Origin of the sequence: Streptomyces sp. NBC_00690 (assembly GCF_036226685.1) — a bacterium.
In the GTDB taxonomy this organism is placed as follows: Bacteria; Actinomycetota; Actinomycetes; order Streptomycetales; family Streptomycetaceae; genus Streptomyces.
The window spans coordinates 4,987,501-5,102,843 of the sequence record NZ_CP109009.1 but is presented as its reverse complement, the minus strand read 5'-3'; the positions used below and the strand labels follow the sequence as shown (position 1 = coordinate 5,102,843).

Here is a 115,343-nt window from a genome sequence, read left to right as displayed (position 1 = left end):
TGGTGCGAATGCCTCCACGGGCAGCGGCCTGGCCGGGCTGGCCGAACGGCTGGACGCCGTCGACGGCATCCTGGCCGTCGACTCCCCCGTGGGCGGGCCGACCAGGGTGACGGCAGAGCTGCCCTGGCGCCGCTGATCCGATCGGCGCACCGGTCTGCCCCTCGTCCCGACTATGGGTCGCGGGGCATTCCGACGGCCCCCATCCGTCCCACCCGCGCCGCCCTTGCGGCACGGTCCCGCCCGCACCGCTCCGGTAGACGCGTCGCCGACCGGGAATCGTCGCAACCGTCCAGGTCACCCGTTCGCCCTGCTGCTGGTGTGTCCGCTGGAATCCCCCGGTCGGCCAGGCGCCGGCGCATCGAATGCGCTGGCGTCGAAGCAGCAGGCCACCACACCTCCCGTGAGCCCCCGAATCCCCTCGATCCCCCGTATCACCGCTGTCCAGGACCGCACTGAGGTCCGGATACTGGGATGCTGATGCATACAGGACGGGATACGGATCGACATGGGGGATACAGGGACGTGAGTGACAGAGTGCGTGTCGTCATCGCCGAGGACTCGGTGCTGTTGCGCGAGGGGCTCACCCGGCTGCTGACCGACCGCGGGCACGATGTGGTCGCCGGGGTCGGTGACGGGGAGGCGCTGGTCAAGACGATCGGCGAGCTGGCCGCACAGAACGCACTGCCCGATGTGGTGGTCGCCGACGTCCGGATGCCGCCGACGCACACGGACGAGGGCGTACGGGCCGCGGTGCGGCTGCGCAAGGTCCATCCCGATCTCGGGGTGCTGGTGCTGTCCCAGTATGTGGAGGAGCAGTACGCCACCGAGTTGCTGGCGGGCAGCAGCCGCGGGGTGGGCTACCTCCTCAAGGACCGGGTGGCCGAGGTCCGGGAGTTCGTGGACGCCGTGGTGCGGGTGGCGCGCGGTGGTACCGCCCTCGACCCGGAGGTCGTCGCCCAGCTGCTGGGCCGCAGCCGCAAGCAGGACGTACTGGCCAACCTCACCCCGCGTGAGCGGGAGGTCCTCAGTCTGATGGCCGAGGGGCGGACGAACTCGGCGGTCGCCCGTCAGCTCGTGGTGAGCGACGGGGCCGTCGAGAAGCACGTCAGCAACATCTTCCTGAAGCTGGGGCTCTCGCCGAGTGACGGGGATCACCGACGGGTGCTGGCGGTCCTGACCTATCTGAGGTCCTAGTCCCGGGTCGGAGATGCGCTGAGATCAGGGCGCTGACGCCCTACCAGATGGCCGAACGGGCGTCGGTCCTAGAACCAAAGGATGAGCAGGGAGCGTCTCGGCTGTACTGCCGGAACGGCCCGGCAATATATACCAAACTATGACATTAGGGCGTCTCAATTTGACGTCCAGCATATGAGCGGTAAGGGGAAGGGCACCCTTACCCACGTAGGGTGGCACGGGACGGCCGGTGGGACGGTCGGACCGAACAGCCGCCTCAAAGGGAGGTCCAGTTCAGTGACCAGCCAGGTCAGTAGCCCAGCCGAGCACGCCGACGAGGCCGATAACACGGCCGAGGCGCTCGTGGGCGGACAACGCTCGTCCGCAGCCCCCACCGGAGAGGTCACCAAGGAGGTTCGCCGGTTGGATCGGGTGGTGATCCGGTTTGCTGGTGACTCGGGTGATGGGATGCAGCTTACGGGTGACCGGTTTACGTCGGAGACGGCGTCGTTGGGGAATGATCTTTCGACGTTGCCGAACTTCCCGGCGGAGATCAGGGCGCCTGCCGGGACTTTGCCGGGGGTGTCATCGTTCCAGTTGCATTTTGCGGATCATGACATTTTGACGCCGGGTGATGCGCCGAATGTGTTGGTGGCGATGAATCCTGCTGCGTTGAAGGCGAACCTGGCGGATGTGCCGCTCGGTGGCGAGATCATCGTGAACACCGATGAGTTCGCGAAGCGGGCGATGGCGAAGGTCGGCTATGCCACCTCACCGTTGGACGACGGCACCCTGGAGGGTTACCGGGTTCATCCGGTGCCGTTGACGAGTCTGACCATCGAGGCGTTGAAAGACTTCGGACTGTCCCGTAAGGAAGCGGAACGGTCGAAGAACATGTTCGCGCTCGGGTTGCTGTCGTGGATGTATCACCGGCCGACCGAGGGCACGGAAGCATTCCTGCGGTCGAAGTTCGCGAAGAAGCCACAGATCGCGGAGGCGAACATCGCCGCGTTCAGAGCGGGCTGGAACTTCGGCGAGACAACGGAAGACTTCGCGGTCTCCTACGAGATCGCCCCGGCGACCTCGGCGTTCACCCCGGGCACCTACCGCAACATGTCCGGGAACCTGGCCCTGTCACTGGGCTTGATCGCCGCCTCCCAGCAGGCAGACCTGCCCCTGTATCTGGGCTCGTATCCGATCACCCCAGCGTCGGACATTTTGCATGAACTGTCCAAGCACAAAAACTTCGGGGTCCGCACCTTCCAGGCGGAAGACGAGATCGCGGGGATCGGCGCAGCGTTGGGAGCGGCGTTCGGTGGCCAGTTGGCGGTGACCACCACCTCTGGACCGGGTGTCGCGTTGAAGTCGGAGACCATCGGGCTGGCCGTGTCGTTGGAGCTGCCCTTGTTGATCGTGGACATCCAACGCGGTGGGCCGTCCACCGGGCTGCCCACCAAAACCGAGCAGGCCGACCTGTTGCAGGCCATGTATGGGCGCAACGGCGAAGCACCGGTACCCATCGTGGCGCCGAAAACCCCCGGCGACTGCTTCAACGCAGCCCTGGACGCAGCCCGTATCGCCCTCACCTACCGCACCCCCGTCTTCCTCCTCTCCGACGGCTACCTCGCCAACGGCTCCGAACCCTGGCGCATCCCCGACCTCACCGAACTCCCCGACCTCAAAGTTCAATTCACCACCACCACGAACCACACCCTCGCCGACGGCACCGAAGTGTTCTGGCCCTACAAACGCGACCCGCAGACCCTCGCCCGCCCCTGGGCCGTCCCCGGCACCCCCGGACTCGAACACCGCATCGGCGGCATCGAAAAACAAGACGGCACCGGCAACATCTCCTACGACCCCGCCAACCACGAACACATGGTCCGCACCCGCCAAGCCAAAATCGACCACATCACCGTCCCCGACCTCACCGTCGACGACCCCCACAACGCCCGCACCCTCGTCCTGGGCTGGGGCTCCACCTACGGACCCATCACCGCAGCCGTCCGCCGCCTCCGCGCCGACGGCCACCCCATCGCCCAAGCACACCTCACCCACCTCAACCCCTTCCCCACCAACCTCAAAACCATCCTCAACCACTACCAACACACCGTCATCCCCGAAATGAACCTCGGCCAACTCGCCACCCTCATCCGCGCCCGCTACCTCACCCCCGCCCACTCCCACACCCAGGTCAACGGAATGCCATTCAAGGCCGAACAGCTCGCCGCGGCCCTCAAGGAGCACATCCATGACTGACACCACCACCCGCAGCGAGCCCACCCTCCTGACCCTGGTCCCCAAAACCACCACCCCCCAGACCATGAAGGACTTCAAGTCCGACCAAGAAGTCCGCTGGTGCCCCGGCTGCGGCGACTACGCCATCCTCGCCGCCGTCCAAAGCTTCATGCCCTCCCTCGGTCTCGCCAAAGAAAACATCGTCTTCGTCTCCGGCATCGGCTGCTCCTCCCGCTTCCCCTACTACATGAACACCTACGGCATGCACTCCATCCACGGACGTGCCCCCGCCATCGCCACCGGACTCGCCACCTCCCGCCAAGACCTCTCCGTCTGGGTCGTCACCGGCGACGGCGACGCCCTCTCCATCGGCGGCAACCACCTCATCCACGCCCTACGCCGCAACGTCAACCTCAAAATCCTTCTCTTCAACAACCGCATCTACGGCCTCACCAAAGGCCAATACAGCCCCACCAGCGAAACCGGGAAGATCACCAAGTCCACCCCCATGGGCTCCCTCGATGCCCCCTTCAACCCCGTCTCCCTCGCCCTGGGAGCCGAAGCCACCTTCGTCGCCCGCACCATCGACTCCGACCGCAAACACCTCACCGAAGTCCTCCGCCAAGCAGCCGAACACCCCGGCACCGCACTCGTCGAGATCTACCAAAACTGCAACATCTTCAACGACGGCGCCTTCGAAGCCCTCAAAGACAAAGACCAAGCCCAAACCGCCCTCATCCGCCTCGAACACAACCAACCCATCCGCTTCGGCATCGACAACAACCAAGGCATCACCCGCAACCCCACCACCGGCGACCTCGACATCGTCACCATCACCCCCGAAAACGAACCCCACATCCTCACCCACGACGCCCACAACCCCAACCCCACCACCGCCTTCGCCCTCTCCCGCCTCGCCCACCCCGACACCCTCCACCACACACCCATCGGCGTCTTCCGCAGCACCCAACGCCCCGTCTACGACACCCTCATGAACAACCAACTCGACACCGCCACCGAACAACTCGGCAAGGGTGATCTGGGTTCGTTGCTCGCGGGCAAGGACACCTGGACCGTGGTCGGCTAACAGGCGTCGCCGCACTTGGTCGAGCGGCAGCCGGGGCGCTTCCGACGGAAGCGCCCTCCTTCAAGGGCTCGCCCCGCTCTTCCGTCAGGTGTCCGCGGTCACCTGGAGGTACGGACCGAGGAAGCGGGCCCTTCCCCCCTCGATCCGGTGCAGATACATCCCCGCCCGGCCGGCTGCCTCGTCGAACATCGTGGTCGTCGCCCGGAATGCGATGGGCTTGACGAGTCCGCGGTAGGCGAGCGTGCGCAACCTGCTCTGCAACGCGCCGCGCGGCACCCGGTCCGTGTTCAGTTCCTCGATCCCCCGCGCGATAAAGTGCACCGCGTCGTACGCCTCCACGGCGAAGCGTCCGACCGTGGAAGTCTTCGCGAGCCTTCGATACGCGGCGCAGAAGTTCTCGGCGCCCTTCAATCGAGTCGCGTCGGCATAGGTCGTACCGAAGACCCAGCCCTCGGCCGCCGGCCCCGCCCCGGTCAGGAACGCCTGGTCCAGTACGGGCTGAATAGTCCCCCTCGGGCCGGTGAACCCCTGGTCACGCAGGGCCCGGGCGGCGAGCGCAGCGCGGGTCGGCGAGTTTCCGACGTAGACCACCCCGTCCGGCCCGGTGGCCAGGGCGTCCCGGACGACCGACGCGAAGTCTTCGCTGTCGGCCGCGATCTTGCTGAAGGCGACATCGCCCATCGTCGACTTCATGTCCCGCAGGGCCCTGACGATGTTCCAGGACGCCTGGTCGCCCGCACCGTCCTCGATGGCCGCCACCCGTCGGGTGCCGCGCCGTGTGAAGTACCAATTGACCGGCGTGATCAGCATGTTGTCGACCGGGCGGAGCTCGAAGTAGCTCGGGGCCTGGAGGAGCGCGAGCGTTCCGGTGCCGACGACCACACTGAGGACGGGCAGTTGACGGCTGGTGTACCGCGGGAGGGCGGCCCGGACGACGGCGATGTTCGTCAGCCCCAGGCCGGCCACCACGGATGTGTTCGCCAGGAGCCGTTCCGCCACCGCCACGGCCCGACCGGGGTCGCCACCGTCGTCCAGCACCGTGAGCCCGAGGTCGAAGGGCCGGTCACGGCGGGCGTTGAACGCCTCCACCGCCAGCCGCGCGCCCAGCTCCTGTGCGCGGCCGTCCGCCCGGTGGGGTCCACTCAGATCCGTCTGGATTCCGATGAGATGACGCGGCAAGGGGCCCTTCCGCCCGCCGTTCACCCCCGTACCGTCGTCGTCGGACGGGCGGTTGGCGAGCCAGGTCGCCGCACCACCGACCGTGGCCACCGCTGCGGCCGACCCGAACAGCAGGAACCGGCGGCGCGAAGGCCGCTCGCCCCGGGCAGGCACGACCACCGTGGGTTCCGGCACCGGTAGATCGAGTACGCGCGAGGAGCGCTGCGCGATCAGTGCGGGCAGGCCCTCCGGCAGCCAGTCCCCCGCCGCCGTGCCCAGTTCCCCATCGGGCTCAGGGGGTTCGGTGGGCTCAGGGGGCTCGGTGGGCTCAGGGGGCTCGGTGGGCTCGTCACTCCTCGTACGGTCAAGGCCCGTGGCTTCGCCACCATCGGTCGTCGCACGGTCCGTTCCCGTCTCCGGGGCCCGGCCGAACGCCTCCCTGGGATCGGGCACCACGGCGTCGGCCTCGGGCACCGCGTCCCGGACAGCGTCGGTCGGGGGTCGGCCACCGGGCGCGGCACCCTTGGCCCCTGGTCCTCGCAAAGCTGCTCTGACCTGCGCCGCCGTGGGACGCTCCGCGGGGTCCCTGCTGAGGCACGCCCGTACCAGCGCCAGCAGCGCCGGGGGGATTCCGTCGAGGTCCGGTTCCTCGTGGACGGTACGGAAGACGACGGCGGCCACCGTGCCCGAGCCGAACGGTCGGCGACCGGTGGTGGCGTAGGCGAGCACGCACCCCAGCGAGAAGACATCGCTGGCCGGGCCGATCTCGGCCCCTCCGGTCAACTTCGCCTGCTCCGGCGAGAGATAGCCGGGCGAGCCGATCATGGCATCGGTGGCGGTGAGTGCGGTCGCCCCCGCCGAGCGCGCGATGCCGAAATCAATCAGCCGGGGACCGTCCAACGCCAGCAGTACGTTGCCCGGCTTCACATCGCGGTGGACCAACCCCGTCCGATGGACATCGGTGAGGGCTTCGGCGAGCCGGACGCCCAGCGCTCGGACCGTGTGCTCGGGCAGGGCCCCATGGACGGCGATCGCCTCCGAGAGCGAGGGCCCGGGGACGAACTCCGTCGCGAGCCACGGCTCGCGTGCCTCGGGGTCGGCGCCCACCACCCGGACGACCCAACGGCCGGTGATCCGCCGAGCCGTCTCCGTCTCCCGTCGGAAGCGGGCCCGGAAGCCGGGGTCCGCCGCGTGTTCTGCCCGGATCACCTTGATCGCGGCGAGCGCACCGCGGTCGGACCGGCCGAGGTAGACCACGCCCATGCCGCCCGCGCCGAGTCGGCCGAGCAGCCGGTATCCGGCGATCGCTGACGGATCACCGGTCCTCAATGGCTGCATCCGTCACCTTCTCGAATCTCGATACGCAGAGTCCACGTGATGGACCGTTTCGCGGGCTGCCGCGGCGCCGGGTCAGCCCTTCCCAGGGTCCTTCGCCGGGGCGGCCATCACACGATTGAACCGCCCGCCCTCGACCACGTACAGCTGGGTCCTCGGATTCTTGAGGTCACCGGCGGCGTCGAACTGGTAGGTGCCCATGACCCCGTCGAACGTCTTCTTCCGCAGCGCGGTCAGCACCGCGGAGGGTTCGGGGCGAGTGCTGCCCCGGGCCGCCCGCACCACTTCGTCGATCATCATGGAGACCGCATCGTAGGACTCGCCCGCGTAGTACCGGGGGGCGGTGCCGTACCGCTTGCGGTAGGCGGCGGTGAAGCGCTTCGCCGGTGAGTGGACCAGCGGGTCGAGCACCGGCGCCGCCACCACCCATCCTTCGGCGGCCTTCCCCGCCTGCCGGATGAACTCCGGTGTGAGCAGATACGGTCCGCCCACCCGGGGGCCTTCGAACCCCGCGTCGGCGAGGGCACGGGCACAGTGCACCGCCGAGGGCAGCAACCCGCCGTGGACGAAGGCGTCGATGCCCGCGGCCAGCATCCCCTTGATGATCGGCTCGTAGGCGTCGATGCCGGCGGGGACGACCCGGGGGTGGCAACGGTAGCCGTAGAGCGTGCGCATGGTGTGGTTGATCATGGTGATGTACTGCCAGGCGTAGGAGTCGTCCTCCCGGTCCTGGAGGAGGCCGGGGACCGGGTCGGTGACCTTCCCCTGGAGGAAGTAGCTCTGCAGGAGGTAGGCCAACTGCGAGCTCGCGATCGGGTGCGAGGGACAGGTGCGGATGATCGCCGGGTTCGGCGGCGTGCCCCTGGTCAGCAGGTTCAGTCCGGCCGAGACGGTCATCAGGGCCGTGCTCGCCTCGTTGAAGGCGGGCAGTGCGGCCTGGGTGGTGTAGTCGCCGGTGGAGCCGAGGACCGCGAGGACGTCCCGGTCTTCCGCCAGCCGTCGGCCGACCGTGGCCGCCTCCGCGGTGTTCCCCGCGTCGTCCACCACCTCCAGTTGCAGGGGGAACGGCTTGTCCTCGCGGGTGTTGTACGCCTCCACCGCGAGGCGCGCTCCCCGCTCCTGCTCGATGCCCATCGCCTGCTGGGGTCCGGTGAGATCGGCCTGTACGCCGATCACATGCTGTCGCTTCCGCGGTGACGGCCCGGCCTTGTTGCCGTCCTCACCGCCGCCCAGTGCGGCCCACACTCCCCAGCCGCCGCCCGCGGCGAGTACCACGGCCGCCGCGCCGAGCAGGAGTTTGCGTCGGTCCGGGGCGGCCTGGGCGGTGGGGGCGCGGGTCTCCTCGATGTCGGGCAGGGCGAGCATCCGTGCGGATCGCTCGGCGATGGTGCGGATGACGTCGGCGGGCAGCCAGTCGGCGCCAAGCGGTGCGTCCTCGACGAGCCGTTCGGCGAGTTGCCCGGCCGTGGGCCGCTGCCGCGGATCCTTGGCCAGACAGGCGCCGAGCAGGGTGGCGAGGTCGTCCTCGATACCGCTGAGGTCCGGGTCGTCATGGACGGTGCGGTACAGCAGGGCGTCCACCGCGCCCGCGCCGAAGGGCAGGCGTCCGGTGACCGTGTAGACGAGGAGGCAGCCCAGCGCGAAGACATCGCTCGGCGGGCCGATCTCGGCGCCGCGCGCCTCGGCCTGCTCGGGCGCCAGGAAGCCGGGGGTGCCCACGACCACGTCGGTGGCGGTGAGCGCGGTGTCCCCGGTGGTGCGGGCGATGCCGAAGTCGATCAGGCGCGGGCCGTCCACGGCGAGCAGTACGTTGCCCGGTTTCACATCGCGGTGGACCAGACCTGCCGTGTGGACCGCGGCGAGCGCGCGGGCGATGGCCGAGCCGAGCAGTCGCGCGCTGCGGGTGGGCAGCGGACCGTGCGCGGCGATGGCTTCGGCCAGGGAGGGCCCGGGGACGAAGGCGGTGGCGAGCCATGGTTCGGGGGCGTCGGGGTCGGCTGCGGTGACGGGGACGGCCCAGGGGCTGGAGACCTGTCGGGCGGTCTCCACCTCGCGGCGGAAACGGGCCCGGAAGTCGGGGTCTTCGGCCTGGTCGGAGTGGGTCACCTTGACGGCGGCCAGTTCACCCGTGTCCGTACGACCGAGGTAGACCACGCCCATGCCGCCCGCGCCGAGTCGACCGAGCAGCCGGTATCCGGCGATGGTGGAGGGGTCGGTGGGCAGGAGGCGCTGGAGGGAGCCGGGCTGCTGTTCGAAAGAGCTCATTCCGACCCCTCCAACTGCTTCTCCACACGGCCCATCATGCGCACCATGACCTCGATCCTGCTGGTGGCGATCTCCTGGGGGGAGAACCCCTCGGCGCCCTTGGTGACGAGGGCGACGGTGACCTGTCCCAACCGGGACTGGAACCAGCCGTACTCCTGGGGCGGCCCGCCGAATGCGGCGTTGTGGTACTTGCCGATCTCGCCGATGGAGTCCTCGGATGTGAAGTTGTTCCCGGTGCCGTAGACCGAGCCGAGGGACATCAGATGGGTGATGCGCTCGCCGTCCCGCAACTTCTGGTCGGGGCAGCGCAGTGCCTCCTCCAGGGTGTCCGCCATCTCCCAGTCGGCGCCTTCGGCATCACGGTGCACGGTGATCGTCGCGGCGACCCGTAGCGGGGCCTTGCCCGCCGCTCCCGGCCGTTCGCTGTAGGAGGTGAGGCTGTAGAGCACTCCGGGCGGTCGGGTGCCGCCCTGCCAGACGCAGCCGTCGTCGAGGACGGGCCAGTGACCTGGTGCGCTCAGGAAGGGGGTGCGCTTCACAAAGCCCGGGCCCCAGAGTTCGGGGCCGGCGATCGCGGCCTCGGCGAGCCTTCTGGCATCGGCCTCGGTCTTGGGGGCCTTGGCCGGGTCTGGCCGGAAGTCGAGCTTGCTCGGCCCTGGCGCGGGGGCCTTGGATCCGCTCGGCGCGGCTCCGCTCGATGCGCCACCGCCCTTGGTCTCGGTCGGCTCCTTGGACCCTTCGCCCGAACACCCGGTCCACAGCACCGCGCACGCCAGCACCCCGCAACTTGTGCGCAGGGCCCTTCTGTACGCCATGGTTCCCCCCACCGCGTTCCCCCATTGTCGCCAGGATCCTCATCCGGGGTCAGGACGACCGCCCTTGGCCGCCCGTGGGCCACCGGGCCGGTGACGTGATGCGCCCGAAGGTGCGTCGAAGATCGTCACCTGCCGGGAAGGCCGCAGGTCCCGGATCTCTCTGCCGCCTTCGACGCCCGCACGGCCCCCGCGGTTTCATCCGACCCTTTCTCGGTCGTATGCCTTCATACGCCCTCTGACGTCTCGGGGCGCCGCCCGAGCGGATCCGTCTCGGTTCCGGTCGTGCGATGGGCAGCGTCGGCACCGACAGTCGTCATGACCGTATGGCAATACGGGCATGACAGTTCAGGGCGGGCGCGCGTACCTTCGAACAGGTGTGGGACAGGGACCTGGAGGACGCGTGAAGCAGGACGGCGAACAGCGGGCGGGGCTGCTCTACGGGTTGGGCGCCTACGGCATGTGGGGACTGGTACCCCTGTTCTGGCCGCTTCTGAAACCGGCGGGCGCGACCGAGATCCTCGCCCACCGGATGACGTGGTCCCTGGTGGTGGTCGTCGTCGCGCTGCTGGCACTGAACCGGTGGAAGTGGATACGGGACCTGTTGCGCGACCCCCGCAAGCTCGCCCTGATCACCATCGCCGCCGTGGTGATCAGCATCAACTGGGGCGTCTACATCTGGGCCGTCAACGACGACCGGGTCGTCGAAGCCTCGCTCGGCTACTTCATCAACCCCCTGGTGACCATCGCCATCGGCGTCCTCCTCCTCAAGGAGCGACTGCGGCCGGCCCAGTGGGCGGCGGTGGGCACAGGCTGTGCCGCGGTACTGGTGCTCGCCGTGGGCTACGGCCAGGTGCCGTGGGTCTCGCTCGTCCTGGCGTTCTCCTTCGCCCTCTACGGACTGGCGAAGAAGAAGATCAACATCGGGGGTCTTGAATCACTCGCCGCGGAGACCGCGGTCCTCTTCCTCCCCGCGCTCGGCTATCTGTTGTGGCTCGGCGCCCGGGGCGAGTCGACCATCGGCTCCCAGGGGCCGGGGCACATCGCCCTGCTCGCGACCACCGGACTGGTGACGGCGATCCCCCTGGTCCTCTTCGGAGCCGCGGCCATCCGGGTGCCCCTTTCCACCTTGGGGCTGCTCCAGTACCTGGCCCCCGTCTTTCAGTTCCTGCTCGGGGTCCTGTACTTCAAGGAGGCCATGCCCGCCGAGCGGTGGGCCGGCTTCGCACTGGTCTGGCTGGCGCTCACCGTTCTGACCTGGGACGCACTACGGGCGGCACGGCGTACGAAGTTGGCCGCGGCACGGCTGGTCGCCCGAGGGAGCGCGGTGGAGCCGCTGCCGGTCCCCCAGCCGCCCGTCGACTGTTCGGTCGAGCGGCCGACGGACACCGACGGCAAGACTGCCGTCCTCGGGGGTACTCGGGACAACGGCACCTCACCCGGGTGAGCGAGGCGCCGGGGCGGACTCGTGGGGCACGGGCGACTCAGCCGTAGGCACCCCGGCAGAGACCGGTCACACCCGGGTCGGTGATGCCGCTGGAGGCGTCGCACAACTGCTTCATCTCGCCCTCCGCACCGCTCTTCGGCACGACGGGCAAGGCAGGACGGGGTACCGCGGGGTCCGGTCGACCCACCGGAGTCTGACGCCCGCCCTGCGCGGGCACTGCTGCGGGGCCCTCGCCAGCAGGTCGTGCCTTCGCATCGGAAGCCGCGCTGCTCTCCGCACCGCGGGCGCGCTTCGAGCCCGCAGGGGTAGTGGCGTCCGACACCTTCCCGTGCACGGCCACCGGGGTCGGTCTGGCCCCGCCGGGAAGAGGTGAGCGATCCCCGGCCGGGGTGACCCGGGGTGCGGTGGGTCGCTCCGCGGGTTCGGCGGAGACGGACATGCACGCGGTGAGACCGACCAACGCGACGGCGGACAAGGACAGGAGAAGGGGGCGCGAGTGCATTCGCCCACTGTCTCGTGAGCCTCGCGTTCACCGCCCCGTACACGCCCGGTCGACGGAAGGTCTCACTCGTTCCTGTGGTTCTGCGGCCCGAGGCACCGTATGCCCGATGTGGGTGACGCGCTTCTGCGATCCGGACGCGGCAGAAGACGGTCGATGGCCTTCGCCCACCTGGACGGCACCGCGGGTGACGGCGTGCCATCAGCCCCGAAAACCCGGGGACTTCAGTCCGCCAATAGGACGGCCACCACCCGCTCCATCACCGATCGCCAATGGGTCCGCTGGTGTTCGCGCTCCTGTGCGTCCGCCATCCGCTCCTGATGGAACCGCAGGACGGATCGCCCCTCGCCCGCGGAGGTGACGGCGACCTGGAGGGTCGTCGTCCCGTACGTCAACCGGATGCGGTCGCCCGGCCGATAGCCGCGTACCTCGCCCGCGATGCCGTCGACCGTCGCGTAGCCCGCCCCCTTCTCCCGGGGCAGGTCGGCGCCCTGCGACAACTCCCCCAGCCACAGGGCGATCCCCTCGGGGCTCGCGACGAAGTCCCATACGGCGGAGACGGGTAGCGGCAGCGTCTTGGACACGCCGATCTGCCAGCCCGCGTCCTGTGTCAGTCCGGTCGGCATGGCTTCTCCTCCATCGCGTTCGAGGGGGCGGGTGGATGTGGGACGGGTGGATGTGGGGCGGTCGGGGAGCCGGGCCCGGTGCGCCCGGACCTTGTGTCGGTTTCCGCAGTGCTCCATCGCGCACCAGCGGCGACGACCGGGCCGGGACGTGTCGACGAAGAGCAGTCGGCAGTTGCCCGCGCCGCACTCGCGGATGCGGTGGGCGAAGGTGCCGGTGAGCAGTTCGACGGCATCGCGGGCGACGGCCGACAGCAGTTGGGTGCCGGTCGCCCCCGCGACCCAACCGTGGTCGCCCTGCGGAGTGAGGCGGGGTACGGGCGGCGCCTGAGCGGCGGCGGCGTTGACGATGGCCAGATCGTCGAGAGGCAGTGCCCGGCTCTCGACCCGGGCCACGGTGATCCTGTGCAGGGCGTCCCGCAGCAGCCGTGCGCTCCCGACCTCGGCCGGGGTCACCACCGGATCGAGCCCGCGGGGAAGGCGGCTCTCCTTGGCCCAGCGCACCAGATCGGCCGGTTCGTACAGCACTTCGTAGTGCGCGAGCGGACCCGGGCCGCCCGTGACCAGCAACTCAAGGCAGAGCGAGCCGGGGTCGAAACGGAAGGCGCTTCCTTCCCTCGTGTGCAGGGTCAGTCCTCGCGCGGAATCACTCACGTAACCACTATAAGCGGTTTCAGGAGGGCGGGCGCGGTCGCGGGCCACCTGGAATGAGTCTGCCGGTCCCTCCACCCCCGTGGCGTCGGGGCGGGCACCTCCGAGCCACTGACATCGCGTACACCCAATTCGCCCAGCCACTCACACCGCGCGCATCAACGCGCGCACTCGCGCCCCCACTTGCTTGCAGCTCATCAGATGTAACCTCTATAACTGGTTTCATGACACTTGACTGGAAGCTCGTCATCGATGCGTCAGACCCCCACACCCAGGCGGACTTCTGGTCCGAGGCACTCGGGTACGAACGGGAGGACCACAGCGCCCTCATCGCGCGCCTGAGGGAGTACGGGCAACTCCCGCCCGACTCCACGGTCCAGGCCCACGGCCGTGACGCATGGCTGGATTACGCCGCCGTCCGGCATCCGGACGACCCCTTCGACTCGACGAACGGAGTGGGGCTGGGCCGTCGACTGCTGTTCCAGCGCGTCCCGGAGGCCAAGACGGTGAAGAACCGACTGCACCTGGACCTCCACCCGGGCGCCGAGCGCCGGGCGGCCGAAGTGGCCCGACTGGCGGCTCTGGGCGCGACAGTGCTCGCCGAACAGGACCAGCCCGCCGGGCGGTGGACGACCATGACAGACCCCGAGGGGAACGAGTTCTGCGTGCAGTAGGTCGAACACGTCACCTGCCCTGCGGGGGCGGCCGGGCACACCAGCCGGCCGTCCCCGCAGGAGCGTGCAGGTCAGAACCTCACCCTCGGCGAAGCACCGCCAGGAGACCGATATTCGAACACAACTGACCGGTTTCCGCCCTTGACGGTATGTCGAACAGTCGCTGAACTCTCATGCACACACCGCGCCACTCAGTGCACGGAGATGCGCCTCCCCACGCATTTCCGTGTCACTCCATGCCACTGCTGCATAGACCGTTCGCGACCCATGGTTCAGCGCCGCCGCCCCACCGCCCCAAAGCTGCCCTGGAACCGCCCCCTCCAGGCGCTCGCACGTTCCGTCTTGTCCCCGTACGGAATACCGGAGCCCCCACATGAAGATCTCCGTTCCCAGACGCACCGCCGCGGTCGCCGTCATGGCACTGGCCGGGCTGCTCTCCACCGCGGCGCCCGCCGCCATCGCCCAACCGGCCGCGGCCCCGGCGAAAGCCGCACTCGCAGCCCCCGACATACCACTGGCCAATGTGAAGGCGCACCTCTCGCAGTTCCAGTCGATAGCCACCGCCAACGGCGGCAACCGCGCCCACGGCCGCCCCGGCTACCGGGCCTCCATCGACTATGTGAAGGCGAAGCTGGACGCCGCCGGATACACCACCACCGTGCAGCAGTTCACCACCAGCGGGGCGATCGGCTACAACCTGATCGCCGAGTGGCCGGGCGGCGACCCCAACCAGGTCCTGATGGCCGGCGCCCATCTCGACTCGGTGGCCTCCGGCGCAGGCATCAACGACAACGGTTCTGGCTCGGCCGGCATACTCGAAACCGCCCTCGCCGTCTCCCGCGCCGGTCTGCAACCCACCAAGAAGCTGCGGTTCGGCTGGTGGGGTGCGGAGGAGTTGGGTCTGATCGGCTCCCGCCACTACGTCAGCAGCCTCCCCGCCGCCGAGCGCACCAAGATCTCCGGCTATCTCAACTTCGACATGATCGGCTCCCCGAACCCGGGCTACTTCGTCTATGACGACAACGTGGCGTTGGAGAAGGTCTTCAAGGACTACTTCTCGGGCCTCGGCGTCCCCACCGAGATCGAGACCGAGGGCGACGGCCGCTCCGACCACGCGTCGTTCAAGAACGTGGGAATAGCGGTCGGCGGACTGTTCACCGGAGCGGGCCGGCTCAAGACCGCGGCCCAGGCCCAGAAGTGGGGCGGCACCTCCGGCCAGGCATTCGACCGCTGCTACCACTCGGCGTGCGACACCACCGCCAACATCAACGACACCGCGCTGGACCGCAACAGCGATGCGATAGCCCACTCCATCTGGACGCTGGCCACCGGTACGACGGTCCCCCCTGGCACCACCTACGAGAACACGGCCAACGTCACGATCCCCGACAACGGCGCGGCCGTGACCTCCGCGGTGACCGTCTCGGGTCGTACCGGCAACGCGCCTGCCGCGCTCGCGGTCGGTGTGGACATCAAGCACACCTGGCGCGGTGACCTCGTCATCGATCTGGTGGCGCCCGACGGCAGCGCCTACCGGCTCAAGAACTCCAGCGCCAACGACTCGGCGGACAACGTCATCGCCAACTACACCGTGAACGCTTCCAGCGAGCCGGCGAACGGAGACTGGAAGCTCCGCGTCCAGGACATCGCCGCCAATGACACCGGCTTCATCGACAGCTGGAAGCTGACCTTCTAGGACCCGGCCCAGGGCCACGGCCTGCACCACCTCAAGGACGCGTCCGCGGCGCCACCCGCCCATATCCCCGCCGCCAGCCACACCGCGCCCCCCACAGACTGCATACGTGCGCATCCACCCATATGCGCGCGTATGCAGTCATGTCCATGCCTGGGCCGCGCCAGCCGCGCATGAATCCCGCCGGCTCAGCTGTCGATGTCCTTCGTGGTGAAGCGCGCCCATGCCGCCGAGCCGAACACCACCACGTACAGGGCCTGGAGTTCGAGGTTCTGCCGCACCTCGTCCCAGTACAGCGGCTCACGCATCAGATCCGAGAACGACATCCAGTGGTGCGGGAACAGATACGGGTGCAGAGCGTCCAGCTGCGGAATCGTGTCCAGGATCTGCACGGTGATCAGCAGCCCGACCGTCGTCGCCATGGCCGCGATGCCACTGCCGACCAACGTGGAGACGAAGAGCCCGATGGCGGCGATGCCCGCCAGTGAAGCCGCGACGACACCCGCGATCAGCACCGCCCGCAGCAGCCCCTCACCGAAGGAGATCGTCGTACCGGAGATGGTGGTGACCTCGCCCAGCGGAAACAGCAGCGCTCCCACGGCGAGCGCCGATGCGGCCACGACCAGGGTGGCGACCATGCAGAAGACCAGCACGGAGGCGTACTTGGCGAGCAGCAGTCGAGTGCGCCCGGCCGGAGCGACCAGGAGATAGCGCAGGGTGCCGGCGCTCGCCTCGCCCGCGATCGCATCTCCCGCCACCACCCCGACCGCCATCGGAAGGAAGACCGGGAGGGTCGCGGCGAGCGCGGCGAAGACCAGGAAGAGGCCGTTGTTGGTGATCTGGGCGATGAAGGCGGGCCCCTCGCCACCCTGGCTCTCCACCGACCCCCCGCCGCCGTCGGTCTCCACCCAGACGGCGATGCCGAGCAGTACGGGTACGGCCGCCAGCACCGCGAGCAGGGCCAGAGTGCGCCAGCGTCGAAGGGTCATCGACACCTCTGAGGTGAAGATCCCGAGGGTCCGCAGCCGTGGGTGCGGCCCCGCTGCTGATGCGGCGGCGATCGGGGCGGTCCCGTCCGGGGCAGTCCCATCCGGGGCAGCCGTGCCGATCGAGGCCCGCCCGGTGCCCGTGTGCTCAGCCCGCGACATCGAAACCCTCTCCTGTCAGTGCGAGGAACGCGTCCTCAAGCGATGCCCGCTCGATGCCGAATCCCCGTACCCGCACCCCTGCATGGACGAGTGCCGCGCTGAGGTCGGACAGTTCGCCGCCGTCGGGGGGATCACCGGTCACCCGGTCCTCTTCCACGCTGACTCCGGTGATACCGAGTTCCTTGAGGAGGCGGGCCGCGTCGACCGGATCAGGAGTGGTGACGGCGAGCCGGCCGCGGGCCCTGGCCGCCAACTCGGCCACCGGCCCTTGGGTGAGCAGCCGTCCCTGTGCCATCACCGCCGCATGGGTGCACACCTGCTCGATCTCGTCGAGGAGGTGGGACGAGAGGAAGACGGTGGTCCCGTCCCCGGCCAGTTCGCGGACGAGGGACCGGATCTCCCGCATGCCCTGCGGGTCGAGGCCGTTCGTGGGTTCGTCCAGGACAAGGAGCCTGCGTGGTTGGAGCAGCGCGGCGGCCAGGCCCAGACGCTGCTTCATGCCGAGCGAGTACGCCTTGGCCTTCTTGCCGGCGGCCGAGGTCAGCCCCACGCGATCGAGCGCTGCGGCCACCCGCGCCCTGCGGGTACGGGGATCAGCGGTGGGGTCGGCGGAGTCATAGCGCGCCAGATTGTCCCGACCACTCAGGAATCCGTAGAGCGCCGGCCCTTCGATCAAGGCGCCGACCTGCGGAAGCACAGACCGTACGGCCTTCGGCATGGGCCCGCCCAGCACATGGGCGCTGCCTGCGGTCGGTTCGATCAGCCCCATCAGCATCCGGATGGTGGTGGTCTTGCCCGAGCCATTGGGCCCGAGGAAGCCGAAGACGCTCCCCGCCGGCACGATGAGATCGAGCCGGTCGACGGCGAGTTGACCGCCGCGATAGCGCTTGGTGAGACCGTGCGTCTCGATCACTGCTGTCATCCGGCTCCTCGTTCCGCTCGTTCAGCCCTCCGCCCCACCGTACGGGTGTACGGCGGGGCGGAGGGTTCGTGTCCCGGCCGGGTCGGCGTCGGGTGCCGTGCGGCCTACTTGTCGGCGTTGGCGGCCTTCACCAGGGCGTCCTTGGTCACCGCACCGACGTAGACCTCGCCGTCGTCGGTGATCAGCGCATTGACCAGCCGGGTCTTGAAGACGGTGCCCGTGCCGAAGTCGCCCTTGACCTCGTCGCCGAGGGCGTCCAGGAAGTCCATCGCCTCGGCCGGAACGTCCTCGCCCTCGGGCGGGGTGAAGCCCTCGCCGCCAGGGGCCTTGACCTTCGCGATGGCGGTCCAGCCCTCGCCGATGACGTCGAAGCCCTCGGCCCCACCGCCGCCCGGCAGGAAGTCCAGACCCGTCCCCTTCGGCAGGCCCTGGGGGATGTCCTTGGGCGATGTGCCCTCCGCCTGCTTCTCCAGCTCGTCCGCCTCGGTGACCTTCGCGCCCTTCGGCGGGGTGAAGTCGAAGGTGGAAGCGGCCGGCTTGGCGAAGTCGACCTTGGTGAAGCCGACGTCGAAGATGGCCTTGCCGCCGCCGCTGGAGTTGAGGGTGAACTTCAACGGGGTGCCGGTCTTGGCATCGACCGCGACCTTGACCGAACCGATCGTCGAACCGCTCTGCTTGGGCTTGATGACCAACTGGTAGGCGTCGCGCCCGGCGACCTGTGCGGTGCCGTCGACGGACACCGATGTGGTGGTGCCCGCGGCCTTCAGGGCCTCTTCGGCGAAGTCCTTGGGAGTGGTGGGCAGTTCCGCTGCGGGCCCGTCGCCCTCGGCGCCCGAGCCGTCCTTCTTGCCGTGCGTCTCCTTGGCGTGGAAGACCTCGTTCGACCCGCTGTCGTAGGCCCAGACCTCGCCGGCATTGTGGATCAGGCTGTACTCGGCGTTCTTCTCCAGGATGGAGACCTTCTGGCGGTCGGGGCCGTCGATCGCGACCCGCAGCGTGTGCGATCCGGTCGCCAGCTCCATCAGCTTGCCGTCGGGCGAGGCGGATGAGCTCGCTCCGCCCGCCTCGGACGCCAGACCGTCAGCGAGGGCGCTGATCGCGGGAAGACCGAGGTCCGTCTGGGTCTTCACCATGCCGGAGAGCTGCTCGGTGTCCGATGCGGCGATCTTCTCGATCAGTTCCTGTGCGCTGATCTTCGGTAGATCGGGGTCACCGGAGGCGGCGAGTGCCGGGACGAGCCCGATGGTCGCCGCCGCCACTCCGGCCACCGCGACCGGGACGAAGTAGCGCGCCGCCCTCCGGCGCCCCGCGCTGAAGCCCTTCGCCTCGTCGGTGCTCTGTGCGCTGTCGTTCGGTGCCATGGTGTGCCCTACCTCCGTGGTCGGTCAGAAGCGGCCCTGCTCAACAGCCGGGCGCCGGTGGACCGTCGCCGCGCCGTGCCGCCCGGTCAGGGCCTGTCGTCGCCCGGCTGCCGTCCCGCTCTGCGTCCGGCTGCTGTTCCGCTGTCGTCTCGCTCTGCTGTGGTGTTATCCATCTGACCAAATCCTCGGCACCTAAGGCGTCAGTCCCCGGGTGCAAGTCGTCCTACTGCTGAGGGATGACGAACGGGCCCGGCGCCTCCCCCATCCAGTAGGGGAAGGCGCCGGGCGGCCGTTCCGGGCGGCTCTTTCGCCGGCTGTGAGGGCACTCCAGGAGGATGCGCGGTCAGCGCCGGATGGGTCGACTACCTCTGGATGAAGACATAGTCGGCGCCGTACGGGACGGTGATGACCGCACCCTTGAGGCAGGTCCCCGCCGGGGCGACCCCGCCCACCGTGTTCAACCGCAGGATCTCCTGGGTGCGGGCGAGCAGCCCCTTCTTCGCGCCATACTGCGTGGCCCTGAGGTCGAGTTCTGGGATGTTGCCCTCACCGTGGGGCGTTCGGCTGATCAGGGTGCCGGTGACCGCGCTGCGATCGGGTGCGGTCCACCGGGGCGTGCCCGTGCCGGGCGCGACGAACGCATGGGCGATCGGCCCCCGGAGCACGGCGCGGACGTCGTACTGCCCGTACGCGTGCGTACCGTCCGCGGTCTGCTGGCACCGGTAGATCTGGCGTCCCCTGATGACGGACGCCTGGAGGTTCACCAGCGCCTTGTCGAAGGGGAACGCCGTGGTCACCTTGTGGAACTGGGCGCGGACGGCCCCACCGGGGAACCGGGCGGTGTGAAGGTTGGCGTAGTGGTCGTTGGGGTTGGTGCGAAACGCATCGAGGAGGGCCTTGTCCTTCACCGTGACGGTCCCGGTCACCGCGCCCTCCCATCCCTTGACGGGTGGGGCGCTGCGGGCCAGCAGAGGGGTGAAGTCGATCTTCAGTGCACCGTTGGTGCCCCTGGCTCCCCGGTGGATGTGGAGCGCGGTCGGCTTGTCCGTGCCGCGGAACTTCACCGCGACGGAAACCCGCATCCCGTGCACCTTCACCAGTTGCAGCGCCACACCGTCGCGGTCACCGACGGCGGGCCCGGACGGTACGGGGACCTCGTTCGCACCGTTCAGGCTGGCCACGAACAGGGCCGCGCCCCGGGAGTCGCTCTCCTCGGCGGTGCTCCCACCGCGCGCGGGCCGCACATCGGTGTCCCCGTGCCCCGCGTGGGTGGCACCGCCCGTGGGCTGTACGCCGTCGGCCGCGAACGCGGGCAGGACCGAGAGCCCTAATCCGGCCGCCGCCATCACGGCCGTGGTACCGATCACGAGGTTCTTGGTGCACTTCATCAGTAGATCTCCCCCTACTGAGCCTGACGCCCCGTGCGTTGGCTTCTACGCACCAGTACGGTTCAGATCTCGGGTCGGACTCAATCCACCGACACAATCCACGGCCATGACCCGGGTCACACTCCGTACGGCCTTGCATCCGGGTCAAGCGGGCTGCTGCGGTCCAGCTCACGGGGGCAGCGCCGATGCGTCCGACCCGCCTCGCCCGCCGGTTTCACCCCGCCGAACCTGCCGAACTCGCCGAACCTGCCGAGCACGACGCGCCCGGTGAGCACGACAAGCCCAACGAGCACACTGAGCACGACGCGATGGCCCGCCAACGACCGGTACGCACCGTGCACCGCCTATCCGGCGCGGTGCACCACCGCGTCGCACAGCTCTTCCAGGGCCGACTTCGCATAGCACTCGGGCAGCGGCGCGAGCACGGCCCGCGCCTCCTGCGCATAGCGCACGGTGTCCCGACGCGCCTGCTCCAGCGCCGGGTGGAGGCGCAGCCGCCGCAGGGCCTCGCCGTGCCGCGTCTCGTCCGTCAGATCGCCGTCGAGAAGTTCAACCAACTCCAGGTCCTCCGGCAGGCCCTGGGCCTGCGCCCGCGCCCTCAGATGGAGTACCGGCAGCGTGGGGATGCCCTCGCGCAGATCCGTACCGGGTGTCTTGCCCGACTCATGGGAGTCGCTGGCGATGTCCAGTACGTCGTCGGCGAGTTGGAAGGCGACCCCGAGTCGCTCGCCGTACTGGGTGAGGATGTCCACCACCCGCTCGTCGGCCCCCGACATCATCGCGCCGAACCGGCCCGACACGGCGATCAGCGAGCCGGTCTTGCCGCCGATCACATCGAGATAGTGCTCCACCGGGTCCCTGCCGTCGCGCGGGCCCGCGGTCTCCAGGATCTGGCCGGTGACCAGCCGCTCGAACGCCTCGGCCTGGATGCGCACGGCCTCCGGACCGAGATCGGCGAGGATGTGGGAGGCCCGGGCGAACAGGAAGTCACCCGTGAGGACGGCCACCGAATTGCCCCAGCGGGCGTTGGCGCTGGCGACACCGCGCCGCACCTCGGCCTCGTCCATCACGTCGTCGTGGTACAGCGTCGCCAGGTGGGTGAGCTCCACGACCACCGCGGATGGCACCACGCCAGGGGCGTACGGATCGCCGAACTGTGCCGCCAACATCACCAGCAGTGGCCTGAAGCGCTTGCCTCCGGCCCGCACGAGATGCTGTGCCGCATCCGTGATGAAGGGCACCTCGCTCTTGGTGGCATCGAGCAGACCCGCCTCAACGGCTGACAGTCCCGTCTGGACATCGGCCTCAAGAGCCTGGTCCCGCACGCTCAGCCCGAACGGCCCGACGACGGTCACGAGGGAGTCTCCTGTCTGCTGATAATCACACGGATTGTCGATCTGTCGCTGGATTCACTCAAGTCAGCGTATCCGGTCGCGTTTCGATCACCATGAGCGCCTTCCCGCCGCCGACGGTATGTTCGTGATCAGAACATACGACCAGGGATGGGCTCGCTCGGTGTGATCGGCGAAGGACGGCGACCGGACCAGGGCAGGACCGGAGACCGGACCCGACCGGACGGCGAACGGGCTGCACCCGCGCCGCCCAGCGCACCGAGGCCCGCCATGCGCCATCGCCGTCGATTCCCCTATGAAACCAGCCACGAGGACCTGTGGATCCCGCTGGCCGCCAGTGGAACCCACGAGAGCACCATGCTGTACGCACGCGTCTGGCGGCCCCTCACTCCTGAGCCTGTCCCCGCACTCCTGGAGTACGCGCCCGACCGGCTCGGCGACTCAACGGCTGCCCGTGACGCCCAACGTCACCCCTGGTACGCGGGGCAGGGCTACGCCTCGGTCCGGGTCGACGCCCGGGGACACGGCAGCAGCCAGGGCGTCCCGGACCCATCGGCCGCGCTGCCCGACGGTCTGGCCGTGATCGCCTGGCTGGCGGCGCAGCCCTGGTGCAACGGCCGGATCGGTGCCTTCGGGCTCGGCGCCGGCGCGGGTTGGGTACTTCGGCTGGCGGCCCTGGCTCCGGGGCCGCTCGGCGCGGTCGTGGCGGTCTGCGCCCCGCAGCAGGCGCCCGTGGACGCCGCACCCGCCCGCCCCGGCCATGCCCGCTCCCCCATGAACCCGTCCCCAGCCGTCTCCGAAGCCGTTCCGATTGCCGTTCCCGTCGCCGCCCCCGCAGATGTGACCCTCTCCCGATCCGCCGATCTCCTCGCGGCCCTGTGTCTGCCCCCGGACCCCCACCACACCGACGCCTCCTGGCGTGCGCTGTGGCTGAACCGGCTGGACGCCCTCACCCCGCGCTCCCCCGACGGGCCACCGCCGCCCGACGCACAGCTCCCCGGAGGCGGACGGCCCCCGCCGGTCCTCGTCGTCAGCGGCTGGCGCGCACCGGGCCATGACGACGTCCTCGCCCGGGTGGCACCCGCGGCGCCCCCCGCTCGCGTCCGCGGGCTGATCGGGCCCTGGTCCGCCGCCCACTACCCCGACCACGGCCTCCCCGGACCGGCGATCGGCTTCCTCCAGGAGACCCTCCGCTGGTTCGACCGACACCTTCGGACGCCCGACGCCGACGTCGGGACGCCGGGTGAGCCCCTGCTGCGCTGCTGGATCGGCGGCCACCGGGCGCACTGGGCCGCCGAGACCCACTGGCCGCCCGTCGACCTCACCCGGACGGCGTACCCCCTGCACGGTCTGCCCGTGACCCTCGTACCCGATGTGCCCCGCTCGGGTCTGCCCTCGCCGGATGCGGCCGATCCGCTCGCCGACGACACGCAGGCGATCTGCTGGGACTTCCCCACCGGCACCGAGCCCGTGGAGGTTCTGGGACACCCCCGCGTCACCCTGCGGCTGCAACCGCAAACGGCCAGTACCCGTGTGGTGGCGCGGCTCTGGGACGTCGCCCCCGACGGGTCGCCCACCCTCGTCACGTCCGGCGTGCTGACGCTGGCCGCAACCCCCGGCAGCACCGAGCGGGCAGCCACCTTTCCGCTGGACAGCACCGGGTACGCCTTCGCCCCGGGGCATCGCATCCGGCTGGCGCTGTCCTGCCCGTACTGGCCGTGGCACCGCCCCGCACCGATGGATGCGCCCGGCACCCTCCACCCCGAGGGCTCCCGCCTCGAACTTCCCGTACGCGTACACCCGTCCGACGACGAGCAGTGGCCGTTCGACGCGCCCGAGCAGGCCGAGCCGCTCGGGATCAGTTCCCCGGCGACCCTCGATCCACCGCGCCCGGGGCGACGGACGGTCCAGGACGAGACGACGGGGCCGCGACTGGAAGCGGTTCCGCACAGCGTCGGCACGTTCCGCCACCCCGACGGGCTGGAGGTCACCGTCGAGGCCCTCGACGTCCACAGGGCCCGGGGCCCCGGGGTCGACGCCCACCGCACGATCCGGCTGAACCGCCCCGATGTCTGTTGGGACGTGAGCGTCGAAACGCACTCGGCACTCACCCGGGACGAATCCGGATTCGTCACCCGGGACGAGGTGGTGTGCCGCTCGGGACCCGAGATCGTCTTCCATAGGACCTGGCAGCAAAAGCTGCCCTGACCTGCCAGAGGATCACGCTCTGCCATGCGGGGCACACGTCCACGTAACGTGTCCCCAACACCGTGGAAAGCGAGGCAGGCCCCCATGGCACCCACCCAACAGAGCCCGCTCGACCTGGCCGAGGGCGACCCCTTCGGCCCGCACAACCTCCCGTACGGCGTCTTCACGAGCGCCGCCGAACCCGATCGGCGCCGGCTCGGGGTGCGACTTGGGAACCATGTGCTCGACGTGGGAGCGGCGGCACAGGCCCTCGGCTCCCCGTACGCGGCCCTGCTGGCGCAGCCGAACCTCAACCCGCTGCTGGCGGCCGGCCGGACGGCGTGGCGCGATGTGCGCAGGGCCCTGACGGCGTGGGTGACCGTCCCGGCCCACCGCCCCTCGATAGAGCCGCTGTTGCATCCGCTGGACGAGGTGGCCCTGCACCTGCCGTACGAGATCGGCGACTACGTCGACTTCTACGCCAGCGAGCACCACGCCACCAACGTCGGCCGGATCTTCCGCCCGGACGGCGATGCGCTGACCCCCAACTGGAAGCATCTGCCGATCGGTTACCACGGCAGGTCGGGCACGGTGGTCGTCTCCGGGACCGAGGTCGTACGCCCCCACGGGCAGCGCAAGGCCCCCACCGATCCGCTGCCGGTCTTCGGCCCCACGGTGAAGCTGGACATCGAAGCCGAGGTCGGCTTCGTCGTCGGTACGCCATCGGCGCAGGGCAGTTCGGTGCCGCTCGGCGACTTCCCCGACCATGTCTTCGGGCTCTTTCTACTCAACGACTGGTCGGCGCGGGACATCCAGGCGTGGGAGTACGTGCCGCTCGGCCCCTTCCTCGGCAAGTCGTTCGCCACGTCCGTGTCGGCGTGGGTGACCCCGTTGGAGGCGGTGGAGGCGGCCCGCACCGATCCACCGGCGCGTGATGTCCCGCTGCTGCCCTACCTCGATGACGCGGACGAGGAGGACAAGGGCGGCTACGACATCCGGATCACGGTCGCCGTCAACGGCCATGTGATCGCCGAGCCGCCCTTCGCGACCATGTACTGGACCGCGGCCCAGCAACTCGCCCAGATGACCGCCAACGGCGCCTCTCTGCGTACGGGAGACCTCTATGGCTCCGGAACCGTCAGCGGGCCCGAGGTCCACCAGCGGGGCTCCCTGCTGGAGCTGACGTGGAACGGCCGTGATCCACTGGAACTCCCGGAGGGGAAGCGGACGTTCCTGGAGGACGGCGATGTGGTGACCATGACGGCCTGGGCACCGGGTCCCGACGGCGTACGGGTGGGACTGGGCGAGGTCACTGGCCGAATCGTGCCCTCTACATAGATCTACGCGGCGCAAAATCGGTTGGAACGCTCCCCGCGCTGCTGAAGGCTGGCGGTATGGCGGGAAACGAGGGATCGCAGAAGGTGCGGATACGGGAACTGCCCTGGGCCGCCGTCGATCCCCAACGGCATTCCCACCGCCTCGGGGAGCGCGAATCCGCCGAGTTGGCGGCCTTGATCATTCCGCTGGTGCCGGATGCCAAAGCCCTCCACAGAAGACGGTGGGTCGACCGCAAACCGGTCTGGGATGCGATCGACCCCGTCACTGATCTCCTGGTGGACCGTTTCGGCAGCTGGGCGGCCGGCTGGAACTGGACCGTGGGGGAAGGGGATCGCGACGGGGGTGTGGTGGGCTCCTGGTGCTGCGCGCTCCACTCGGTCAGCACCCCGGCCGACACCGCGGCCTTGGTGCTGGAAGCCCTCCAGGAGTGGCGCGACTGGCTGGAGGAGTTGGCCGACCACTTCGCCGCACTGGCCCCGCCCGCACGATCCGCGCCCGATGCCCGGCACTGGGCGCGGGCGTGCAGCGAGTTGGTCGCCCTGGTCGCCGAGCGCAGCGCAGCTCAGAGCGGCTGGCACGGCCACTGCGAGCAGGTGCTGAGCTGGTTCCTGTCCCATCACGGCCTCCCGGACGAGCGGGCCAGGGCGCTCGTCGAAACTGCCGTCGACGGCAGTTTCGAGAGCTGGCGGGCCCCCGATCAGCGAATCGTCGCATCGGTGAGCAACCGCTTCGCCAACGCCCTGACGACCCACGACTGAGCCCCCACCTCGTCAACGACGGACCCACTCATCACCCGTTCGCGGGAGGCCGTTCCTATGGCGGCCCGCTGGGTTGGACCGTCCCGTGAAACTCCTCCCATGGGAGGAGTGATGAGCGTCGAACCCGGGGCCCGGAACCCACGACCACCTGGCCGACCCCTCCGCCCGGTGGATGGACCGCCGACGAACTGGACATGTGTCGTCGATCTGGATCTGACCGAGATCGCACCCCGGCGCAGACACGCCACCCGGCCCTGAGACCGGACGCGCGTGGGCCCGACATCCCCCACGGATGTCGGGCCCACGCGCATTTCACGCGGTGATCAGCGCACGAACACTCCTGCGCTGCTCGCCAAGTCCAGGAAGTACTGCGGGGCCACGCCGAGGACCAGCGTCACCACCACTCCCATGCCGATGGCCATCATCGTCATCACCGACGGCACGGCGACGGTGGGGCCGTCCGCCTTCGGCTCGCTGAAGAACATCAGCACGATCACCCGGATGTAGAAGAACGCGGCGATCGCGGACGAGATCACACCGACCACGACCAGCGCGCCGGCGCCTCCTTCGGCCGCAGCCTTGAACACCGCGAACTTGCCGGAGAAACCGGAGGTCAGCGGAATCCCGGCGAAGGCCAGCAGGAAGACCGCGAACACGGCGGCCACCAGCGGCGAACGCCTGCCGAGACCGGCCCACTTGGAGAGGTGGGTGGCCTCGCCGCCCGCGTCGCGCACCAGGGTGACCACGGCGAACGCACCGATCGTCACGAACGAGTACGCGCCCAGGTAGAACAGCACCGACGAGATGCCGTCGGGCGTCAACGCGATCACACCGGCCAGGATGAAGCCGGCGTGGGCGATCGACGAGTAGGCCAGCAGCCGCTTGATGTCCGTCTGGGTGATGGCGACGATCGCACCACCGAGCATGGTGATGATCGCAACGCCCCACATCACCGGGCGCCAGTCCCAACTCATGCCCGGCAGGACCACGTACAGCAGTCGCAACAGGGCACCGAACGCGGCCACCTTGGTGGCCGCGGCCATGAAGCCGGTCACGGGTGTGGGTGCGCCCTGGTAGACGTCCGGGGTCCACATGTGGAACGGCACCGCGCCGACCTTGAATAGCAGGCCCATCAGGATCATGGCGCTACCGATGAGCAGCAGCGCGTCATTGCCCATGGTGTCCGCGAGGACCGGGTCGATGGTGCGGATGCTGCCGTCGACGACATCGGCGATCTTGGCGTACCCGACGGAGCCCGCGTATCCGTAGACCAGGGCGATCCCGAACAGCAGGAACGCCGAGGAGAACGCGCCCAGCAGGAAGTACTTCACCGCCGCCTCTTGCGACATCAGCCGCTTGCGGCGGGCCAGTGCGCACAGGAGGTAGAGCGGGAGCGAGAAGACTTCCAGGGCGATGAAGAGGGTCAGCAGATCGTTCGCCGCGGGGAAGACCAGCAGACCCGCGATGGCGAAGAGGGTCAGCGGATAGACCTCGGTGATGGTGAATCCGGCCCGGACCGCGGACTTCTCGTTGTCGCTGCCGGGCACGGCCGCGCCCTGGGCGGCGAAGGCGTCGATCTGGTGGCCGTTCACCTCGGGGTCGAGCTTGCGCTCGGCGAAGGTGAAGACCGCCACCAACGAAGCCAGCAGGATCGTCCCTTGCAGGAAGAGCGTCGGTCCGTCGATGGCGATGGCGCCCATGGCGGCGATCCGCACCTTGGTGGTGCCGTAGCCGGCCTCGGCGAGTCCGAGGACCGCCGCGAAGGAGGCCACGATCGCCAGGACGGTGAGGAAGACCTGGGCGTGGTACCGCGCCTTGCGCGGCATGAACGCCTCGATCAGCAGCCCCACGATCGCCGCTCCCACGACGATCAGCGCAGGGGCGAGTTGGGCGTACTCGATGTCGGGGGCCTTGATCTGATCGATCGGACCGGCCGCCGTTGTCCACAGGCTGTGGACACCTGTAGCACTCACTTGGCTGCCTCCACCTCGGGCCGGGGGTCCTTCTTCTCCACGTCGGACATGGTGTGCTCGACCGCGGGGTTGACGATGTCCGTCAACGGCTTCGGGAAGACGCCGAAGAACAGCAGCAGCGCGATCAGCGGGGTGACGACGACCAGCTCACGGACCCTGAGGTCGGGCATCCCCTGGATCTCGGCCTTCACCGGCCCGGTCATCGTCCGCTGGTAGAGGACGAGGATGTAGAGCGCGGCGAGCACGATGCCCGAGGTGGCGATGATGCCCGCCACCGGATAGCGGGCGAAGGTGCCGACGAGGACCAGGAACTCACTGACGAACGGAGACAGTCCCGGCAGGGACAGGGTCGCCAGACCGCCGATGAGGAAGGTGCCCGCCAGCACGGGTGCGACCTTCTGCACTCCGCCGTAGTCCGCGATGAGCCGCGAGCCGCGACGGGTGATCAGGAAGCCGGCGACCAGCATCAGGGCGGCCGTCGAGATCCCGTGGTTGACCATGTAGAGCGTCGCACCCGACTGCCCCTGGGAGGTCATCGCGAAGATGCCCAGGATGATGAAGCCGAAGTGCGAGATCGAGGCGTAGGCGACCAGGCGTTTGATGTCTCGCTGGCCGACCGCGAGCAGTGCCCCGTACACGATGCTGATCAGCGCCAGGACGATGATGACCGGGGTGGCCCACTTCGATGCCTCCGGGAAGAGCTGGAGGCAGAAGCGCAGCATCGCGAAGGTGCCGACCTTGTCCACGACCGCGGTGATCAGGACGGCGACCGGTGCGGTCGCCTCCCCCATCGCGTTGGGCAGCCAGGTGTGCAGCGGCCACAGCGGCGCCTTGATCGCGAAGGCGAAGAAGAAGCCGAGGAACAGCAGCCGCTCGGTGTTGGTGGCCATGTCGAGTTCGCCGCTCGCCCGGGCCGCGGCGATCTCGGAGAGCGAGAAGCTCCCCGCGACGACGTAGAGCCCGATGACCGCCGCCAGCATGATCAGTCCGCCGACGAGGTTGTAGAGGAGGAACTTGACCGCCGCGTACGAGCGTTGGGTTGCCGCCGCCGCGTCGCTGCCGGAGTGTGCCCGGTCCCCGAAGCCTCCGATGAGGAAGTACATCGGGATCAGCATGGCTTCGAAGAGGATGTAGAAGAGGAAGACGTCGGTGGCCTCGAAAGAGAGGATCACCATCGCTTCCACCATCAGGATCAGGGCGAAGAAGCCCTGGGTGGGACGCCAACGCGAGCTGGAGTTCTCCAGCGGGTCGGCGTCGTGCCAGCCGGCGAGGATCACGAAGGGCACCAGCAGCGCGGTGAGCGCGATGAGGACGACTCCGATGCCGTCCACGCCGAGCTCGTAGCGAACGCCGAAGTCCGCGATCCAGGAGTGCGATTCGGTGAGCTGGTAGCGATCGCCACCGGGCTCGAACCGCACGACGACCAGCGCGGCCAGTACGAAGGTGGCGAGCGAGAACCCGAGCGCCATCCACTTGGCCGTGGTCCTGCGCGCGGCGGGAACGGCGGCTGTGGCGATCGCACCGATTGCCGGAAGCGCCGCTGTCGCCGTGAGGAGCGGGAAGGACATGTCAGTTACACCGCCCTCATCAGCAGGGTCGCGGCGATCAGCACCGCCGTACCTCCGAACATCGAGACGGCGTACGTGCGGGCGTAGCCGTTTTGGAGCTTGCGCAGTCGGCCCGAGAGCCCGCCGACAGAGGCGGCCGTGCCGTTGACCACGCCGTCGACCAGGGTGTGGTCGACGTAGACGAGCGAGCGGGTGAGGTGTTCGCCGCCGCGGACCAGGACCACGTGGTTGAAGTCGTCCTGGAGCAGATCGCGGCGTGCGGCGCGGGTGAGCACCGAGCCGCGGGGGGCGACGACCGGGATGGGCCGGGACTTGCGCCCGTACATCACCCAGGCGATCGAGACACCGATCAGCAGGGCGACGACGGTCGCTCCGGTGACGGTGGTGGCGCTGATCGGCGCATGGCCGTGGTCCCAACCGGTGACCGGTTCGAGCCAGTTGAGGAAGCGGTCACCGATACCGAAGATGCCGCCCGCGAAGACCGAGCCGAAGGCCAGGATGATCATGGGGATCGTCATCGACTTCGGGGACTCGTGCGGATGGGGCAGATGCCCTTCGGCGTCCGGCTGCCAGCGCTTCTCACCGAAGAAGGTCATCAGCATCACGCGCGTCATGTAGAACGCGGTGATCGCGGCGCCCAGCAGGGTGATGGAGCCGAGGATCCAGCCCTCGGTGCCGCCCTTGGCGAAGGCCGCCTCGATGATCATGTCCTTGGAGAAGAAGCCGGACAGTCCCGGGAAGCCGATGATGGCGAGGTAGCCCAGTCCGAAGGTGACGAAGGTGACCGGCATGTACTTTCGCAGGCCACCGTACTTGCGCATGTCGACCTCGTCGTTCATGCCGTGCATGACCGAACCGGCGCCGAGGAACAGGCCGGCCTTGAAGAAGCCGTGCGTCACCAGGTGCATGATCGCGAAGACATAGCCGATGGGCCCGAGGCCGGCGGCCAGGATCATGTAGCCGATCTGCGACATCGTCGAGCCGGCCAGCGCCTTCTTGATGTCGTCCTTGGCGCAACCGACGATCGCACCGAACATCAGCGTGACCGCACCGACGATGACGACGACCAACTGTGCGTCGGGCGCGGCGTTGAAGATCGCCCCCGACCGCACGATGAGGTAGACGCCCGCGGTGACCATGGTGGCCGCGTGGATCAGGGCGGAGACCGGGGTCGGGCCCTCCATCGCGTCCCCCAGCCAGGACTGGAGCGGCACCTGGGCCGACTTGCCGCAGGCGGCCAGCAGCAGCATCAGACCGATCGCCGTCAGCATGCCCTCGCTGGTCTCGCCGACCGACCCGAGGACCGGCCCGAAGGCGAAGGTCCCGAAGGTGGTGAACATCAGCATGATCGCGATGGACAGACCGATGTCACCGACACGGTTGACGAGGAACGCCTTCTTCGCCGCGGTCGCCGCACTCGGCTTGTGCTGCCAGAAGCCGATCAGGAGGTACGAGGCGAGGCCGACGCCCTCCCAGCCGAAGTACAGCAGCAGGTAGTTGTCCGCGAGGACCAGCAGCAGCATCGCCGCGAGGAAGAGGTTCAGATAGCCGAAGAAGCGGCGTCGCCGCTCGTCGTGCTCCATGTACCCGATGGAGTAGACGTGGATCAGGGTGCCCACGCCGGTGATCAGCAGAACGAAGGTCATCGAGAGCTGGTCGAGCTGGAAGGCGATGTCGGCCTGGAAGCCGCCGACGTCAATCCAGTTGAACAGCTTCTGGTGCAGTGCTCGTTCGTCGGCGCTCTTGGAGAGCATGTCGATGAACAGCGCCGCGCCGATGAGGAACGAGGTGCCGGAGAGTGCGGTGCCCAGCAGATGGCCGGTGCGATCGAGTCGTCGCCCGCCGCACAGCAGCACCGCCGCTCCGAGCAGTGGCGCCGCGATGAGCAGCGCAATGAGATTTTCCACGGATCAGTCAGCCCCTCACAGCTTCATCAGGCTGGCGTCGTCGACCGAGGCCGAGTGGCGGGAACGGAACAGCGACACGATGATCGCCAGCCCGACCACGACTTCTGCGGCGGCGACGACCATCGTGAAGAAGGCGATGATCTGGCCGTCGAGGTTGCCGTGCATCCGGGAGAAGGTGACGAGCGCGAGATTGCAGGCGTTGAGCATGAGCTCGATGCACATGAACACGACGATGGCGTTGCGTCGCAGGAGCACACCGGCCGCGCCGATGGTGAACAGCAGGGCGGCGAGATAGAGGTAGTTGACCGGATTCACCGTGTGGCCTCCTCTTCGTCCCGGTCGGGTGCGGCGCCGTCACTCCGGTCCGCATCCGACCCGCCGCCCTCAGGGGCGAGCCCCTTGCGCCCGAGCCGCTCCTCGGAGCGCTGTTCGAGGGCCTTGAGGTCGTCCAGCGCCTGCTGGGAGACATCGCGGATCTGGCCGCGATCCCGCAGGGTCTTGCTGACGGTGAGGTCGGACGGGGTGCCGTCGGGGAGCAGTCCGGCGATGTCCACGGCGTTGTGCCGGGCGTAGACGCCGGGTGCGGGCAGCGGCGGCAGGTGCTTGCCCTCGCGGACCCGGTCTTCGGCGAGTTCGCGCTGGGTCTTGGCCCGCTCGATGCGCTCCCGGTGGGTGAGCACCATCGCGCCGACGGTCGCCGAGATCAGCAGTGCGCCGGTGATCTCGAAGGCGAAGACGTACTTGGTGAAGATCAGGGCGGCGAGCCCTTCGACATTGCCGCCGTAGGCGCCGTTGGCCGCGCTCAGCCCGGTGAAGTTGTTCAGGGAGGCGTTGCCGATGCCGGCGATCAGCAGGACCCCGAAGCCGAGGCCGCAGAGCGCCGCGAGCCAACGCTGCCCCTTCAAGGTCTCCTTGAGGGAGTCTGCTGCGGTGACACCGACGAGCATGACGACGAAGAGGAACAGCATCATGATCGCGCCGGTGTAGACGACGACCTGGACGATGCCGAGGAAGTACGCCCCGTTGGCGAGGTAGAAGACGGCCAGGATGATCATGGTCCCGGCGAGGCAGAGCGCGCTGTGCACGGCCCGCCTCATCAAGATGGTGCACAGCGCACCGATCACCGCGACCGTCCCGAGGATCCAGAACTGCACGGCCTCGCCGGTGGACGTGGTGCTCGCGGCGAGTGTGTTCAGGGCGTTCATGCGCCGACCGCCTTGTGCCCGGCCGGCTCGCCCTCACCTGAGGTGGCGGCGTCCTGCGGCTTGTCCTCCTTGGAGGCGGCTTGCTGCTGGACGGTGCCGGGGGCGGCTTCGGTGACCAATCCCCGGTAGTAGTCGCCCTCGTTCATACCGGGGAAGATCGAGTGCGGCGCGTCCACCATGCCCTCATCCAGACCGGCGAGCAGTTGCTCCTTGGTGTAGATGAGGTTCTCGCGGGAGCTGTCCGCCAACTCGAACTCGTTGGTCATGGTCAGCGCGCGGGTGGGGCAGGCTTCGATGCACAGCCCGCACAGGATGCAGCGGGCGTAGTTGATCTGGTAGACGCGGCCGTAGCGCTCGCCCGGGGAGTAGCGCTCCTCCTCGGTGTTGTCCGCGCCCTCCACGTAGATCGCATCGGCCGGACAGGCCCAGGCGCACAGCTCGCAACCGATGCACTTCTCCAGACCGTCGGGGTGACGGTTGAGCTGGTGCCGTCCGTGGAAACGCGGAGCGGTGACCTTCTGCTGCTCCGGGTACTGCTCGGTCAGCCGCCGCTTGAACATGGCCTTGAAGGTCACGCCGAAGCCGGCGACGGGATTGTGGAACTTGCCCTCGGATGCCTCAGACACCGTCAGCCTCCTTTCCGTCACGAGGTCCGTCACTCGAAGTGTCCGGGCCGCCACTGACAATCAACTCGCGCTCCCGGCGCGGACGCCTGCGCGGTACGGGCGGCAGGGTCTGGCCGGGCAGCGGCGGAACCGGGTAGCCACCGGCCATGGGGTCGAAGTCGGCGTTCTTCGCGGCGGCTTCCGCCTCGCGCTCCTGCTTGTCCTTCTTGCCGCGGAACATGTCCACGACCAGGGACAGCAGGAGTACGGCAATGACCGCGCCGCCCACGTACAGCAAGATCTCCTGGAACTGGTAGTCCTCGTTCCGCAGCGCTCGCACGGTGGCCACCAGCATCAGCCAGAGCACCGAGACCGGGATCAGGACCTTCCACCCCAGCTTCATCAGCTGGTCGTAGCGAACCCGGGGCAGCGTGCCGCGCAGCCAGATGAAGAAGAACAGCAGCAACTGGACCTTGATGATGAACCAGAGCATCGGCCACCAGCCGTGGTTCGCGCCCTCCCAGAAGGTGGAGATCGGGTAGGGGGCGCGCCAGCCGCCGAGGAAGAGGGTCACCGAGACGGCGGAGACGGTGACCATGTTGACGTACTCGGCGAGCATGAACATCGCGAACTTGATCGAGCTGTACTCGGTGTTGAAGCCACCGACCAGGTCGCCTTCGGACTCCGGCATGTCGAAGGGGGCGCGGTTGGTCTCGCCCACCATCGTGATGACGTAGATGATGAAGGAGACCGGTAGCAGGATCACGAACCACCGGTCCGCCTGCGCCTCCACGATCGCCGAGGTCGACATCGACCCGGAGTAGAGGAAGACGGAGGCGAACGCCGCGCCCATCGCGATCTCGTACGAGATCATCTGGGCGCAGGAGCGCAGTCCGCCGAGCAGCGGATAGGTGGAGCCGGACGACCAACCGGCGAGCACGATGCCGTAGATGCCGACCGAAGCGATCGCGAGGACGTAGAGCATCGCGATCGGCAGGTCGGTGAGCTGCATCGTCGTGCGGTGGCCGAAGATGGACACCTCGTTGCCCGACGGCCCGAAGGGGATGACCGCGATCGCCATGAAGGCGGGCGCGGCGGCGATGATCGGCGCGAGGATGTACACCACCTTGTCCGCGCGCTTGACGATGACGTCTTCCTTGAGCATCAGCTTGATGCCGTCGGCGAGCGACTGGAGCATGCCCCAGGGACCGTGCCGGTTGGGCCCGATGCGCAGCTGCATCCAGGCGACGACCTTGCGCTCCCACACGATGGAGAGCAGCACGGTGACCATGAGGAAGGCGAAGCAGAACACGGCCTTGATGGCGACGAGCCACCAGGGGTCGCGCCCGAACATCGACAGGTCCTCCGCCGCGAGGAACTGAACCTCAGCGATCATGAGCGCACCTCCGGCGCGTCCGTTGCGGCATCCGAGGGTGCCGGCGCCGGTCCGATGCGGACGAGCTCGCCGGGGCGGGCTCCGGTGTCGGAAGCGACTCCGCCGCCCACCGAGTTCAGTGGCAGCCACACCACGCGGTCGGGCATCTCGGTCACCTGGAGCGGCAGCAGAACGGTGCCTGCCGGGCCGCTGACGGCCAGGTCGTCGCCGTTCTTGACGCCGGTCGCCGCAGCGGTGGCGGCGGAGAGCCGGGCGACGGCCGCGTGCCGGGTGCCGGCGAGTGCCGCATCGCCCTGCTGGAGCAGACCCTGGTCGAGCAGGAGCCGGTGTCCGGCAAGTACGGCCTCGCCCTCGCCGGCGCGGGGAACCGGCCGGGCGGAGTGCATCGGCTCGGACGCCCGCGCACCGGTCCAGCCGGCGAACCGGTCCAGTTCCCGGCGTACGGAGACGAGATCGGGGAGTCCGAAGAAGACGTCCATCTCGTCGGCGAGCATGTGGAGCACTCGCGCGTCATTGGGTGCGAGGGTGCGCGTCATGTGTTCCGGCTTGAGCGCCGCGTCGAACATCCGCGCCCTGCCCTCCCAGTTGAGGAAGGTGCCGGGCTTCTCGGCGACCGCGGCGACCGGGAAGACCACGTCGGCCCGATCGGTCACCTCGCTCGGCCGCAGCTCCAAGGAGACGAGGAAGCCGACCGCGTCCAGGGCGGCACGGGCCAGCGTCGGATCGGGCAGGTCAGCCACCTCGACACCCGCCACCAGCAGCGCGCCCAGTTCACCGTTGGCCGCGGCCTCGATGATCTGGCCGGTGTCGCGGCCGTAGCGGTGCGGCAGTTCGCGAACCCGCCAGACCTCGGCGGTCTCCTCCCGGGCCTGCGGGTCGGTGGCCGGACGGCCACCGGGCAGCAGGGAGGGGATCGCTCCGGCCTCAACGGCGCCGCGTTCGCCCGCCCGACGTGGGATCCACACCAGTCGGGCGCCGGTCGCGGTCGCGGTCCGTACGACGGAGGTGAGTCCTCCGGGTACGCCCGCGAGTCGCTCGCCAACGACGATCACCGCACCGTCACCGCGCAGGGCTTCGGCCGCCGCGGCACCTTCGCCGTCGAGCCCCACCCCGCCCGCGAGCGCGTCCAGCCACTCGGTCTCGGTGCCGGGTGCGGCCGGGAGCAGGGTGCCGCCGGCCTTGGCGAGCCCACGGGTGGCGTGGCTGGCGAGTGCGTAGGTGCGCTGACCGCGCTGGCGGTGAGCCTTGCGCAGCCGCAGGAAGACCCCGGGGGCCTCCTCCTCGGACTCGAAGCCGACGAGCAGGACCGCGGGCGCCTTCTCCAGTACGGAGTAGGTGACGCCGCGTCCATCGAGGTCCCGGCCGTGGCCCGCGACCCGGGCGGCCAGGAAGTCGGCCTCCTCGGACGAGTGGACCCGGGCCCGGAAGTCGATGTCGTTGGTGTCGAGGGCGACCCGGGCGAACTTGGCGTACGCATAGGAGTCCTCGACGGTGAGCCGGCCACCGGCCAGCACGCCTGCCCTACCGCGGGCGGCGCCCAGTCCCTCGGCCGCCTTGGCCAGCGCCTCGGGCCAACTCGCGGGCTTCAGGACACCGTCGGTGTCCCGGACCAGCGGGGTGGTGAGCCGGTCCCGCTGCTGTGCGTAGCGGAAGCCGAACCTGCCCTTGTCGCAGATCCACTCCTCGTTGACCTCGGGGTCGTCGGCGGCGAGCTTGCGCATCACCTTGCCGCGCCGGTGGTCGGTGCGGGTCGCGCAGCCGCCCGAGCAGTGCTCGCACACGCTGGGTGTGGAGACCAGGTCGAAGGGCCGGGAGCGGAAGCGGTACGCCGCCGAGGTGAGCGCGCCGACCGGGCAGATCTGGATGGTGTTGCCGGAGAAGTACGACTCGAACGGGTCGCCCTCACCGGTACCGACCTGCTGGAGGGCGCCCCGCTCAAGCAGTTCGATCATCGGGTCGCCGGCGATCTGGTTGGAGAACCGGGTGCAGCGCGCGCACAGGACGCAACGCTCGCGGTCCAGGAGCACCTGGGTGGAGATCGGCACCGGCTTCTCGAACGTCCGCTTCTTGCCCTCGAAGCGGGACTCGGCGTCGCCGTGGGACATCGCCTGGTTCTGGAGCGGACATTCGCCGCCCTTGTCGCAGACGGGGCAGTCCAGCGGGTGGTTGATCAGGAGCAGCTCCATCACGCCCTTTTGCGCCTTTTCGGCGACGGGCGAGCTGAGCTGCGACTTGACGACCATGCCGTCGGTGCAGGTGATGGTGCAGGAGGCCATCGGCTTGCGCTGGCCCTCGACCTCGACGATGCACTGGCGACAGGCGCCGGCGGGGTCGAGGAGGGGGTGGTCGCAGAACCGGGGGATCTCGACACCGATGAGTTCGGCGGCCCGGATCACCAGCGTGCCCTTGGGCACGCTGATCTGGACGCCGTCGATGGTCACCGAGACGAGGTCCTCGGGCGGGACGGCTGCGCCGCCTCCGGCCGGATTGGACGTGGTGACGGTCATGCCCACACCTCCGCGCGGTGCGAGTCGGACTGTTGTGCTCCGCTCGCAGGTCGGACTGCGCCGGCACTCGGCGCGTGCGCCACGGTCATGCGGACACCTCCAGGTGCTTGTCGGCCCACGCGGTGGTCTTCGCGGGGTCGAAGGGACAGCCGCGCCCGGTGATGTGCTGCTCGTACTCGTCACGGAAGTACTGGAGCGACGAGAAGATCGGGGACGCGGCACCGTCGCCGAGCGCACAGAAGGACTTGCCGTTGATGTTGTCGGCGATGTCGTTGAGCTTGTCGAGGTCGGACATCAGGCCCCGGCCCGCCTCGATGTCCCGCAGCAACTGGACCAGCCAGTACGTTCCTTCGCGGCAGGGTGTGCACTTGCCGCAGGACTCGTGGGCGTAGAACTCGGTCCAGCGGGTGACGGCCCGCACCACGCAGGTCGTCTCGTCGAAGCACTGGAGCGCCTTGGTCCCGAGCATGGAACCGGCCCCGGCGACGCCCTCGTAGTCGAGGGGTACGTCGAGGTGCTCGTCGGTGAGGATCGGGGTGGACGATCCGCCGGGGGTCCAGAACTTCAGTCGGTGTCCGGGACGCATCCCGCCGCTCATGTCGAGCAGTTGGCGCAGGGTGATCCCGAGCGGGGCCTCGTACTGACCGGGTCCCGAGACATGGCCGCTGAGGGAGTAGAGCGTGAAGCCGGGGGACTTCTCGCTCCCCATCGATTTGAACCAGTCCTTCCCGCGTTGCAGGATCGCGGGAACCGAAGCGATGGATTCGACGTTGTTCACCACAGTGGGGCACGCGTACAGACCGGCGACCGCGGGGAAAGGGGGTCGCAGCCGGGGTTGGCCGCGGCGGCCCTCCAGTGAATCCAGCAGTGCGGTCTCTTCACCACAGATGTACGCCCCGGCGCCGGCGTGCACGGTGAGTTCGAGGTCGAGTCCGCTGCCGAGGATGTTCTTGCCGAGGTAGCCCGCTTCGTACGCCTCGCGCACCGCCTCGTGCAGTCGCCGCAGTACGGGGACGACCTCACCGCGCAGATAGATGAAGGCGTGGTTCGAACGGATCGCGTAGCAGGCGATCACCATTCCCTCGATGAGGGAGTGCGGGTTGGCGAAGAGGAGCGGGATGTCCTTGCAGGTCCCGGGCTCCGATTCATCAGCGTTGACAACAAGATAGTGAGGCTTGCCGTCCCCCTGCGGAATGAACTGCCACTTCATCCCGGTGGGGAAGCCGGCGCCGCCGCGTCCGCGCAGACCGGAGTCCTTGACGTAAGCGATCAGGTCATCCGGGGGCATCGCGAGGGCCTTGCGCAGTCCCTCGTAGCCCTCGTGCCGTCGATAGGTCTCCAGCGTCCAGGACTTGGGGTCGTCCCAGAAGGCGGAGAGCACGGGAGCGAGCAGCTTCTCGGGGCTCGTCTCCGCTCCGGCTCCGGGGCGGGAGGTCCCACCGTATTCGGGTGCCAACGTCATCACTCCCCCTCCTCGGTGACGGGTCCGGCCGGGTGGCTCGGGTCGGAGTCCGAGGTCCTTTGGGGCGCGTCATGGGAGCTGAGGTGCTGGGATGCCGACCTCTGCTCATCGCTCGCGCCGTCCGCCCCGTGGTGGGGGCGGTCCTGCGGTCCGCCGCGCGGGGAGACCACACGGGCGGGGATCGGCTCGCCCTTGGCCAGTCGCAGCCCGATCAGGGATGCGGGGCCGGCACCACCGGTCGCGTCCACGGCGCCGGGCCGCTCGTCGGGGAAGCCGGCGAGGATGCGCGAGGTCTCCTTGAAGGAGCACAGCGTCGCCCCGCGGGTCGGCTCCACCGGGCGCCCGGCACGCAGGTCGTCGACCAACTGCCGTGCGGACTGCGGCGTCTGATTGTCGAAGAACTCCCAGTTGACCATCACCACGGGGGCGAAGTCACAGGCCGCGTTGCACTCGATGTGCTCCAGCGTGACCTTGCCGTCGTCGGTGGTCTCGTTGTTGCCCACGTCGAGGTGCTGCTTGAGGTCCTCGAAGATCGCGTCGCCGCCCATGACGGCGCACAGCGTGTTGGTGCAGACGCCCACCTGGTACTCACCCGACGGCTTGCGCCGGTACATGCTGTAGAAGGTGGCGACCGCGGTGACCTCGGCGGTCGTCAGTTCCAACACTTCGGCGCAGAAGCGCATGCCGGTCCGGGAGACGAAGCCCTCCTCGGACTGCACCAGGTGCAGCAGGGGCAGCAGCGCGGAACGGGAGTCCGGATAGCGGGAGATGACCTCCTTGGCGTCCGCCTCCAACCGGGCGCGTACGTCGGCCGGGTAGTCGGGTGCGGGGAGCTGGGGCATTCCCAGCTGCACCTCTTGGTTGGGCTGGGCCGGCTCGGTCTTCATCGGTCGACGCCTCCCATCACGGGGTCGATGGACGCGACGGCGACGATGACATCGGCGATCTGGCCGCCTTCGCACATCGCTGCCATGGACTGGAGGTTGGTGAAGGACGGGTCGCGGAAGTGGACCCGGTAGGGGCGGGTTCCGCCGTCGGAGACGACGTGTGCGCCCAGTTCGCCCTTGGGCGACTCCACGGCGGCGTACGCCTGTCCCGGCGGGACCCGAAATCCCTCGGTCACCAATTTGAAGTGGTGGATCAGGGCCTCCATGGAGGTGCCCATGATCTTCTTGATGTGGTCCAGGGAGTTGCCGAGCCCGTCCGGGCCGAGTGCCAACTGCGCGGGCCAGGCGATCTTCTTGTCGGCGACCATGACCGGTCCCGGCTCCAGCCGGGCGATGCACTGCTCGACGATCCGCAGCGACTGGCGCATCTCCTCCAGCCGGATCAGGAACCGGCCGTAGGAGTCGCAGGAGTCGGCGGTCGGCACGTCGAACTCGTAGTTCTCGTAGCCGCAGTACGGGTCGGTCTTGCGGAGGTCGTGCGCGAGACCGGCCGAGCGCAGGATCGGCCCGGTGGCGCCGAGCGCCATGCATCCGGTGAGGTCGAGATAGCCGATGTCCTGCATACGGGCCTTGAAGATGGGGTTGCCGGTGGCGAGCTTGTCGTACTCCGGCAGGTTCTTCTTCATGGTCTTCAGGAAGTCGCGCAGTTGGTCGATGGTGCCGGAGGGCAGGTCCTGGGCGAGGCCACCGGGGCGGATGAACGCATGGTTCATCCGAAGGCCCGTGATCAGTTCGAAGAGGTCCAGGATCAGTTCGCGGTCCCGGAAGCCGTAGATCATGATCGTGGTGGCGCCCAGTTCCATACCGCCGGTGGCGATGCAGACCAGGTGGGACGAGAGCCGGTTGAGCTCCATCAGCAGAACGCGGATGACGGTCGCCCGGTCCGGGATCTGGTCCTCGATGCCGAGCAGCTTCTCCACGGCCAGGCAGTACGCCGCCTCGTTGAAGAACGGGGTGAGGTAGTCCATGCGCGTGACGAAGGTGGTGCCCTGCGTCCAGGTCCGGTATTCGAGGTTCTTCTCGATGCCGGTGTGGAGGTAGCCGATGCCACAGCGGGACTCGGTGACGGTCTCGCCGTCGATCTCCAGGATCAGCCGGAGCACACCGTGTGTGGAGGGGTGCTGCGGGCCCATGTTGACGACGATCCGCTCGTCGTCGGCCTTGGCCGCGCTCTCGACGACCTCGTCCCAGTCACCGCCGGTGACCGTGTAGACGGTTCCCTCGGTGGTCTCGCGGGGAGATGCGTGCGAAGTGCTCATGAGTACGACCTCCGCTGGTCAGGAGCCGGAATCTGAGCGCCCTTGTATTCGACGGCGATACCACCGAGCGGATAGTCCTTGCGCTGGGGAAAGCCCTGCCAGTCGTCCGGCATCATGATCCGGGTGAGGGCGGGGTGGCCGTCGAAGATCAGCCCGAAGAAGTCGTACGTCTCGCGCTCGTGCCAGTCGTTGGTCGGGTAGACCGAGACCAGTGACGGGACGTGCGGGTCGCTGTCCGGCGCGGAGACCTCCACGCGGATCAGCCGACCGTGGGTGAGCGACCGCAGGTGGTAAACGGCGTGCAGTTCCCGGCCCTTGTCGTCCGGGTAGTGCACCCCGCTCACCCCCGTACACAGTTCGAACCGCAGGGCGGGATCGTCACGCAGGGTGCGGGCGACGGTCAGCAAGTGCTCGCGCTCGATGTGGAAGGTCAACTCGCCCCGGTCCACCACCGTCTTGTCGATGGCGTTCTCGGGGACGAGCCCCTGCTCCTCCAGCGCGCCTTCCAACTCGTCGGCCACTTCGTCGAAGTAGCCGCCGTAGGGGCGGCTGGCCGGCCCCGGCAGACGCACGGAGCGGACGAGACCGCCGTATCCGGAGGTGTCACCGCCGTTGTTGGCGCCGAACATGCCGCGTTGGACGCGGATCTCCTCGCCGTGGTCGCCGCGCTGGCCCGGAAGGTTCTGTTCGCTCAGTTCCTTCTCGGGGTTCGGCTGGTCGGTCATCGCTGTACCTCTTCGGTGGCTTCTTGGCCCGTGCGGCACGCAGGCACCGCCTGCGCGAGGTGCGGCAGCGGGGCCGCAGGTACGCGGCTCATCGGAGCAACCCCTTCATCTCGATCAGGGGGAGCGCCTTGAGGGCCGCCTCCTCCGCCTCGCGGGCGGCTTCCTCCGCGTTCACCCCGAGCTTGGTGGACTGGATCTTCTGATGGAGTTTCAGAATCGCGTCCAACAACATCTCGGGGCGGGGCGGGCAACCGGGCAGATAGATGTCGACCGGGACGATGTGGTCGACTCCCTGCACGATGGCGTAGTTGTTGAACATGCCGCCCGACGATGCGCAAACGCCCATGGAGATGACCCACTTGGGGTTGGGCATCTGGTCGTAGACCTGTCGCAGGACGGGGGCCATCTTCTGGCTGACCCGGCCTGCCACGATCATCAGATCGGCCTGTCGCGGCGAACCGCGGAAGACCTCCATGCCGAACCGGGCGAGGTCGTATCGGCCCGCGCCCGTCGTCATCATCTCGATGGCGCAGCAGGCCAGTCCGAAGGTCGCCGGGAAGACGGATGCCTTACGCACCCAGCCCGCGGCCTGCTCGACAGTCGTCAGCAGAAATCCGCTCGGCAGCTTCTCTTCGAGTCCCATTTGGTGCCTCTCAGCCCCTCAGTCCCATTCCAGGCCGCCGCGTCGCCATACATACGCATAGGCGACGAAGACGGTGAGCACGAAGAGCAGCATCTCCACGAGCCCGAAAAGCCCCAGGGCGTCGAAGCTGACCGCCCAGGGGTAGAGGAAGACGATCTCGATATCGAAGACGATGAACAGCATCGCCGTCAGGTAGTACTTGATGGGAAAGCGACCGCCACCGGCCGGCGTCGGAGTCGGCTCGATGCCGCACTCATACGCTTCAAGCTTTGCCCGGTTGTACCTTTTGGGGCCGATTAGCGTGGCCATGACCACGGAGAAGATCGCAAACCCTGCCCCGAGGGCGCCGAGTACAAGGATGGGCGCGTAAGCATTCACCCTCCTCGCTCCTTCCAGTCGTCCTTGACCGCGTGGACCGCACCGGGCGTCTTTTTCGAGCCGCCTCGAAGATCGTGTTCATGTGAGGCAGTTCACAAGCCCGACTGCCCCGCATCCTATGCCCGCCGGTCTGTGATCTGCGACACGGGGTCGGTAACCGCCCTTGTGATCTCCACCACCCGACGAAGGACCGCCAAGCTGGATGAGAGGTGATCTTCATACGTGAAGCGCGCGAGTGGTCACCAGAAGTGACAACCGATGGTGTTGTGGCTGGTGAAAGGGGGTCCGCTTTATCAAGGCAAGGCATGCCTAAGCAAATTCGCACCCGTCGCCGAGGGGTGATAGTGCCATCGCATCACCCGCCTGAAGGGGCCTCTGCGGCCGGCGTGAGCGAGGGGGCGGCGGGAGCGGAGCGCGTGCACGCGTTCACGATCTCGGGCGGACCTTCACGCCAGCCTGACGGACACCGTGGTAACACCCGGTGCGCGGACGGTGACTCCATCACCGCCGAGAGGTGCGCGGAAAAGCACTGAGGGGACCCTCAGAAAAGAGGTACCCCGCCCGCATTGCCGAATGGGCCCCTCGTTACTCTGTGATTCGGTCGGCATTCCCAGGGTCACCACGGGGAGTTGCGACTTGAAGATCACAACAAGCGACCGCTCTTGACGCACGGAGATCGCCAGCGCCATCGCCCACCTCTCGCCACGAAGATCGCCGACGCCTTTCCGGCATCCGCGCGCCGTGGAGCCATTCTTCTGACGATCCGTCACCCTCACCGCCATGGCGCCATTCATTCTGTGACCTGCATCACAGGCTCGAATCGCCAGGAAAGCCGGGCTTGGCCAACGGTCTTAACCAATGGTAGGCGGCGGGCAATTCGGACCTTTTCCCAAAAGAGCATGATCACAGCCCTGAACACCCCTGTCCGTATTGCCCGTTACGGCGTCAATAAATGTCACCATCGAGCGGACGGGGTGATTCCGCTCGTAACTGTGGCGCAACACACGTTTCTTGATGGGAACCGTATGTGGCTGGTAGCGGTTGTTCCTATGCCCCACACCGCTCACATACCCAGCCACCGGAAGCCCCGCCGTCGTAGCGCCTCCACGATGGCGCTCCGTGCCGGAGTTGCCGGTGGCGTCCTCAGCACCATCGCAGTGGCCGGCGCCGCTGGACCGGCGAATGCCGAGCCGGTGACCGAGACCATCGAGATGCCCACGATCAACCCCGCGGGCCTCGCCAAGACGTTCGAGCAGACCGCTCAGGCGCAGCAGCAGGTCGCCTTCGACCTGGAACTCCAGGTCCAGGAGAACGCTGCCGCCACCAAGGCCCAGAAGGACGCCACGAAGGCGAAGGCCGAGGCGGTCCGCAAGGCGGAGGCTGAGAAGGCCGAGGCGAAGAAGCGCGCCGAGGCCCAGGAGCGCGCTTCCCGCACCGCTGAGCGCACCCAGCTCGCCTCTGTGGGCTCGAAGTCCTCCTCCTCTTCTTCCAACTCTTCTACGGCGCAGTCGTCCAACCAGTCCTCCCAGCAGGCGAGCGGCTCCGTCGGTACGGTCATCGCCTTCCTGCGGGCCCAGGTCGGCGACGCCTATGTGATGGGCGCGACGGGCCCCAACTCATGGGACTGCTCCAGCCTGGTCCGGGCGGCCTTCCGCCAGGTCAACATCGAGCTCCCCCGTGTCTCGCAGGACCAGTCGACCGCGGGCAGGCAGGTCGGCACCAGCAACCTCCAGGTCGGAGACATCCTGTACTGGGGTGCCGCGGGCAGCGCGTACCACACGGGTGTCTACATCGGCGACGGCAAGTACCTGGACGCGGCCAACCCCAGCAAGGGCGTGGTCATCCAGGATCTTTCGGGCTACCCCGCGACGGGCGCGGTGCGCGTGCTCTGATTCACAAGAACCGGTGAGTTGACCGATGGGGTCGACGGGCGAGGGCCCCGTCGACCCCATCGTCATGTGTGCTCACCCCTCCGCGAGCTCCAACGCGTCGGGTTCCAAGCACGTACCAGATCGCCCACCTTCCAGGTCTGACCCAAACTGAGGACTACGCCCGTGCCATCTTCGAGTTGGTCTACCCGCCGCTAACTCGGGAAGAGATCGAGCCGAGAATCGCGCATCGCATGAAACGGGCTCAGGTCTTGGATGGCGACAATGCGCCAACCTTCAGTGCTGTCATCCACGAAGCTGCACTTCGCATGCGGTTCGGCGGAGCCAAGTTAGCGCGTCGGCAACTCGATCATTTGCTATCTGTCTCCGAGCGTCCGAATTGCATACTGCGCGTGCTTACCTTTGAAGCAGACGGATTCGCCGGTTCAGGGCAAGCGGTGCTACTCGCGGGCGGACCCGTACCAAAACTGGATACGGTACACCTCGACTCTGCACATGGGGCGATACTGCTGGACGCGGAGGCGCAACTCAACTCCTACCGGCTGCTGTTGACTGCGATGGAGGAGCGCAGCCTAAGCCAAGCAAGGTCGCGGGACTTCATTCACAAGATCGCCCATGCACTCTGAAGGGACGAAAATGCAAGACATAGATTGGCAACAGTCCTCCTTCTGCGGTGGAGGGGGCAACAACTGTGTCCAGGTGAGCCGACAAAGCACCACTGTGCGGATACGCGAAAGCGAGCACCCCGAGTCGATAGTCACAACCACTCCGGAGAAAATGCGAGACTTCATTCTCGGAGTGAAGAACGGGGAGTTCGACCATCTGATCGGCTAGTCGATCGACCCTGACGGCACCCCTGCCAGCCGAGATTCACGGCTACTCGCCTTTGGCCGGGAAGCACCCCTGCCCCGCTCGCGCGGATGGTGCCGCGGTAGCGGCGCCCGCGTTGGCCGCTGTGCCTTTCGGCGGGCGGAAGCAGATGGCCCGGAAGTCCTCCGGATTCACTGAGGTACTCGTACGCAATCCCACGCTTCCGGGCAGGCTTCGGTATTGGTGTGGTCGCCATGATCAGGGATGCGGAATTGCCTCTGGTTCGGACAACACCGCGGCATCACCGCGGCATCATCCGTCCGGATTGGTCTCGAATCTGGTGAGGTCCATGTCGTCCAGCAGGGCTTCATGGGTACGGCCCGTCAGCTGGGCTTCCTTCTCGATCTGAACGGCGGCCCAGCCCGTGAGGCTCATCACGAGCACCCGCAGCCCGTCCGTTCCGTACTGCTCCAGCACCCGGTCCGCGGCGCCCAGCGCCTCTTCCGCGATGCGTTCTTCCGGGTAGACGCCAACGACCTTGCGCAGCAGGCCGATCGACATATGGGAGATGTCCGGGGCGATCCGCCCCAACCGTCGGTCCTCGTCCTCGTCCACGTACTCCACGCTAAGGGCAGTAGCCGAGGTGGAATAGACGGGCGACTGCGCCTATTTCGGTGGGCGATCGTGCCTCATCGACACCGCGGAACCTTGCCGCAGCGGCCCGTACGGCATCCGTGACGAACATCGCCCGGCCGCTCGTGGGGCGATCCACGAGCGGCCGGGCGGTGGTCGTTTGAGCGGCTATGCCTTCGGGGCGACCTTGGAGAGGCCGTTGATGATGCGGTCCATCGCGTCGCCGCCCGTGGGGTCGGTGAGGTTCGCCAGCATCTTCAGCGTGAACCGCATCAGCAACGGATGCGTCAGACCGCGCTGAGTGGCGATCTTCATGACCTGCGGGTTGCCGATCAGCTTCACGAACGCCCGGCCCAGCGTGTAGTAGCCGCCGTAGGTGTCCTTGAGGACCTTCGGATAGCGCTGGAGGGCCAGTTCGCGATGGGCGGGGGTGGCACGGGCGTGTGCCTGGACGATCACATCGGCCGCGATCTGGGCGGACTCCATGGCGTAGGCGATGCCTTCGCCGTTGAAGGGGTTCACCAGGCCGCCCGCGTCACCGATGAGTAGCAGTCCGCGGGTGTAGTGGGGCTGTCGGTTGAAGGCCATCGGCAGCGCGGCGCCGCGGATCGGGCCCGTCATGTTGTCCTCGGTGTAGCCCCACTCCTCGGGCATCGAGGCGCACCACGCCTTGAGGACCTCGCGCCAGTCCAGTTCCTTGAAGGAGGAGGAGGTGTTGAGGACGCCGAGGCCGACGTTGGAGGTGCCGTCGCCCATGCCGAAGATCCAGCCGTAGCCGGGCAGCAACCGGTCCTCGCCCGGGCCTCGGCGGTCCCACAGCTCCAGCCAGGACTCCAGATAGTCGTCCTCGTGGCGGGGCGAGGTGAAGTACGTGCGTACGGCGACGCCCATCGGGCGGTCCTCACGGCGGTGCAGCCCCATCCCGAGGGAGATGCGGGAGGAGTTTCCGTCGGCGGCGACCACGAGCGGTGCGTGGAAGGTGACCGGGATCTTCTCCTCGCCGAGCTTGGCCTGCACCCCGGTGATCTTGCCCGTACGGTCGTCGATGATCGGCGCGCCCACGTTGCAGCGCTCGTACAGGCGGGCGCCTGCCTTCTGCGCCTGTCGGGCCAATTGCTCGTCGAAGTCGTCGCGCTTGCGGACCAGTCCGTAGTCCGGATACGAGGCGAGTTCTGGCCAATCGAGCTGGAGGCGCACCCCGCCGCCGATGATCCGCAGGCCCTTGTTCCGCAGCCAGCCGGCCTCTTCGGAGACGTCAATCCCCATGGCCACCAACTGCTTGGTGGCGCGCGGAGTGAGTCCGTCGCCGCAGACCTTCTCCCGGGGGAACGCCGTCTTTTCCAGCAGCAGGACATCCAGTCCGGCCTTGGCGAGGTAGTAAGCGGCGGTGGAGCCGGCCGGGCCAGCCCCGACGACGATCACATCGGCGCTGTGTTCGGAGAGGGGCTCAGTCACGGCTGGTTCTCCCGTACGACTCAATATTCGCGTGCCTAAAAAGCACAGGACATGTGCAGTCTATGGGTGAGTGCCGTTCCCTCGACCGAAGGGCTCCCCTATGAGCAGGCTTCTCCCCGCCGTCAGACTGCGTGTGCCCACCGATGAGGACGCGTACGCCTGGCATCGTGCGTTCGCCGACCCGGAAGTCATGGAGTTCCACGGCGGCCGGGACGAACTGTCGGCCTACCAGGAGTTGACCGCACGGCAGCGCCGGCATGACGCCGAGCGCGGATTCTGCCTGTGGACGGTGCTCGACGAGGACGGTGACGTGGTCGGATTCACCGGCGCCCAGCCGTGGCCGTACCCGGACTTCGGACCGGCGGGCGAGATCGAGATCGGCTGGCGGCTGGCCCGGTCCGCGTGGGGCAAGGGGTATGCGACCGCCGCGGCCCACACCACGTTGGAGCGGGTGCGGGCGGCCGGCGTCCCGCGGGTGGTGGCCATGGTGGACGCCCGCAACGAGAGGTCGATAGCCGTGATCAGACGACTGGGGATGGACCGGGTCGAGACCTTCCGGACACCGGAGTCCCAGCGCGAGGGGTACTGCTTCCGGCTGGATCTGTAGTGCGGATCTCCTAGCCACCGCACGACCGGGAGGACGGTGTGCGGACCGTCCGGAACCGATGGAACGAAGACCAGCGACCCGATTCGGGCAGGGGTCGGGCCTGTGCCCCGCGGGGCACAGGCACCGCACAGCCGGCGCTCATAAACCGTACGACCGCCGCATGGCCGCCCCTATCGCCCGGACTCGGCCCGCTGCCGCTCAGGCGGGCTTGAATCCCCGGTGCAGTGCGACGATGCCGCCCGACAGATTGCGCCATGCCGCCTTCTCCCAACCCGCTTCCTGCAATGTGCGCGCCAACTGGGGCTGCTCGGGCCAGGACTGGATGGACTCGGCGAGATAGACGTACGCGTCCGGGTTGGAGGAGACCGCCCGCGCCACCGGGGGCAGCGCCCGCATCAGGTACTCCTCGTACGCGGTCCGGAAGGGCGCCCAGGTCGGGTGCGAGAACTCGCAGATCACGATCCGGCCCCCCGGCTTGGTGACCCGGAGCATCTCGCGCAGTGCCAATCCGGTGTCGGCGATGTTGCGCAGCCCGAACGAGATGGTCACCGCGTCGAAGACGTCGTCCGCGAACGGCAGCTTCGTCCCGTCGCCGGCGGTCAGCGGAAGCCATGGGTGGCGCTTCTTGCCCTCCCGCAGCATGCCTTGGGAGAAGTCGCACGGCACCACGTAGGCGCCTGCCTCCACGAACGGCAACGAGGACGTACCGGTGCCTGCGGCCAGGTCGAGGACCTTCTGCCCCGGGCGGGCGTCCACGGCCCGGGCGACGTGCTTGCGCCAGCGCCGGTCCTGGCCGAAGGACAGAACATCATTGGTGAGGTCGTAGTTCGCCGCCACGGCGTCGAACATCGAGGCGACTTCGTGCGGCTGCTTGTCCAGGGATGCTCGGTTCACGCTCCCCATTCAAGCAGGGCACCCTCGCTGATCATGCTCGGCGGTACAGCAGTCTGCCGCCGAGAACGGTGGCGACGCAGCGAGGCGTGTCATCCGGGGTGAGCACCTTGCCCTTGATCGCGAAGACCGCGAAGTCGGCCGGGGAGCCGACCTTCAGTTCGCCGTCGTACACCAACTCGGGAACCGGGTCCCCTGCCGCTGCGGGCTCGCGCACCCGCAGCCCCGAACGGGTCACGGCGGTACGGACCGGAGGGCGTTCGAAGGGGCCGGTCACCGCCGTGGTGCCCCGGGACAGCAGTCGTTGGAGGCCGCGCCGCGCACTGTGTCCCCACCGGGTCTCGTCCATGTCGAGTGCGACCAGTTCGTCGCCGGTGAGCGGTTCGGTGCCGAGTTCGGCGGCCTCCCGCGGGTCGGGGTGGTAGGCGGCCTGCAACAGCACGGCGGCGGCCGGCTCCCGCAGTCCGGGGGTCAGCAGTCCCGGCCAGCGTCGGACCCTGGCCCGAAGATGGGTGACGGTGAGTCCTTCGGGCGAGCCGATCGCCACGATCCGGCCGCCGTCGACGAGCACGGCCTGGTGACCGGAGTGGCCGAGGACCGCATCGGCGGTGTGGATTGTCAGCACGGGGCGTCCGCCGCGCAGGTCGTCAGCACGTCGAGATCAGTTGGCGTTCAGGAGCTTGAGCTCCGGATGGGCGGTGCCGCCCTCGATGGCGGTCGAGGAGATGTGCGAGACCACTCGCTCGTCGACGGGGTCGTTCGCTGGGTCGTCGTGGACCACGAGGTGCTCGTACGTGGTGGCCCGCTGCGCCGGCACCCGACCCGACTTGCGGATCAGGTCGATGATCTCCTGCCGGTTGGAGCGGTGCTTGGCGCCCGCCGAGGAGACCACATTCTCCTCCAGCATGATCGAACCGAGGTCGTCGGCGCCGTAGTGCAGCGACAGCTGGCCGACCTCCTTGCCGGTGGTCAGCCAGGAGCCCTGGATGTGGGCCACGTTGTCGAAGAACAGCCGGGCGATGGCGATCATCCGCAGGTACTCGAAGATCGTCGCCTGGGTCTGCCCCTTCAGACGGTTGTTCTCGGGCTGGTAGGTGTACGGGATGAAGGCCCGGAAGCCGCCCGTGCGGTCCTGCGTCTCACGGATCATCCGCAGGTGCTCGATGCGCTCGGCGTTGGTCTCGCCGGTGCCCATCAGCATCGTGGACGTCGACTCGACGCCCAACCCGTGTGCGGTCTCCATGATCTCCAGCCAGCGTTCGCCGGACTCCTTGAGCGGGGCGATGGCCTTACGGGGGCGGGCGGGCAGCAGTTCGGCGCCCGCGCCGGCGAAGGAGTCGAGGCCCGCGGTGTGGATGCGCTGGATGGCCTCTTCGACCGAGACCCCGGAGATCTTCGCCATGTGCTCGACCTCGGAGGCCCCGAGGGAGTGGATCACCAGCTGGGGGAAGGCCGACTTGATCGCCGCGAAGTGCTCCTCGTAGTACTCCACGCCGAAGTCGGGGTGGTGTCCGCCCTGGAACATGATCTGGGTGCCGCCGAGCTCGACGGTCTCGGCGCAGCGCCGCAGGATGTCGTCGAGATCGCGGGTCCAGCTCTTCTTGGTGTCCTTCGGGGCGGCGTAGAAGGCGCAGAACTTGCAGGCGGTGACGCAGACGTTGGTGTAGTTGATGTTGCGTTCGATGATGTACGTCGCGATGTGCTCGGTGCCCGCGTATCGGCGGCGACGCACGGCGTCGGCCGCGCTGCCCAGTGCGTGCAGCGGGGCGGAGCGGTAGAGGTCGAGGGCCTCTTCGGGGGTGATTCGCCCGCCCTCGGCAGCGCGGTCCAGCACGGACTGAAGGTCGGCCTTCTCGGTCACCGGGTGTCACCTTTCGGTGGTTCTCCAGAGCCTCGGGCAAGGCTCCGTCGGACGTTCTGCGGGCCGGTCCAGCCTACGTCAGCGCCCGGCACGGACCATGGCCGGTCGCACGCGTCCCCAAAGCGGATCAGTCGGTGGTGCGCTCCAGGGTGGCGCGGGGGTCGCCGGCGCGGGGTTCGTCCGAGGTGTAGCGCAGGGTTTCGCCGGCCCGTTTCAGCGTGACCTTGTGGGCGCCGGGGGTGCACTTGTTGCCCGCCTCGCCGTTGGAAGTGCCGTCGGTGACCAGCTCGGTGGTGGTGGCCCGACGCAGGACGAGGTTGTCGGTGCAGGTGAGGTTGCCGAGGGCGTCGTACTGGGCCGCGGTCCCTATCCGACCGCCCTGCTTGCCCTGGTGGAGGACGACGGTGAAGGTACCGGCCTTGAGTTCGGCACCCGCCAGGCTGATGGTGAACGGCCCCTTCCAGGTGCCGATGAACGGCTGCGGTACGGCGTCGCCCCGGGCTCCGGGCGCGGTGGGGGGCGGGCTGCTCGGTGTGGTCGGGCGGGCGGCGACGTCCGAGGACCGGTCCTCCTCCTTGTCGGAGCCGTCGGAGGGCCAGAGGTCGGCGAGGAAGCCGACACCGAAGGTGACGCCGGCCAGGGCCGCGGCCAGGGTGAGCGTCAGGGTGCAGCTGATCTTGCGGCGGGGGCGGGCCGGTGGGGTGCCGTCGGTGGCCGGGGCGGCGGGCGCGACCGGTGGGGGCGTCTGCTGGGCGGCGCCGAAGGCCGAGGGGAAGGGGTGCACGGGTTCGATCGGCGGGCCGAAGCCGGCCGTTGCGGCTGCCGGTGCGTGCGCCGTGCCCACGGGACCCGCGCTCCCGACCCCGGGCGCTCCGCCCTGCTGGCGGGGGTCGACCGCTCGGTGCGCAACCGCCTCGGCTCCGCGCACGGACGGGCTGCTGAAGGCCACCGGCCCGGACAGCGATCCGGCCGGCCCTGGTGCCGGTTCGGCGGGTTCCAGACCGAGCAGTTCCACCGCGGCGCGGCTGACCTGCTCCACCAGGGCGCCCGGTAGCCATCCGCCGGCGATCAGGACTGCGGCACCGTCCGGCGCCAGCAGCCGGGCGACCTCGGCGGTCGACGGACGGGCGAGGGGGTCCTTGGCGAGACAGCCGGCGACCAGTTCCTTCAGCGGGCTGTCGAGACCGTCGAGTTCCGGCTCCTCGTGCACCACCTTGTACAGGAGGGTGGCGGAGGAGTCACCGCTGAACGGGGCCGAACCCGTCGCCGCGTAGGCGAGGACCGCGCCCAGCGAGAAGACATCGGCCGCGCCCGTGATGCCCTTGCCCAGGATCTGCTCGGGCGACATATAGCCGGGCGAGCCGACGGAGACGCCGGTGGAGGTGAGGGAGGCGGTGCCGTCCGTGACCCGGGCGATCCCGAAGTCGATCAGCCGTGGCCCGTCGAGGGCGAGCAGCACATTGGACGGCTTCACATCGCGGTGGACCAACTCCAGGGCGTGTACGGCGGTGAGCGCCTCCGCAAGGCCGGCGCCGAGCGCGCGCACCGCGGGGCCGGGCAGCGGTCCATGATCGGTGACCGCCCGGGAGAGTGCCGGGCCTGCGACATATCCGGTGGCGACCCAGGGCACGGCCGCTTCGGGGTCGGCGTCGAGCACGGGGGCGGTCCACTGGCCGCCGACGCGTCGCGCCGATGCGACTTCGCGGCGGAAGCGGGCGCGGAACTCCTCGTCGAGCGCGAAGTGGGGGTGGACGACCTTGACGGCGACGGTGCGACCGCCCGAGCTGCGCCCGAGATAGACGCGTCCCATGCCGCCCGCGCCGAGCCGGCCGAGCAGCCGGTAGGGGCCGATCATGTGCGGGTCCCCTGGATCGAGCGGCTGCATCTGTGAACTCCCCCGGTCGGCCGACCTGTCCGCCTCTGCCGCATTCAGGGTAGGGGCGTCACGGGCACGGTCCCAGGGAATTGTCCGGCGGTTCGGGGTGGATGGGGTCGGGGCGGGTGTTCCCGCTCTGCCTCGGGTCCACAGCCCCGGTGAGCGGGCCGACGGTTCTCAGCGGCTCAGCAGCTCCACCCGGACGTCCGGTGCGAAGCCGGTGGTCGCCCCGATGCGACGTGCGAACTCGTGTACGCCGGCGAGTTGCTCCGGACCGAAACGGAAGTCCAAGGTCCGGAAGTATCGTTCCAGCAGCTCCGCGTCGAAGCTCTCCCAACGGGCCGCCTGCTCCGACACCTTGACCACCTCTTCGAGCGAGACGTCACGCGAGGTGAGGAACGCCTCGTGCACCTCGTGCACCAGATCCGGGTGACGCGCCAGATACTCCTTGCGCACCGCCCAGACGGCGAAGACGAAGGGCAGCCCGGTCCATGCCTTCCACATCTGGCCGAGGTCATGGACCTCAAGCCCGAGCCGCGGCGCGTCGTGCAGGGAAGCCCGCAGGGCGGCATCGCCGATCAACACGGCCGCTTGCGCTTCTTGCATCATCAGACCGAGATCGGGCGGGCAGGTGAAATAGTCCGGTTCCACCTTGAACTGTTCGGCAAGAAGGAGTTGTGCCAGTCGTACCGAAGTGCGTGATGTGGAGCCGAGTGCAACGGGCGCTTTGTGCAGATCCTCCAAGGGAACCTGGGAGACGATCACACAGGACATCACCGGGCCATGGCATCCGACCGCCAGATCAGGAAATGCCACCAGCTGATCGGCATTGCGCAGAAACTCCACCAGAGTGATCGGCGCGATATCGAGTTCACCGGCCACCAGTCGCTCGCTGAGCTTCTCCGGGGAGTCCTTCGTCAACTCCAGGTCAAGAAGCGTTCCGGTGCGGGCCAGCCCCCAGTAGAGGGGGAGACAGTTGAGGAACTGGATATGTCCGACCCGGGGCCGGCTGCGCGGGTGGTCGGTTGCTGGGGTTTCTCCGAGACTGTCCACAAGGTGAGGCTAGTCCGGTGGGGCCGCTCCGGGTACGCGGGGCCGTGCGCGGGTCGCGCCGGGGACCGGCGTCCGGGGCCGTAAGCACCGGTTGAGCTGCGGTTCGTCAGCGTACGAGGGAACGAGTCAAGCGTCCGAGTGAAGTGATCTTTACCTCTACCGCTGCGAACACAGTGCGTGCTAGGCTCGACGCAAGTTGCAGTTTGGTTTCCCTTGCAGTACAGAGCCTGCGGAGCATGTGACCCGCAGGCTTTTGTAGTTTTCAGACTTGTTTGCAGGTTCTGGAGCAGGGCAACCCTTTGGCCCAAGGAGGGCTTATGGCTACCGGAACCGTCAAGTGGTTCAACGCTGAAAAGGGCTTCGGCTTCATCGCCCAGGACGGCGGCGGCCCGGATGTCTTCGTCCACTACTCCGCGATCAACGCGTCTGGTTTCCGCTCGCTTGAGGAGAACCAGGTCGTGAACTTCGACGTCACCCAGGGCCCGAAGGGCCCGCAGGCGGAGAACGTCAGCCCGGCCTAATTGGGTCCGGGTTGGTGATCGCGTAACCGACTTAAATAGCAGTACCCAAGGAGCTCCGTCCTTTTCAGGAACGGGGCTCCTGCCTTTCCCGCGGCAGTCCGGCCGAGTGGCCCCGACGCGGGGCGCACCGAGGGATGAATAGGGCACTCATGGGCCGCCCCGCGGGGCCGTCAGGACGGCTGATCGGGCAACTCGGGCAACTCCCTCTCGTACAACCAGGCTCGGAAGAACCGGTCCAGCGAACGAGGGGAACTGCGTTCCGCGTGGGCCAGGAACTGGTCGGTCGTCACCGAGTCATGGCGGTGCTCAGTCGTCCACTCGCGCAGGAGCGCGCCGAACGCCTCCAGGCCCAGCAGGGTGCGCAGGGCGTGCAAGGTGAGCGCACCCCGTTCGTAGACGCGCTCGTCGAAGAGTCGCTCCGGTCCGGGGTCGGCGATCAGGATGTCCCGAGGCATCAGGGCCAGTCGGCCGTGCGCCCTGTCGGCCAGCACCGTCGCGCCGGGGCCGCCCGACAACTCCGACCAGAGCCACTCCGCGTACTTGGCGAAGCCCTCGTGGAGCCAGATGTGCCGCCAGTCCGCTGCCGTGAGGCTGTTGCCGAACCACTGGTGCGCCAACTCATGGGCGATCAACCGCTCGCTACCGCGCCGGCCGTCGATGTGGTTCGCACCGAACACGGACAGTCCCTGGGCCTCGACCGGCACCTCCAGTTCATCGGGGGTCACCACCACGGCGTACTCGTCGAAGGGGTAGGGCCCGAAGAAGTCCTGGAACAGCTCCATCATCTGCGGCTGTCGGGCGAAGTCGTGCTCGAACCGCCCGCCGAGCAGCGCCGGGGGCACGGCCGCCCGTTGGGGCACCGCCCCCGGGCCCGCCAGGGCGACCAGGGCGTAGGGCCCGATCTGCACCGTCGCCAGATAGGCGGCCATGGGAGCCGGCTGGTCGTACACCCAGGTCGTGGTGGACGCGCTGACCGTACGGGAGACGAGCCGCCCGTTCGCGACCACCGCGTACGGGGTGGGTGCGGTGATCGCGATCCGGTAGCGCGCCTTGTCGGCGGGCCGGTCGTTGCACGGGTACCAGGAGTGGGCGCCGTGGGGCTGGGAGGCGACCAGCGACCCTTCGGCCAACTGCTCCCAGCCCAGTTCGCCCCACTGTCTGCTCCGGATGGGGCGGGGTACGCCGGCGTAGCGGACCTCCACCGTGAACGGAGTGCCCACGGGAAGCGGGCGCGGCGGGCGGATGCGTAGTTTGTCCCCGCGGTGGGTGTAGCGGCCCGGGCTGGCGCCGTCGAGGAGGACCTTGCTGATACGGAAGCGGCCGAGGTCGAGGACGATCTCGGGCAGCGGCTCCCGGGCGACAGCACTGACGGTGGCGCGGGCCGTGATGCGACCGGTGTGCGGAACGCAGTTCAGGGCCAGGTCATAGGCCAGGGCACGGAAGCGGCGATCGCCGTACTGGGGCAGATAGTCACCGTGCAGGGGCACTTCGGCCGTCTCGGCGCCCCGGTCGGAGTCACCGTCCGGCAGCAAGGGACCCCCGGGGTTCACGGCCCGCCGCCCGGTGCCGGTGCGGGGAGCTCGCCCGGTCGGGACGCCGGTGCGGCGGTGGCGGGCGCCGGGGCCTCGCGCTTCCAGACGGCGATGGGGTTGCCCAGCCAGGTGCTGTTCGCCGGAACCCGTTCACCGCTCATCACCAGCGACCCGGGGCCGATCACCGCCCGCCGTCCGATCACCGCTCCCGGAAGGACGATGACGTGCGGGCCGAGGGTGGTGCCCGCTTCGAGCGCGATGGCGTCCAGACGCATGATCCGGTCGTGGAAGAGATGGGTCTGCACGACGCATCCGCGGTTGATGCTGGCGCCCGCCCCCACCCGGACCAGATCCGGCTCGGGCAGCCAGTACGTCTCGCACCAGACCCCGCGCCCCAGCCGTGCTCCCAGACAGCGCAGCCACAGCGGCATGAGCGGGGTACCGGACAGCGAACCCACGAGCCAGGGCACCGCCAGGCTCTCCACGAAGGAGTCGGCCAACTCGTCGCGCCAGACGAAGGCGGACCACAAGGGGTGTCCGCCCGGGGTGAATCGGCCCACCAGCAGCCATTTCGCGGCGATCGTGAGCAGGGCGGCGATCGCTCCGCAGATCAGGAGCAGCAGTCCGCCGAGGAGCGCCGCGAGGGGCGGCCCCAGTCGGGCGGCCAGGGCGCAGAACGCGACGATCCAGGCGAGCGCGAGGGCAGCCCCGCACATCAGCGGAACGATCCTGCACAGCTCGACGGCCGCGCGGGCCCATCTCAGCCGCCGCGGCGGGGCAAAGGTGCGGGCCTCGTCCGCCGCGGTCGGGGGGCGGGTCAGCTTCATCGGTGGCAGGCCCAGCCAGGAACTGCCCGCCTTGGCCCGCTTCGGCGCCGCCGACAGCACACCGACCAGACCGCGCTTGGGCACTCGACGACCGGCGGCGGTCATCCCCGAGTTACCGAGGAAGGCCCTCTTGCCGATCCGGACGGCGGCGATGCGCAGCCGCCCGCCGCCCAGTTCGTACGAGCCGACCATCGTGTCATCGGCGAGGAACGCCCCGTCGCCGACCGAGGTCATTGCCGGTACCGCCAACACCGTGGACGCCTCGACCCCGCGCCCCATCCGCATCCCGAGCGCCCGCAGCCACACCGGTGTCAACAGACTGGCGTACAGCGGCTGGAGGTGGGTGCGGGCCATGTCCATCAGCCGCTCGGTCACCCAGGTCTGCCAGGCGACCCGGCCGTGCAGGGGATGGCTGCCCGCGCGCAGCCCGAGACTGAGCACCCGGACGCCCACCCAGGTCAGGAAGGCGTACGCGAGCACGACGGTGACGGTCGCGAGCGGCAGTGCGGCGAAGGCTCCGGTCACATCGCCGAGGCCGAGCATGCCGTCCATGCCGTCCGTGCTGCTCATGCCGTCCATGCCGTCCGTGCTGCTCATGCCGTCCGTGCTGTTCATGAGCGCACTGACCACCAGCAGTCCCGGCACGACGGCCACCGCAGGTAGCAGCGAGAGGAGCAGCGAAGCGAGGGCGTAGGCAGCGCTCCAGCGGCGGCGGCGCACCGGGCGACGCCCTCCGGTGCGCCGGGCCCGGCCGGCACGGGTGGCGGGCGCCCCCGACCAGCGCTCGCCCGCGGGCACGGCCCCGGTCACCACCGCCCCCGGAGCGACCCTCGCCCGCTTTCCGATGCGGGCGCCCGGAAACAGCGTGGCGCGGGCTCCGACGACGGCGTCGGCACCGACCCGCACCGGCCCGATCCGCACCCGGTCGCCGTCGATCCAGTACCCGGCCAGATCGGCCTCGGGTTCGACCGCACAGCCACGGCCGAGCCGAAGCCACCCGGTCACGGGCGGCAGCGCATGGAGGTCGACATCCGCGGCGATCCGGGCGCCCAGGGCGCGGGCGTACCCGGTGAGCCAGGGCCCGGTGAGATGGACCGCACCGCTCATCTCGGCCAGCCGGTCCGCCGTCCACAGCCGCAGATGGGCCGGTCCGCCGCGGGCATGGGTGCCGGGGCGCAGCCCGCGCAGCAGCAACCGGGCGCCTCCGGCGGCGATGGCGATCCGACCGGGCGGGCTGAGGAACGCCAGCCACCCGAGCCCGATCCACCACCAGGAGACGGCGGGTCCGAAGCCCAGCAGCCGGCCCACGGCGGCGGCGATGACGCTCCAGCGCAGGGCGGCCACCGTGTACAGCGGTAGGAGCAGGGCGAGCTGTACCGCCTGGGCGCGGCGCGGGACGGCACGTACCCGCCTGTGCTCAGGTCCGACGGCGGCGTCGGCCGGTCCCAGTGTCAGGGCGAGGTCGTGCAGTCGGGGACGGCGGTAGACATCGGCGACCGACCCGGTGCCATAGCGCTCCCGGATCCGTGAGACGAGTTGGGCTGCGGCGAGGCTGCCGCCGCCGTGGGCGAAGAAGTCGGCTTCGGGGTCGGTGACGGGAGTGCCGAGCAGTTCGGACCACTGTGCGGCGAGCCATGCCTCGGCGGGGGTGAGGGGTACGGGGGTCACTGCGGCCGGATGTGGCCCTGCGGTCGGCCGGTCGGCGGTGGTCAGGGGCCAGGGCAGGGCGTCCCGGTCCACCTTGCCGGAGGTGCGTACGGGTAGGTCGTCCACGACGGCGAGGAGGGGCACCAGCGGCGCCGGGAGAACGGCCCGGAGGTGGTCCAGGGCGGCGGTGCGGTCGAAGGGCCCAGTTCCAGCGGTGGGAGCGCCGGCGGTGCGGGATGTCTTCGACACCAGATATCCCACCAGCACCGGGTGCCCCGACGCCGTCGTGCGCAGTGCCGCGGCAGCCGCCGACACCCCGGGCAGGGCTCGCAGCGCCGCGTCGATCTCACCGAGTTCGATCCGCCGGCCTCCCAGCTTGACCTGGTCGTCCGCCCGCCCCAGGAAGGTCAGGCCGAGTTTGTCGGCGCGCACCAGATCACCGCTGCGGTAGGCCCGCGGCCAGCCCAGTGCGGCCAGCGGGGCGTACTTCTCGGCGGTCTTCACCGGGTCCAGATAGCGGGCGAGGCCCACCCCGCCGATGACGAGTTCCCCGCTCGCGCCCATCGGGACGGGTGCGCCCGACGGATCGACGACGGCCAGGGTCCAGCCGTCGAGCGGCAGTCCGATGCGCACCGGGCCCTCGCCGGTCAGTAGGGCGGCGCAGGCGACGACAGTGGTCTCGGTGGGGCCGTAGGTGTTCCAGACCTCCCGGCCCGAGACGGCCATCCGCCGGGCGAGTTCGGGAGGGCACGCCTCACCGCCGAAGATCAACAGCCGTACCTCGTCGAGTGCCGCCACGGGCCAGAGCGCGGCGAGCGTGGGCACGGTGGAGACGACGGTGATCCGCTGCTGCGCCAGCCACGGTCCGAGGTCCGCTCCGGCGCGGACCAGGGAGCGCGGCGCGGGCACCAGACAGGCACCGTGCCGCCAGGCCAGCCACATCTCCTCACAGGAGGCATCGAAGGCGACGGAGAGACCGGCGAGCACCCGATCACCGGGGCCGAGTGGCGCCCGGCGCAGGAACAGTCCGGCCTCGGCGTCGACCAGGGCGGCGGCGCAGCGGTGGGAGACGACGACGCCCTTGGGGCGACCGGTCGAGCCCGAGGTGAAGATGATCCATGCGTCGTCCTCGGGACAGGGGCGGCCCCCGTCCTCGTGTGTACCGGGGTATATACCGGGCGCATCGCCCAGTACATATACGTCGGCCGCAGCCCTGCCCGACAGCGCTCCGCCCGATGACCAGGGCTCGATCGTCCGCTCTGCTCCGATCACCGCCTTCACCCGCGCCTCGGTGAACACCAGGGCGGCACGTTCCGGTGGATCGTCGGCGTCGACCGGCACATAGGCGGCGCCCGCCGCAAGCACGCCGAGGATCGAGACGTACAGATCGGCCGTGCCGGAGGGTGCGCGGACGCCGACCCGGTCTCCTCGGCCGACCCCCACGGCGGCGAGCCGTCGGCCCAGTGCGTGCATCCGTGCCCGCAGGGTCCGGTAGGTCAACCGCTCCACACCGTCGTCGACGGCGAGCCCATCGGGGTGACGGCGGGCGGTCTCGTCGAAGACGTCCATGAGGGTCCGGGGCGGGGCTGCGGGTCCGCCGGTGAAGAGCGCGGGGGGCGCGATGGTGCCGCGGAGGGGCGCGGGGTCGACCGGCGTGTTCGGGGCGACGGTCATGTGCCGCACCGAAGGGTGGCCGTCGGCCAGGGGCGATCCGGCTCATGCCGGGCGGTCCGGAGCCGCTTCGGCTGCATGTCTCGCTCCCGTCCGTCGTCCAACTCAGGCTGCGGAGGGCTGCTCCACAGACGACAGACGGGGAGTTTATTGGGCTATGTAGCGATTTGCCTGTTCTCAGAGGAGGGCGGGCGGACGATCCGGGGCGACACTTCAACCCTCTGCGTGGGACGGCCGCAGGGCAGTAGTCACCCGGCCCGCACGGATCCACAAGACGGCCCGGCACGACTGTGCGGGGACCGAAGCGGCCCATGCGTCCGGCACGGCCGACCAGGCGTGCCGACAGCCCCTACCGGACCCCCGACAGGAACCCTCGCTCCCCACCCCCGGCGCTCGCCGCAGATGATGTCCTGCCGCACGCCCTGGCGCCCGCCCGGACGTCCCGAGAAACGACGCAAGCACCAGCAAGCGCCGGACGGAAGAGGCGGCGGGCTACGGGGTCAGGCCCCGCAGACCGGAACCGCTGCCGATTCCTGCGCATCCCGAGCCGACCAGCGCTCCCCCTCCAACAACTGCCCCAGCCCCACCCAAGCGAAGTTCATCAGCGTCGCCGACGCCTCCTTGACCGTGATGCTCCCGGTGTCGTTCATCCAACCGGCCAATGACTCCGCCGCCCCGACCAGCGCCTGCGCCAGTGCGGCCATGTCCCGTTCGGCCAGCTCAGGTTCGGGCCTGGCCTCACCGGCCTCGGTCGCCGCGGCCTGGATCAGTACGGCCACGAAGGCGACGATCTCATCGCGCATCGCGGCGACCTCCCGAGCGAACGGCTCGCCATGGGTCCGCGCCTGGCGGTGCAGCACCGCCCAACCGTCGGGATGGTCGACGGTGTACGCGAAGAAGGCGGTGAGCCCCGCCCACAGTTGCCGATCAGCGGGCAGTCCCGGCTGGATCGCCGACTGGACGGCGGCGAGCAGCGCCTGGGCCTCGCGACGGATGCAGGCGGTGAACAGTTGGTCCTTCGAATTCAGATACAGATAGACGAGCGGCTTGGAAACCCCCGCCAACTGGGCGATCTCATCCATGGATGCCGCCCGGTAGCCACGCCGCGCGAAGGTCCGCACCGCCGCGTTCATCATCTGTTCTTCGCGCACGGCCCGCGGCAGTCGCTTGCCCTTCACGCTCTCGACAGCGCTCATCGTGAGAACTCCCCTCCCCCTGCTCCCCACTGCGCGGTAAGCCTACGTGGCAGGGAGCACACCAGAAGACGCGAAGGCCCTCTTTACGGACGCGTACCGCCGACACGACAGAAAGAGGGCCATATACCGCCTCGACCCGAACATGTTGCTGCCCTTTCTGCCTGTTTGTGGCCTGGGAATCACCGAAAAGCGAGCATCCGGACCGCCGCCGATCCCGTCCCGGCACATACGAAAGCGCCCTGCCGCAGAACTGCGGCAGGGCGCTTCACGCTGGTGACGAGGTCAGGCGGGGACCGGAACGGCCGCCTTGCGCTCCGATGCGGTGCTCTCGTCCTCGTCGATCGGCGACGAGGTGGCCGAGGTGTACGCGTCGTGGTCGAGGATCTTCTCGCGGGAGGCGACGATGACCGGGACCAGGGCCTGGCCCGCCACATTGGTCGCCGTACGGATCATGTCCAGGATCGGGTCGATCGCCAGCAGCAGACCGACGCCCTCCAGTGGCAGCCCCAAGGTGGAGAGGGTCAGGGTGAGCATGACCGTCGCACCGGTGAGGCCCGCCGTCGCGGCCGAACCGACGACCGAGACGAACGCGATCAGCAGGTAGTCCTGGATGCCGAGCTGGACGTCGAAGATCTGCGCGATGAAGATCGCCGCCAGCGCCGGGTAGATCGCGGCGCAACCGTCCATCTTGGTCGTGGCGCCGAACGGAACCGCGAAGGACGTGTACTCCTTCGGCACTCCCAGGCGCTCGGTGACGCGCTGGGTGACGGGCATCGTGCCCACCGAGGAGCGGGAGACGAAGGCGAGCTGGATCGCGGGCCAGGCGCCCCGGAAGAAGTGCACCGGGTTGACCTTGGCGACGGTCGCCAGCAGCAACGGGTAGACGCCGAAGAGGACCAGGGCGCAACCGATGTAGACGTCGGCGGTGAAGGTCGCGTACTTGCTGATCAGGTTCCAGCCGTAGTCGGCGATGGCGAAACCGATCAGACCGACGGTGCCCAGCGGGGCGAGGCGGATGACCCACCACAGGGCCTTCTGGAGCAGTTCCAGCACGGCTTCACTGAGCGTGAGGATCGGCTTGGCCTTCTCCCCGAGCGCCAGCGCGGCGATGCCGGCGACGGCGGACATGAAGACGATCTGGAGGACGTTCAGCTCGGTGAAGGGCGTGATGACGTCCGTCGGGATGATTCCGGTGAGGAAGTCGATCCAGCTGCCCGTGTTCTCCGGCGCCTTGCCGTCCTTGGGCGTGAGTCCGGTGCCGGCCCCCGGGTTGGTGATCAGACCGATGGTGATGCCGATGGCGACCGCGATCAATGAGGTGATCATGAACCAGAGGAGGGTCTGACCCGCCAGCCGGGCGGCGTTGTTGACCTTACGCAGATTGGTGATCGACACCAGGATCGCGAAGAAGACGAGCGGGGCGACGGCCAGCTTCAGAAGCCGGACGAAGATTCCGCCGACCTGCTCCAGGGTGTCCTTGAGCCAGCCGATGTCCTGGCCCCTGGCGAGCCAGCCGAGCAGGACGCCCAGGACCAGACCGGCGACGATCTGGGCCCAGAACGGGACCTTGGGTATGCGGGATCCGGAGCCCGAAGGCTTTCCGGGGGTGGTCGTGGCGGTGTTCGCGGACACGGACACACTCCTGTGGCAGGGGAGAGGAAGGGGACGTACGAAAAGGGGTGCGGGGCGCCCGTGCGCGAGGGGGCGGGCTCCACCAGGATGCCGGGGTCAGACCGAGCGGCGACAGACCGCCGACATACAGCGGCAGAGATCGACATGCAGGCGCGCCACGAGCGGGGGGCTCGCGGCATCGTTGAAGCGCACTGGTGTCGTCATGCCGAACACGTTAACACCGGAACTTTGAGTACCTCAAAGACGTTCTTTGGGATCTCTCCATGGCCGATACATGCAAGGGATTCGCCCAACTCCCCTGCGCACCACGGAAGATCGCGGCATGAGGAAGCCCCGGCGCGGATCGCTGCGCACCGGGGCGTGTGATGCATGCCATAGGCAATCTCAAGGGGGCGGGACCGCGGCACAGCCGGACCACGAGCCTGCGGGACCACCCCGCGCCGAAGGACGGGGAAAGCCCCCATGGCCGTGGTCGTCGTCGCGCCCTCCGGTGAGGGAGTGCGGATGGACCTGGCCTAGAGGGTCACACCGTCTTCCCGAGTGCGGTTGGCTTCCAGGCGGGCCTTCGTCTCGTCGACCTTGCCGACGATCTGCGCGGACATCGCGTCGCGCTGCTTGCGCAGCAGGACAAAGCTCAACGGCGCCGAAACCACCAGGGCCAGCAGAACGACCCAGACGAAGTTCGAGTCACCGAGACCCTTGGGCAGCGCCCCGAAGTGGACCAGGCCCGCGACCACCGCAAAGCAACCGACGAAGACGGCGAAGCGCATACCGGTGTACTTGATCGCGGCGCTCGACTTGGCTGACACGGCTGGCCTTCTCTCCTCGTTACGACAGATCGTGCCAAACCAGTGAAGCACGCTCGGTTTTCGATCAGTACAGCGGCAGGAGCATCGTGATGTCGTCGCGGTCGTCGCCCGGCGCCACCCGGATCGCTCCCGGCACCCGGCCCACTTCCTTGTAACCGCACGAGGCGTAGAACCGTTCGATGCCCATCCCGCCGCGGCAGCCGAGCCGTATCGCCTCGATGCCGTCAAGACCGCGGGCCGCGTCGGCCACCGCCGCCATCAGCTCACGACCGTGGCCCTCGCCCTGCAACCGCGGGTGGACCATGACCGTGTAGAGCCACAACCAGTGGGTCATCAGCCGATGCGTGTTGTACGTGAGGAAGGCGGTGGCCAGGACCTCACCGTCGGCGCTGCGACCCACCAGCAGTCGAGTGCGCCCCTCCGCCACCGACACCAGCGACTTCAGCAGCTCCGGCCGGATCATCTCGGGGGTGACGGGCGGCACAAAGCCGACCGCGCCACCCGCGTTGGTCACATCGGCCCACAGACGCAGGACCCCGTCCCGGAGTGCCGGGTCGACCACCGGGTCCAGGGTGTACGTCAGACGGCTGTCGTTCATCGGTGCGGTGAAGGTTTCGATCGCTCTGTCGGGAGTCAGACGCGCATGGGCTGCGGCGACTCGCGCCGGTCGGCCTCCGGCCCCGGGTACTCACGGATGATCTCGTAACGGGTGTTGCGCTCGACCGGGCGGAACCCGGCGTCCCGGATCAGGTCGAGCAGATCGTCACGGGTCAGCTTGTTCGGCGTCCCGTAGTTGTCAGCGTCGTGCGTGATCTTGTACTCGACGACCGAGCCGTCCATGTCGTCCGCGCCGTGCTGGAGCGCCAGCTGAGCGGTCTGCACCCCGTGCATCACCCAGAAGACCTTGACGTGCGGAACGTTGTCGAACAGCAGTCGGGAGACCGCGAACGTCTTCAGCGCCTCCGCCCCGGTCGCCATGGTGGTGCGCGCCTGGAGCTTGTTGCGGACCTTGCCGTCCTTCATGTCGACGAAGTCGTGCTGGTAGCGCAGCGGGATGAAGACCTGGAAGCCGCCGGTCTCGTCCTGGAGCTCACGCAGCCGCAGTACGTGGTCGACCCGGTGCCGCGGCTCCTCGATGTGCCCGTACAGCATGGTGCTCGGGGTCTTGAGGCCCTTGCTGTGCGCGAGGCGGTGGATGCGCGACCAGTCCTCCCAGTGGGTCTTGTGGTCGACGATGTGCTGACGGATCTCCCAGTCGAAGATCTCCGCGCCACCACCCGTCAACGACTCAAGACCGGCCTCGATCAACTCATCGAGGATGTCGGAGGCCGACATGCCCGAGATCGTCTCGAAGTGGTGGATCTCGGTGGCCGTGAACGCCTTCAGCGAGACGTTCGGCAGGGCTTCCTTCAGCGCGCTGAGCGAGCGCGGGTAGTAGCGCCACGGCAGATTGGGATGGAGGCCGTTCACGATGTGGAGCTCGGTGAGGTTCTCGTTCTCCATCGCCTTGGCGAGGCGAACGGCCTCCTCGATGCGCATCGTGTACGCGTCCTTCTCGCCCGGCTTGCGCTGGAACGAGCAGTACGCGCACGAGGCGGTGCACACATTGGTCATGTTGAGGTGGCGATTGACGTTGAAGTGGACGACATCGCCGTTCTTACGGGTGCGCACCTCGTGGGCCAGACCGCCGAGCCACGCCAGGTCGTCCGAGTCGTAGAGGGCGATGCCGTCTTCGCGGGTCAGCCGCTCACCGGCCCTGACCTTCTCCTCCAGCTCGCGCTTGAGCCCAGCGTCCATGCGCCCGCCTCCCATGTGTCTACCAAATCGGGCTCCCCCACCGTACTCCCCCGTACCCGGCCGGCCGGGGATGCCCCCTGCGGCAGTGGTCACTCCTGTTCGGGGAGGTCACCCACCCTGTTCTCCCACTTCGTGGAGAGGACGATGGTGGTGCGGGTGCGGGAGACACCCCGGGTGCCGCTGAGTCTGCGGATGGTCTTCTCCAACCCGTCCACATCGCCGACACGCACCTTGAGCATGTAGGAGTCGTCGCCGGCGATGAACCAGCAGTCCTCGATCTCCGCGAGGTCCCGCAGTCTTCGGGCCACATCCTCGTGGTCGGCGGCGTCCGACAACGAGATCCCGATCAGTGCGGTCACCCCGAGGCCGAGCGATGCCGCATCGACGGTGGCGCGGTAGCCGGTGATGACGCCTGCCGCCTCAAGGCGGTTGATCCGGTCGGTGACGCTGGGGCCGGAGAGGCCCACCAGCCGTCCCAGCTCTGCGTAGGAGGCCCTGCCGTTCTCCCGGAGGGCCTGGATGAGCTGCCTGTCCACCGCGTCCATGTACCTGGACCTTCCCTTGTCTTAGAACCTTCAGGGGGTGCAGGGCCCAGAGCCCTGCCTAGCGTCCCGAGAATCCAGCAGTGATCTTTCCGGAGGGGAGTCAGTCGGTACGAGCGCCGCCCAGCTCACCCTTCCAGCGGCGGTAGAGCCGGTGCTCCACCCCTGCCGCGTCCAGCACCCGCCCGGCGACGAAGTCCACCAGGTCCTGGATGTGGGTCGCGCCCGCGTAGAAGGCGGGCGATGCGGGCAGCACCACGGCCCCCGCGTCGTCCAGGCGCACCAGGTGCCGCAGCGTCTGTCCGTTGAGGGGGGTCTCCCGCACGGCGACGACCAGCGGACGCCGTTCCTTGAGCACGACGCTCGCAGAACGCTGGAGGAGGTCCTTGGAGAGTCCGAGGGCGACCCCGGCGACGGCGGCCGTGGAAGCGGGCACGATCAGCATCCCCTTGGTGGGGTACGACCCGGACGACGGCCCGGCAGCGAGGTCGCCCGCGGCCCAGTGGCGTACGTCGTCGAGGTCGACCCGGAAGGTGTCCGGCTTGCCGTCCGCGCCCCGGCCGAGCCACTCGCGCAGATCGTCGCGCCAGTGGGCGTCCCGGAAGGAGATCCCCGTCTCGTCGAGCAGGGTGAGCCGGGAGGCACGCGAGACCACCAGATCCACGCTCTCACCGGCGTCGATGAGCCCCCGCAGCACGGCGGCTGCATAGGGCGTCCCGGACGCGCCGGAGACACCGACGATCCAGGGTCGGCGGGGTTCGTTCTGTGCTGGCTCCACACGGGGAGCCTATCCGGCGGGGTGAGGGGGTCGTGCCGGCGTCCTCCTCCTGCGCTGGCCGGCCCGGCCGGGGCCCGTGGTCAGACCGTCACACCGTCAGACCTCGCACCACCAGGTCCAGCAGGGCGCACACGAACAGGGCAATCCCGATGAACCCGTTGACGGTGAAGAACGCCCGGTTCAGCCGGGACAGATCGTGCGGGCGCACGATCGAGTGCTCGTACGCGAACGCCGCCGCCACGATCACCAGGCCGACCCAGAAGAACGCTCCCGCGTCCGTCACCAGCGCGTACCAGACCAGCAGGGCCGTGGTGACGAGGTGGCAGGCGCGGGCGCCGTGCAGTGCGGCCGGGACACCGAAGCGGGCGGGGACGGACAGCACGCCCTGTTCGCGGTCCGACTCCACGTCCTGGGTGGCGAAGATCAGATCGAAGCCGCCGATCCAGATGCCGACCGCGAGCCCGAGGATCACCGCGTCCCAGGACCACTCCCCCGTCACCGCGAGCCAGGCGCCGATGGGCCCCATGGCCTGGGCGAGGCCCAGGATCACGTGCGGGAAGTTGGTGAAGCGCTTGCCGTACGGATAGACCACCATCGGGACGACCGCGATCGGCGCCAGTGCCAGACAGAGCGGGTTGAGCAGGGCCGCCGCCCCGAGGAAGACCACGACCGCGATCAGTGCGCCCGTCCACGCGGACCGCACGCTCACCGCTCCCGTGACCAGTTCACGGTTTGCCGTGCGCGGGTTCCGGGCGTCGATCTCACGGTCGATGATCCGGTTGCACGCCATGGCGAAGGTCCGCAGACCCACCATGGCGACGGTGACGAGCAACAGGGTCACCCAGTCCACACTGCCGCTGCCGCCGTCGCCATGGAGGAACATCGCGGTCAGCGCGGCGATGTACGCGAACGGCAGCGCGAAGACCGAGTGCTCGATCATCACCAACCGCAGGAAGCCCTTGGTCCGGCTCGGGCCGGGAACCGCAGCCGCCGATGCGGTCACAGCCCGTACTCCGTCCAGCGGCGGTCGACCAGGGCCGCCGTCGACGGGTCGGACTCGACCATGTCGGGCCAGCCGCCGTCGCGGACGTATCCCTCCTCGGGCCACTTCTTCGTTGCGTCGATGCCCGCCTTGCCGCCCCAGAACTGCTGGTAGGAGGCGTGGTCTAGATGGTCCACGGGTCCTTCGGCGACGGTCAGGTCACGGGCGTAGTCCGTGTTCCCGAGTGCGCGCCAGGAGACCTCGTGCAGATCGTGGACATCGCAGTCCGAGTCCACCACCACGATCAGCTTGGTCAGCGACATCATGTGGGCGCCCCAGATGGCGCTCATCACCTTCTGGGCGTGCTTGGGGTACTTCTTGTCGATCGAGACGATCGCGCAGTTGTGGAAGCCGCCGGACTCGGGGAGGTGGTAGTCCACGATGTCCGGAACGATGATCTTGAGCAGGGGCAGGAAGAAGCGTTCCGTGGCACGGCCCAGCGGACCGTCCTCCGTGGGCGGGCGGCCCACGACGATCGACTGGAGCAGCGGGCGCTGCCGCATGGTGATGCAGTCGATCTTCAGTGCCGGGAACGGCTCCTGCGGTGTGTAGAAACCCGTGTGGTCGCCGAACGGGCCCTCGGGAAGCATCTCCCCCGGCTCCAACCAGCCCTCCAAGACCACCTCGGCCTGGGCCGGGACCTGGAGCGGCACCGTCTTGCAGTCGACCATCTCGATCCGCTTGCCCTGGATGAAGCCGGCGAACAGGTACTCGTCGATGTCGCCGGGCAGCGGCGCGGTGGAGGCGTACGTCACGGCAGGGGGCGCGCCGAAGGCGATCGCGACCGGCAGTCGCTCACCGCGGCGCGCCGCGACCTGGTAGTGGTTGCGGCTGTCCTTGTGGATCTGCCAGTGCATCCCGATGGTGTTGCGGTCGTGCCGCTGGAGCCGGTAGAGGCCGAGGTTGCGCACCCCGGACTCCGGGTCCTTGGTGTGGGTGAGTCCCAGGTTGAAGAAGGAGCCGCCGTCCTTGGGCCAGGTGAACAGCGCGGGCAACTGGTCGAGGTCGACGTCGTCCCCGCGCAGGACCACCTCCTGTACGGGGGCGTCCTTCACCTTCTTCGGCGGTACGTGGACCATCGAGCCGAGCTTGCCGAACGCCTCGCGCACCCCGACGAAACCGTGCGGGAGTTCGGGCTTGAGCAGACCGCCGATCTTGTCGCTGATCTCGGTGTACGACTTCAGCCCCAGCGCCTTGAGCAGTCGGCGGTCGGTTCCGAAGACATTCATCGCCAGCGGCATCGACGAACCGCGCACGTTCTCGAAGAGCAGCGCTGGTCCGCCCGCTTTGTTCACCCTGTCGACGATCTCCCCGACCTCTAGGTGGGGATCGACTTCCGCCTTGATGCGCTTGAGGTCTCCCTCGCGTTCCAAGGCCCTGAGCAGGGAGCGAAGATCGTCGTAAGCCATGCGCCCCAGTATCCGGTACCAGTTACCCTGGCGGCGTCACCGGGGGCCATTCCGTGCCCCACCGCCTCTCACTGGGGGACCGTACGGCCATGCTCAGGTATCTGCCTTTCCTGCTGGTCCTGGCGCTGTGGATCTACGCCTTCATCGATTGCCTCCAGACTCCTGAGAAGGACGTCAGGTACCTCCCGAAGCTGGCGTGGGTCTTCATCGTGCTCCTCTTCGGGCAGGTGCTCCTCGGGCCTGTCGCCTGGTTCATCGCGGGCCGGCCCCGCAAGACCACGGGCTTCGGCGGTGGTCGCCGCACCGAGTGGGTGGCCCCCGACGACAACCCCGAGTTCCTCCAGTCCCTGAAGAAGGACGAACCGGTGGCGCAGGACGAGTCCGCGCCGAAGGACGAGAAGAAGGACCGGGACGACGAGGAGGCATGAGCCCCCGCCGTCAGCGCGCGTGCCAGAGCCCCCCGACCACATCGGTCGGGGGGCTCTGGCGTGGCGGTGCGGTCGTGCGGCTCAGACTCCGGCGTAGGAGTGCAGGCCGTCCACGAAGATGTTGACGCCGTAGTAGTTGAACAGCCAGCAGGCGAAGGCGATCAGCGCCAGCACGGCCGCCTTGCGGCCCTTCCAACCGGCGGTCGCCCGCGCATGCAGGTAGCAGGCGTACGCGACCCAGGTGATGAAGGACCAGACCTCCTTGGGGTCCCAGCCCCAGTAGCGGCCCCAGGCGTCGCCGGCCCAGATGGCGCCGGCGATGATCGTGAAGGTCCACAGCGGGAAGACGGCCGCGTTGACGCGGTACGAGAACTTGTCGAGCGTGGCGGCGGCGGGCAGCCGCTCCAGCACCGACGTGGCGAACGCACCGGGCTTCTCGCCGGCCGCGACCTTCTTCTCGTACGAGTCCTTGAACAGGTACAGCAGGGTGCCGACCGCGCCCAGGTAGAACACCGCGCCGCAGAAGATCGCGGTGGACACATGGATGATCAGCCAGTACGAGTCCAGGGCGGGAACCAGCTGGTCGCTGTCGGTGTAGAGGGCCGTGGTGGCGATGCCGAGGTCGATCAGGACGGTTCCGACGAGCGGCAGGCCCAACCAGCGGACGTTCTTCTTGACCAGCAGGAAGACGAGGTACGCACCCACGACCACCATGGAGAAGGTGATCGAGAACTCGTACATGTTGCCCCAGGGCACCCGCCGCACCGACATGGCCCGGGCCACCACTCCACCGGCGTGGATCAGGAAGGCCAGCATGGTCAGCGAGATCGCGATCCGGCCGTAGAGGTCGCCCTTGACAGTGCCTCCGGCCGCGCCGGGGCCGTCCGGGACATCGCGCTCACCAGGTGCGGAGCGCGTGATGACCTTGGGCTTGTCGAGAACGGCGGTGCCGCCGCCCTGCTGGCGCACCTGGACCTTGACGGCGGGCGTCGTAGTGAGCGCGGCGGCCGTGCGTCCCACCTTGCTCCGGCTGCCGAAGATCCATTCGGTGATGTGGGCGAGGAAGGCCAGGGTGTACACGGCCATCGCCGAGTAGATCAGGACGTTGCTGATCTCGGCGAGGTTCTCGTTGGTAGCGGCGGCGAGAGTCACTCCTTGGCCCCTTCGGCAGACACTGCGGATTCGGTTGCGGGATCGCTCCCGGGCTCGGGCGCGGTCGGCGCCTCAGCATGGAGCTTCTCTGCCAGGTCGGAGAGCTCCTGTGGCAATTTCGGCGACTCGCTACGGCCGAGTCCGGCCATTTCGACGACGGTCACGCCGTCGGCACCCCGTACCGCCCGCACCCAGACCCTACGGCGCTGGATGAAGAGCGAACCGGCCAGCCCCGCGATCGCGGCGATCGCCCCGCCCAGGGCCCAGCCGCTGCCCGGCTGCTGGGAGATCTGGAAGGTGGCCCACTCCTTGACCTCGCCGTCGAAGGTGATCGAGCCGGCCCCGTCGGGCAGTTTCATCGTCTCGCCCTCCCGCAGCCGGGCCCGGAGGGTGTCCCCGTTCTCGTCCTTGAACTTCTTCATGCTGCGCGAGTCGAGTTGGTAGACGTTCTGCGGCAGACCGGAGTCGACGCCCAGATCGCCGATGTAGCCGTTGAGCGCCAGTACCGGGAAGTCCAGCCCGGGGAACTGGGAGAACATCGTGCCGTTGCCCACCCCGCCGAAGGTCGGCACGAAGAACGCCTCAAAACCGAGCTGCGTCTTCTTGCCGTTCTTGTCGCGGTAGCCGTCCAGGACCTTGATGGCACCGGTGGAGGTGATGTTCGCGTCGATGGGCAGCAGCGGCACCGGGTCCTTGAAGATGACCTCGCCCTTGCGGTCCCGCACGGTCACCACGGGCGCATAGCCGTGGGCCAGCAGATAGACCTTCGTCCCATTGATGACCAGCGGCTTGTTGACCTCGATCGTGGACTTGCGGTCCTTGCCGCCCGGCTGGGACCAGGTGATGTCGGCCTCGAAGGTGCGGGGGGTGCCGCGCTGTGGACCGGTCCTCTCGTACGTACCGGTGAACTTGTCCAGCTTGAAGCTGAACGGCTCCAGGTCATCCACCCCGTAGAGGGTGCCGGAACGGAAGTCGTCGTACTGCGTAAGCGTGTTGGAGAAGCCGCCGCCCTCGATGACGAGCTTGCCGCCCTCGTACTTGAAGAGCTGCCCCCAGGCGAAGGCGATGAGCATCACGATCAGCGAGATATGGAAGACCAGGTTCCCCGCTTCGCGCAGAAAGCCCTTCTCCGCCGCGACGGCGTTCCCCACGGTGTGGGAACGGAACCGGCGCCCCTTCAGCAGCTTGAGCGCCGCCTCCCGCACCTGCTCGGGCTCCGCCACCGTGCGCCAGGTCGCGTACGCGGGCATCCGGGTCAACCGGCCGGGAGCGCCCGGCGGACGGCTGCGGAGCTGGCCGATGAACTGCCAGGTTCGCGGGACGATGCAGCCGATGAGCGAGACGAACAACAGGATGTAGATCGCGGAGAACCAGATCGAGCTGTAGACGTCGAACAGCTGGAGGTTGTCGAAGATCGGCGTCAGGGTCGGATTGTTCTTCTGCCAGTCCTGGACCTTGAGGTCATCGACGCTGTTCTGCGGGACCAGCGAGCCGGGGATGGCCGCGAGCGACAGCAACAGCAGGAGGATCAACGCCACCCGCATGGAGGTCAGCTGCCGCCAGTACCAGCGGGCCCAGCCGACGATGCCGAGCGTGGGGCCGGTGATGATCTGTTCCTCTTGCGGAGCGGTCGACAGCTGTGCGCCGGCGGCCTCGTCCCGACGCTGCTCGCTCTCGCCCGCGGTGTCCGCCGCAGAGGTCTCAGTCTTGCTCATTGGAGTCAGATCCCCACCGTGAAGCCGTTGGACCAGGTCTGCATCTGCTGGATCATGAGATCCCAGACGCCCGTCAGCAGCAGCACACCGGTGACGATCATCATCACGCCACCGATCCGCATCACCCAGACGTAGTGCCGCTTGACCCAGCCGAACGCCCCCAGCGCCTTGCGGAAGGCGACGGCGGCGAGGACGAAGGGCACGCCCAGGCCGAGGCAGTACGCGACGGTCAGTATGGCCCCACGGCCGGCGCTGCCCTGCTCCGCGGCGAGGATCTGCACGGCGGCCAGCGTGGGGCCGATGCAGGGGGTCCAGCCGACGCCGAAGAGCACGCCCAGCAGGGGAGCGCCCACCAGCCCGGAGACCGGCCGCTTGTGGATACGGAACTCACGGCGGGTCAGCCAGGGCATCCCGCCCATGAAGAAGGCGCCCATCAGCACCATCAGCACGCCGAGGATCTTGGTGATGACCTCCTGCTGGCCCAGCAGTCGCTGGCCGAAGAAGCCGAAGAGTGCGCCGCCGGAGACGAAGACGGCGGTGAAGCCGAGGACGAAGAGCGAGGCGCCGAGGACCAGTCGGCCGCGCTTGGCCTCGGCGAGGTCCGCTCCGGTGACACCGGTCACATAAGAGAGATAGCCGGGGACCAGTGGCAGCACGCAGGGGGAGAAGAAGGAGACCAGGCCGCCCAATACAGCGATGGGGAGGGCGAGGGCGAGTGCACCGCTGAAGACGGTCTCGTTGAAGGTCGAGGAGGCCAGGACCGCGCCGGCAGCTGCGTTCTCCACAAGATCACTTCTCCGCGAGCACGGGGTCGATCAGCTTGCGGAGGTCTTCCTCCGACAGCGCCTTGAGGGCCCGTGCGGCGATCTTCCCCTCCCGGTCGAGGACGACCGTGGAGGGGATGGCCTGGAGCATCAACGTGCCCCGGGGGAAGCCGTTGACGAGCAGCTTGCCGATCGGGTCGTGCAGGCTCGGGTACGGGATCTTGTAGTCGCGCTCGAAGGCGAGCGCCGGGCCCTTGCTGGTGTCGCGGGTGTTGATGCCGACGAACTGCACTCCCTTGGGTTCCAGCTCGGTGGCGACCTTGGCGAAATGTTTCGCCTCTGCTCGGCAGGGCGCGCACCAGGAGCCCCACGCATTGACGACCACGACCTTGCCCTTGAAGTCGGCGAGATCGAGCTTCTCGCCCTCCAGGGTGTCGCCCGCGACCTTCTTGGTCGGCTTGCGATGGCCCTCGGCGACGGTGGAGATGCCACCGGTGTCGGTGACGAACCCGGTACCCCCTCCACCACCTGACTTCCCGGTGTCCCCGCCGCTACAGGCGGACAGGGCGAGCGCGCCGGCCGCGGTGAGGGCGGTCAGCAGGACGGCGCGCTGGGCACGGCTAGAGGTCATGTGAAAAGTTTCGCATGGCCCATTGGACGATCTTCTGCGCCCCCCTTAGTGCCCGGAAGGCACATAAAAACCCCTTATCAAGCAGCCCTAAGGAAGGCACTCCAGCCACCGGCGGGCGCCTGACCCACGTCGAGGCCGCGGAGCTTGGCGAGCACCTGGGGGTCCTGGACGTCGAGCCAGTCGCAGAACTGCCGGAAGGAGACCAGTCGTACGTCCTTCTTCCCGGCCATGGCCTTGACCGCCTCCTCCACGGCATCCATATAGATGCCGCCGTTCCACTGCTCGAAGTGGTTCCCGATGAACAGCGGTGCACGGTTGGACTCGTAGGCCCGGCGGAAGCCGTTGACGTAGCAGCCGATCGCCTGCTTCTTCCACCGCGGATGGTGCTCGGGCGGGCCCTTCGTCGAGTTCTGCGACTGGTTGGCCATGATGTTGTAGTCCATCGAGAGCACCTCGAAGGAGTACCCGGGGAACGGGACCGCCTGGAGCGGCAGATCCCAAAGGCCCTCCCGCTTGGTGGGCCAGACCTGTCGCCCGCCGGGTGAGCTGGCGTCATAGCGCCAACCGAGCTTCCTGGCGGTGGGGAGCAGCTTCTCCTGTCCGAGCAGACAGGGCGTGCGGGCGCCGATGAGCTCCTTGCCGTAGTCGAACGGCAGGGGGTCGAGGTCGTCCCAGCCGCTGTGGGTGCGCCAACGGGTGACGAAGGACTCGGCCTGCTCGATCTCGTTCTCCCAGTCGGCGGGTGTCCAGTTGGCGACCGATCCCGAGCCGCCGCAGAAGTGCCCGTTGAAGTGGGTTCCTATCTCATGGCCATCGAGCCATGCCTGACCTATGTGGCCGAGCGTCTTCTTGATGTTCTCGTCGGCGAGATAGCCGATGTCCGATGCGCCGACCGCATTGTTCGGAGGTCGGTAGAGCGACTTCTTGGACTCCGGAAGCAGATAGATCCCGGAGAGGAAGAAGGTCATTCCCGCGTCGTACTCCTTGGCGAGATCGAGAAAGCGCGGGAACAGTCCATTGCCGACCTCTCCCGCACCGTCCCAGGAGAAGATCACGAATTGCGGCGGGGCCTGACCGGGCTCCAGCGGTACGGGCGGGGGCGGCTGGTTCGGTTGCTTTCCGGTATCCGATGTGGAGCCGTCGCCTATCAATCGCCCCTTGGGGACCTTGGGCCCTTTACTGCTGCCCACCGTCCCGCCGTCCCCTGTGGCCCCGCCGTCCCCACCGAGGCCCAGAGCGCCACAACCTGCCGTTCCCAGCACGGCAGCGGCACCGAGTCCCGCGCCGAGCACGCTCCTTCGACTGATGTCCCGCATATCGATCCCGTCCACACGCCCTCCCGAAGGAGAGCCCCCCGATTTACTGATCGCCGGCCGAATACCGGCTACTGAGGGAGAGGACACAGAGAAGGAGCCGGTTCCAGGAACCGGCTCCTTCATTTATGAGGAGGCGTCAGGGAGTACGTGGAACTCCTCGGCGAAAATCCCGAGAACGACCTCGAAACTAACGGAGAGCTACGCACCGAATGCTTTCGACTTCCCCTTCACCGGCTTGGCGCCGGCGAGTAGGTGCGGCGGTACGAGATCACGTGCCGGTTCGGAGTATCCGACCGAAACGATGCGATCGCCCTCGTAGGTGAAGGTGGTCAGCGACGCCAGGGTGCACTGCCGCCGGCGGGGGTCGTGCCACAGCCGGCGCCGTTCGACGAAGCTGCGGACGATCCAGATCGGCAACTGATGACTGACGAGGACCGCCTCATGACCGCGGGCGGCGTCCCGCGCGTCATTGAGGGCCCCCATCATCCGCACCACCTGCTCGATGTACGGCTCGCCCCAGGAGGGGCGGAACGGATTGGTCAGGTGGCGCCAGTTCGCGGGTCTGCGCAGTGCGCCGTCCCCGACGCCGAAGGTCTTGCCCTCGAAGACGTTGCCGGCCTCGATGAGCCGGTCGTCGGTACCGACCGCGAGGCCGTGGCTCTTGGCGACCGGCAGTGCGGTCTCCTGCGCCCGTTCCAGCGAGGAGGCGACGACATGGGTGACGTCACGATCCCCGAGGGCTTCGGCGACGCGGTCGGCCATCTGCCGACCGAGCGAGGAGAGGTGGTAGCCCGTCCGGCGGCCGTAGAGGATGCCGTCCGGATTGTGCACCTCGCCGTGCCGCATCAGATGGACGACGGTGGTGGCCTTCCCCCCGGAGCCGCCGTGCCCCGCTCTCGTACTGTCAACGCCGCTCATGCCGCGGCCTCCGCGGCGGCCCGGGCGGCGGCGGGCAGGGCGGCGGCGATGCGCTCGATCGCCCGCTCGTCATGGGCCGTGGAGACGAACCAGGACTCGAAGGCGGAGGGCGGCAGATAGACGCCGTCGGCGAGCATCGAGTGGAAGAAGGCATTGAAGCGGAAGGCTTCCTGGCGCTTGGCGTCCTCGTAGTTCCGCACCTCGTCCGCGGTGAAGAAGACGGAGAACATGTTGCTCGCGTTCTGGAGCCGGTGCGCGACGCCCTCCTTGCTGAGCGCGTCGACGACCAGTCGTTGGATCTGCGCGGAGACCGCATCGACCGTCTCGTACGCGGCCTCGTCCAGCAGTCGGAGTTGGGCCAGGCCCGCCGCGGTCGCCACCGGGTTCCCGGACAGGGTGCCCGCCTGGTACACGGGACCGGCGGGAGCCAAGTGGGCCATGACCTCGGCACGGCCCCCGAACGCGGCGGCCGGGAAGCCGCCGCCCATGACCTTGCCGAAGGTCAACAGATCGGGCTCGACTCCGTCCACGCCGAACCAGCCCGCCCTGCTGGTGCGGAATCCGGTCATCACCTCATCGGAGATGTAGAGCGCGCCGTTCTCGCGGCAGAGGTCCTTCAGTCCCTGGTTGAAGCCGGGCAGCGGCGGCACCACGCCCATGTTCCCCGGCGACGCCTCGGTGATCACACAGGCGATCTCCCCGGGGTGTGCGGCGAACGCCTGCCGTACGGCTTCGAGGTCGTTGTACGGGAGGACGACGGTCTCGCTGGCCTGGGCACCCGTGACACCGGGGGTGTCCGGCAGTCCGAACGTCGCCACCCCGGAACCGGCCGCGGCCAGCAGTGCGTCGACGTGTCCGTGGTAGCAGCCGGCGAACTTCACCACCTTGGCCCGACCGGTGTAGCCACGGGCGAGCCGGATCGCCGACATCGTCGCCTCCGTACCGCTGGAGACCAGTCGCACCTGCTCGACGGGGGCCACCCGGGCGACGATCTCCTCGGCGAGCGCGACCTCGCCCTCACCGGGCGTACCGAAGGAGGTACCGCGCGCCACCGCCGCGTGAACGGCCTCGATCACGGTCGGATGGGCATGGCCGAGGATCATCGGCCCCCAGGAACAGACGAGGTCGACGTACTCGCGGCCGTCCGCATCGGTGAGGTAGGGGCCGGTGCCGGACACCATGAACCGTGGCGTACCGCCCACGGCTCGAAAGGCCCGCACGGGAGAGTTGACGCCGCCGGGCGTCACGAGGGACGCACGGTCGAAGAGCGCCTGCGAAACTGGAGCTTCGTATGAATACGCCACGTTGGTCCTGATCTAACGATTCGGGGGTTCGGGTGACCGGGGCGGATGATCTCGGCCACGGGTGAGCAGGGAGCGCGATCTCCTCGTATGACGAAAGGGCATCACCCTCCTCGTATCTGCGAAACTGGGACGACACAGGGAAGGCTCACGGAATCCATGGTGTCAGAGGCCACGGTGTTCCTCACGGACAGGTGTTTCACCTGACGCTCGTGGGGGAGGTCACTGTCACGATGATCGGGTTGCGCGGCGGGGGCTGCGAGTGGTCGGGTGGAGATATGTATCGCGGTGGCGGACTGGGCGAGGGGACTGACGACCTGGGCCCTGACCCTGCCCGTCGGGGCAGGCACCGACGAGGCGACGCGGACGCGGATGCCGCAGGAGGCAGGAGCGGCCGGGTGGGGGTGACCTACAAGTACTTCGGCGCGCCCGATGGGGCCACGGCTGCCCGGGTGCCGATATCGATGCGCCCGGAGGAGCTCGGCGGAGACGAACTCGGCATGGGCGGGCTGTTCACCAAGATCAAGCCGGAGACCATAGCCGCCATGGTGCTGATGGGTATCCAGGGCATGCCGCTCAACAAGGTCCCCCCGCTGGAGCTCGTGGTCCTCCACCCGGACTACGCGGTGGTCAAGCTCCCGATGACCGTGGTGGATCCGCTGCGCGACCTGGGCGAGGAGTCCGTGGGCGCGGCCGCCTTCATCTGGTCGACGGTGCCGGATCGGGGCGGGCCCCGAGACGCATTCACCGTGTACCGACTCCTCCATGAATGGCAGGACTTCAGCCATAGGCTGCACGAGGCCGGACACCAGCCGTACTGCCTGGTGTGGCCGTGACCGGTGGTGGCCGTGACTGTGGTGGCTGCTCTGTTGGCTGACCGCGCCGGTTGCTGACCGCCGTCGTCGGTGCCTCGTCGATGCCTCTATCGGCCTCCCTCTGCGCGTCGATCGACGCAACGCCGTAGGGCCGGGCGCGCCGTACGCCCTCCGAAGCACCGCACGTGCCCGCGGTCTCTGACAAGCACCGCACGTGCCCGCGGCGCCCCTCTGCCTGCTCCCCCTGAATGCGATATGCGTACAGGTAACGCACTTCATCCGCTTTGACGGGTGTTGTCGTGGACGGTGTTCTTCAGCACTGTCAGTGGGTGCTTCTACCGTGGGGCCATGGGCAACAGCACTGCGGCGGTACACATCGAGGCATGGGCCGAGGGCGATCTCAATCTGCTCCGCGCTGCGAACGCGCCGGAGTTGATGAGCCATCTGGGTGGCTCCGAATCGGATGAGCAGGTCGTGGCGCGCCACCTCCGCTATCTCCAACTGAGCGCGGACACCACCGGCAAGGGCCGGATGTATCGGATCGTGTCCGCCGCGACGGGCGAGCCGATGGGCACGATCGGCTTCTGGGAGCAGCAGTGGCACGGGGAGCAGGTCTATGAGACGGGTTGGACGGTCCTCCCCGGGTTCCAGCGGCGGGGGGCGGCCACCGCGGCGACGCTGGCAGTGGTGGAGGCGGCCCGCGCCGAGCGTCGGAACCGCTATCTCCACGCCTTTCCCAGCGTGCTGAACGACGCGTCGAACGCCGTGTGCCGAAAGGTCGGATTCACGGCGATGGGCGAGTGCGAGGTGGAGTACCCGCCGGGCCATCCCCTCCAGGTGAACGACTGGCGGCTCGACCTCCAACAGCCCCACCTCGCGGGCGACGGCCCTTCGACCGCTCGATAACACACATGCCACGGCGGCCTCGGCAATGGCATGCTGCCCGGGTGAACGGACCGGAAATTCAGCTGACCGTCGCTCCTGAGCTGCGGATCTTTGTGCCTTCGGGTCGACGACAGGGGCAAACGGCACTGGTCACCGATGGCTCGTCCACCCTCGGTCATGTCATCGAATCGCTGGGGGTGCCGCTCACTGAGGCGGGCCGGATCCTGGTCGACGGGGTGGAGGCCGCGGTCTCCCACGTACCCACCGCGGGTGAGCGCGTGGAGGTGTTGGGAGTCAGCCGCCCGCAACAGATCCCGGGCGCGCCGCTGCGGTTCCTGCTCGATGTGCATCTCGGCACGCTGGCCCGCCGATTGCGGCTGCTCGGCGTGGATGCGGCCTACGAGAACGAGGACATGGGCGATCCCGCGTTGGCGGCGCTCTCCGCGCGGGAGAAGCGGGTCATGCTCTCCCGGGACCGCGGGCTGCTGCGCCGTCGGGAGCTCTGGGCCGGGGGGTACGTCTACAGCGACAGGCCCGATGAGCAACTGCGGGATGTACTGGAACGATTCGCTCCGGTCCTGGCGCCGTGGACCCGCTGCACCGCCTGCAACGGCCGGCTGGCGCCGGCCGACAAGGACGCCGTGCAGGACCAGTTGCAGCAGGGGACGCAGCGGAACTATGACGTCTTCGCCCAGTGCACCGCGTGCGGCAGGGCCTATTGGCGCGGCGCCCACCACTCCAGGCTGGTGGCGATCGTGGACGAGGCGGTCCGGGAGTTCGGGGGCGAGGCGGCGTAGCGCTTAGAACGCGTAGGGGTCTCCGGTGGCCGGCACCAGGACGTCGTGCTCGTGGTTGCCGGTGTCAGGGTCGGGCACACCGCCGTTCCAGCGGGTTCCGACGGTGACGATCACCTCGTCCTGTTCGTCCGCGGTGCGCAGGTGGAGGACCCTGCGGTAGCCGGCACCGTTCGCCCGGAGCGGCCCGGTGGTGCAGAGCACCTCGCGCTCCCCGGAGCGCAGGCATCCGTGCGGCAGGGACTGCGCACCCGCCAGGGGGGTGGAGAGCGCGAGCCGTGCGGTGGAGTCGGCGACGCCCCGGGGGCCGAGGTTCGTCGAGACGAGGGAGATCCTCAGTCGGCCGTCGGTCAGGGACACATGGCCGTGGTGGGCGAGGTCCGATTCGGGCACCACGTCCTCCGCTCCGGCGGAGTGGACTCCCGTACCGGCGACCATCACCCCGGCCGCGAGCACGGCGGAGACCGTGAGCAGCATCTGACGTTTGGCGTACATGGTGAAGAAGATACCTTTTTGAGGGTTTATCGTATTGATAGTCCCTCAGTTCGGCGCGTCCCGGGCCCTGTGCGTGGCAGGCTGACGCCATGCTCGTCGCTCGCTCGATCGCCCTCTTCGTCGTCGCCGCCCTCTTCGAGATCGGCGGGGCCTGGCTCGTCTGGCAGGGCATCAGGGAGCATCGCGGGTGGATCTGGATCGGCGCCGGTGTGATCGCGCTGGGCGCCTACGGAGTGGTGGCCACCCTCCAGCCCGACGGGGAGTTCGGCCGCATCCTGGCCGCCTACGGCGGGGTGTTCGTCGCCGGCTCGATCGTCTGGGGAATGGTCGCGGACGGCTACCGCCCCGATCGCTGGGACGTCCTGGGAGCCCTGATCTGCCTGGCGGGCATGGCTTTGATCATGTACGCACCACGGGGACGCTGACGATCACCACGGCGACGCTGACGACCGGCCTCGCCCGGGGCGCTGCCTATCCTGGCAGTCGGGTTCGATCACTTGCGCGAGGAGCAGGAACATGACCACCGCCAGCACCCCCTCCACGCCCGTCGCCGTCATCACCGGCGCCAGCAGCGGCATCGGGGCGGCCACCGCGCGGCAACTCGCTCAGGCCGGCTATCACGTCGTCCTCACCGCCCGTCGCAAGGACCGTCTCGAAGCCCTTCTCAACGAACTCGTCGCCGCGGGCGGACAGGCCACGGCCCACCCCCTGGATGTCACCGACCGACCGGCCGTCGACGCCTTCGCGGCCGGCCTCGCCCGGGTCGATGTGCTGGTCAACAATGCCGGCGGAGCGCTGGGGGCGGACCCGGTGGCCAGCGGAGACCCCGCCGACTGGCGCCAGATGTTCGAGGTCAATGTGATCGGCACCCTCAACGCCACGCAGGCCCTGTTGCCCGCGCTCACCGCCAGCGGCAACGGCACGGTCGTGGTGATCACCTCCACCGCGGGTCACGGCACCTACGAAGGCGGCGCGGGCTATGTCGCCGCCAAGCACGGCGCCCATGTTCTGGCCGAGACCCTACGGCTGGAGATCGTCGGCACCCCGGTCCGGGTGATCGAGATCGCTCCGGGCATGGTGAAGACCGAGGAGTTCGCCACGACCCGGTTCCGCGGCGACACGGAGAAGGCGGCCAAGGTGTACGAGGGGGTGGCCGAGCCCCTGACCGCCGATGACGTGGCGGACACCGTCAGCTGGGCGGTCAACCGCCCGGCACACGTCAACATCGACCTGTTGGTGGTCCGCCCGCGCGCCCAGGCGTCGAATTCCAAGGTCCACCGGGAGCTTTGAGCCACCGCCCGGACCGCGAGACCCCTGGGGCACAGAACAGCCGGGCGACCCGCGGTCGTGGAGACCTCCACGGCCACGGGTCGTCCCGGCCTCCCCCGATCGGCGAGGTGTCCGCGGTTGGTCGAGCACCGGACGCACCGGCGGGGTGCTCGATCAGCCCGGCGCCTCACCCCTTGACGCAGATGACCTGCTTGAGCTTCGCCACGACCTGCACCAGGTCGCGCTGCTGGTCGATGACCTTCTCGATCGACTTGTACGCCCCCGGGATCTCGTCCACCACACCCGCGTCCTTGCGGCACTCGACGCCCTGGGTCTGCTGCTCCAGATCCCGGGTGGTGAACCGCTTCCGCGCGGCGTTGCGGCTCATCTTGCGACCGGCGCCGTGCGAGGCCGAGTTGAACGACTTCTCGTTCCCGAGGCCCTTGACGATGTAGGAGCCGGTGCCCATCGAACCGGGGATGATGCCGTAGTCGCCGCTGCCGGCACGGATCGCGCCCTTGCGGGTGACCAGCAGGTCCATCCCGTCGTACCGCTCCTCGGACACATAGTTGTGGTGGCAGGAGATGACCTCGTCGAAGGTGACACGCGCCTTGCGGAACTCACGGCGGACGACCTCCTGGAAGATCCCCATCATGATGGCGCGATTGTGCTTCGCGTACTCCTGCGCCCAGAAGAGATCGTTCCGGTACGCGTCCATCTGCGGGGTCTCCGCGATGAAGACCGCGAGGTCACGGTCGACCAACCCCTGGTTGTGCGGCAGCTTCTGGGCCTCGCCGATGTGGTGCTCGGCGAGCGCATTGCCGATGTTGCGGGAACCGGAGTGCAGCATCAGCCAGACAGCGCCGGTCTCGTCCAGGCAGAACTCCACGAAGTGGTTGCCACCCCCGAGCGTGCCCAACTGCTTGGCCGCCCGCTCTCGGCGGAACTTGACCGGGTCGGCCACGGAGTCGAAGCGACTCCAGAAGTCGTCCCACCCCTGCGCATTGAAGCCGAACACCCGATCGACATCGACGGGCTCGTTGTGCAGAGCACGGCCCACCGGGATCGACTGCTCGATCCTGGAACGCAGTCGGGAGAGGTCATCGGGCAGGTCATCGGCGGTGAGGGAGGTCTTCACGGCCGACATTCCACAGCCGATGTCGACACCGACCGCGGCGGGGCAGACCGCACCCTTCATGGCGATGACGGAGCCGACCGTGGCGCCCTTGCCGTAGTGGACGTCCGGCATCACGGCCAGGCCCTTGATCCACGGCAGCGTCGCCACGTTCCGCAACTGCTGCATCGCGACGTCTTCAATGGTGGCGGGATCGGTCCAGATGCGGATGGGAACCTTCGCACCCGGCATTTCTACATAAGACATAGCTCCCCAAACCCCCCGAAATACCTTCAAAGTCATTGAAACGCAAAACCGGTGCCAATGCCCGCGAAAACCTCAGCGAATCGACATCCACGGCAGCGTGTGCGATAGACATTGTGTCCATCGGCCGCCGTCACGCGGCAACAGCTTTTCCGCTCGAAGGGAGCCTGGGACCGTGCAACGAAAGGCGTACGCACCCCGCCCGGAGGCAAGGGCGTACGTATCGCGCCGCAGGACGCAGGCGTCCCGGTCGGGGCGGGCGGCGGCGCTCCAAGCCGCTTTCCTCGCCGTACTCGCGGTCGGCTGCACCTCCGACAACGGAGCCTCCGGTTCCACCACCGACGCCAAGGCGGGCACCGGGACCAAGGCGGTCGCCCAGCCAGGCAAGTACCGCACCCTCTTCGAACCGTGCGGCTCGGTGGGCGGATCCGCGCTGAAAGACCTTCTGCCCGGCGCCGCCGAACTGCCCGACGAGCGACAGCGGGAGGTCCTCCGCGGTACCGCCGGCAGTACCTTCGACACCGATCGACGAGTCAGCTGCGCCTGGAAGTCCGACGACTCCGACGCCTCGCACAGCCTGAGCCTCGACTTCGAACGCGTCGTGTCCTACGACCCGGCCGTCAGCGACGAGGACCGGGCACATGAGCTCTTCGCCAAGAAGCAACTCGCGGCGGCCGTCCCCGGTGCCCCACCCGCCCCCTCAGCGTCTTCGCCGTCATCAGGCTCATCGCCGTCATCCGTGCCATCGGCCACCACCGCGGCCTCCACACCCGGGACGAGCCCGTCATCCAGCGATCCCACGTCCCAGGCCACCGTCCTCGGGTCGCGCGTCCTCGACGGACTCGGTGACGCCGCGTACCTCGACGACGACCTCGCCTCCCCCGGCGCCGGATCGACCGCACAGCGGCGCACCGTGAGCGTGGTGTTCCGCACATCGAACGTCATCGCGACGGTGGTGTACACCGAACAGTCGGGCCAGCTGACGGTCACCCCCGACAGCGCCTCACTCCAGGAAAAGGCCCAGCGTCTGGCCAAGAACCTGGTCAAGAAGTTCAACGACTGACCGCCGCGGCGACGAACGGAACGAGGAGCCCGCTCGTCCACAGGCACTGTCCGTGTTGTCCACAGGCTCACCGCCGATGCGCACGATCCGCGTACGGTGGCATCGCCGGCCGGATCGCTTCGGCCGGCCCGGCGGACAACCGAAGACCGTACGACCCACGACTGAAGGAACCATGCACCGAACAGCCCCGCGACTCGCCCGCATACTCGCCTGCGCAGCCGTCCCGGTGATGCTCGTCGCCTCCGGCTGCTCGTCGGACCCGGACAGCAAGCCCAAGGCCGAGAAGTCCTCGACGACGGAGAAGGCCGGCAATTCGGGCGGCGCGCCCCTGGCCACCCCGGAGGCCGAGAAGAAGCCCGTGATCGCCCCGGTGAAGTTCGCCAAGCTGCCGGACGCCTGCAAGTCGGTCCCGTCGAAGACCGTCAAGGAGCTGGTGCCGTCTGCCAAGTCCTCTGCGGGCACGGCCGGTCGCTCGACTGACCTCCTGGTCCGCGCCAGTTGCTCCTGGAACGGCCTCGAAGACAAGGGCGTCAAGGGTTCTCAGTACCGCTGGCTCGATGTGTCTTTCCTGCGCTACGAGTCGGATGCGGCCCTCGCCACCAGTGGCAAGCAGCGCGCCCAGGAGTCGTACACCAAGGAGATAGCCAAGACCCGCACCACCGCGGGCGCAAAAGCCATGAAGTCAGCGCCCGCCACCGGAGTCGGCGAAGAGGCCACCACTCTGACCTACCAAATCCGCAAGACCGGCGTGGACTTCTCGTACGTCACGATCGTGACGCGTACGGACAACATCCTCATCACGCTCACGTACAACGGCACCGGCTATGCGGGCGCGAAGCCGCCGGCAGTGGCCGATCTGCTCAAGGATGCCGTGCCCGCGGCGAAGGAGACCGTTACTGCCGTATCGGCCGCCAACAAGTAGCCTGCCCCTGGCCGGAAAGGAACATGCGTTCCTGTGCGCGCGTTCCTCACCCATGCGCCCAAGAACCTCTTCCTTTCCCGCACATGCGCACGCGTGACGAACAGGGGAGGGGGTCGCGGTGGCCGCAATGCAGCTGACACGTACACACCGCATACTCATCGGGGTCGTGGTCGCGGGCGCCGTGATCATCGCCGCGATCGGTTTCGCCGGCTCGTATGCGGCGGTGCGGGATCTGGCGGAGCGCAAGGGGTTCGGCGATTTCGCCATCGTCTTCCCGATCGGCATCGACGCGGGCATCTGTGTCCTCCTCGCGCTCGACCTGCTGCTCACCTGGATGCGGATTCCCTTTCCGCTCCTGCGGCAGACCGCGTGGCTGCTCACGGTGGCCACGATCGCGTTCAACGGCGCGGCCTCCTGGCCGGACCCGCTGGGCGTCGGCATGCACTCCGTGATTCCGATCCTCTTCGTCGTCACCGTCGAAGCCGCACGGCACGCGGTCGGCAGGATCGCGGACATCACCGCCGACAAGCACATGGAGGGTGTCCGGATCACCCGCTGGTTGCTGTCCCCCATCCCCACCTTCAAGCTCTGGCGGCGGATGAAGCTCTGGGAGCTCCGCAGCTATGAGCAGGTGATCAAGCTGGAGCAGGACCGGCTGATCTACCAGGCGAGGCTCCAGGCCCGCTTCGGGCGGTCCTGGCGGCGCAAGGCCCCGGTGGAGTCGCTGATGCCGTTGCGGCTGGCGAAGTACGGTGTGCCGCTCGCGGAGACGGCGGCAGCGGGCCTGGCCGCGGCCGGCATCGATCCGGTGCTGCTGCCCCCGGCTCCCAAGACACAGGCCACACTGGAGGCTCCGGCAGCGGCGCCCGTCCAGCCCGAGTTGCCGAGGGCACAGGACACCGCCGACGGTCAGCATCCTCAGCAGCAGTACGAGGAGGTCCCGCCGCAGCACGTCGGGCCGGGCGCTCACGACAGTCCGTGGTTCAACGCCATGCAGATGCCTCAGGACGCCTCGGAGCAGGCATTCAATCCGACGTACGTCGAGGGGCTTGAGCCCACACCGGTGCGGGTCCCTTCGGGTCCCGGCCGTACGCGCCCGCTCGGGGGGATTCCGGGCCAGCGCTCCGAAGGCATGGCGGCCTACCCGGCGCAAGCGCACCCGCAGGCACAGCCCCATCCCCAAGCACAGGCTCATCCGCAGGCACAGGCCCAGCCACAAGGTCACCCCCAGCCCCAAGAGGCATCGGACTACACCGCGCAGCCGCACCCGCAGATGTATGCCCAGCAGCAGGTCCAGTTCCAGGACCCCCAGGGCCCGTTGCTCCCGTCACCGGCCGCCCAGCAGCAGAACGGCCACCAGGGCGAGCAGCCCGCCCACCACTCCATTCCGCAGCCCGGGCAGCCGATGGAGTCGATCGCCGTGGAACAGGAGCAGGTCCAGGTCCAGGTGCGGGAGGCCGACAGCGAGCCGGCAGAGCTTCCGGACGCGCTGCAACTCGCGGAGGACCAGGAGTTCTACGAGGCGGCCTATCCAGTCTTCGCCTCACTCTCGCGCGATCTGGGCAAGTACCCGAGCGCCGAACAGCTCGACATACAACTGTCGGACGCCCACGGCATCAACCACCCTCGGGGTGCCGCCCTGTTGCGGCAAGCCATGCCGGAGTTCCGGCAGCGCATGGACGCCGAGATGGCCGCCGATCACATCGCCTGAGGCGCGCGGACAGCGCCGATATGACGGTGCATCACACCAAGTCCGGCAAGTGGCTGCCCCCGCGATCGGCGGTCGAGTCGCCGGCTCTCAGCGGCCGACCCACCAGCGCACCGACTGAGCTACCCCTCCCGGCGACGGACGGACCGTCACCAGGAGGGGTCTCGTTTCGACTGCGCAGCGCACCCGGCCGCCGTGGCGTCGCGCTCCGGGCGCGTCGCCGTGACGTCGCACCCCAGGCGGAAGGGCCGTCGACGAATCCGTACGGTCTCCCACCCCGGTCCACTGCTCGGCCTCCGTTTCACCCCTTCTCCTTCTTGCGTGCCGTCTCCCCCATGAACGCGATGGCCGCGCCCACCAGGAAGAGCGCGAGGTACCCGCCGACGGGGATGTCCCACCAGAGATGGACGAAGCCCCACGGGTTCTCGCCGAACATCTGGCCCGCCGCTCCGAGTACGCCCTGGATGGCGGCGATCCAGCCGATGGTGAGGAGGATTTCGTTCTTCATATCTCCACGGTCCCCCGCGCCCGGTCCCGTTGCGTCATGCGCACGGCGGAATGGGCGATAGGCCGAAGGATGCAGTGGAAATGGGGGCAAGAGCGCTCTCGCCGAGCCCTGGCCGCGCACCCCACAGGCCGCTGGGACGAGAAAGGGCCGGGTGCTCCTCCCTAAGGACGAGCACCCGGCCCCGACTGTCACTCGCTACGGGCGGAGATCAGGCTCCCAGCAGCGTCCGGACTCGGTCCGCACCCACCGCGAGCAGCAGCGTGGGCAGGCGCGGGCCCGTCTCCCGGGTCACCAGCAGCCGGTACAGGAGGGCGAAGAAGGAGCGCTGCGCCGTCTTCAGCTCCGGTGTCGGCTTGGCGTCCGGCTCCAGGCCGGCCATCACCTTCGGCACCCCGTAGACCAGCGTGGTCAGACCGTCCAGGGACCAGTGTGAGTCGAGGCCATCCAGCAGCAGCCTCAGCGACTCGCGACCGTCGTCGTCGAGCGACTTCAGCAGCTCGGTGTCCGGCTCCGAGCGCACGATGGTGCGCGCGTCGGCCGGAACCTGGCTGGTGATCCAGTTCTCGGCGCGATCCAGCCGGGGCCGCACCTCGTCCAGCGAGGTCAGCGGGTCGGCCGGGTCGAGCTCACGGAGGATGCGTACGGTCTGCTCGTCATGGCCGGCGGTGATGTCCACGACGGAGGCCAGCGTCCGGTACGGCAGGGGCCTCGGCGTGGCCGGCAGCGGGCCGGCAGCGGTGCCCACCGCACGGGTGTAGGCGGCCACGTCGGCGGGCAGCGCGGACCCGTCGGCCACCTTCGTGCCGAGCTTGTCCCACTCGTCGTACAGCCGCTGGATCTCCTGATCGAAGGCGATCTTGAACGACTGGTTGGGCCGCCTGCGCGCGTACAGCCAGCGCAGCAGCGGTGCTTCCATGATCTTCAGCGCATCGGCCGGGGTGGGCACCCCGCCGCGCGACGACGACATCTTCGCCATGCCGGAGATTCCGACGAAGGCGTACATCGGTCCGATCGGCTGCTGTCCACCGAAGATGCTGTCGACGATCTCGCCGCCGACCTGGAAGGACGAGCCGGGCGACGAGTGGTCGACACCGCTCGGCTCGAAGATGACCCCCTCGTAGGCCCAGCGCATCGGCCAGTCGACCTTCCACACCAGCTTTCCGCGGTTGAACTCGTTCAGCCGGACGGTCTCCGAGAAGCCGCACGCCGTGCACGTGTACACCAGCTCGGTGCTCTCGTCGTCGTACGCGGTGACGGTGGTCAGGTCCTTGTCACAGTTGCCGCAGTAGGGCTTGTACGGGAAGTAGCCGGCCGAGGTGTTGCCGTCGTCCTCGCCCGCCGCGCCGGAGCCCTCCGCGGCCTCCAGCTCGGCCTCGTCGAGCGGCTTCTGCGACTTCTTGACCGGGGCCTTCTTCGTCCGGTACTGGGCCAGGATCGCGTCGATGTCGCCGCGGTGCTTCATGGCGTGCAGGACCTGCTCGCGGTAGACGCCCGCGGTGTACTGCTCGGTCTGGCTGATGTCGTCGTAGACGACGCCCAACTCGGCCAGGGAGGTGATCAGCACGGCCTTGAAGTGCTCGGCCCAGTTCTGGTGCGGGGAGCCCTGCGGGGCCGGTACCGACGTCAGCGGGCGTCCGATGTGGTCGGCCCAGCTCTCGTCGACGCCCTCGACGCCCGCGGGGACCTTGCGGAAGCGGTCGTAGTCGTCCCAGGAGATCAGATGGCGGACCTCGTGGCCCCGCCGCCTGATCTCGTCTGCGACCAGGTGCGGGGTCATGACCTCACGGAGATTTCCCAGGTGAATGGGGCCGGAGGGGGAGATACCGGAGGCGACGACGACAGGTTTCCCAGGCGCACGCCGTTCCGATTCCGCAATGACATCGTCCGCGAAACGGGAGACCCAGTCGGTCTCGGTGCTGCTCTGAGCCACGGTCGGCACGTCCTTCTTTCTCGAAACCCCTCGATTACTCGGCGCACACCATTGTCCCAGACGGAAGGACCGGCTCCGAGGCAGTCCGGCATGCCTGCCGATCATCGTCCACCCGCCCCCGGCAAAGCCACCCGAAATTGGGGAGGGCGCCGTCGTGCCCATGGGACACTTGACAGCCGGTAATGCCCCCACTCTCCCAGGAACGGAAGCTCATGGCCTCGGTCCCCTCCCTCGCTTCGACCGTGCAGCAGCGCCTCGCGGACGCCCTCTCGGCAGCCCTGCCGGAGGCCGGTCCCGCCGACCCGCTGCTGCGACGCAGCGACCGGGCCGACTTCCAGGCCAACGGCATCCTGGCCCTCGCCAAGAAGCTCAAGGGCAACCCCCGGGAGCTGGCCACCCAGGTCGTCGAAGCGCTCCCCGCGGGGGACCTCTTCCGGGACGTCGAGGTCTCCGGCCCCGGCTTCTTGAACATCACGGTCACCGACCGGGCGATCGTCGAGACGCTGGCCGCCCGGGCGGCCGACGACCGGCTCGGAGTGCCGTACGACGAGCAGGCGGGCACCACCGTCATCGACTACGCCCAGCCGAACGTGGCCAAGGAGATGCACGTCGGCCATCTGCGGTCCGCCGTGATCGGCGCGGCCATGGTGGAGATCCTGGAGTTCACCGGCGAGAAGGTGATCCGGCGCCATCACATCGGCGACTGGGGCACCCAGTTCGGCATGCTCATCCAGTATCTGGTCGAGCACCCGCACGAGTTGGACCACAAGCAGGGCGAGGAGGTCTCCGGCGAGGAGGCCATGACCTCGCTCGGCCGGCTCTACAAGGCTTCGCGTGCCCTCTTCGACGCCGACGAGGAGTTCAAGGCCAGGGCGCGGGACCGGGTGGTCGCCCTCCAGGCCGGGGACGCCCAGACCCTGGCGCTGTGGCAGCGGTTCGTCGACGAGTCGAAGATCTACTTCTACTCGGTCTTCGGCAAGCTGGACATGGAGATCCACGACCCGGACGTCGTCGGCGAGTCCGGCTACAACGACATGCTCGACGACACCTGCCGCTTCCTTGAGCAGTCGGGCGTCGCGGTCCGCTCGGAGGGCGCCCTGTGCGTCTTCTTCGACGACGTCCTCGGCCCGGACGGCAAGCCGACCCCGCTCATCGTGCAGAAGTCGAACGGCGGCTACGGCTATGCCGCGACCGACCTCTCCGCGATCCGGGACCGGGTGCAAAACCTCTCCGCGGACACCCTGCTGTACGTGGTGGACGCCCGGCAGGCCCTGCACTTCAAGATGGTCTTCGAGACGGCCCGTAGGGCGGGCTGGCTCAACGACAAGGTGAAGGCGGTCCAACTGGCCTTCGGCACGGTCCTGGGCAAGGACGGCAAGCCGTTCAAGACCCGGGAGGGCGAGACGGTCCGGCTGGTGGACCTCCTCGACGAGGCCGTGGACCATGCGACCGAGGTCGTACGGGAGAAGGACACCCGCGGCGAGCTCACCGAGGCGGAGATCGCCGAGCGCGGTGTGCAGGTGGGCATCGGTGCGATCAAGTACGCCGACCTGTCCACGTCGGCGACCCGGGACTACCGGTTCGACCTGGACCAGATGGTGTCGCTGAACGGCGACACCTCCGTGTACCTCCAGTACGCGTACGCCCGAATCCAGTCGATCAAGCGGCGGGCGGGGGCGACCGCCCCTGTGGCCCACCCCGAGCTGGAACTCGCCCCGGCCGAGCGGGCGTTGGCGCTCCACGTGGACCGGTTCGGGGAGACGATCGCCGAGGTGGCGTCCGCGTACGAGCCGCACAAGCTCGCCGCGTACCTGTACCAGTTGGCCTCGCACCTGACGAAGTTCTACGACCAGTGCCAGGTGCTCAGCGACGCCAATCCGCCCGAGGTCGTCGAGAACCGGCTGTTCCTGATCGATCTGACCGCTCGGACGCTCCACCAGGGCATGGCGCTGCTGGGCATCCGTACTCCCGAGCGGCTGTAGCGGCCTGCTCCATCCGTCACCGAGGCCGCGGTCCCCACACGGGGCCGCGGCCTCGTGCATGCCCGTGATCCGTTGATCCGTGGAAGCCCCTTGACCTCAACTTCTCTTGAGGTTCAACACTCTTCCTCAGGGAGACCCACCAACACCCCACCCACCTCAGGAGAACCGGCATGGCCACTGACCGCGGCTTCTACTCGATCATCGATTACACCGTCGACGGCCATGAGACACAGACCGCCCTGGTGGACGCCTTCGCAGCGATCATCGAGGAGTGGGTGAGCTCTTACCCCGGCTACCGTTCGGCCCGCTTCCACGTCAGCACCGACGGCACCCGCGTCTACAACATCGTCGCCTGGGAGAGCGAGGCCAGCTACCGCGACTTCCTGGAGACATCCGACACCGAGGGCCGGATGGCCGCCATCGGTACGGCCCTCAAGGGGCTCGCCGGCAGGGCCGAGCCCCGGATGACCGGAGCCCCCACCTACCGGGTCGTACGCGAAGTAGGCCCGCGACCGACCCCTTCCCGGGCGAGCGACACACCGCCCCGGGGCTGACCGCCACCCGCGGGTGCACAGCGCGTCCCGATCACCCGGCGGGCGTCATGTGAGCATGTGGGACGTACGCCCCGATGCCTCGTCGATCTCGGTGTGGGCCTTCTGGAGCAGTTGTGAGGCGAGCTCCATCAGCGCCCGCGCCCCGGCGATCTCCTCGCCCACCCGCAATTGCTCCGGGTCCGACGGGTGACGTTGGGCGAGCCCGTGCGAGCGGAACTCGGTCCCGTCCGCGAGTCTCACCATGGCCGCGGCCCGGGTCCGATCGTGCTCCTCCTGGAACTCCAGCTCGATGTGCCATCCGACGAGTGTCTGCATGGTGGATCACCTCCGCAGGTACCTCTCCAGGGTGCGCCCCTCGGCCCGAGATCACCACTGCCGGTCGGCCGACCCACACCTTTCGGTGCGTACCCACCAGAAAGTCGGTACTTGTCGCAGGGCACGGGTGCCACGAGGATCGAGAGCGCCCCCAACCCCTTCCCAGCAGGAGTTTTCCCGTGCTCTCCGCGACCTCGTCCCCTGCCTCCGAAGCCCTCTCCCACAGCGCATCCGTGTCCGTGCTCGGTCTCGGCATGATGGGCTCCGCGCTGGCAGCGGCCTTCCTCCGGGCCGGCCACCGGGTCACCGTCTGGAACCGGACGGCGGCGAAATCCGGACCCCTCGTCGCCCAGGGGGCACTGCCCGCCGACTCCCCCGCCGCGGCGATCGCCGCGAGCGACCTGACCGTCCTGTGCCTGCTCACGAACGACCAGGTCCAGGAGGTCCTGGACGGCGTCGGTGCGGGGATCGAGGGCCGCACGATCGCCAATCTGACCAACGGCACCCCCGCCAGCGCCCGTGAACTGTCTGCACAGGTCGAACAGCGCGGTGCGACCTTCCTCGACGGGGGCATCATGGCGGTGCCGCAGATGATCTCCGGCCCGCACGCCTATGTCTTCTACAGCGGTGACGAGCGGGCGTTTGCGACCCACCGCCCGACCCTCGCCGCACTCGGGGACACCCGGTACGTGGGCACCGATCCGGGCCTGGCCGCGCTCTATGACATCGCGCTGCTCACCGGGATGTACGGCATGATCGTCGGGGTGATGCAGGCGTTCGCACTCGCCCGGACGGAGAACATCCCCGCCGGCGAACTCTCCGAACTCCTGGTGCCCTGGATCGGCGCCATGCTCGCGTCCGTCCCGGAGGAAGCACGGGCGATCGACGCGGATCGCCATCTCACCGACGTCTCCAGCCTCACGGTCAATCACGCCGCGATTCCCAACTTCCTGTCGGCCTTCCGCGACCAGGGGGTGCATCCGATGTTCCTGGAGCCGCTCCAGGAGGTGTTGGACCAGGGGCTCAAGGCGGGCCACGGGGCCGATGGGCTCTCCCGGTTGGCCACGCTCTTCGTCCGATAGCCCCGAAGAATTCCGCTGCCCCCTCCCCTGCCCATCGAGCGGTCCGACGGTGTGCTCGACCTCGCACTTTGCCGCAACTCGCCGTGTGATCAGCGTGGTTGTGCCACGCTGAAGACGCCGAGAGACCGCGAACTCGCATTGGTCTATACCTTGACTGGGCTAGACCGAAGCGCTTGAGTGAGTGGTACAACCCCCCACCACGGCCCTGTCCGGAGCCCCCACCTCCCTTTCCGGGCAAGGCCGTTCCTCGCGCAAAGGAGACAGCGCGTGCGAAAAGGCATGAAAGCATGGCTCGTTGCCATCGTCGCCGCCAGCGGACTGGCCGCGGCAAGCTTGCTCCCCACAGCAACTGCCGCCCCCGCCGCCGACGCGAAGTGCACCAACGCCCCCAACTGGACCTTCGGGACCAACTACCGGACGGGCGACGTCGTCAAGTACAGCGACGGCAAGCACTACGTGGCCGAACACGACAACCCGGGCTGGAACCCCACGGTCAGCACCTGGTACTGGGACCCGTACACCTGCGTCGGTGGCGAGCCCAACCCCAACCCGAGTCCGAGCACCAGTCCGAGCCAGAATCCCAACCCCACAGGATTCGTGGTCACCGAGACGCAGTTCAACCAGATGTTCCCGAACCGGAAGCCCTTCTACACGTACGCGGGGCTCACCGAAGCCCTGACCGCGTACCCGGGATTCGCGAACACCGGTAGCGACACGATCAAGAAGCAGGAGGCCGCGGCCTTCCTCGCCAACATCAACCACGAGACCGGCGGTCTGGTCCACGTGGTGGAGCAGAACACCGCGAACTACCCGCACTACTGCGACCGGAACCAGCCCTACGGCTGCCCCGCCGGCCAGGCCGCGTACTACGGGCGCGGACCGATCCAGCTGAGCTGGAACTTCAACTACAAGGCGGCCGGCGACGCGCTCGGCATCGATCTGCTCAACAACCCCTGGAAGGTCGAGCAGGATCCGGCCGTGGCCTGGAAGACCGGCCTCTGGTACTGGAACACCCAGAAGGGCCCGGGCACGATGACCGGCCATGACGCCATGGTCAACCAGGCGGGCTTCGGTCAGACCATCCGGTCGATCAACGGCACCCTGGAGTGCAACGGCGGAAACCCGGCCCAGGTTCAGAGCCGGGTGACCAAGTACACCCAGTTCGCCCAGATCCTCGGAGTTCCCACCGGCAGCAATCTGACCTGCTGAGCACCACCCACCAGACTGCGGGCCGGGATGCCTTCCCCGGCCCGCATTGGTGTTCTCAGGGCACGTTCCCGGGCGTGCCCTCGGGCTATGCCCCGGCCCGTTCCCGAAAAGCGGTCCGCTCAGCGCTGCGCGCGCAGCAGACCCGCGGCCTCCGTCGCCCAGTAGGTGAGGATCATCTGCGCACCCGCGCGACGGATGCCGGTCAGGGTCTCCAGAAGCGCCTTCTCCCGGTCGATCCAGCCCCGCTCCGCGGCGGCCTCGACCATCGCGTACTCACCACTGATCTGGTAGGCAGCGACCGGTACGTCCACCGCGTCCGCGATCTTCGCCAGGACGTCGAGATAGGGACCGGCAGGCTTCACCATGACCATGTCCGCGCCCTCTTCGAGGTCGAGCGCCAACTCACGCAGCGACTCCCGCACATTGGCCGGGTCCTGCTGGTACGTCCTGCGGTCACCGGTCAGCGACGACCCGACCGCCTCACGGAACGGCCCGTAGAAGGCGGAGGAGTACTTGACCGTGTACGCGAGGATCGACACGTCCTCCTTGCCGATGGTGTCCAGCGCGTCACGGACCACCCCGATCTGGCCGTCCATCATCCCGCTCGGCCCAACCACATGGACCCCGGCATCGGCCTGCACCTGGGCCATCTCGGCGTAGCGCTCCAGCGTGGCGTCGTTGTCGACGCGTCCCTCGGCGTCCAGCACCCCGCAGTGGCCGTGATCCGTGTACTCGTCCAGACAGAGGTCCGACATGATCACCAGCTCATCGCCGACCTCGGCACGCACATCCCGGATGGCGACCTGGAGGATGCCGTCCGGGTCGGTGCCCGCGGTGCCCAGCGCATCCTTCTTCGCCTCGGTCGGCACCCCGAACAGCATGATCCCGGACACCCCGGCCGCACGGGCCTCCACAGCCGCCTTCCGAAGGCTGTCCCGGGTGTGCTGCACGACACCGGGCATGGCCGAGATCGGCACGGGCTCGCCGATGTCCTCCCGCACGAACGCAGGAAGGATCAGATCGGCGGGGTGCAGCCGGGTCTCGGCGACCATGCGGCGAAGGGTCGGAGTGGTCCGCAGCCGGCGCGGACGAGTTCCCGGAAACGATCCATACACACTCATGCCGTCTACGCTACGCCCCGCGCCGCAAGCGCCTGACGCAGGAGCAGCAGCTGACCGATCTCGGCGACGTTCTTGGTCAGCTCCACCGTGACCCATCCGGCCACGTCGGCCAGGATCAGCCCCTCACCCCAGGCGAGACCCTCGGTACGGGCGGTGGAGTCGAGATCGGCGTCGGTGAGCTCCAACAGCTCGGCCCGCCACTCGTCCTTCAGACCGGTCAGCCACAGGACGGTGTCCGCCGCGTTCCCCGGCCAGTGGATCTCCTCACGGGCAGGGGCTCCCGAACCGAAGCAGTGCCGCAGGGTGGTCGTCCACCAGTAGCCGATGTGCCAGGAGACCCAGGCGATCGAGGTGGTGGGCACCGGATCGGGCTCGGGCACCTGCCAGTCGGCGACCCAACGCCCCGCGGAGTCCTCGCGCACCGTCCAGGCCCCGGGCGCCGGCTCCCACCGGCACGCGGCGTCGTCCAGGGCGGGCGCGTGGTACTCGAAGAGGGCCCAGACGGTGTCGAGTTGGCGTACGAGCAGTTCGCTACGGAGTGTGGTCATCGACGAAGGGTTCCAGCCGCGTTCCCGGCCCGGCAACCACATTTGCGCGGCGGATCGGTACCCCTGAAAAACGCTCGGGCCCGGGCCCGGACCGGGTGGGTCCAGGGCACAGGCCCGAACGGCTCGCTCACTCTCAGGTGGTGCGCCGGCGCCGACCGCCCGGTCTGCGCTCGGAGGGGCGCAACACGTGCTCCCCCGCCTCCACGGCAGCCGTACGACGCCGTGCGCCGAACTCCGCCAGAGCCTCCGCCAGCCGGTGCACGGAAGGCTCCGGGGAGAGCACGTCCACCCGCAGTCCGTGCTCCTCGGCCGTCTTCGCGGTGGCCGGGCCGATGCAGGCGATGACCGTCACGTTGTGCGGCTTGCCCGCGATGCCCACCAGGTTGCGCACGGTGGACGACGAGGTGAAGAGCACCGCGTCGAACCCACCGCCCTTGATCGCCTCACGGGTGTCGGCGGGCGGCGGCGACGCACGGACCGTGCGGTACGCGGTGACGTCGTCGACCTCCCAACCCAGCTCGATCAACCCGGCGACCAGGGTCTCCGTCGCGATGTCCGCCCGCGGCAGGAACACCCGGTCGATCGGGTCGAAGACCGGGTCGTACGGCGGCCAGTCCTCCAGCAGACCCGCGGCCGACTGCTCGCCGCTCGGCACCAGATCGGGCTTCACCCCGAACTCGACCAGCGCACGCGCGGTCTGCTCGCCGACGGCGGCGACCTTGATACCGGCGAAGGCACGTGCGTCGAGCCCGTACTCCTCGAACTTCTCCCGGACCGCCTTGACCGCGTTCACCGAGGTGAAGGCGATCCACTCGTACCGTCCGGTCACCAGCCCCTTGACGGCCCGCTCCATCTGCTGGGGGGTCCGCGGGGGCTCCACGGCGATCGTCGGAACCTCGTGCGGGACCGCGCCGTAGGAGCGCAGTTGGTCGGAGAGCGACGCCGCCTGCTCCTTGGTCCGCGGCACCAACACCCGCCAACCGAACAGGGGCTTGGACTCGAACCAGGCGAGCTGATCGCGCTGCGCGGCCGAACTGCGCTCACCGACCACGGCTATGACCGGCCGGTGCCCGTCGGGCGACGGCAGCACCTTGGCCTGCTTCAGGGTCTGGGCGATGGAGCCCAGCGTCGCCGTCCAGGTCCGCTGCCGGGTGGTCGTACCCGCGACCGTGACCGTGAGCGGTGTGTCGGGCTTGCGACCGGCGGACACCAGTTCGTTCGCGGCGACGGAGATCGCGTCCAGCGTGGTGGTGACCACGACGGTGCAATCGCTGGCACCGACCTCGTTCCAACAGCGCTCGCTCGCGCTGCGGGCGTCCACGAACCGGACGTCCGCACCCTGGGAGTCCCGCAGCGGCACACCCGCATAGGCAGGCACCCCCACCGCGGTCGCGATGCCCGGCACGACCTCGAAGGTGATCCCCTCAGCGGCGCACGCCAGCATCTCCTGGCCCGCGTCCGCGTCGAGGCCGGGATCTCCGATCACGGCACGGACGACCCGCTTGCCGCCCCGCGCGGCCTCCATGACAAGATTGACCGCATCCCTGAGTACGGGGATTCTGGCGGCTGTTGACGCATCGTCAACAACCGTCAGCTCAGGCGTGCTGACGCTCGCCCGCGCATGGCCGCGTACGACTTCGAGCACATCGGGCTCGGCGATCAGTACGTCGGCTCCCGCGAGTGCCTCGACAGCACGCAAGGTCAACAGTCCGGGATCGCCGGGACCGGCGCCGAGGAAAGTGACGTGCCCGTGTGTCGAGTACGCCGAGGACGGGTTGGTGGTGGGGCTCAATGTGCTCGCTCCCCCATAAGACCAGCCGCACCCTTGGCGAGCATCTCGGACGCGAGTTCGCGACCGAGCGCGATGGCGTCGCCGTGCGACGTGGGTACGGAACCGGTGGTGGACAGCTGCACCAGCGTCGAGCCGTCGGTGGTGCCGACGACGCCGCGCAGGCGCATTTCGGTGAGATCCTGTCCGTCGCCCAACAGGTCGGCCAGCGCACCCACAGGTGCGGAGCAGCCGGCCTCCAGGGCGGCGAGCAGGGAACGCTCAGCAGTCACTGCGGCCCGGGTAGCCGGGTCGTCAAGCTGCGAGAGCACGGCGGCGAGTTGCACGTTATCTGCGGTGCACTCGATCGCCAAGGCCCCCTGGCCGGGAGCCGGAAGCACGAAGTCGACCGACAGGAAGTCGGTCGCCTCGTCCGTCATTCCGACGCGGTTGAGCCCGGCGGCGGCGAGTACCACCGCGTCCAGCTCCCCGCTTCGTACATATCCGATCCGGGTGTCGATGTTGCCGCGGATCGGCACGGTCTGTATCTGGGTGTGGTGCGCACGGGCGTACGCGTTCAGCTGCGCCATCCGACGCGGCGAACCCGTTCCGACCCGGGCACCCGAGGGCAGCCGGTCGAAGGTCAGGCCGTCCCGCGCCACCAACACGTCCCGCGGGTCCTCGCGCAGCGGCACGGCCGCGAGCAGCAGGTCGTCGGGCTGGGCGGTGGGAAGGTCCTTCAGCGAATGAACGGCGAAGTCCACCTCGCCCCGCAACAGGGACTCCCGCAACGCGGCCACGAAGACTCCCGTGCCGCCGATCTGCGCGAGATGCTCACGGGACACGTCCCCGTACGTGGTGATCTCCACGAGCTCGACGGGACGCCCGGTCAACTGGCGCACCGCCCGAGCCACTTGCCCGGACTGGGCCATGGCAAGTTTGCTTCGCCTGGTCCCCAGCCTGAGTGCACTCTCGGTCATACTCGCCCTCGGTTCTTGACGTCTGCGTCATTCAAATCGGCCCGGCTGACGGAGGCGACCGTCTCCGGGTCGAGGTCGAAGAGTGTCCGCAGGGCGTCGGCGTACCCGGCGCCTCCCGGCTCGCTCGCAAGCTGCTTGACCCGCACGGTGGGCGCGTGAAGCAGCTTGTCGACGACACGGCGGACGGTCTGGTTGATCTCGGCGCGCTCCTTCTCGTCCAGCGCCGGGAGCCGGCCTTCGAGCCGGGCGATCTCACCGGCGACGACATCGGCGGCCATCGTGCGCAAGGCGACGACGGTCGGCGTGATGTGGGCGGCGCGTTGCGCGGCTCCGAAAGCGGCGACCTCGTCGGACACGATGCGCCGCACCTGGTCCACGTCCGAGGCCATCGGCGCATCGGCGGACGACTCGGCGAGCGACTCGATGTCGACCAACCGCGCACCGGGAAGCCGGTGGATGGCGTGATCGATGTCGCGGGGCATGGCGAGGTCGAGCAGTGCGATGCGTACGGGACCGTTTCCTCGCGGGTCCGAGGCGGCGTCGCGCGGCCGTCCGGGCTTGGGGACGGTCCCCGCGGGGCTGGTGTTCTCGGCGTTCGCCGCCCAGACCCCGTGCTGGGTGAGCTGCCCGGGCGAGTGCTGGACGTCGAGCCCAATCGGACAGGCCCCGGTGTCGTCCCCGCAGTCATGGGTGGCAGTGGCGCGGGCCTGACCGATGCCCACCACGTCCGCGGCCCGGGCCCGGGTCTCGGTGTCGCCCGTCTCGGCAGCCGTGCCCCGGTCACCGTCGTCGACGGCGAAGTGCGCGGCCTGGTCCGGTACGCGACCGTCCCGGGCGGCCGTGGCCGCGAGTCGGGCCACCAAGCTGCCTTCAGGTGCCCGCAGATGGTCCGGGTGGTGGCGATCGGCGTCAAGTTCAGTGCCGGCGGAGTCGTCGAGTCGATCGGACAGCGCGGCGGCGACCGCCTCGGCGGTCAGGACGAGACCGGTCGCACCGGTACAGGACACCACCGCGTCCGCGCGGGTCAGTTCGACGGCGACCTCGCTCATCGCGACGGCACGCACGATCATGTCGTCCGTCACCGCGTCCGAGAGGATGGTTGCCAGGCGCTGGGCCCGATCCAACGTGCGGTTGGCGATGACCAGTTCAGCCACGCCCTGGCGGGCGAGGGTCGTCGCTGCGAGCGAGGACATCGAACCGGCGCCGATCACCAGTACGCGCTTCCCCGCGGCCCAGCTCTCCACGTCGGAGCCCTCGGCCAACTGCTCCAGGCCGAAGGTCACCAGCGACTGGCCGGCCCGGTCGATCCCGGTCTCGCTGTGGGCGCGCTTGCCGACCCGCAGGGACTGCTGGAAGAGGTCGTTGATCAGCCGGCCCGCGGAGTGCAACTCCTGGCCGCGTGCGAGTGCGTCCTTGATCTGGCCGAGGATCTGCCCCTCGCCGACGACCATGGAGTCGAGGCCGCAGGCGACCGAGAAGAGATGGTGAACCGCCCGGTCCTCGTAGTGCACATAGAGATAGGGGGTCAGCTCCTCCAGCCCCACCCCGCTGTGCTGCGCGAGGAGCGTGGACAACTCGGCGACGCCCGCGTGGAACTTCTCGACGTCCGCGTAGAGCTCGATGCGGTTACAGGTGGCGAGGACGGCCGCCTCAGAAGCCGGCTCCGCCGCCAGCGTGTCCTGGAGGAGCTTGCCCTGGGCGTCCGCGGAGAGCGAGGCCCGCTCCAGCACGCTCACGGGCGCGCTGCGATGGCTCAGTCCGATGACCAGAAGGCTCATGCCGGCATCACGGCGGGCACTTCCCCGTCGGGTCCCTTCCGGCTCGCTGCCTCGGCATCGGCTTCCTCGCCGGCCTTGCGCTGCTCGTGGAAGGCGAGGATCTGGAGCTCGATCGACAGGTCGACCTTGCGCACGTCCACGCCATCGGGCACGGAGAGCACCGTCGGGGCAAAGTTCAAGATGGAGGTCACACCGGCGGCGACGAGTCGCTCGCACACCTGCTGGGCCGCGCCCGCAGGGGTGGCGATGACGCCGATCGACACACCGTTGTCGCTGATGATCCGCTCCAGCTCATCGGCGTGCTGCACGGGCATGCCGGCGACCGGCTTGCCGGCCATGGCGGGATCGGCGTCGATCAGCGCGGCGACGCGGAACCCACGGGAGGCGAACCCGCCGTAGTTGGCGAGGGCAGCGCCGAGGTTTCCGATGCCGACGATCACCACGGGCCAGTCCTGGGTCAGACCCAGTTCCCGGGAGATCTGGTAGACGAGGTACTCCACGTCGTAGCCGACGCCTCGCGTCCCGTACGAACCAAGGTACGAGAAGTCCTTCCGCAGCTTCGCGGAATTGACCCCTGCCGCTGCCGCCAGCTCTTCGGAGGAGACCGTGGGCACGGACCGCTCGGACAGAGCGGTCAGCGCCCGCAGATACAGCGGGAGCCGGGCGACGGTGGCCTCGGGGATTCCTCGGCTACGGGTCGCCGGTCGGTGATTTCGGCCAGTTGCCACGGTGCTCCTGCGGGATGAGCGGGGCTCTAGGCGGCCGTGTGTCCCAAGACCGCCCCGTCGAATGCAGGCTATGTCTTTGTGAACGCGTGCACAAAGATGGTGTCCGTTTTGTCCGAGCAAAGTGATCGGGGTCACGCGCTCAGATCGCGTAAACCCGGAACCACGAGCCACGTCGGCCCGTTCAAGGCGCGAAGGGGGCAAAACAGCACACACTCCTCAGGTATTCGCCCCCGAGACCGCTTACTCTGCCCTGTCGCCCTGGATTCCCGAAAGAGTCATGACAACGGCAGCGCGCAGCGCGGGCTTCCCTATGGCAATCGTTCGACGCCTCGACAGTGACGCCGACGCCTCAGCGCCCACACCGATCTCTGCGTTCACCCCATCCTCCCAGGTTCACAGACGCCACGTACGCAACAGTCGCCACATGGCACCGGCGGACCTCCCGCTGAAGCGAATCGCCGCGCCCTCTTCGCGCCCCCCTTTGCGTGCGCCACGGACAGTCGGCACAGGAAGGCAGCCCACCATCGGCACAGGAAGGGCAGCAGCCAGCCCCGCTACTGCTCCAGCGCGCGCCGCAACCGTTCGGGATCGACCCGCCAGAACGTGTGCTGAGCACCGTCGACCAACACCACCGGGATCTGCTCCCAGTACGCCCGGTGGAGCTCCGCGTCCTCGGTGATGTCCTTCTCCTCCCACACGGCGCCGGTCTCGGCGCAGACCTGCTCCACCACGGCCCGGGCGTCGTCGCACAGATGACACCCCGGTTTGGCGATCAGCGTCACCGTCTTCCCGCCCGCCGCCGCCACGCCGTCGGCCTTCTTCTTTGTACGTCGCCACACAGGACTCATGGCCTCATTGTCCGCCCCGCTCCCCGGGCCATCCGGACACCCCCGATTCCGGTGCACGACCCCCGTCGCACCCACCGGCGAGGGGCCGGCCGCACTCCGCCCCACCGGCGCGTCACCCACCGTTCACGCCCCGGTGTTCCGGCGTGTCGGGAAGTTCCGAACAGACTGGCTATGCTCGCCCCATGGCCGCACTGGGATGGCTCACCCCCCGTAGGCGCTCCGCCACAGCACGGAGCGTCCTCGCAGGCGAGGCCGCAGCCGAGGCAGCCCGCAAGACCTCGCAGGAACTGCTGCCGGCGACCGAGCCCACGGTGGCCGACACGCCGGAGTTCCCGGTCTCGGGCGATGTCCGGGCCGCGGCGTTCTTCGATCTGGACAACACCGTGATGCAGGGCGCCGCGCTGTTCCACTTCGGCCGCGGCCTGTACAAGCGGAAGTTCTTCCAACGCCGCGAGTTGGCACGGTTCGCCTGGCAGCAGACCTGGTTCCGACTCGCAGGCGTCGAAGACCCGGAACACATGCAGGACGTGCGCGAATCCGCGCTGTCGATCGTGAAGGGCCATCGCGTCGCCGAACTGATGAGCATCGGCGAAGAGATCTACGACGAGTACATGGCGGAGCGGATCTGGCCGGGCACCCGGGCGCTGGCCCAGGCCCACCTCGACGCCGGCCAGAAGGTCTGGCTGGTCACGGCCGCTCCGGTGGAGACCGCAACGATCATCGCCGGACGCCTCGGGCTGACGGGCGCACTGGGCACGGTCGCCGAGTCCGTGAGCGGCGTCTACACCGGCAAGCTCGTCGGCGAACCGCTCCACGGCCCCGCGAAGGCGGAGGCGGTCCGTGCGCTGGCAGCCGCCGAAGGGCTCGACCTCGATCGCTGCGCCGCGTACAGCGACTCGCACAACGACATCCCGATGCTGTCGCTCGTAGGACATCCATACGCGATCAATCCGGACACCAAGCTGCGCAGGCACGCCCGCGAACGCGACTGGCGTCTGCGCGACTACCGCACCGGGCGCAAGGCGGCCAAGGTCGGCATCCCCGCCGCGGCCGGCGTGGGCGCCATCGCGGGCGGTACGGCGGCTGCCGTTGCCATCCACCGCCGTCGCCGCTGATCGCGGCTGCCCGAACACAGTTCCGTGGCACATCTGCGACCCTCCGCGCGGCACCCGCGAAGAGACAGATGGCGAACAAATCTGATCAGCAAGTGCTCACTTTCTGCTACCAGAACCGTCAATCCGACATAACAGAAGCGACGGAAACGACGTTTTGAGCAACTGGGTGTAGCACTGCCTGTACGAAGCGTTATTCTCCTCAAACGCATACGGGTCCCACACGTCGCCACGACGAGTGAACGGTCCCGCACTGCACGTGATGGAAGCTCTGCCTCTGGGAGTCCCGTGTACCCACACGTCGGGGTTGACACCTCGGGCCTGGCTACGCTTCGCGCGGCGGTCCTCGACCACTTGCGCGGTTTTGTCCCCACCGCGTACGCCGTCCCCGCCCTCGCCATGCCCCGTATTGCCACCAGCGGTTCCGCCGCCCCCTGCTACGCACTGGCCGATGGCTTCAAGGAGGGGTCGACGCGCGGTGCCGTCGTCGATGGGCGACGCGGCCGTTCCGCTGCCGGCCGTGGGTTGGTCAGACGGACCGGCCGAGCCGGCGGGGGCGCATCGACGGCCCCCGCCGCCCCTGCCTCGTCCGGCAACTCCACGACCGCAACGCCCGCCAAGGTCCGTCGGCCCACCGCCGACAGCGACAGCGCCCGCATGATGGAACTGGTCGAGCGCGCGCAAGCGGGCGAGGCCGATGCCTTCGGCCGGCTCTACGACCAGTACAGCGACACGGTCTACCGCTACATCTACTACCGCGTCGGAGGAAAGGCGACGGCGGAGGACCTGACCAGCGAGACCTTCCTCCGCGCCCTGCGCCGCATCTCGACCTTCACCTGGCAGGGCCGCGACTTCGGCGCCTGGCTGGTCACGATCGCCCGCAACCTCGTAGCCGACCACTTCAAGTCCAGCCGGTTCCGGCTGGAAGTGACCACCGGCGAGATGCTCGACGCCAACGAGGTCGAACGCTCGCCGGAGGACTCCGTCCTGGAGTCCCTGTCCAATGCGGCGCTGCTCGAAGCGGTCCGCAAACTCAACCCCCAGCAGCAGGAATGCGTGACCCTGCGCTTCCTCCAGGGCCTGTCGGTCGCGGAGACGGCCAAGGTGATGGGCAAGAACGAGGGTGCCATCAAGACCCTCCAGTACCGTGCCGTGCGCACCCTGGCCCGCCTGCTGCCCGACGATGCTCGCTAACCGACCCCAACTCACCATCGGTAACGCCTCCATGACGCACTGGTCCGATCATCTTTCGCGCGTAACCCAAGTGCCGAGACGCTCGTTGTGCGGGATGCAGGCTCCCTGTGGTCACGCCATGCCCGCAGCCACTCACTCGATCGTGTGGATGCGTTCAAGGCGTGCAACCTTCCAAAACTCCAGGGGAGTCGATCGTCATGACGAGAGGAGGTGCCGCCAGTGATCGCGAACGTATCGGCGCACCGGCGGGCGAACGCCTTCGCCCAGGCCCTGGAAGACCAGGTAGCCGAACAGCCGGACGAGTCGGTCGAATCGACCGACCAAGGTCGGCTGTTGGCTCTGGCGACCGGTCTCGGCGAGCTGCCGAGGCCGGAGATGGACCCCGAGGTCAAGGTGGTGCAGCGGGCACAGCTCGTGGCGGCCATGGAAGCCATGCTCCAAGAGGGCACGGCTGCCGGGAGCGCCACCATGGGCCCTACCGTGCCAGAGCAGCGAAGAGCCGGCCGAGGCGCACATCGCGCCTCCCCGCTGAGGAAATTGCGACCGCGTTCTCGCTGGTCGAAGGGGCTCGCGGCCGGCGGTCTGACCGTCACGGTCGCTGCGGGCGCCTTCGGCGGGGTCGCCGCTGCCAGTACGGACGCCCTACCGGGTGACACTCTGTACGGGCTGAAGCGCGGCATGGAGGACATTCGGCTCGGCATGGCCGATGGCGAGACCGACCGCGGTGAGGTCTATCTCGACCAGGCGTCCACCCGCCTCAGCGAGGCCCGACGGCTGATGGAGCGCGGGCGAGCGGGCGAGCTCGACCACGAGTCCCTCGGCGAGGTCCGTCGTGCTCTCAACGGCATGCGGCACGACGCCACCGAAGGCCACCGACTGCTCCACGCCGCCTACGCACGGGACGGCTCTCTCCGTCCCATCCAGAAGCTGAACTCCTTCTCCCGCGCCCACCGCGACGCGTGGAACGGACTGCGCGACAGGCTTCCGGTGCAGCTCACCGATGTCGGCAACGAGGTGAACCACGTATTCGACGCCATAGACCAAGAGGTCGGACCGCTCCAGTCGCTGCTGCCCAGCCCACCGGAACAGGGGGGCCGCGACGCGCCCCGCACCAGCAGCACATCGCCTCAGGCACCCGGTCGATCGCCCGCACCCGGCGGGCAGAAGGCCCCTGCGGCATCCCAGGCACCGGACACGTCCACCGGTGCGGAGAAGAGCGATCCCCGTCCGTCGGGCGGTTCCACACCGGCCCAGAAGGAAGACGGGCTGCTCGGCGGTGACGTGGGCGGGCTGCTCGACCCGACACCGGACAACACGCCACCACCGGCGCCGGGCAAGAACACCCCGGCCCCAGAGCCGGACGTCACCATTCCGCCACTCCTCCCGGGCATCCTTCCCGGACTGGGACTGAACGCGGAAGAAGGACGCTAGACACATGGGGAAGGGGTGTCAGGACTGCTGTCCTGACACCCCTTCCGGTGCCGTACTAGGACGGTCGCAGCGGTATCGATCACCAGTGGCCAACGGCGATCGGCGACGGCTGGGAAACGGCTAGAAGAACACGGACCGACGCTGCACCAGCAACTTGTACAAGGTGTGCTGGATCTGCTCCCGCACCTGGTCCGTGAGGTTGAACATCAGCATCGGATCCTCGGCGGCCTCGGCCGGATACCCCGAGGTCTCGATCGGCTCCCCGAACTGAATGGTCCACTTGGTCGGCAACGGCACCGCCCCCAGCGGCCCCAACCAAGGGAAAGTCGGCGTGATCGGAAAGTACGGAATGCCGAGCAGCCTGGCCAGCGTCTTGGAGTTGCCGATCATCGGATAGATCTCCTCGGCGCCGACGATCGAGCACGGCACGATCGGCACACCCGCCCTGAGCGCGGTGGAGACGAACCCGCCCCGCCCAAAGCGCTGGAGCTTGTAACGGTCGCTGAAGGGCTTCCCGATGCCCTTGAAGCCCTCGGGCATCACCCCGACGACCTCACCACGCTGGAGCAGCCTCTCCGCGTCCTCCGCACAGGCCAGGGTGTGCCCGGCCTTGCGCGCCAGTTCATTGATGACGGGCAGGACGAAGACGAGGTCGGCGGCGAGCAACCGTAGATGGCGATCGGCCGGATGGTTGTCGTGGACGGCCACCTGCATCATCAAGCCGTCGAGCGGCAGGGTGCCGGAGTGGTTGGCGACGACCAGCGCACCGCCCTCGGCGGGGATGTTCTCGATGCCCTTGACCTCGACCCGGAAGTACTTCTCGTACAGGGGCCGCACCAGCGACATCAGTACCTGGTCGGTCAGTTCCTTGTCGTAGCCGAACTCATCGACCTCGTAGTCACCGGTGACCCTGCGCCGTAGGAAGGCCAGGCCCGTCGCGAGACGCCGTTCCCAGCCGTCGCCGGGCCCGTGCTCCGGGCCGTCCTCCACCATGTCTCCCCCACCACCGGTCGCCCGGGCCGCGGACGGCTGCTCGACGGCCCCGGGCAGGGTCCGCACGGTCTGCCGCACCACGGTGGGCTCGGTCTTCTTCCCCTCGCCGCCCGCCGCACCGCCGAGAGCCCCGGCGGAGCGCCGCCGCGAGCGCTGGGCGCCACCTCGCGAACGGTCGTCGTCGAAAGGAATGACCTTGGCGTCCGCCATCGTGCCTGCGCTCCTTATCCGGCCTTATCCCACATCGCCCTGGGCCCTGTGAGCCCGTGAGCCATCCCCGCGCGCCACCAGGGCCCCCAGGGACTCCGCCACCTGGTCCACGGCCCGTACCAGGGTGTGGGGTGGCAGCAGACCCGCTCCCCGACTCCGGGCGAAGTCGGCGAACGTCTCCGCGGTCGTGAACTTCGGCTCGAACCCCAGTGTCTCGCGCATCTGCACGGTGCTGACCACCCGGCCGTGGGTCAACAACCGGATCTGCTCGGGCGAGAAGTCGGTGATCCCGACCGTACGCAGCGCGGAGCCGATCCAGGTGACCGCCGGCAGCAGTACGGGCACGGTCGGACGCCCCAGCCTGCGTGAGCACTGGGAGAGCAGGAGCACCCCGTCGCCGGCGATGTTGAAGGTGCCGCTGTTGAGCGTTCCTCGCCGGGGCTCGTGGAGCGCCAGGGTGAGGACGTCGATCACATCGTCCTCGTGGACGAACTGAAGTCGGGGGTCATAGCCGAACACCGTCGGCAGCACCGGCAGCGAGAAGAACTCGGCCAGGGGGGAGTCCGCGCAGGGACCGAGGATGTTGGCGAACCGCAGCACGCACACGGCCACGTCAGGCCGCCTTCTGGCGAAGCCCCGGACATAGCCCTCGACCTCGACCGAGTCCTTGGCGAATCCGCCGCTCGGCAGGGATTTGGGCGAGGTGGTCTCGGTGAAGACCGCGGGATCACGGGAAGCCGAGCCGTACACGCTCGTCGTCGACTTGATCACCAGCCGTCTGACATCGGGAGACTTCTGGCATGCGCCGAGCAGCTGCATGGTCCCGATGACGTTGGTCTCCTTGACCGCGGTCCGGCCGCCGGCGCCCAGCGGCGTGCCGGTGACATCGAGGTGGACGACCGTGTCGACGCGGTGCTCCGCGAGGACCCGTCCGATTGTCGGCTGTCGGATGTCGGCCTGGATGAACTCTGCGCCGCCCAGATGGTGCTCGGGCCGCACGACGTCGACGCCGATCACTCGCTGGACCTCGGGATCCCGCAGGATGCGGCGTACGAGACGTCCTCCGAGTTGCCGGGCCACCCCGGTGACGAGCACGACCTTTCCCAAGATCTGCTCCTTCCTTCGGATTCCGTGGGCCCGCTTTCAGCGTCACCGTAGCGCCTCGGCGTTGCGGCGTGATGACACGTGACGCTCCCGACTCGGAGCGCGTCCTTCAGTGCGGGCGAGAGCGCCTCACACAAAGGCACCAGGAGGCCGCCTCGCCCCTCTTCTCCCGCCCGAACACGGGCGGGGGCACACGGGAAGGCGTGCCAACGCACTGTGGCCCTCCCACCGACTGGTGGGAGGGCCACAGTGCTACGTACAGCTGTCGCTTACTTCTTGTTACGACGCTGAACGCGGGTGCGCTTGAGCAGCTTGCGGTGCTTCTTCTTAGCCATCCGCTTGCGCCGCTTCTTAATAACAGAGCCCACGACTACCCTCGCTCACTTCTCTTCACTCGGTGCGGGGCGTCTGGGCCCACACGACCTACGTCGGTCCAGCCTACCCGGCAGAGCATCGAGGTTGTAATCCGAGGGCAGTCGCTCTACTCCCGCTATGCGGATTCCACCCCCACGAAAGACTCGCGGAGGTAGTCGTGCACCGCTTGCTCCGGTACTCGGAAGGACCTCCCCACCCGAATCGCCGGCAGATGACCACTGTGCACCAATCGGTACACCGTCATCTTCGACACCCGCATCACCGAGGCAACTTCCGCCACGGTAAGAAACTTGACCTCGTTAAGAGGCCTCTCGCTGCCAGCAGCCATGACCCACCTGTACCTTCCGCACATGACGCACACCGGCTTCCCCTCCGGTGACTCTTCGTCGCTGTGCGCTCACTCCCCAGACTAGGGGCGGGTGGTGCGAGTGGGGAAGAGGAGCAGCCATCGGCCGCCTACTGTGACAGACAGGCTCGTTTGAGTACATAGCGCGTCAGCGGGCGGTAATGAGCAGGCCGCCGACCGTCATCGAGCGGCACCACCACGGACACCCTCCCCTCGGCCTCGCCGACGAAGAGTGCAGGGTCGTCGGTATCGGCCAGTCCGATGGCCCTCATACCCAGCTGACCTGCCCCGCAGACCCATCCGTGGTCCCCGATCACCAGGTCCGGAAGGGGGCCTTCCTGCTCTGCGAGACCCTCCACCGCGGCACGCAAAGGGAGGGGCGAATGGGTGTGCGCGCCGGTCTCACACCCTGCGCCCCGTGCGCCGGGTGCCCGCACCAGCGCGACTCCCCGTACGTACTCAAGGTTGTACGTACGTACCCCGAACCGGGTCGTTATGTCGACACATCGCCCCTGCGCGGGGGTGAGAACTAGGCATCCTGTTGCGGACAACGCGTCTGCCAGCCCGGCGTAGAACCCCAGCAGTCGATCCGGATGCCCCGTTCCGAGCAGGACGGCTCCCCGTCGCGCCACCACCTCGGCCAACTGGTCGGCGAAGGCGTCGAGCGCCCTCAACGTCCGCTCGGGGTCGATGACATCGGGCCCGGTGCGCTCGTTCGGGTCGGCCGAGACTCCGCACCGGTCCGCCATCAACGCCATGACGTCACCCGCGCTCCACTCACCCCGTGCCGCAAGGCCGAGCGTCACGCGCGGGTCGCGTGCGGCGAAGAGACGATAGCTCCGCAGGCTGCCCTCCCGCAGGGTTCCCACGGCCCCGGCCAGACCGGTGGCCAAGAGATGCGCCCGTAGCGCTCCGATGCTCGACACGCATCCGATGCTCCCGGACCGACCGGGGTTCCTACGGCGAAATCCGCCGCGCATCGCACGGTTGGAGTAACGCCGGAGTTCTCCCGGCGGCTCAAACGGCCTGTGAGGGCACGCGGCGGGGCAGCGCAGGGATTCCCTCACCCTGTACGTCATGAGCGCGTCAGGGCCGCCCTGGGGTGCCCCACGGCCGAACCCGCCGACCGTCAACACCGAGCCGAGGGCCAGCGGGGTCAGGGCAGCAGCCCTCGAAGGGGGAAGACTGCCTTCCGGGTGGCCAGCACCGCCTGGTCCAACCGGTCAGCGGGGTCGTAGCCGGCACCCCACTCACGCCAGACCGGATCACGTCCGTCCGTCATCCTCCGTGGACCGGGCTGCCGGGTCCGTGCGTACACCTCGTCCCGCCACTCGGACGGAATCAACGACTCCGGCTCGACCGGCGCATGTGCGGCAATTCCCACCAGGTGTGTCCACGACCGGGGCACCACGTCGACGACCGCGTACCCGCCACCACCCAGCGCGAGCCAGCGTCCGCCGTCGACGTATTCGTGCGCCAGCTCGTGGCAGGACTCCTGCACGGCCCTTTGCGCGTCCAACGACACGGCCAGATGGGCCAGCGGATCCTCGAAGTGGGTGTCCGCGCCATGTTGGGTGACCAACACCTGGGGACGGAACTCGGCCAACAACTCGGGCACCACCGCGTGGAACGCCCTGAGCCAGCCTTCGTCTCCCGTACCCGCGGGCAGGGGCAGATTGACGGCCGTGCCCTCCGCGGGACCCGCGCCCCCGGTCTCCGAAGCCCATCCGGTGCCGGGGAAAAGAGTCTGGGGATGTTCGTGGAGCGAGATCGTCAGAACCCGCGGATCGTCCCAGAACGCAGCCTGCACCCCATCACCGTGGTGTACGTCGACGTCGACGTACGCGATGCGTTGCGCGCCCAGCTCCAGGAGTCGGGCGATGGCGAGTGAGGCGTCGTTGTAGATACAGAAGCCGGCTGCGCTCCCGGGCATCGCGTGGTGCAGCCCGCCGGCGAAGTTCACCGCGTGCGCCGCGTCCGAGCGCCAGACCGCCTCCGCCGCCCCGACCGACTGCCCGGCGATCAGCGCGGACGCCTCGTGCATCCCCGTGAAGGCAGGGTCGTCCAACGTGCCGAGTCCGTAGGACTGCTCGGCAGCGCGCGGCTGCGCGGACGCGGCCTTGACCGCTGCCACATAGTCCTCGTGGTGGACGAGTCGCAGCGTGGAGTCGCCCGCGGGCTTGGCCGCCCGCACGTCCATCACCTTGTCCAGCCCGTAGGCCCGTACCAGACCCATGGTCAGTGCGAGCCGTACCGGGTCCATGGGGTGGCTGTCCCCGAAGTCGTACCCGGTCAGTGCCTCGTCCCACATCAGCAATCCGCGGCCACTCATGACCGCCACCGTATCCGGCCGTCCTTGCGGGCGCGTAAGGGCATACGGGCACGGCTCAACCGGCCCCGAAAATGTGTCACTCAGAGCCCTTGATGCTCTTCAGCAACACAGGTAGCTCTGTCATCTTCTGGAAGTAGCCTTTCGCACCGATGAGCTTGTCGGCTGGCGTCATCGCGGTGAATCCGTAGGAATCCATCCCGGCGGCGACCGCGGCCCTCACGCCGAGGGCGCTGTCTTCGATGACGATGCAGCGCGCGGGGGCGACGCCCATTCGTTGCGCGGCATGGAGGAAGAGGTCCGGTGCGGGCTTTCCCCGACCCACGTCGTCGGCGCTGAAGACGATCTCGTCGGGGAACCACGCATCGAGCCCGGTCTTTCGATGGCCCACCCTGATCCGCTCATGGCTTCCCGAAGACGCCACGCAGTAGGGGACGCCGTCCGCCGCCAATTGCGCCAACACGTCGACCACGCCTTCGACCGGTACCAATTCTCGCTCGAAGGCCGCGAAGACCCGCATGTGGAGCGTTTCGTCGAAGTCAGCGGGAAGCGTCTGCCCGGTTCTCTCCAGCACGAGGTCATGCACCCGATGGACCGCCGAACCCATGTAGTCCCTCAATGAGTCCTCGTAGGAGGTGGGATGCCCCAGCTCCGTGAGATATCCGGCAAGAATGGTGTTGGCTACGGGTTCACTGTCGACGAGCACGCCATCGTTGTCGAAGATAACCAGGTCATAGTCCATGCACCCCAGCCTAGGGACTGTCCCGCAGAAGGCATACGGCCGGCAGAAGGCTTATAGCTGGTGAACGCAAAAAAGCCTTAGCTCCCTACACCTAGGTGTAGGGAGCTAAGGCTAAAAATTGTTCGGCGGTGTCCTACTCTCCCACAGGGTCCCCCCTGCAGTACCATCGGCGCTGAAAGGCTTAGCTTCCGGGTTCGGAATGTAACCGGGCGTTTCCCTAACGCAATAACCACCGAAACACTATAAAACCAACCGGAAATGTCACGGTCGTGGTTTCAGAACCAACACAGTGGACGCGAGCCTCTATGGACAAGCCCTCGGCTTATTAGTACCAGTCACCTCCAGCGGTTACCCGCCTTCCAGATCTGGCCTATCAACCCAGTAGTCTCCTGGGAGCCTTAACCCCTCAAAGGGGGTGGGAGTCCTCATCTCGAAGCAGGCTTCCCGCTTAGATGCTTTCAGCGGTTATCCTTTCCGAACGTAGCCAACCAGCCATGCCCTTGGCAGGACAACTGGCACACCAGAGGTTCGTCCGTCCCGGTCCTCTCGTACTAGGGACAGCCCTTCTCAAGACTCCTACGCGCACAGCGGATAGGGACCGAACTGTCTCACGACGTTCTAAACCCAGCTCGCGTACCGCTTTAATGGGCGAACAGCCCAACCCTTGGGACCGACTCCAGCCCCAGGATGCGACGAGCCGACATCGAGGTGCCAAACCATCCCGTCGATATGGACTCTTGGGGAAGATCAGCCTGTTATCCCCGGGGTACCTTTTATCCGTTGAGCGACGGCGCTTCCACAAGCCACCGCCGGATCACTAGTCCCGACTTTCGTCCCTGCTCGACCCGTCGGTCTCACAGTCAAGCTCCCTTGTGCACTTACACTCAACACCTGATTACCAACCAGGCTGAGGGAACCTTTGGGCGCCTCCGTTACTCTTTAGGAGGCAACCGCCCCAGTTAAACTACCCATCAGACACTGTCCCTGATCCGGATCACGGACCCAGGTTAGACATCCAGCACGACCAGAGTGGTATTTCAACAGCGACTCCCAACACACTGGCGTGTGCTGTTCACAGTCTCCCACCTATCCTACACAAGCCGAACCGAACACCAATATCAAACTATAGTAAAGGTCCCGGGGTCTTTCCGTCCTGCTGCGCGAAACGAGCATCTTTACTCGTAGTGCAATTTCACCGGGCCTATGGTTGAGACAGTCGAGAAGTCGTTACGCCATTCGTGCAGGTCGGAACTTACCCGACAAGGAATTTCGCTACCTTAGGATGGTTATAGTTACCACCGCCGTTTACTGGCGCTTAAGTTCTCAGCTTCGCCCCACCGAAATGGAGCTAACCGGTCCCCTTAACGTTCCAGCACCGGGCAGGCGTCAGTCCGTATACATCGCCTTACGGCTTCGCACGGACCTGTGTTTTTAGTAAACAGTCGCTTCTCGCTGGTCTCTGCGGCCACCCCCAGCTCACCGAGTAAATCGGATCACCAAGAATGGCCCCCCTTCTCCCGAAGTTACGGGGGCATTTTGCCGAGTTCCTTAACCATAGTTCACCCGAACGCCTCGGTATTCTCTACCTGACCACCTGAGTCGGTTTAGGGTACGGGCCGCCATGAAACTCGCTAGAGGCTTTTCTCGACAGCATAGGATCATCCACTTCACCACAATCGGCTCGGCATCAGGTCTCAGCCTTAATGTGTGACGGATTTACCTACCACACGGCCTACACCCTTACCCCGGGACAACCACCGCCCGGGCTGGACTACCTTCCTGCGTCACCCCATCACTTACCTACTACCACCTTGGATCAGCGGCTCCACCACTCCCCCTCACTCCGAAGAGATCAAGGGCGGCTTCACGGCCTTAGCATTAATGGGCTCGATATTGGGCGTTTCAAAGCGGGTACCGGAATATCAACCGGTTGTCCATCGACTACGCCTGTCGGCCTCGCCTTAGGTCCCGACTTACCCTGGGCAGATCAGCTTGACCCAGGAACCCTTAGTCAATCGGCGCACACGTTTCCCACGTGTGTATCGCTACTCATGCCTGCATTCTCACTCGTGAACCGTCCACCACTCGCTTACGCGGCGGCTTCACCCGGCACACGACGCTCCCCTACCCATCACAACAGGCGTTAGCCCTATATGCTGCAATGACACGACTTCGGCGGTACGCTTGAGCCCCGCTACATTGTCGGCGCGGAATCACTTGACCAGTGAGCTATTACGCACTCTTTCAAGGGTGGCTGCTTCTAAGCCAACCTCCTGGTTGTCTCTGCGACTCCACATCCTTTCCCACTTAGCGTACGCTTAGGGGCCTTAGTCGATGCTCTGGGCTGTTTCCCTCTCGACCATGGAGCTTATCCCCCACAGTCTCACTGCCGTGCTCTCACTTACCGGCATTCGGAGTTTGGCTAAGGTCAGTAACCCGGTAGGGCCCATCGCCTATCCAGTGCTCTACCTCCGGCAAGAAACACACGACGCTGCACCTAAATGCATTTCGGGGAGAACCAGCTATCACGGAGTTTGATTGGCCTTTCACCCCTAACCACAGGTCATCCCCCAGGTTTTCAACCCTGGTGGGTTCGGTCCTCCACGACCTCTTACAGCCGCTTCAACCTGCCCATGGCTAGATCACTCCGCTTCGGGTCTTGAGCATGCTACTAAAACGCCCTATTCGGACTCGCTTTCGCTACGGCTCCCCCACACGGGTTAACCTCGCAACACACCGCAAACTCGCAGGCTCATTCTTCAAAAGGCACGCAGTCACGACATACCAAACAAAAGCTTGATATGCGACGCTCCCACGGCTTGTAGGCACACGGTTTCAGGTACTATTTCACTCCGCTCCCGCGGTACTTTTCACCATTCCCTCACGGTACTATCCGCTATCGGTCACCAGGGAATATTTAGGCTTAACGGGTGGTCCCGCCAGATTCACACGGGATTTCTCGGGCCCCGTGCTACTTGGGTGTCTCTCAAACGAGCCGCAATCATTTCAGCTACGGGGGTCTTACCCTCTACGCCGGACCTTTCGCATGTCCTTCGCCTATGACTACGGTTTCTGACTCGTCTCACGGCCGGCAGACCGTAAAAGAGAGATCCCACAACCCCGCATACGCAACCCCTGCCGGGTATCACACATATACGGTTTGGCCTCATCCAGTTTCGCTCGCCACTACTCCCGGAATCACGGTTGTTTTCTCTTCCTGAGGGTACTGAGATGTTTCACTTCCCCTCGTTCCCTCCACATGCCCTATGTGTTCAGGCATGGGTGACAGCCCATGACGACTGCCGGGTTTCCCCATTCGGAAACCCCCGGATCAAAGCCTGGTTGACGACTCCCCGGGGACTATCGTGGCCTCCCACGTCCTTCATCGGTTCCTGGTGCCAAGGCATCCACCGTGCGCCCTTAAAAACTTGGCCACAGAT

99 protein-coding genes, 2 rRNA genes and 1 pseudogene (1 of these 102 running past the window's edge) are annotated in these 115,343 nt (G+C 68.2%); 31 read left to right on the top strand and 71 right to left on the bottom strand.

Annotation, left to right across the window (positions count from 1 at the left end; translation table 11 throughout):
• The 4 genes from OID54_RS22315 to OID54_RS22300 form a co-directional block, all read left to right on the top strand.
• A protein-coding gene (locus OID54_RS22315; RefSeq protein WP_329027716.1) for a sensor histidine kinase crosses the window boundary here: on the top strand, nt 1-136 show its end. Its footprint begins 1,208 nt before the window's first position; the window shows 136 of its 1,344 coding nt (coding positions 1,209-1,344); its start codon lies off the left edge, out of view; the stop codon is at nt 134-136.
• 398 nt (nt 137-534) lie between these two features.
• A complete protein-coding gene (locus OID54_RS22310; RefSeq protein WP_329027715.1) occupies nt 535-1,194 on the top strand; it encodes a response regulator transcription factor in 660 nt (219 codons plus the stop codon).
• 276 nt (nt 1,195-1,470) lie between these two features.
• Complete coding sequence (locus OID54_RS22305; protein WP_329022067.1) at nt 1,471-3,432, top strand: 2-oxoacid:acceptor oxidoreductase subunit alpha; 1,962 nt, start codon at nt 1,471-1,473, stop codon at nt 3,430-3,432.
• A complete protein-coding gene (locus OID54_RS22300; RefSeq protein ID WP_443055660.1) occupies nt 3,425-4,498 on the top strand; it encodes a 2-oxoacid:ferredoxin oxidoreductase subunit beta in 1,074 nt (357 codons plus the stop codon). Before OID54_RS22305 ends, OID54_RS22300 begins: the two co-directional genes overlap by 8 nt.
• A gap of 84 nt (nt 4,499-4,582) precedes the next feature.
• Here OID54_RS22300 and OID54_RS22295 read toward each other — a convergent pair whose 3' ends face one another.
• The 3 genes from OID54_RS22295 to OID54_RS22285 all read right to left on the bottom strand — a co-directional run bounded on the left by OID54_RS22295 (nt 4,583) and on the right by OID54_RS22285 (nt 10,071).
• Nucleotides 4,583-6,994 carry a bifunctional serine/threonine-protein kinase/ABC transporter substrate-binding protein gene (locus OID54_RS22295; protein ID WP_329022065.1) on the bottom strand — a complete coding sequence of 804 codons (2,412 nt, stop codon included), beginning with the start codon at nt 6,992-6,994 and terminating at the stop codon, nt 4,583-4,585.
• A gap of 72 nt (nt 6,995-7,066) precedes the next feature.
• Nucleotides 7,067-9,256 carry a bifunctional serine/threonine-protein kinase/ABC transporter substrate-binding protein gene (locus tag OID54_RS22290; protein WP_329022063.1) on the bottom strand — a complete coding sequence of 730 codons (2,190 nt, stop codon included), beginning with the start codon at nt 9,254-9,256 and terminating at the stop codon, nt 7,067-7,069.
• Nucleotides 9,253-10,071, bottom strand: a complete 819-nt coding sequence (locus OID54_RS22285) for a hypothetical protein (RefSeq protein WP_329022061.1) — start codon at nt 10,069-10,071, stop codon at nt 9,253-9,255. Before OID54_RS22285 ends, OID54_RS22290 begins: the two co-directional genes overlap by 4 nt.
• A 400-nt stretch (nt 10,072-10,471) precedes the next feature.
• Between OID54_RS22285 and rarD the strand changes: the two genes are divergently transcribed.
• Nucleotides 10,472-11,515 carry an EamA family transporter RarD gene (gene rarD / locus OID54_RS22280; protein WP_329022059.1) on the top strand — a complete coding sequence of 348 codons (1,044 nt, stop codon included), beginning with the start codon at nt 10,472-10,474 and terminating at the stop codon, nt 11,513-11,515.
• Nucleotides 11,516-11,552: 37 nt separating this feature from the next.
• On the opposite strand, the gene OID54_RS22275 is transcribed toward rarD, so the two are convergent.
• The 3 genes and pseudogenes from OID54_RS22275 to OID54_RS22265 form a co-directional block, all read right to left on the bottom strand.
• Complete coding sequence (locus OID54_RS22275; protein WP_329022057.1) at nt 11,553-12,017, bottom strand: hypothetical protein; 465 nt, start codon at nt 12,015-12,017, stop codon at nt 11,553-11,555.
• A gap of 221 nt (nt 12,018-12,238) precedes the next feature.
• Nucleotides 12,239-12,640, bottom strand: a complete 402-nt coding sequence (locus OID54_RS22270; RefSeq protein WP_329027709.1) for an SRPBCC domain-containing protein — start codon at nt 12,638-12,640, stop codon at nt 12,239-12,241.
• A gap of 129 nt (nt 12,641-12,769) precedes the next feature.
• A pseudogene (locus OID54_RS22265) lies at nt 12,770-13,165 on the bottom strand (CGNR zinc finger domain-containing protein); the annotation flags it as partial.
• A 347-nt stretch (nt 13,166-13,512) separates the two neighbouring features.
• Between OID54_RS22265 and OID54_RS22260 the strand changes: the two are divergent.
• Together OID54_RS22260 and OID54_RS22255 are read left to right on the top strand one after the other, a co-directional pair.
• Nucleotides 13,513-13,962 carry a VOC family protein gene (locus OID54_RS22260; protein WP_329022055.1) on the top strand — a complete coding sequence of 150 codons (450 nt, stop codon included), beginning with the start codon at nt 13,513-13,515 and terminating at the stop codon, nt 13,960-13,962.
• Nucleotides 13,963-14,335: 373 nt separating this feature from the next.
• A complete protein-coding gene (locus OID54_RS22255; RefSeq protein WP_329022054.1) occupies nt 14,336-15,658 on the top strand; it encodes a M28 family metallopeptidase in 1,323 nt (440 codons plus the stop codon).
• A 185-nt stretch (nt 15,659-15,843) separates the two neighbouring features.
• Here OID54_RS22255 and OID54_RS22250 read toward each other — a convergent pair whose 3' ends face one another.
• From OID54_RS22250 to OID54_RS22230, 5 genes are all read right to left on the bottom strand, one after another.
• Complete coding sequence (locus OID54_RS22250) at nt 15,844-16,803, bottom strand: ABC transporter permease (RefSeq protein ID WP_329022052.1); 960 nt, start codon at nt 16,801-16,803, stop codon at nt 15,844-15,846.
• On the bottom strand, nt 16,790-17,725 hold the full coding sequence (locus OID54_RS22245) for an ABC transporter ATP-binding protein (RefSeq protein ID WP_329022050.1): 936 nt from the start codon (nt 17,723-17,725) through the stop codon (nt 16,790-16,792). Before OID54_RS22245 ends, OID54_RS22250 begins: the two co-directional genes overlap by 14 nt.
• Before the next feature lie 104 nt (nt 17,726-17,829).
• Nucleotides 17,830-19,086, bottom strand: a complete 1,257-nt coding sequence (locus OID54_RS22240; protein ID WP_329022046.1) for a LolA family protein — start codon at nt 19,084-19,086, stop codon at nt 17,830-17,832.
• Nucleotides 19,087-19,448: 362 nt separating this feature from the next.
• On the bottom strand, nt 19,449-20,474 hold the full coding sequence (locus OID54_RS22235) for a CHRD domain-containing protein (protein WP_329022045.1): 1,026 nt from the start codon (nt 20,472-20,474) through the stop codon (nt 19,449-19,451).
• A gap of 344 nt (nt 20,475-20,818) precedes the next feature.
• Nucleotides 20,819-21,829: a polyprenyl synthetase family protein gene (locus tag OID54_RS22230; RefSeq protein WP_329022044.1), complete on the bottom strand. Its 1,011-nt coding sequence runs from the start codon at nt 21,827-21,829 to the stop codon at nt 20,819-20,821.
• Between the two features lie 267 nt (nt 21,830-22,096).
• Between OID54_RS22230 and OID54_RS22225 the strand changes: the two genes are divergently transcribed.
• The 3 genes from OID54_RS22225 (at nt 22,097) to OID54_RS22215 (ending at nt 26,109) form a co-directional block, all read left to right on the top strand.
• Nucleotides 22,097-24,034: a CocE/NonD family hydrolase gene (locus tag OID54_RS22225; protein ID WP_329022043.1), complete on the top strand. Its 1,938-nt coding sequence runs from the start codon at nt 22,097-22,099 to the stop codon at nt 24,032-24,034.
• An 84-nt stretch (nt 24,035-24,118) separates the two neighbouring features.
• Nucleotides 24,119-25,351, top strand: coding sequence for a fumarylacetoacetase (gene fahA, locus OID54_RS22220; protein ID WP_329022040.1), 1,233 nt, complete (start codon nt 24,119-24,121; stop codon nt 25,349-25,351).
• A 56-nt stretch (nt 25,352-25,407) separates the two neighbouring features.
• Nucleotides 25,408-26,109, top strand: a complete 702-nt coding sequence (locus tag OID54_RS22215; RefSeq protein ID WP_329022038.1) for a hypothetical protein — start codon at nt 25,408-25,410, stop codon at nt 26,107-26,109.
• A 323-nt stretch (nt 26,110-26,432) separates the two neighbouring features.
• On the opposite strand, the gene nuoN is transcribed toward OID54_RS22215, so the two are convergent.
• The 14 genes from nuoN to OID54_RS22145 all read right to left on the bottom strand — a co-directional run bounded on the left by nuoN (nt 26,433) and on the right by OID54_RS22145 (nt 42,684).
• On the bottom strand, nt 26,433-28,082 hold the full coding sequence (nuoN, locus tag OID54_RS22210) for an NADH-quinone oxidoreductase subunit NuoN (protein ID WP_329022036.1): 1,650 nt from the start codon (nt 28,080-28,082) through the stop codon (nt 26,433-26,435).
• Nucleotides 28,079-29,650: an NADH-quinone oxidoreductase subunit M gene (locus OID54_RS22205; protein WP_329022034.1), complete on the bottom strand. Its 1,572-nt coding sequence runs from the start codon at nt 29,648-29,650 to the stop codon at nt 28,079-28,081. Before OID54_RS22205 ends, nuoN begins: the two co-directional genes overlap by 4 nt.
• Nucleotides 29,651-29,655: 5 nt before the next feature.
• Nucleotides 29,656-31,557 (bottom strand): NADH-quinone oxidoreductase subunit L, encoded by a 1,902-nt coding sequence (gene nuoL / locus OID54_RS22200; protein ID WP_329022032.1) that lies wholly within the window; start codon nt 31,555-31,557, stop codon nt 29,656-29,658.
• A 15-nt stretch (nt 31,558-31,572) separates the two neighbouring features.
• A complete protein-coding gene (gene nuoK / locus OID54_RS22195) occupies nt 31,573-31,872 on the bottom strand; it encodes an NADH-quinone oxidoreductase subunit NuoK (protein WP_329022030.1) in 300 nt (99 codons plus the stop codon).
• Nucleotides 31,869-32,762 (bottom strand): NADH-quinone oxidoreductase subunit J, encoded by an 894-nt coding sequence (locus OID54_RS22190; protein WP_329022028.1) that lies wholly within the window; start codon nt 32,760-32,762, stop codon nt 31,869-31,871. Before OID54_RS22190 ends, nuoK begins: the two co-directional genes overlap by 4 nt.
• On the bottom strand, nt 32,759-33,388 hold the full coding sequence (gene nuoI / locus OID54_RS22185; protein ID WP_329022026.1) for an NADH-quinone oxidoreductase subunit NuoI: 630 nt from the start codon (nt 33,386-33,388) through the stop codon (nt 32,759-32,761). The genes OID54_RS22190 and nuoI overlap by 4 nt, the downstream gene beginning before the upstream one ends.
• Nucleotides 33,381-34,763, bottom strand: coding sequence for an NADH-quinone oxidoreductase subunit NuoH (nuoH, locus tag OID54_RS22180; RefSeq protein WP_329022024.1), 1,383 nt, complete (start codon nt 34,761-34,763; stop codon nt 33,381-33,383). The genes nuoI and nuoH overlap by 8 nt, the downstream gene beginning before the upstream one ends.
• Nucleotides 34,760-37,270 carry an NADH-quinone oxidoreductase subunit G gene (locus OID54_RS22175; RefSeq protein ID WP_329022021.1) on the bottom strand — a complete coding sequence of 837 codons (2,511 nt, stop codon included), beginning with the start codon at nt 37,268-37,270 and terminating at the stop codon, nt 34,760-34,762. The genes nuoH and OID54_RS22175 overlap by 4 nt, the downstream gene beginning before the upstream one ends.
• A gap of 85 nt (nt 37,271-37,355) precedes the next feature.
• Nucleotides 37,356-38,732 carry an NADH-quinone oxidoreductase subunit NuoF gene (gene nuoF, locus OID54_RS22170; protein ID WP_329022019.1) on the bottom strand — a complete coding sequence of 459 codons (1,377 nt, stop codon included), beginning with the start codon at nt 38,730-38,732 and terminating at the stop codon, nt 37,356-37,358.
• Nucleotides 38,732-39,619: an NADH-quinone oxidoreductase subunit NuoE gene (nuoE, locus tag OID54_RS22165; RefSeq protein WP_329022017.1), complete on the bottom strand. Its 888-nt coding sequence runs from the start codon at nt 39,617-39,619 to the stop codon at nt 38,732-38,734. The genes nuoF and nuoE overlap by 1 nt, the downstream gene beginning before the upstream one ends.
• Nucleotides 39,616-40,938 carry an NADH-quinone oxidoreductase subunit D gene (locus OID54_RS22160; RefSeq protein ID WP_329022016.1) on the bottom strand — a complete coding sequence of 441 codons (1,323 nt, stop codon included), beginning with the start codon at nt 40,936-40,938 and terminating at the stop codon, nt 39,616-39,618. The genes nuoE and OID54_RS22160 overlap by 4 nt, the downstream gene beginning before the upstream one ends.
• Nucleotides 40,935-41,663 carry an NADH-quinone oxidoreductase subunit C gene (locus OID54_RS22155; RefSeq protein ID WP_329022014.1) on the bottom strand — a complete coding sequence of 243 codons (729 nt, stop codon included), beginning with the start codon at nt 41,661-41,663 and terminating at the stop codon, nt 40,935-40,937. The genes OID54_RS22160 and OID54_RS22155 overlap by 4 nt, the downstream gene beginning before the upstream one ends.
• Nucleotides 41,664-41,751: 88 nt before the next feature.
• Complete coding sequence (locus tag OID54_RS22150; RefSeq protein ID WP_329022012.1) at nt 41,752-42,306, bottom strand: NuoB/complex I 20 kDa subunit family protein; 555 nt, start codon at nt 42,304-42,306, stop codon at nt 41,752-41,754.
• A gap of 18 nt (nt 42,307-42,324) precedes the next feature.
• Nucleotides 42,325-42,684, bottom strand: coding sequence for an NADH-quinone oxidoreductase subunit A (locus OID54_RS22145; RefSeq protein ID WP_003956195.1), 360 nt, complete (start codon nt 42,682-42,684; stop codon nt 42,325-42,327).
• Nucleotides 42,685-43,733: 1,049 nt separating this feature from the next.
• On the opposite strand from OID54_RS22145, the gene OID54_RS22140 reads away from it, so the two are divergent.
• The 3 genes from OID54_RS22140 (at nt 43,734) to OID54_RS22130 (ending at nt 45,407) form a co-directional block, all read left to right on the top strand.
• On the top strand, nt 43,734-44,576 hold the full coding sequence (locus tag OID54_RS22140; protein ID WP_329022010.1) for a C40 family peptidase: 843 nt from the start codon (nt 43,734-43,736) through the stop codon (nt 44,574-44,576).
• A gap of 68 nt (nt 44,577-44,644) precedes the next feature.
• Entirely contained in the window at nt 44,645-45,199 is a 555-nt protein-coding gene (locus OID54_RS22135) for a DUF5753 domain-containing protein (RefSeq protein ID WP_329022008.1), read from the top strand.
• Nucleotides 45,189-45,407 carry a DUF397 domain-containing protein gene (locus OID54_RS22130; protein ID WP_329022005.1) on the top strand — a complete coding sequence of 73 codons (219 nt, stop codon included), beginning with the start codon at nt 45,189-45,191 and terminating at the stop codon, nt 45,405-45,407. Before OID54_RS22135 ends, OID54_RS22130 begins: the two co-directional genes overlap by 11 nt.
• Before the next feature lie 288 nt (nt 45,408-45,695).
• On the opposite strand, the gene OID54_RS22125 is transcribed toward OID54_RS22130, so the two are convergent.
• Both OID54_RS22125 and OID54_RS22120 read right to left on the bottom strand, forming a co-directional pair.
• On the bottom strand, nt 45,696-45,998 hold the full coding sequence (locus tag OID54_RS22125; protein ID WP_329022003.1) for a hypothetical protein: 303 nt from the start codon (nt 45,996-45,998) through the stop codon (nt 45,696-45,698).
• Between the two features lie 186 nt (nt 45,999-46,184).
• Nucleotides 46,185-47,471: a geranylgeranyl reductase family protein gene (locus tag OID54_RS22120; protein ID WP_329022002.1), complete on the bottom strand. Its 1,287-nt coding sequence runs from the start codon at nt 47,469-47,471 to the stop codon at nt 46,185-46,187.
• 100 nt (nt 47,472-47,571) lie between these two features.
• Here OID54_RS22120 and OID54_RS22115 point away from each other — a divergent pair, with 100 nt between their 5' ends.
• Complete coding sequence (locus tag OID54_RS22115; protein WP_329022000.1) at nt 47,572-48,078, top strand: GNAT family N-acetyltransferase; 507 nt, start codon at nt 47,572-47,574, stop codon at nt 48,076-48,078.
• Nucleotides 48,079-48,276: 198 nt separating this feature from the next.
• Here OID54_RS22115 and OID54_RS22110 read toward each other — a convergent pair whose 3' ends face one another.
• The 5 genes from OID54_RS22110 to OID54_RS22090 all read right to left on the bottom strand — a co-directional run bounded on the left by OID54_RS22110 (nt 48,277) and on the right by OID54_RS22090 (nt 53,759).
• The gene (locus OID54_RS22110; protein WP_329021998.1) at nt 48,277-48,972 is read right to left on the bottom strand and encodes a demethylmenaquinone methyltransferase; all 696 of its coding nucleotides are present in this window, start codon (nt 48,970-48,972) and stop codon (nt 48,277-48,279) included.
• A gap of 31 nt (nt 48,973-49,003) precedes the next feature.
• The gene (locus tag OID54_RS22105) at nt 49,004-49,594 is read right to left on the bottom strand and encodes a hypothetical protein (protein WP_329021996.1); all 591 of its coding nucleotides are present in this window, start codon (nt 49,592-49,594) and stop codon (nt 49,004-49,006) included.
• A gap of 36 nt (nt 49,595-49,630) precedes the next feature.
• A complete protein-coding gene (mqnC, locus tag OID54_RS22100) occupies nt 49,631-50,830 on the bottom strand; it encodes a cyclic dehypoxanthinyl futalosine synthase (protein WP_329021994.1) in 1,200 nt (399 codons plus the stop codon).
• A gap of 127 nt (nt 50,831-50,957) precedes the next feature.
• Complete coding sequence (locus OID54_RS22095; protein WP_329021992.1) at nt 50,958-52,715, bottom strand: serine/threonine-protein kinase; 1,758 nt, start codon at nt 52,713-52,715, stop codon at nt 50,958-50,960.
• Nucleotides 52,716-52,883: 168 nt separating this feature from the next.
• Nucleotides 52,884-53,759 (bottom strand): menaquinone biosynthetic enzyme MqnA/MqnD family protein, encoded by an 876-nt coding sequence (locus tag OID54_RS22090; RefSeq protein WP_329021991.1) that lies wholly within the window; start codon nt 53,757-53,759, stop codon nt 52,884-52,886.
• Between the two features lie 317 nt (nt 53,760-54,076).
• Between OID54_RS22090 and OID54_RS22085 the strand changes: the two genes are divergently transcribed.
• Nucleotides 54,077-54,280, top strand: coding sequence for a cold-shock protein (locus tag OID54_RS22085; RefSeq protein ID WP_037693088.1), 204 nt, complete (start codon nt 54,077-54,079; stop codon nt 54,278-54,280).
• 170 nt (nt 54,281-54,450) lie between these two features.
• On the opposite strand, the gene OID54_RS22080 is transcribed toward OID54_RS22085, so the two are convergent.
• From OID54_RS22080 to OID54_RS22030, 11 genes are all read right to left on the bottom strand, one after another.
• Nucleotides 54,451-55,830 carry a M1 family metallopeptidase gene (locus OID54_RS22080; protein WP_443055659.1) on the bottom strand — a complete coding sequence of 460 codons (1,380 nt, stop codon included), beginning with the start codon at nt 55,828-55,830 and terminating at the stop codon, nt 54,451-54,453.
• Nucleotides 55,827-59,960 (bottom strand): Pls/PosA family non-ribosomal peptide synthetase, encoded by a 4,134-nt coding sequence (locus OID54_RS22075; RefSeq protein WP_329021989.1) that lies wholly within the window; start codon nt 59,958-59,960, stop codon nt 55,827-55,829. The genes OID54_RS22080 and OID54_RS22075 overlap by 4 nt, the downstream gene beginning before the upstream one ends.
• 497 nt (nt 59,961-60,457) lie before the next feature.
• Entirely contained in the window at nt 60,458-61,153 is a 696-nt protein-coding gene (locus OID54_RS22070; RefSeq protein ID WP_329021986.1) for a TetR/AcrR family transcriptional regulator, read from the bottom strand.
• Between the two features lie 282 nt (nt 61,154-61,435).
• On the bottom strand, nt 61,436-62,785 hold the full coding sequence (locus tag OID54_RS22065; protein WP_329021984.1) for a dicarboxylate/amino acid:cation symporter: 1,350 nt from the start codon (nt 62,783-62,785) through the stop codon (nt 61,436-61,438).
• Nucleotides 62,786-63,300: 515 nt separating this feature from the next.
• Entirely contained in the window at nt 63,301-63,555 is a 255-nt protein-coding gene (locus OID54_RS22060; protein WP_329027705.1) for a DUF4229 domain-containing protein, read from the bottom strand.
• Between the two features lie 103 nt (nt 63,556-63,658).
• A complete protein-coding gene (locus OID54_RS22055) occupies nt 63,659-64,192 on the bottom strand; it encodes a GNAT family N-acetyltransferase (protein ID WP_329021982.1) in 534 nt (177 codons plus the stop codon).
• Nucleotides 64,193-64,227: 35 nt separating this feature from the next.
• Nucleotides 64,228-65,391: an aminofutalosine synthase MqnE gene (gene mqnE / locus OID54_RS22050; protein WP_329021980.1), complete on the bottom strand. Its 1,164-nt coding sequence runs from the start codon at nt 65,389-65,391 to the stop codon at nt 64,228-64,230.
• 89 nt (nt 65,392-65,480) lie between these two features.
• Nucleotides 65,481-65,936, bottom strand: a complete 456-nt coding sequence (locus OID54_RS22045; protein ID WP_329021978.1) for an Lrp/AsnC family transcriptional regulator — start codon at nt 65,934-65,936, stop codon at nt 65,481-65,483.
• A 100-nt stretch (nt 65,937-66,036) separates the two neighbouring features.
• Nucleotides 66,037-66,711 carry a UbiX family flavin prenyltransferase gene (locus tag OID54_RS22040; RefSeq protein ID WP_329021976.1) on the bottom strand — a complete coding sequence of 225 codons (675 nt, stop codon included), beginning with the start codon at nt 66,709-66,711 and terminating at the stop codon, nt 66,037-66,039.
• Between the two features lie 88 nt (nt 66,712-66,799).
• On the bottom strand, nt 66,800-67,714 hold the full coding sequence (mqnP, locus tag OID54_RS22035; protein ID WP_329021974.1) for a menaquinone biosynthesis prenyltransferase MqnP: 915 nt from the start codon (nt 67,712-67,714) through the stop codon (nt 66,800-66,802).
• The gene (locus OID54_RS22030) at nt 67,711-69,162 is read right to left on the bottom strand and encodes a menaquinone biosynthesis decarboxylase (RefSeq protein ID WP_329021971.1); all 1,452 of its coding nucleotides are present in this window, start codon (nt 69,160-69,162) and stop codon (nt 67,711-67,713) included. The genes mqnP and OID54_RS22030 overlap by 4 nt, the downstream gene beginning before the upstream one ends.
• Before the next feature lie 89 nt (nt 69,163-69,251).
• Between OID54_RS22030 and OID54_RS22025 the strand changes: the two genes are divergently transcribed.
• The gene (locus OID54_RS22025) at nt 69,252-69,590 is read left to right on the top strand and encodes a PLD nuclease N-terminal domain-containing protein (RefSeq protein ID WP_329021968.1); all 339 of its coding nucleotides are present in this window, start codon (nt 69,252-69,254) and stop codon (nt 69,588-69,590) included.
• Between the two features lie 81 nt (nt 69,591-69,671).
• Here the strand turns inward: OID54_RS22025 and ccsB are convergent, their stop codons facing one another.
• The 7 genes from ccsB to hemL all read right to left on the bottom strand — a co-directional run bounded on the left by ccsB (nt 69,672) and on the right by hemL (nt 77,390).
• The gene (gene ccsB / locus OID54_RS22020) at nt 69,672-70,742 is read right to left on the bottom strand and encodes a c-type cytochrome biogenesis protein CcsB (protein ID WP_329021966.1); all 1,071 of its coding nucleotides are present in this window, start codon (nt 70,740-70,742) and stop codon (nt 69,672-69,674) included.
• Entirely contained in the window at nt 70,739-72,457 is a 1,719-nt protein-coding gene (gene resB, locus OID54_RS22015; protein WP_329021964.1) for a cytochrome c biogenesis protein ResB, read from the bottom strand. Before resB ends, ccsB begins: the two co-directional genes overlap by 4 nt.
• Before the next feature lie 5 nt (nt 72,458-72,462).
• The gene (locus OID54_RS22010; RefSeq protein ID WP_329021963.1) at nt 72,463-73,242 is read right to left on the bottom strand and encodes a cytochrome c biogenesis CcdA family protein; all 780 of its coding nucleotides are present in this window, start codon (nt 73,240-73,242) and stop codon (nt 72,463-72,465) included.
• A gap of 4 nt (nt 73,243-73,246) precedes the next feature.
• Nucleotides 73,247-73,852, bottom strand: a complete 606-nt coding sequence (locus OID54_RS22005) for a TlpA family protein disulfide reductase (RefSeq protein WP_329021961.1) — start codon at nt 73,850-73,852, stop codon at nt 73,247-73,249.
• Nucleotides 73,853-73,929: 77 nt separating this feature from the next.
• The gene (locus tag OID54_RS22000; RefSeq protein WP_329027703.1) at nt 73,930-75,168 is read right to left on the bottom strand and encodes a hypothetical protein; all 1,239 of its coding nucleotides are present in this window, start codon (nt 75,166-75,168) and stop codon (nt 73,930-73,932) included.
• Nucleotides 75,169-75,366: 198 nt separating this feature from the next.
• A complete protein-coding gene (locus OID54_RS21995; protein WP_329021958.1) occupies nt 75,367-76,086 on the bottom strand; it encodes a histidine phosphatase family protein in 720 nt (239 codons plus the stop codon).
• Nucleotides 76,083-77,390, bottom strand: a complete 1,308-nt coding sequence (gene hemL, locus OID54_RS21990) for a glutamate-1-semialdehyde 2,1-aminomutase (protein WP_329021956.1) — start codon at nt 77,388-77,390, stop codon at nt 76,083-76,085. The genes OID54_RS21995 and hemL overlap by 4 nt, the downstream gene beginning before the upstream one ends.
• A gap of 275 nt (nt 77,391-77,665) precedes the next feature.
• Between hemL and OID54_RS21985 the strand changes: the two genes are divergently transcribed.
• The 3 genes from OID54_RS21985 (at nt 77,666) to OID54_RS21975 (ending at nt 79,884) form a co-directional block, all read left to right on the top strand.
• On the top strand, nt 77,666-78,223 hold the full coding sequence (locus tag OID54_RS21985) for a hypothetical protein (protein WP_329027701.1): 558 nt from the start codon (nt 77,666-77,668) through the stop codon (nt 78,221-78,223).
• 327 nt (nt 78,224-78,550) lie between these two features.
• A complete protein-coding gene (locus OID54_RS21980) occupies nt 78,551-79,108 on the top strand; it encodes a GNAT family N-acetyltransferase (protein ID WP_329021954.1) in 558 nt (185 codons plus the stop codon).
• A gap of 41 nt (nt 79,109-79,149) precedes the next feature.
• Nucleotides 79,150-79,884 (top strand): Mut7-C RNAse domain-containing protein, encoded by a 735-nt coding sequence (locus OID54_RS21975; protein ID WP_329021951.1) that lies wholly within the window; start codon nt 79,150-79,152, stop codon nt 79,882-79,884.
• 3 nt (nt 79,885-79,887) lie between these two features.
• On the opposite strand, the gene OID54_RS21970 is transcribed toward OID54_RS21975, so the two are convergent.
• Nucleotides 79,888-80,376: a hypothetical protein gene (locus tag OID54_RS21970; protein ID WP_329021948.1), complete on the bottom strand. Its 489-nt coding sequence runs from the start codon at nt 80,374-80,376 to the stop codon at nt 79,888-79,890.
• 89 nt (nt 80,377-80,465) lie between these two features.
• Here OID54_RS21970 and OID54_RS21965 point away from each other — a divergent pair, with 89 nt between their 5' ends.
• Both OID54_RS21965 and OID54_RS21960 read left to right on the top strand, forming a co-directional pair.
• Nucleotides 80,466-80,801, top strand: coding sequence for a YnfA family protein (locus OID54_RS21965; RefSeq protein WP_329021946.1), 336 nt, complete (start codon nt 80,466-80,468; stop codon nt 80,799-80,801).
• Nucleotides 80,802-80,892: 91 nt separating this feature from the next.
• Complete coding sequence (locus tag OID54_RS21960) at nt 80,893-81,666, top strand: SDR family NAD(P)-dependent oxidoreductase (RefSeq protein ID WP_329021944.1); 774 nt, start codon at nt 80,893-80,895, stop codon at nt 81,664-81,666.
• A 166-nt stretch (nt 81,667-81,832) separates the two neighbouring features.
• On the opposite strand, the gene OID54_RS21955 is transcribed toward OID54_RS21960, so the two are convergent.
• A complete protein-coding gene (locus OID54_RS21955; protein WP_329021942.1) occupies nt 81,833-83,026 on the bottom strand; it encodes an RtcB family protein in 1,194 nt (397 codons plus the stop codon).
• A gap of 172 nt (nt 83,027-83,198) precedes the next feature.
• Between OID54_RS21955 and OID54_RS21950 the strand changes: the two genes are divergently transcribed.
• From OID54_RS21950 to OID54_RS21940, 3 genes are all read left to right on the top strand, one after another.
• Complete coding sequence (locus tag OID54_RS21950) at nt 83,199-84,086, top strand: DUF3558 domain-containing protein (RefSeq protein WP_329021940.1); 888 nt, start codon at nt 83,199-83,201, stop codon at nt 84,084-84,086.
• 172 nt (nt 84,087-84,258) lie between these two features.
• A complete protein-coding gene (locus OID54_RS21945) occupies nt 84,259-85,008 on the top strand; it encodes a DUF3558 domain-containing protein (RefSeq protein ID WP_329021937.1) in 750 nt (249 codons plus the stop codon).
• A gap of 118 nt (nt 85,009-85,126) precedes the next feature.
• The gene (locus OID54_RS21940; protein WP_329021935.1) at nt 85,127-86,719 is read left to right on the top strand and encodes a DUF2637 domain-containing protein; all 1,593 of its coding nucleotides are present in this window, start codon (nt 85,127-85,129) and stop codon (nt 86,717-86,719) included.
• Nucleotides 86,720-87,017: 298 nt separating this feature from the next.
• On the opposite strand, the gene OID54_RS21935 is transcribed toward OID54_RS21940, so the two are convergent.
• Both OID54_RS21935 and lysS read right to left on the bottom strand, forming a co-directional pair.
• Nucleotides 87,018-87,224: a hypothetical protein gene (locus OID54_RS21935; RefSeq protein WP_329021933.1), complete on the bottom strand. Its 207-nt coding sequence runs from the start codon at nt 87,222-87,224 to the stop codon at nt 87,018-87,020.
• A 208-nt stretch (nt 87,225-87,432) separates the two neighbouring features.
• Nucleotides 87,433-89,163, bottom strand: a complete 1,731-nt coding sequence (lysS, locus tag OID54_RS21930) for a lysine--tRNA ligase (RefSeq protein WP_329021931.1) — start codon at nt 89,161-89,163, stop codon at nt 87,433-87,435.
• 203 nt (nt 89,164-89,366) lie between these two features.
• On the opposite strand from lysS, the gene argS reads away from it, so the two are divergent.
• Together argS and OID54_RS21920 are read left to right on the top strand one after the other, a co-directional pair.
• Nucleotides 89,367-91,136 (top strand): arginine--tRNA ligase, encoded by a 1,770-nt coding sequence (argS, locus tag OID54_RS21925; protein ID WP_329021929.1) that lies wholly within the window; start codon nt 89,367-89,369, stop codon nt 91,134-91,136.
• Between the two features lie 170 nt (nt 91,137-91,306).
• Nucleotides 91,307-91,690, top strand: a complete 384-nt coding sequence (locus OID54_RS21920) for an antibiotic biosynthesis monooxygenase (RefSeq protein WP_329021927.1) — start codon at nt 91,307-91,309, stop codon at nt 91,688-91,690.
• Between the two features lie 45 nt (nt 91,691-91,735).
• Here the strand turns inward: OID54_RS21920 and OID54_RS21915 are convergent, their stop codons facing one another.
• A complete protein-coding gene (locus OID54_RS21915) occupies nt 91,736-92,005 on the bottom strand; it encodes a DUF1876 domain-containing protein (protein ID WP_329021925.1) in 270 nt (89 codons plus the stop codon).
• A gap of 179 nt (nt 92,006-92,184) precedes the next feature.
• Between OID54_RS21915 and OID54_RS21910 the strand changes: the two genes are divergently transcribed.
• Together OID54_RS21910 and OID54_RS21905 are read left to right on the top strand one after the other, a co-directional pair.
• A complete protein-coding gene (locus OID54_RS21910) occupies nt 92,185-93,087 on the top strand; it encodes an NAD(P)-dependent oxidoreductase (RefSeq protein ID WP_329021923.1) in 903 nt (300 codons plus the stop codon).
• 279 nt (nt 93,088-93,366) lie between these two features.
• On the top strand, nt 93,367-94,296 hold the full coding sequence (locus OID54_RS21905; RefSeq protein WP_329027700.1) for a glycoside hydrolase family 19 protein: 930 nt from the start codon (nt 93,367-93,369) through the stop codon (nt 94,294-94,296).
• Nucleotides 94,297-94,415: 119 nt separating this feature from the next.
• Here the strand turns inward: OID54_RS21905 and hemB are convergent, their stop codons facing one another.
• The 7 genes from hemB to OID54_RS21870 form a co-directional block, all read right to left on the bottom strand.
• Nucleotides 94,416-95,417 (bottom strand): porphobilinogen synthase, encoded by a 1,002-nt coding sequence (gene hemB, locus OID54_RS21900; RefSeq protein WP_329021921.1) that lies wholly within the window; start codon nt 95,415-95,417, stop codon nt 94,416-94,418.
• 5 nt (nt 95,418-95,422) lie between these two features.
• On the bottom strand, nt 95,423-95,965 hold the full coding sequence (locus tag OID54_RS21895) for a DinB family protein (RefSeq protein ID WP_329021918.1): 543 nt from the start codon (nt 95,963-95,965) through the stop codon (nt 95,423-95,425).
• 133 nt (nt 95,966-96,098) lie between these two features.
• Nucleotides 96,099-97,757: a bifunctional uroporphyrinogen-III C-methyltransferase/uroporphyrinogen-III synthase gene (locus tag OID54_RS21890; RefSeq protein ID WP_329021917.1), complete on the bottom strand. Its 1,659-nt coding sequence runs from the start codon at nt 97,755-97,757 to the stop codon at nt 96,099-96,101.
• Nucleotides 97,754-98,713 carry a hydroxymethylbilane synthase gene (gene hemC / locus OID54_RS21885; protein ID WP_329021915.1) on the bottom strand — a complete coding sequence of 320 codons (960 nt, stop codon included), beginning with the start codon at nt 98,711-98,713 and terminating at the stop codon, nt 97,754-97,756. The genes OID54_RS21890 and hemC overlap by 4 nt, the downstream gene beginning before the upstream one ends.
• Entirely contained in the window at nt 98,710-100,491 is a 1,782-nt protein-coding gene (locus tag OID54_RS21880; RefSeq protein ID WP_329021912.1) for a glutamyl-tRNA reductase, read from the bottom strand. The genes hemC and OID54_RS21880 overlap by 4 nt, the downstream gene beginning before the upstream one ends.
• Nucleotides 100,488-101,219, bottom strand: a complete 732-nt coding sequence (locus OID54_RS21875) for a redox-sensing transcriptional repressor Rex (protein ID WP_329021909.1) — start codon at nt 101,217-101,219, stop codon at nt 100,488-100,490. Before OID54_RS21875 ends, OID54_RS21880 begins: the two co-directional genes overlap by 4 nt.
• A 554-nt stretch (nt 101,220-101,773) precedes the next feature.
• A complete protein-coding gene (locus OID54_RS21870) occupies nt 101,774-102,067 on the bottom strand; it encodes a glutaredoxin family protein (protein ID WP_329021907.1) in 294 nt (97 codons plus the stop codon).
• Nucleotides 102,068-102,249: 182 nt separating this feature from the next.
• On the opposite strand from OID54_RS21870, the gene OID54_RS21865 reads away from it, so the two are divergent.
• From OID54_RS21865 to OID54_RS21855, 3 genes are all read left to right on the top strand, one after another.
• Nucleotides 102,250-103,182, top strand: a complete 933-nt coding sequence (locus OID54_RS21865; protein ID WP_329021905.1) for an HAD family hydrolase — start codon at nt 102,250-102,252, stop codon at nt 103,180-103,182.
• 285 nt (nt 103,183-103,467) lie between these two features.
• Nucleotides 103,468-104,373 (top strand): ECF subfamily RNA polymerase sigma factor, BldN family, encoded by a 906-nt coding sequence (locus tag OID54_RS21860; RefSeq protein WP_329021903.1) that lies wholly within the window; start codon nt 103,468-103,470, stop codon nt 104,371-104,373.
• Nucleotides 104,374-104,592: 219 nt separating this feature from the next.
• Nucleotides 104,593-105,804, top strand: coding sequence for a DUF5667 domain-containing protein (locus OID54_RS21855; RefSeq protein WP_329021901.1), 1,212 nt, complete (start codon nt 104,593-104,595; stop codon nt 105,802-105,804).
• A gap of 120 nt (nt 105,805-105,924) precedes the next feature.
• Here OID54_RS21855 and OID54_RS21850 read toward each other — a convergent pair whose 3' ends face one another.
• The 9 genes from OID54_RS21850 to OID54_RS21810 all read right to left on the bottom strand — a co-directional run bounded on the left by OID54_RS21850 (nt 105,925) and on the right by OID54_RS21810 (nt 115,337).
• Entirely contained in the window at nt 105,925-107,007 is a 1,083-nt protein-coding gene (locus OID54_RS21850) for a lysophospholipid acyltransferase family protein (RefSeq protein WP_329021898.1), read from the bottom strand.
• A gap of 24 nt (nt 107,008-107,031) precedes the next feature.
• On the bottom strand, nt 107,032-108,114 hold the full coding sequence (locus tag OID54_RS21845) for an NAD-dependent epimerase/dehydratase family protein (protein WP_329021896.1): 1,083 nt from the start codon (nt 108,112-108,114) through the stop codon (nt 107,032-107,034).
• A 266-nt stretch (nt 108,115-108,380) separates the two neighbouring features.
• Entirely contained in the window at nt 108,381-108,479 is a 99-nt protein-coding gene (locus tag OID54_RS21840; protein ID WP_003948845.1) for a 30S ribosomal protein bS22, read from the bottom strand.
• A 122-nt stretch (nt 108,480-108,601) separates the two neighbouring features.
• Nucleotides 108,602-108,814 carry a helix-turn-helix domain-containing protein gene (locus OID54_RS21835; protein WP_003958488.1) on the bottom strand — a complete coding sequence of 71 codons (213 nt, stop codon included), beginning with the start codon at nt 108,812-108,814 and terminating at the stop codon, nt 108,602-108,604.
• A gap of 128 nt (nt 108,815-108,942) precedes the next feature.
• Nucleotides 108,943-109,758 (bottom strand): phosphatase, encoded by an 816-nt coding sequence (locus OID54_RS21830; protein WP_329021893.1) that lies wholly within the window; start codon nt 109,756-109,758, stop codon nt 108,943-108,945.
• Nucleotides 109,759-109,988: 230 nt separating this feature from the next.
• On the bottom strand, nt 109,989-111,164 hold the full coding sequence (locus OID54_RS21825) for an acetoin utilization protein AcuC (RefSeq protein ID WP_329021891.1): 1,176 nt from the start codon (nt 111,162-111,164) through the stop codon (nt 109,989-109,991).
• 76 nt (nt 111,165-111,240) lie between these two features.
• Entirely contained in the window at nt 111,241-111,903 is a 663-nt protein-coding gene (locus tag OID54_RS21820) for an HAD family hydrolase (protein WP_329021889.1), read from the bottom strand.
• Between the two features lie 120 nt (nt 111,904-112,023).
• Nucleotides 112,024-112,140, bottom strand: a 5S ribosomal RNA gene (rrf, locus tag OID54_RS21815).
• 68 nt (nt 112,141-112,208) lie between these two features.
• Nucleotides 112,209-115,337 (bottom strand): 23S ribosomal RNA (locus tag OID54_RS21810).
• Between the last annotated feature and the right edge of the window lie 6 nt (nt 115,338-115,343).

Bases quoted from the DNA above. Each gene is read 5' to 3' on its own strand.
- OID54_RS21820 (WP_329021889.1), bottom strand. From the start codon at position 111,903: ATGGACTATGACCTGGTTATCTTCGACAACGATGGCGTGCTCGTCGAC.
- OID54_RS22045 (WP_329021978.1), bottom strand. From the start codon at position 65,936: ATGGACGCGGTGGACAGGCAGCTCATCCAGGCCCTCCGGGAGAACGGC.
- OID54_RS22115 (WP_329022000.1), top strand. From the start codon at position 47,572: ATGAGCAGGCTTCTCCCCGCCGTCAGACTGCGTGTGCCCACCGATGAG.
- OID54_RS22000 (WP_329027703.1), bottom strand. From the start codon at position 75,168: ATGCGGGACATCAGTCGAAGGAGCGTGCTCGGCGCGGGACTCGGTGCC.
- OID54_RS22095 (WP_329021992.1), bottom strand. From the start codon at position 52,715: ATGCAGCCGCTCGATCCAGGGGACCCGCACATGATCGGCCCCTACCGG.
- OID54_RS22130 (WP_329022005.1), top strand. From the start codon at position 45,189: ATGCACTCTGAAGGGACGAAAATGCAAGACATAGATTGGCAACAGTCC.
- OID54_RS22025 (WP_329021968.1), top strand. From the start codon at position 69,252: ATGCTCAGGTATCTGCCTTTCCTGCTGGTCCTGGCGCTGTGGATCTAC.
- OID54_RS22060 (WP_329027705.1), bottom strand. From the start codon at position 63,555: ATGCGCTTCGCCGTCTTCGTCGGTTGCTTTGCGGTGGTCGCGGGCCTG.
- OID54_RS22030 (WP_329021971.1), bottom strand. From the start codon at position 69,162: ATGGCTTACGACGATCTTCGCTCCCTGCTCAGGGCCTTGGAACGCGAG.
- OID54_RS21965 (WP_329021946.1), top strand. From the start codon at position 80,466: ATGCTCGTCGCTCGCTCGATCGCCCTCTTCGTCGTCGCCGCCCTCTTC.
- OID54_RS22075 (WP_329021989.1), bottom strand. From the start codon at position 59,960: ATGACCGTCGCCCCGAACACGCCGGTCGACCCCGCGCCCCTCCGCGGC.
- OID54_RS21920 (WP_329021927.1), top strand. From the start codon at position 91,307: ATGGCCACTGACCGCGGCTTCTACTCGATCATCGATTACACCGTCGAC.
- OID54_RS22255 (WP_329022054.1), top strand. From the start codon at position 14,336: ATGAAGATCTCCGTTCCCAGACGCACCGCCGCGGTCGCCGTCATGGCA.
- fahA (WP_329022040.1), top strand. From the start codon at position 24,119: ATGGCACCCACCCAACAGAGCCCGCTCGACCTGGCCGAGGGCGACCCC.
- OID54_RS22270 (WP_329027709.1), bottom strand. From the start codon at position 12,640: ATGCCGACCGGACTGACACAGGACGCGGGCTGGCAGATCGGCGTGTCC.
- OID54_RS22285 (WP_329022061.1), bottom strand. From the start codon at position 10,071: ATGGCGTACAGAAGGGCCCTGCGCACAAGTTGCGGGGTGCTGGCGTGC.
- OID54_RS21985 (WP_329027701.1), top strand. From the start codon at position 77,666: ATGTATCGCGGTGGCGGACTGGGCGAGGGGACTGACGACCTGGGCCCT.
- OID54_RS21835 (WP_003958488.1), bottom strand. From the start codon at position 108,814: ATGGCTGCTGGCAGCGAGAGGCCTCTTAACGAGGTCAAGTTTCTTACC.
- OID54_RS21980 (WP_329021954.1), top strand. From the start codon at position 78,551: ATGGGCAACAGCACTGCGGCGGTACACATCGAGGCATGGGCCGAGGGC.
- mqnE (WP_329021980.1), bottom strand. From the start codon at position 65,391: ATGGACGCTGGGCTCAAGCGCGAGCTGGAGGAGAAGGTCAGGGCCGGT.
- OID54_RS22245 (WP_329022050.1), bottom strand. From the start codon at position 17,725: ATGACAGCAGTGATCGAGACGCACGGTCTCACCAAGCGCTATCGCGGC.
- OID54_RS21945 (WP_329021937.1), top strand. From the start codon at position 84,259: ATGCACCGAACAGCCCCGCGACTCGCCCGCATACTCGCCTGCGCAGCC.
- OID54_RS22175 (WP_329022021.1), bottom strand. From the start codon at position 37,270: ATGACCGTCACCACGTCCAATCCGGCCGGAGGCGGCGCAGCCGTCCCG.
- OID54_RS22150 (WP_329022012.1), bottom strand. From the start codon at position 42,306: ATGGGACTCGAAGAGAAGCTGCCGAGCGGATTTCTGCTGACGACTGTC.
- OID54_RS22235 (WP_329022045.1), bottom strand. From the start codon at position 20,474: ATGAAGTGCACCAAGAACCTCGTGATCGGTACCACGGCCGTGATGGCG.
- OID54_RS22290 (WP_329022063.1), bottom strand. From the start codon at position 9,256: ATGAGCTCTTTCGAACAGCAGCCCGGCTCCCTCCAGCGCCTCCTGCCC.
- OID54_RS22190 (WP_329022028.1), bottom strand. From the start codon at position 32,762: ATGAACGCCCTGAACACACTCGCCGCGAGCACCACGTCCACCGGCGAG.
- OID54_RS21970 (WP_329021948.1), bottom strand. From the start codon at position 80,376: ATGTACGCCAAACGTCAGATGCTGCTCACGGTCTCCGCCGTGCTCGCG.
- OID54_RS22070 (WP_329021986.1), bottom strand. From the start codon at position 61,153: ATGAGCGCTGTCGAGAGCGTGAAGGGCAAGCGACTGCCGCGGGCCGTG.
- nuoH (WP_329022024.1), bottom strand. From the start codon at position 34,763: ATGATCGCTGAGGTTCAGTTCCTCGCGGCGGAGGACCTGTCGATGTTC.
- OID54_RS21825 (WP_329021891.1), bottom strand. From the start codon at position 111,164: ATGAGTGGCCGCGGATTGCTGATGTGGGACGAGGCACTGACCGGGTAC.
- hemB (WP_329021921.1), bottom strand. From the start codon at position 95,417: ATGAGTGTGTATGGATCGTTTCCGGGAACTCGTCCGCGCCGGCTGCGG.
- OID54_RS22055 (WP_329021982.1), bottom strand. From the start codon at position 64,192: ATGAACGACAGCCGTCTGACGTACACCCTGGACCCGGTGGTCGACCCG.
- argS (WP_329021929.1), top strand. From the start codon at position 89,367: ATGGCCTCGGTCCCCTCCCTCGCTTCGACCGTGCAGCAGCGCCTCGCG.
- OID54_RS21935 (WP_329021933.1), bottom strand. From the start codon at position 87,224: ATGAAGAACGAAATCCTCCTCACCATCGGCTGGATCGCCGCCATCCAG.
- OID54_RS21960 (WP_329021944.1), top strand. From the start codon at position 80,893: ATGACCACCGCCAGCACCCCCTCCACGCCCGTCGCCGTCATCACCGGC.
- OID54_RS22260 (WP_329022055.1), top strand. From the start codon at position 13,513: ATGACACTTGACTGGAAGCTCGTCATCGATGCGTCAGACCCCCACACC.
- OID54_RS21915 (WP_329021925.1), bottom strand. From the start codon at position 92,005: ATGCAGACACTCGTCGGATGGCACATCGAGCTGGAGTTCCAGGAGGAG.
- OID54_RS22005 (WP_329021961.1), bottom strand. From the start codon at position 73,852: ATGACCTCTAGCCGTGCCCAGCGCGCCGTCCTGCTGACCGCCCTCACC.
- OID54_RS22240 (WP_329022046.1), bottom strand. From the start codon at position 19,086: ATGGCACCGAACGACAGCGCACAGAGCACCGACGAGGCGAAGGGCTTC.
- OID54_RS21955 (WP_329021942.1), bottom strand. From the start codon at position 83,026: ATGTCTTATGTAGAAATGCCGGGTGCGAAGGTTCCCATCCGCATCTGG.
- OID54_RS21865 (WP_329021905.1), top strand. From the start codon at position 102,250: ATGGCCGCACTGGGATGGCTCACCCCCCGTAGGCGCTCCGCCACAGCA.
- OID54_RS22300 (WP_443055660.1), top strand. From the start codon at position 3,425: ATGACTGACACCACCACCCGCAGCGAGCCCACCCTCCTGACCCTGGTC.
- OID54_RS22155 (WP_329022014.1), bottom strand. From the start codon at position 41,663: ATGACCGACCAGCCGAACCCCGAGAAGGAACTGAGCGAACAGAACCTT.
- OID54_RS22160 (WP_329022016.1), bottom strand. From the start codon at position 40,938: ATGAGCACTTCGCACGCATCTCCCCGCGAGACCACCGAGGGAACCGTC.
- hemC (WP_329021915.1), bottom strand. From the start codon at position 98,713: ATGACCGAGAGTGCACTCAGGCTGGGGACCAGGCGAAGCAAACTTGCC.
- OID54_RS21850 (WP_329021898.1), bottom strand. From the start codon at position 107,007: ATGGCGGACGCCAAGGTCATTCCTTTCGACGACGACCGTTCGCGAGGT.
- OID54_RS22295 (WP_329022065.1), bottom strand. From the start codon at position 6,994: ATGCAGCCATTGAGGACCGGTGATCCGTCAGCGATCGCCGGATACCGG.
- OID54_RS22085 (WP_037693088.1), top strand. From the start codon at position 54,077: ATGGCTACCGGAACCGTCAAGTGGTTCAACGCTGAAAAGGGCTTCGGC.
- OID54_RS21995 (WP_329021958.1), bottom strand. From the start codon at position 76,086: ATGAGCGGCGTTGACAGTACGAGAGCGGGGCACGGCGGCTCCGGGGGG.
- OID54_RS21870 (WP_329021907.1), bottom strand. From the start codon at position 102,067: ATGAGTCCTGTGTGGCGACGTACAAAGAAGAAGGCCGACGGCGTGGCG.
- OID54_RS22205 (WP_329022034.1), bottom strand. From the start codon at position 29,650: ATGTCCTTCCCGCTCCTCACGGCGACAGCGGCGCTTCCGGCAATCGGT.
- OID54_RS21895 (WP_329021918.1), bottom strand. From the start codon at position 95,965: ATGACCACACTCCGTAGCGAACTGCTCGTACGCCAACTCGACACCGTC.
- OID54_RS21905 (WP_329027700.1), top strand. From the start codon at position 93,367: ATGAAAGCATGGCTCGTTGCCATCGTCGCCGCCAGCGGACTGGCCGCG.
- OID54_RS21880 (WP_329021912.1), bottom strand. From the start codon at position 100,491: ATGAGCCTTCTGGTCATCGGACTGAGCCATCGCAGCGCGCCCGTGAGC.
- OID54_RS22215 (WP_329022038.1), top strand. From the start codon at position 25,408: ATGGCGGGAAACGAGGGATCGCAGAAGGTGCGGATACGGGAACTGCCC.
- resB (WP_329021964.1), bottom strand. From the start codon at position 72,457: ATGAGCAAGACTGAGACCTCTGCGGCGGACACCGCGGGCGAGAGCGAG.
- nuoE (WP_329022017.1), bottom strand. From the start codon at position 39,619: ATGAAGACCGAGCCGGCCCAGCCCAACCAAGAGGTGCAGCTGGGAATG.
- OID54_RS22140 (WP_329022010.1), top strand. From the start codon at position 43,734: ATGCCCCACACCGCTCACATACCCAGCCACCGGAAGCCCCGCCGTCGT.
- OID54_RS22225 (WP_329022043.1), top strand. From the start codon at position 22,097: ATGCGCCATCGCCGTCGATTCCCCTATGAAACCAGCCACGAGGACCTG.
- nuoF (WP_329022019.1), bottom strand. From the start codon at position 38,732: ATGACGTTGGCACCCGAATACGGTGGGACCTCCCGCCCCGGAGCCGGA.
- OID54_RS22250 (WP_329022052.1), bottom strand. From the start codon at position 16,803: ATGTCGCGGGCTGAGCACACGGGCACCGGGCGGGCCTCGATCGGCACG.
- OID54_RS22275 (WP_329022057.1), bottom strand. From the start codon at position 12,017: ATGCACTCGCGCCCCCTTCTCCTGTCCTTGTCCGCCGTCGCGTTGGTC.